Raw genomic sequence first — 115,343 nt, 5'->3', positions numbered from 1 at the left:
GCTCCAATAAGAATAGTTGCCCTTTGGCGAGATCAGCTGCTTTTATCTGCAGCCTTTCATAACCTAACGCTGAAATCTTGACAATTTGATTGGGACCAACGTTGCTTTTTATACTAAATACCCCCTGTTCATCGCTGATGTCCGTTGCACTTTTATCAAGCAGCTCAACAGTAGCACCTTGGATCGCAATTCTGGTTCTTGCGTCAACGAGTTTTCCAGAAAATTCTTGTTTTTGAGCGTAAGATAGATGACTAAGCAGTAGTAAGGCAGGGAGTAAAAGTTTCTTCATTCAGAATGTTCGTTTGAAATTTGCTGCAAAAATAGAAAGCTGATGCATACAGGCAATCTATAAAGTGCATTATGTGCGATTGTAATGGCTTTAATACCTATTTATTGAGCCTGTAGTAGTTTAGAATGATTCTAAGAAAGTCACAATAAGGTAAAAGGGAGATTTCATTTGTAATAAAGATGATAGAATACTTATCTTTGATATATCAAACGCCGGCAAGCCTGGCCTCACCTTCCACAAAACTTCAAGCTTATAGATTCGAACCTTACCTCAACAATCGTATATCTACCCATAGCCAACCAAACTCAAACCTATGAGAAAATACATTTTAGCAGGCGCAGGATCTTTATTAATTACTTTATCAGTTATGGTTAGCGGATGGATTCCGAGTTCAGGAAGCCAACCGGTTAATAATGCTACAATTAAAGTAAATGAAGCTCCGGCCGCAATCACCGCCGACTCTTTATACAACAGATACCTTAACGATATTTATCTTGCTGCTGATTTAGCCGCTACTGGTCTGGACCAAATGGTTTTTGAGAAAGCCGTAACTGGATTTTACAATCTTAAGAATGCTGGAAAATTATCAGCTGACAAGTCTATCATCAGTATTGCAGACATGAATCAGGTGAGTAGCACCAAACGCTTATGGGTCATAGATCTGGAGAAGAAAGAGCTGCTGCTGAACACTTGGGTTGCCCATGGAAAGAATACCGGCGACGATAGAGCAACAAGGTTCTCGAACGTGAATTCATCAAACCAAAGTAGCCTTGGATTTTACATAACTGGTGAAGTATACTATGGTAAACATGGACGTTCTTTACGTCTGGATGGTATGGACAACGGCTACAATGATAATGCACGCAGACGTGCCATTGTGGTACATGGTGCCGATTACGTTAGTCAGGGTACGATCAACGCATTGGGCCGTTTAGGACGTAGTTTGGGTTGCCCAGCGGTTGCTCCGGAGTTATCAGATAAGCTAATCAACACCATTGAGGGTAAAACTGTGTTGTTTATCAATGGTGCTGACCAGCATTATACTTCTAAGTATCTCGACAATCATTTAGCTGCCGAATTCGCTTTTAATAGTGTTGATATCCAGGTTCAGGGACAGGAACTACTTCCCGCTAAGTCGCTGCAGGTGGGTATATAATACAATATCGAGGCCGTAGACGTCCTTTCTGAACTGTAGTGCCCCACTTGGATCAGCCCAGGCTGTGAAATAGGTAAGATACACCGGAATTTTCTTTGGTAATGCCAGGTCGGTTGCTTCTGGATTATTTGACTCCATGTTCTTTTTGATCAGGTCGAATTTTTGTCCATCGCCAAATAATGCATAGGCCAGATCCAATGGTTTCTCCACACGTACACAACCGTGGCTAAGTGCGCGTTCCGCTCTTGTAAAGCCAGCCTTTGCCGGTGTATCATGCAAATACACACTACTTTGGTTCTTGAACAGGAACTTAATTTTACCAAGTGCATTGTCTAATCCGGGACGCTGTTTAAAGGCATATACCTTTCCCGCATCTGGAGCAGACCAGTCGATCGTTTCTGTGTCTTCAATGATCTTTCCATCTTTGTACACGTCAATATTGTTGTTTGAAAGATAGTACGGATCTGCTGCTGCACTTTTAGTGATCTCATTTGTTGCAATACTTTGCGGAATGTTCCAGACAGGATTAACCTGTACACTGTGGATCAAGCTATTTAATTGCGGGGTCTCACGACTGAATGGTCTGTCTTTCTTAAGATCGTGTTCATCATAGGTAGCCAGGTTGTCTGTGAAAGTTTTATTCCTACCCTCACCTACGACAACTTTCATGTTCAGTATAGATTTGCCATTTTCCATGACGTCCAGGCGGTAGTCGGCAATGTTCACGAGCACGTATTTATCTTCAGCCGGCTTATTCTTCCAGCGTAAACGTTCAAGGTTTACAGCAAGTACCCGCTGGGTTTCTTCTGCAGACATTTTGGGATCTTTGAACCCGCTTGATAGTGCCTTTTGCAACGCCAGATATTGAGGATCTTTAGGTTGAATACTGTCTAGATAGCTCTTCAAATCTGTGAGCGTAAATACCTGCTGCATTGAAGTACTGTCTGGACGCTTGGTTTCTGTATAATACCGGGCGTAGATTTTCCTCGGGCTAATTGCTCCAAACTGCATCGCATTACTGTAATTGATCAGTGAATTTGCGGCCATAATCTCCAGATCCGCTAAGGTTTCATAAGCTTCATCTTTCGACTTGATGGCGTCTTTATCATACAGCTTTCCAATTAAACCTGTCAATGCACTCGTCTTAAACATTTCTGGATCAAGTCCGTGTGCCGGTGCATTTTTGAAGTATTCGATAATGACTTTTAATTTTCCTTCAGGCAAATGCTTGAGTACGAGTACCGGTTCGTAATCATTTCTTTCATAAAAAGCAGAGATCAGCTTTGGATTGTTCAGTGTGGAGCGTTTAGCTTCTAATCTTTTCTTGAGTACCACAGCAAAGGTGTCGCTTTGCAGATCTTTAAAAGCTTTGTTTTTAGTTTCGCCATAAAGGGCTTTAGAGATGTCGGAACGTGTCTTTTTACAAGACTGAAATCCGATGGTCGCGACCAGTAGCACCAGGCATACGGCGGACATACGCTTTAAGTTAAAATTCAGTTTATTCATAAGTGATGTTTGTGTGTTAGAAAATATTTTTGCGATTGCAAGTATGAAGTTTAAAAATCCTCATCCAGCCTGCCGGCTTTATGTTTAGGGAAGTTAAACAGCATGGAACTTATAATTGGAATAACAAAAATTGCAACCGTGATGATGGATACGGCGAGATCCGCACGCTCACTCTCGAGAAACTTAGAAACGGGCGAACCCACAGCAAAGTGAGTGATTACGGACGCTGATAGCTTCAAACCTAAAACACCGATGACCATGTAAGCAGCTGTTTCCAGGAAGGAAAACTTTTCCATCAGTTTTACAAAGCCTTGTGCGACGAAACGCATGGCAAGAATACCGATGAAAACGCCGATATAGATCAGGTAAATATTGTCTGTAAAGGCAACAGCAGCGAAAACGTTATCTATAGAAAAAGCAAGGTCCATAAGCTCTACCAAGGCAACAGTTGCCCAAAAGTTTCCAACCAGACCAACGGTAGAACGGTAGAACCAGTTCCGTTTCTTATCAATTGCTTCAAGATGATGATCTTCTTTCTGTTTCTTCATCTTTTTAAGGAAATAAGAGATGGCAAGATATAACAGATAAAAACCACCTATGGGTTTAAGCCACCAAATGGTTACCAGCCAGGCAGCCAATACCAGACATATACCACGGAATACATAGGCACCAATGATGCCGTACCTTAAAGCTTTATCCCTTTGATCTTTTGGAAGATCCATGACCATGGTTGCCAATACCGCTGCATTGTCTACGGAAAGCAGACTTTCGATAATTACAAGATTTAAGATGATGAGTAAGCCCGCTTCAATGTCGTTGCCAAAAATGGTATGCAAAAAGTCCATTATTTCTACGCTGTTTTAATGTTATGTGATAAATAAAGCGGAAGATATAGGAAATATATGCAAGAACTAAGCCATAAAGCCCATTATCTGCAACATGATGATGCATCAGGTTCAGTTCTTGGTAGTTGAAGGTTTTACGCCTTCTGTGGCTTGTATAAGCAAGGAAAGCAGGACGACAAGGAAGCATCCAAGTACATTGAGCCATAGATAGGCTATGACATCGAAATATCCGGTAACACAAACGAGCAGTTCGGCGAGCAGCGCAGCAAAAAACACCGATCTGCCATCAACTTGCTTTACATAGAATGCCACCAGGAAAATACCAAGCACTGTTCCGTAGACGTATGAGCCGAGAATATTTACCGCCTCTATCAGGTTGCCAATTTTACTCGCATACAGCGCCATGACGATACAGATAACACCCCAGAATATTGTAGCCCAGCGTGATGCGGATAGGTACTGGTCGTCTGATCTGTCTTTTCTGATCAGACGCTTATAAACGTCTATTACACTGGTGGAAGCCAGGGAACTCAAGGCGCTGGCAGTTGATCCCATAGAGGCTAAGAAAATGATTGCAATCAATAAGCCTATAAGGCCTTGTGGCAGGTACCGGGTTACGAAACTCAGGAAAATGTAGTTGTTATCATTAACATCAGCATTTTTGTCGTTTTTGAGCATCAGGTCGGTCGCAGCCTTCTTCAGTGATTTGCTTTCCGTATCTGCAGTCTGAAGTTCCTGCCGTAGGGCATCGATCCTTGCTTCATCACCCTGATCGAGGGCTATATTCAGCTTTTCTAGTGCATGCTGTTTTGCTGAAAAGGCAGCATCGTACTGGGTGTATATAGCATCCAGTGCTGGCTTTAGATCGCTTTTCTCCAGTTTATTAAGCTCGTAGCTGTTGAAAAAGATTGGCGGTTTGGTGTATTGGTAGAATGTAAAAACCAGAACGCCGATGAGCAGGATAAGGAACTGCATAGGAATTTTCACCAATCCATTCATAAGTAAACCTAGCCTGCTCTGGCCTACGGATGAACCGGTAAGATATCGGCCTACCTGGCTTTGATCGGTACCGAAATAAGACAGCTGCAGGAAAAATCCCCCGATAAGCCCGCTCCACACGGTATATTGATTGTTCCAGTCGAACTTAAAGTCAATGGCATTTGCCCTGCCCATTTTACCGGCAATACTGATGGCTTTTATAAACCCGATGTTTTCTGGCAAAAGCGAAACCACAACATATCCAGCGGCGAACAGGCCTAGAAAAATGATGCTCATCTGAAGCATCTGTGTATAGGAAACCGCCTTTGTGCCACCATAAACCGTGTAGCAAACCACCACAATTCCGATGAACAACGTTGTATACACCGTGTTGATATTCAGGATAGTGGAAAGGATTATCGCTGGAGCGTAAATGGTGATGCCGGTTGACAGCCCCCTTTGAATAAGGAAAAGGATCGCTGTCAGCACACGCGTATTTAGGTCGAAACGCTGTTCCAGATATTCGTATGCCGTGTAAACTTTTAGGCGATGAAAAATTGGAACGAAAGTGATACAGAGCACGATCATTGCAAGTGGCAATCCAAAATAGAACTGCACAAAACTCATCCCTGATGAGTAAGCGAGTCCTGGTGCGGACAGAAATGTAATTGCACTTGCCTGCGTAGCCATCACCGATAAACATACACTATACCATGGAAGGGACTGGTTGCCGAGCAAATAGCCATCAATATTCTGAGTGCCCCGGCTTTTGTACACGCCATAGGCTACAATTGCCAGCAAGGTTCCACATAACACGCACCAGTCTAATAAACTCATCTAAAATAGATTGTAAATAGGTAAAAGCCAAGGATAAGCATCACCAGCCATAAAACGAGTAGCGCATAGAACTGCTTCCATGTCTTCACAAATGGCGGTAGTTCCTGTCTTTCCTTATTGTCGATCATGATTTTCCATTTCTTCTTTACTTCGACGGCTTGTCCGAGGCACCCGCTGATAGTAAGTTTACAAATAAACGGTATGCTCCTGGTACACCTGCAGGTAATTCCCTGTAGAAAACTAAACCAGTGTAAATATATTTACCTTTTCCATAGTCCGCCACAATGAGTGATCCGGAAGCAGGCTGTTCGCCTTTGTCTTTCATACTCAAGATCGGCGTATATTTTGGATCAAGATTGTCGGCGAAATAGATGCCTCGTTCCTGTACCCAGCCTTCAAAATCCCTTGGAGTGATCTTATTTGGATAGTTAAGCACAGCATGATCTGGTCTCAGGAAGTTCACCATAGCATCTTCCTCTGTAACTCGGTTGCGGCTTATTGTAAAAGGATATGGCCCAAGCTGGTTGACCTTCAATGGTGCATTAACATTGTATTGCTGTACCAGGGTGCCCCCATTATTAACATAGTTTAATAGTTTAGCTTGGATTGCAGGCATGTCCTCATTGATGTTATAGAGCCTTACCCCTGTTACAATTGCATCAAATCTGGAAAGATCTCCATTCATCAATAAATTATGCTCAAGGACGGTTACCTCATATCCAATTTGCTTCAGCGCCTGCGGGATGAGGTCGCCCGCCCCCGGGATGTATCCGATATTTTTACCCGCAAACTTGAGATCCACTTGCTCTAGCCTTGCCTCGGAAGCTGGGAACAAGGTCTGTACTGGAATGTGCTCATAATCGATCTGCAGGAAGCCATGGTGATAAGTGGCTCCCGCGGTGCTGACTTCCAGCTGTAACATCCCAGGCTTTGCATCTGCTTTGGGGCTGACGGTAAGTTCATACTGCTCCTCAGATCCACGGCCTTCCAGGTTGATGTCGATCATAGCGGGTGAAATTGTCCAGCCCAGCGGTGCTTTGATCTTGAGCTGGCCTTTTGCGTTCGGCGCGAAGCCTCTCACAGAAACTGCGATCTTCCTGGCAACCTGGTTGTTGAACACGTAAGCTTTCTCCTTTAATGTTGCTGTAATTGGTGGTGCAACAACGACCGGCTGATAGATTTCCCCGATTGCCGGGTTTGCATATTTATAGATTAATGCACGTTCTACAGGGATCCGCGTGCCATTGATGCTGATTTCGATTTTACCTGGTGAGAGCGCCTTACTTTCTGGTGCAGCAAGATTATTGACACCGGAAAATTCATAGGAACCGATACCGTGCGGATTGCTGAGCCAGTACGGTTGCGTAATTTCGGCAGCCACAGTCTTTAAGGTACGGTTTATCCGCTGCAGCTGGCCTGCTGGTAGCTCCACAGGCTTTTCATCGTCAATGATCAGCTGAACCTGGGCTGGGAATTCAGCAGGCAGCCTGGACAATGCCTCCAGTTGCATGGTACCCTGTTCTGATACCGCATACACAGGGGCCCTGGCCACCGCTTCTACCCAAATACCCGCACAAGCCAAAATCAACTCATTTAATTTTGAATGTTCAAAGGGCAAATTGCGACTTAGCGCTTTCAGCTTAAGCAGCTTATCGAGTGACTTATATGGCGCATTAACCTGATAAGTCTGATTGATATCATCAACCAGTACCTGCACCTGCTGCATGCCGGGGTATCTGCTTAAGGCACTATTAACATCTTCAAAAAGATCCTTTTTCGCTGGTGTACCTGCCAGATGCTCGAAGTACTCCATTGCAGACCCGCGCTGTTTCATGGAGCCGAATCCCTGGCTTCGGTGGCTTGACCTGCTTTCCGCGGCGATCTCGCCGAAACTTTGACCAAGCAAGGTGTTATATTGACCAACATCCAGCTTCAGTTGCTCATCTGAGGTCGTGTTATTACCGCCAAAGTTGAAGGTATTCCAGACAATGCGCTTGGTTTTCCAGGGCTTCACATAAGCAAGCTGCTCCGGAAACTGCTTTGGATCGGCAGCAAGGCTGAATGCTTTTTCGGCAAGGATTGCGGAAGCCGCATGCGCGCCATGGCCAGCCCGGGCATCGCCGGGAAAACGGGTGATGATCACGTCTGGCTGAAACTTTCGAATCACCCAGACAACATCAGCAAGAATTTTTTGCTCACCCCAAAAAGCCAAAGCTTCCTCGGAAGTCTTTGAGAATCCAAAGTCATTCGCCCGGGTGAAAAATTGCTCCGCACCATCTATTCTTCTTGCAGCCAGCAACTCCTGTGTACGCAGCAGTCCAAGCAAATCAGCCTGCTCGGTACCGATTAAGTTCTGCCCCCCGTCACCCCTGGTGAGTGAAAGGTAAGCTGTTTTGAATTTCATCCCTTTAGCGAGGAATGCCAAAAGCCTGGTGTTCTCATCGTCCGGATGAGCGGCAATGTACAATACTCGCCCGGTTACATTTAAAGCTTCAAGGCCCTGCTTAATCTCGGCCGCATTCAGCGAGCGCTGTGACTGCGCATACAGGCAAAAAGGAAAAAGTAGAATAAGGTAAATGGGAAGCGTTTTTAATTTCATATGTCGTTTGATCGCAGGTTTGCTTAGGACTTCAAGTAAATATTAAAACTTCAAGTGAAAGGTGATTGGCGGTTATTTGAATAGCATTTTTCGGGTAATTTCTTTATTTATTGTGAAGAACCCGGGATATTTTACCAATGCACCTGCAACCTTAATGCTCGGTTTTATTTTCACCGTTAACAAACCCTTAGACTCCGTAGCACCAGAATCGGACTGCAGGAGGTTGGCAATATCCTGCATAACCTGCTTGTTCGATATAAATCGGTAGGCATTCAGGTTGATGTTGACCGGCACAACCGTTGTTCCACCTGGTTGTACATCTACAAGCTGGTCCACCAATCCTGTAGCAAGCTCCTGATTATTGACCAAAACCTGATATTCAAAGTTATTTATCGCAGCAGCGGTTGATGTAGGGTTTTTTATCTCCAGGTTAAGTTTGGCTTTTAGTGGCACATCTTGCGTAAGCAAGCCCAGAGCGAGGCCTGGAAGACTGGCCAGGTTCAGTTTCTCCATGTTCACCAGATTGCTGACATCAGTGCCACCGACGGTGATCTGCTCAGCAGAAAGTAGTTTATAGCTGCATTTTTCCAAGGCCGCAATTTGCTGTGCTTGCTTATTTACGCCGCAACCACATACAATCAAAAAGGTCATGCAAACAAATAGGATTTTTCTCATTATTTTTCTTTAGGTACTATTATAACGGTAATAATAGTGAAATGCATTTAATGGACCACATAAAACATTGAAGGTCTTAAACCGTTAAGTAAGAAAGCAGTCTCATGAAGTCTTTTGCAATTACAACAGCTAAGGGTACAACCTACGACGTTTCAGAAATGAAGGGGACACCTAATGGCTATGAAATTTACAAGGATGGTGATAACTGTCCCTTCTTTATGGGTTCCAAAGGACAATGGAGTACCGGTGATTTTGCACCGCCCTTTGCCGACTTTAACATTGATGAGATTGGGAAGCTTATTGAGTTTGAGCTCAAGTTAAGAGCTTAGAAGCTTCTGTACCTCCTGCTCATTTTCCTGCTGATAAAATAATCCAGACTATACTTTCCTGGACCTACAAGTAGCAGGAAGCAATACACCAGGACATAATGTGCCGGTAATTCCTGTCTCTGAAAGCCGTCAGTAGCATGTGCTACAAATATCGCCACCAACATGGTAATTATTAAAGGAATGGTTGCCCACCTGGTAGCCAACCCCAACAGAATTAAAATTGAACACAGCACTTCAGCAAAAATAGCCAGGATAAAAGAAGGCGTAGCACCAAGGCCAAAGGGATCCAGAAATTGAATCTCGCCACCTCCCAATATTTTCATCAGTTTTGGCCATCCATGGGTGAGCATGAAACAGGCAATACCAATTCGCAAAACAAGAAGTCCAAGATTCACAGCAGTGTGATTAAGCGTTGTGTTGAATGTTCTTTTCATCGTTCAGGCTTTAAAGTATAACTGTAAATATAAGATTTTATTTTTTTAAGAACATTCTTAAACAATCAAGCCAACAGCTGTCCTAAATAGAAGATACTAAGCTCAGATTCGAAGAATCAAGCCCTGGAAAAACTAAAAGGTTACAACATTGTTCCATAAACAATCTAAAAGGCAAACTATGAAAAAAATGAAGTTCAAAGACATTTGGAAGCTTTTAAAAGACTCCTTCGCTGGTTTCTCAGACGATAAGGTCACCAAACTCAGCGCATCATTAGCCTACTACACGGTATTCTCAATGGGTCCATTGCTCATTTTAATCATCTCAATCTGCGGCGTGTTTTTAGGCAGAGAGGCCATTGAAGGAGAAGTTTATCAGCAGTTGGAAGGCTTCATGGGTGCAGACACCGCGAAGTCCCTGCAGGACATCATCAAAAATGCGGCGATTAGTGGTGGAAGTACCATTGCTATAATTATTGGTGCCGTGACATTATTGGTGGGTGCTACGACTGTATTTGCAGAAATACAGGATTCAATTAATACGATTTGGGGTTTAAAGCCAAAACCAAAGTTGGGTCTGGTAAAGATGCTGCTTAACCGCTTTCTGTCGTTCTCTGTTATCGTAAGCCTGGTTTTCATCCTGCTGGTTTCCCTTGGTGTTACCTGGGCGATTGAAGGTTTAAGTGACCGGCTGTTCCGAAATTTCGAGGACACCTCGGTAATTGTTGTGAACGTACTAGGTCAGATCATAACACTGGTGGTAATCTCATTCATCTTCGGTGTTATCTTTAAAGTCTTGCCGGACGCAAAAATCAAATGGCGGGATGTCGCATTAGGGTCTGTGGTGACAGCGGTGCTGTTTATGATCGGTAAGTTCGGGATCTCGTTCTACATCAGTAAGAGTAACGTCGGAAGTACCTATGGCGCTGCCGGCTCTTTGGTTGTACTACTCCTATGGACCTATTATTCGTCAATCATCCTTTACTTTGGCGCAGAGTTTACCAAGGCCTATGCTATGGATTTTGGTTCACCAATCCATCCAAACCACTACGCAGTAACAACGCGGCAGGTGGAGGTTGAAACGGGCGATGCTCCGGTTCAGGCCAATGATGGCAAACCTACGACGGTTAAAGAACAGGAAAAAAGATAAAACAAAAACGGGGAGATTGCTTTCGCAAATCTCCCCGTCATCTAATTAACGCTCTTAATAAAGACGTTAATCGCTATGCTTTATTGTCCTGATCGCTAAAATTAAGCTGTTGCCAGTTTTGCAATGTTGCGGTAAGGATATACACTAAAAATATGTCTTCTTGCAAAACGACCTGGTGAGTCGGCGTTTACAAGTTTAACATAAACAGCTTTTGGCACTTCGAAATATTCATAACTGCTACCATCTAAAAAGTGAACGGTAAGCACCAATCCTGCCCATGAAAAATCAGCGATGCCACAGGTAGCAGTGGTCTGTGTATATTCTTCAATAGATAGTGATAGTGTTTCCGGTGCTATACTTACTAAAAAGTGGTAAGCTTCAATAATCTCTTTACTCCTTTGTTCTGCAGCTAATTTCTCTTCGTCATTGTCCTGAAATTTATCAGGGTGACAGTCCTTCATCAGGTTTCTATAAATGGTTTTAAGTTCTTTTAACTCGGTATCTTTCTGTACACCTAATAATTTTCTGTAATCGACGATTTTCTTCATAATGTGGTTAATAGCAGTGCATTGCTGCACTGTGAAAACAAGTTTGCAAAGGTAAGATTATTTAAGCTCCCACACAAGCTAATAACTAATTATAAATTAGGTCGTTACTCCCAGCGCCAATCACCTGCGATACGTAATGGTGTTTCAAGATTATTTGCTTGCAGGAATGTTTTGATCTCCTCTTCAGTTTGCACCTTAACCGGGATTTCAGGCGTATTTGCTAAGGCATAGGTCAGCATCGCGCTGTATCGCACGGTATTCTTAAGCCCTTGCTCGTCTACAAGCTTGAAGGAGTCTCCATTAGAATGATAGAATGGTCCTGAGTTATTGGGCAACTTACCACCTGCACCACCACCAGTAGGTATACCAGCAAGCATGAAGGGCTGATGATCACTATGCAGACCAGCACCCGCGGTAAAGAGGTTTTTAAATCCAGTATCTATTTTATTGATCTCTGCGCCCCAGGAAGTAAACAGACCTTGCATTTCCTTCCGACTGGTTGAAAATCCTTTTGGATCATTGGTCATGTCGTAGTTCAGCATGAACTTCACCTGCTCTAATGTGCCATCTTTCTTTGCTTGCGCCACGTAAGCCTTCGATCCTAGAAGGCCTTGCTCCTCACCCATAAACATCACGAATTCTACGGTACGTTTTGTTTTTAAATTCAGTTTCTTAAATGTTCTTGCCATATCTAAAATCGCGAAAGAACCTATACCATTGTCAATAGCACCTGTCGCCAGATCCCAGCTATCAAGGTGACCGCCAACTACAATTTTCTCCTTTGGAATTGACGTACCCTTTAGTGTTGCGATCACATTCCTAGCCTTGATCATGCCCGAGAAATTGGTCATGTTGATACTTGCGAATTGCTTGTTGCTTTTAAGGCTTTCTTTGATGCGCATACCGTTTTCCAGCCCGATACAAACGGCGGGAATTGGAATGAGTTTTCCGGTAACAGATGCCGTACCTGTTAATAATACATCGCCCTTTACACCATTAATGATTACAATGCCTGTGGCCCCATACTGCGTAGCTAAAGCGGTTTTCTCCGACCGGTGAAGCCTGGGCGTATTTTCGGGAGATCCGGGTAGCGTTCCAAGAAATACCAGAGCTATCTTTCCTTTAACTTTATCCGGATTGGCTTGGTAATCAGCCTCTGTACCATTACCCATATCCACGAGTTCAGCAGATATACTTGCTTTTACAGGTGAATGTGCCAATGTAACTGAGTTAATCAATTGCAGATTACCTTCTGAACCGATTTTAGTTTCTACGCTAATCCGGTTCCAGCTCTCCACCTCAAAAGGTTCATACCGGACATCGTATCCGTAGGACTTTAATAGGTTGTAAGCGTATGCTTCTGCTTTTGCGCCATTTTCCGAGCCGGTTAACCGATGTCCGATGGTTTCCGTAGCGGATTTTAGGTTGGGATAGGCTTTTGAGTTTTGCTGCACGTCAGCATTGATCTGGCTGAAAACAGCTCCGAACTTGTCCTGGGCTGATGCCGAAAAGCTCCACATTAAGGCAGATGCAATTAATAATCTGGTAGGTTGGGTTATGTTCATAATCTTGTTGTATTCCCAAATATAAAAAAAATGACTTTCCAGTCTTCGCTAGGGGGCCGGGACGAGTGTATAATTTCCGCTACCGAGAATATTTGATACTTTTACGCCATAAAAACTTACATGGCTCGTTTATTCCAGCGATTTGAACAGAATCGGTCTTCAACGCAACTGCTATATGTATTTCTGGGCATCTGGTTTCTCATCAACCTGATACAAGCAGCATTTACAGGGTTACATCCTGATGAAGCTTACTACTGGATATACTCTAAATTTCTGGACTGGGGTTATTTCGATCATCCGCCGATGGTGGCGGTATACATCAAGGTTGGCGACTGGCTCATGCACAATCCGCTCGGCTTACGGCTCGTTACCGTTTTTACCAATACAGCTTCTATCCTGGTGCTCTGGCACATTGTTAAGCCATACACCAAACATCTGCCGCTATTTATACTGCTTTTTAGTTCCGTGCTGGTCTTCCATGTTTATGGTTTTATCACCACACCCGATGCACCACTTTACTTTTTCAGTATTCTTTTTCTATATGCCTACCAGCAATATCTGAAGGCTTACAAGCTGGGTTGGGCTTTAGCGCTGGGACTGCTGGCGGCCGCTTTGTTGCTCAGTAAATACCATGGCGTACTGGTTATTTTCTTTATGCTGCTTTCGAATCTTGCTCTTTTTAAACGGCCATCTTTCTGGTTAGCCATGGCGCTTGCATTGCTCCTATTTGCGCCGCACATCTACTGGCAATATTTAAATGAATTTCCATCTGTTAAATACCATCTTTTTGAGCGTTCGGCGAGCCCCTACAAGTTTGAGTATACAGCACAGTATTTTCTCGATCAACTACTGATGATGGGTCCATTGATGGGCTGGTTTCTGATCACAACCGCCTGGAAGCAGCCCGTAAAACAAGACCTGTTTCTGAAAGGATTGAAATTCCTGGTCTACGGTGTTTTTGTTTTCTTCTTCTTCAACACCTTCAAAGGCAGGGTTCAGGCACATTGGCCATTAATTGAATTCATACCGCTCTTTATTTTAGCCTATGTCTATATTGCCGAACGAGGCATGAAAAAAAGCTATTACAACTTATTTGCCTTGAATATTGGTCTGATCCTACTCACACGCTTGATTTTGATCGCTGCACCTCCTGCATTACAGCGCATTAAGTTTGTGGCAAACTATTACGGCTATCAATCCTGGGCCAAGTCGATCGAGAAAGCCGCCGCAGGTCATCCTGTGATTTTTCAAGACGGATTTCAGGCACCTTCCTATTACAACTTCTATACAAACAGCCTGAAAGGATTTGGCTATAACTCATATGGGTACCGCAAAACACAATTTGACATCTGGCCTTTGGAAGATAGCCTGCAGTTTAAAAAAGTATTATACCTGCTCGATCGTCCTGCTCAGGGAGATGAGCATACCCAGATAGAGATCAGCACCAATAAAGGTCCGCTATACGGCAGGTTTATAGAGCCGGCACGACTCTACCAAAAGTTACAATTCAGTCCCGAGTATTACGATGAAAACTGGAGCGCTGCTGAAAGCAGGAACACGACTTTCCTGATTCACAACCCTTACGATCAGGAAGTTGATTTTTCTGACCTCCAGGGTCAGGCAAAGATCGAACTGCTTTATGGGTTTTACGAGCAGGGGCAGGTTGTTCAGGTGAAGTCCATCACCGAAGCATACAAGCAGATCAAAATTCCGGCAAAAGGAAGTGCCAGGTTTACTGTTGGCATACAGGCGCCCAGAAAACCTGGAAAATACAAGCTTTTTATCGCAGTCAGAACAGCGCCATTTCCCGGATCCAGAAACAGTGGAATGATTAATATGAATGTTAAATAATATGAACCATACAAACTCCTTTATTCGCAGGCTTTTTATGTTATGCCTGCTGCTATTCAGCGTGACGATCAGTAACGCACAGGAACTCGAAGGCAACCTTAGCTTTTTCGGCTTCATGGATAACCGTGAATACATGAAATCCGGTAGATACTCTCAAACAATCTTCGGTAGCAGGATATCGCCAGAGCTTGGACTAAGGATCGATAGTGTACACCGACTTCGCGTCGGCTTCAATGCACTCTATGAGTTCGGCTCACAACGCGCTAATTTCTTCGACAAGATTGAACCCGTAATTTATTATCAGTACCAGAAAAACAAAATAGATTTCTTCATTGGATCCTTTCCTCGTTTAAACCTAGTTGATGACTATCCGCGTGCACTATTATCTGACACACTCAACTATTACCGCCCGAATGTGCAGGGTATGCTGGGTAAATATGAAACCAGTAAATTCAGGGAAATCATTTGGCTGGATTGGACCAGCAGACAGACGGATATTGACCGTGAAACTTTCATCTTTGGACTTGCGGGTAAATATCAACCAGGAAAATTCTTTGTTAGCCACCACGCCTACATGTTCCACAATGCTGGTGCAGCAATAGAAGTTCCAGGCGACAACTTGCAGGACAACGGCGCTGCAACAGTCAAAATAGGTATGGATCTATCCAGATCAACCTTCCTGGATTCCTTAACAATTGCTGGAGGCGGAATGATATCGTTTGAAAGAACTCGAAGTGTATCGGATTTTGTAACCCCCAAAGGCTTTGTTGCCGACCTCTATGCTGGTTACAAGCGCTTTAGTATTACGAATACGTTCTATGCAGGAGAGGGTCATCATTTGATTTTGGGCGACAAGTTTTATGATGCTAAAACCTACAACAGAATTGATTTCGGTTGGACGCCCATCCTCTTCAAAAACATCAGCGGAAGATTTGTATTTACGTATCATTACGCTGATGGCATCATGGACAACCAGCAAGCCTTCTTCCTGAGGTATAATCTTTCAGGGTCTAAAAAGCTAAAATAAGGTAGCATTGCAGGTTAAAACCTTTTATTCTTTTAGAATGTTAATCATTAGTATTAACTAAACTGAAAGACATGAATGGATTCTTTAAAACGCTGATTGCTGGATACGGCGCAAAAAAACTTGGTGGTGGATGCTTTTCGACCATTATCATTTTCGTATTGATTTATTGGGCACTTGGTCAGTGCAACAAACAAACCCCTCGTGCCGCTGCCGAAATTACAACGCCGACACACGTTCAGCAAAGTAGATAGCATTCAGATTTAACAAGAACCATTGTGGAATATAAAAGATTAGGTGGGTCAGGACTAAAGGTGCCTGCCCTAAGTTTTGGCACGGCAACGTTTGGCGGTGGAAACGAGTTTTTCAAAGCATGGGGAACAACTCAGGTTGATGAAGCAAGACAGCTTATTAACCTTTGCCTGGATGCGGGATTAAACCTGTTTGATACCGCAAACAGCTATTCAAATGGCATGTCGGAGGAGATCCTCGCAGAAGCATTGAAAGACATTTCAAGGCATGACTACATACTTTCAACTAAAGGAACCTTTCGTATGGGGCCCGGCGTTAATGACTTTGGCTCTGGAAGATACCACCTGAGCAAAGCACTCGATGATAGTCTAAGACGCCTTAAAACAGATCACATCGACATCTACCACATGCATGGCTTTGATGCAAGCACCCCCATAGAAGAGACACTAAGTACGCTGGATAATTTTGTGAAACAAGGCAAGGTGCGGTATATCGCCTGTTCTAACTTTTCCGGATGGCACTTAATGAAGTCACTTTCCATTTCGGAACGGTACGGCTGGAGCCGCTATGTCGCCCATCAGGCGTACTACTCTTTGATTAACCGGGAATTTGAGTGGGAGCTTATGCCTTTGGGCATAGATCAAGAGGTTGGTACCATCGTTTGGAGCCCGCTGGCATCTGGTCGCCTGAGCGGAAAAATCAACAGGAATAATCCTGCACCTTCAGCGGATAGCCGGTATAGCCAAGGTGGCGGGCAAGGTCCGGATGTCAGTAACGAATTTCTGTTTAACATTGTGGATGTTTTGCAGGAGATTGCTGAGGAAACCGGAAAAAGCATCCCACAGGTTTCCTTAAACTGGCTGCTTCAAAAGCCCACCATCAGCAGTCTGGTTGTAGGCGCAAGGAATGAAAAGCAACTGAAAGAGAATCTAGGTGCAGTAGGTTGGAATTTAACACCTGAACAAGTCGCACGACTTGATCAGGTGTCGGATGTTACGCCAGTGTACCCATACTGGCACCAGCGTAACTTTCCGCATTAAATCTTATTCACACCACCGGATCCAATCACGCGTTTCTTTACACTGGCATTGCCACTGTAATTTACCTGAGCGGATCCGCTGATCAGGGCATCAATTTGTTGATCGGCATGAATGTCAACGCGTCCTGCCCCACTCATACGGGTATTCAGTACATCAACCTTCAGGCTTTTGCCGGCAAATCTGGAGGCACCACTCATGGTGATGTCTGCGCGGTCTGCCCTACCCTTGATATCCAGATGTCCGGAACCACTGATTACAGATGTCAGCTTATCCACGTCAACAGTTGCCGAAACCCGACCACTTCCGCTGAGGGTAGTTGTAAGTTCCTCAGCATTGATGGTTCCGCTTACTTCAATGGAACTGTTTCCGCTCATGGTCAAACTGGTCAATGTTTTCGCCGTTACATAGGCTACGATCTTTTTATCTTCATACTTCTTAGCCCAGCTGGTGATGCTTGGCTTTGGCCGGATAACTAAGATGTTTCCTCTTACCTCCATAACCAATGACGCTAATACCTCTTCATCTGCCTCCATTCGAAGACTTTCCGTGTTCCCTATCTTTACAAACACCTGAATCGGACCCTGAATCGCCAGTCCATGAAAGTTCTTAACATCTGGATTGCTCCTTAGTTCATAGTTGTGAAATGTAGAGGGCAAAACTGTCGATGCTTGAAGGCCGGAACTTGCCAATAACGCTCCAAGTAGGAATGGATATACTTTTCTCATGTTTTTAGATTTAACAATAAGACGTTGATCGCTCCAAAAAGTTGCATGGCGAGGGGCAAAATTTTAAGTTTTAAAACAGAAGAATCTAAAAACTGTTATTAATTGTACTTAAACAACGATCATGGCAGACTTAGGAACAAGTAATCCCGACTTCAAAATTGAAGTTTCCTTAAACGGACAGCAGAGAAATTTACACGTTAAACCAGACGAAACAAGTGACAGTATAGAATACTTTATCGTATTTGACGATGAGAATGAACTTACTCAAATTCGCTTGGAGTCAGAAGGTAAATGGGAGCAACTATGGGGTGAGCTGTCGGAAGAGGATGTTAACACCATTGGTGAGGCGATAACTAAAAAGACAAAAGATGGTAATTCATGATGAAACATTAAAGCTGCGCTCCGGGAATTTCTCGATACAAAGGGAATTCCGACGCAACCTCGGGTTCAAGGAACGGCTTGTTTCCGTGTTCTTGGGCGGAGCACTCTTGAGCAAAGGCATAGCAAATCCATTTAAATCCAGATTCTGGTATGGAGCATACCTGACCTACCGTGGCTTCTCAGGAAGATGTGTGATCTATGATCAACTCGGTATTGATGCCCGGAAGCAGCATGCAGTAAATATCAAAGGTGAGTTTGTAATTGACAAACCCGCTCAAGAAGTTTACAGCTACTGGCGGAACCTGAGCAACATTCCAGCAAGCATCAATCATTTGATGGATGTGGAGATGGTGGATGAAAATTTATCTAAATGGAAATCCAATGTACTTGGAAGCTTTCTCCCGATAAACTGGGAAGCAGAAATCGTGAAGGATGAACCTGGGCACTTGATTGGTTGGAGAGCAGTAAAAGGTTCAATGCTGCCTCATGTAGGCCGCGTAGAATTTGAGCAAACACCCGATGGTGCAGGAACCTTGTTAAAGATTGTATTGTCGTACCGGCCACCGGCAGGCGGACTTGGTGTAGGGGTTTCGAAAATGATGAACCCCGTATTTGAAGAAATGCTTGCCAAGGAAATTAAAACCTTCAAACATAAGATTGAAAACAAAGCTCCTGCCTTTTAGCAGGAGCTTTGTCATTTATGCTGCTGCGATACCTGCTCCAATGCTGAACAGGATGATCATGAGCACATATAAAGAGATAAATACAATGGTTAGAATACCCCAGAACTTAAATATGGACTTCAACTTTGCCATAGCCTCACTCAGGCCTTCCTGGCTTCCATATAAAACCGCGAGCTTAGCGGAGCTGGAAAACTTGTACATCAGGAAACTTGGGTAGAAGTATACCAAAGCAAGTAAAAGATAAAAGAATATAAATAGTCCCGACCCCATCGCTGCCAAACCTGAATAAGCAGGAATTTCGGCCATGCTGTCCATCACAGAACCAACACTAAGCGCCACCATAACCATCAATCCGGTTAGGATAAAGCCTACAATGGAAAGAAACTTTGTCCATTTCGCCGTTTCGTAAATATAGCTGCGCACGTCTTCCGTAATGATAAGCCTAATCGCACTATCCTCTTCCTCTTGCCCAATTTCCGGCTCATTATAATTTTCCATATTGCTCTATTCCGCGTTGATTTATGTGGCTAAACTTAAAAATTATTTTTGATACCTTTGCGGCGAATCTAGAAAAAATCATTCATGGCATTACAATGTGGTATAGTTGGTTTACCGAACGTCGGAAAATCTACTTTATTTAACTGTTTATCAAACGCAAAGGCCCAGGCGGCCAACTTTCCATTCTGCACCATCGAACCGAATATTGGCGTTATTACTGTTCCTGATCATAGACTTACAAAGCTTGCGGAGCTGGTGAAGCCGAATAAAGTACAACCAAATACCATCGAGATTGTTGATATCGCCGGACTAGTAAAAGGCGCTTCGAAAGGTGAGGGACTTGGAAATCAATTCCTCGGAAATATCAGGGCTACAAGTGCAATCATCCATGTGCTACGCTGTTTTGAAGATGGTAACGTTATTCATGTGGATGGCTCTGTAGATCCCGTTCGTGATAAAGAAATTATAGACACCGAACTTCAGCTTAAAGATTTGGATACCGTAACAAAACGTATTCAAAAAGTTGAAAAAATGGCCAAAACTGACAAGGAAGCAAAAAGAACATTTGACATCCTCAGCATTATAAAAAACCACCTGGAGGCTGGAAAATCCGTACGCTCCGCAGCGGTTGAAGCCGATGACTTTGAGTTTATCAAAGATCTGGGTTTGCTTACCCAAAAGCCTGTTATGTATGTCTGCAACGTAGACGAAAATTCGGTCATCAATGGAAATGAGTACGTTGACCGTGTACGTGAGGCGGTGAAAGATGAGCAGGCAGAAATCCTGATCATTTCTGCGAAGATTGAATCTGAAATTGCGGAACTTGACAGCTACGAAGAACGTCAGGAGTTCCTAGCTGACCTGGGACTTACCGAGTCGGGCGTTAACAAGCTTATACAAGCAGCTTACCGCTTACTTGACCTTTACACCTACTTTACTGCGGGCGTTCAGGAAGTGAGAGCCTGGACCATTACCAAGGGTTTCACTGCACCTCAGGCCGCAGGTGTTATCCACACCGATTTCGAAAAAGGCTTTATCCGTGCTGAAGTGATCAAGTACAATGACTTTGTAACACTTGGTTCTGAAGCTGCCTGTAAAGAAGCAGGAAAGCTGGGCGTTGAAGGAAAAACCTACGTTGTTGAAGACGGCGACATTATGCACTTCCGTTTCAACGTTTAAGATTTTAAATCCATTTATAAATAAAGGGCAGGTGAATAATCACCTGCCCTTTATTTATAAATGAATCTTGATATTTATTCTTAGATCTCGCCCGGGCAATATTTATCCCAGTAGTTTAACAGCAACTTCTTTCCATAGCTGGTGTACATTTTCCCCATAGAAGGTGTAGGTGTAAATTCACCGAACACGGCACCTTTAGGCGTGGCATAAAAATCCACTCTTACAAAAATATCATAGGCTATACTGAGTTTTCTCGCCTGTTCCACCATCTCTTCATAACATTTAGGCTTCGCCGGTTCATACCGATGCGGGTACAGGCTATTTACCATCTTTAGCTTAGTCCACTTTTCGTCGTAATAAGAACCATTTCCAGTACTTGGGCTTTCGCGATTGATCACCCAACAACATGCAATTTCACCCTTGTAACAATAGAACTTGTAATCAGTTTGAATGCCATATTCGCCTTGCTCATTCTGCAAGAATTCTTCAACCAGCACTTCCAAACCAGGCCGCTCTGAAATCATCTTCTTCAGAATTGCTCTTATTTCCTCATGTTCATAACGGGTATGATCAAAAAGGTTTTCACCATCTTTCATTACGAAAACCATGGCCGAACCAAAACCAATTGTGGGTCTGATTACGTAATTATTGGGCAATGAAGCAAAATCTATGTTCTCGACATCAGCGCCTTTAAAATATAGGTCAGGCAGTCTTGATCCGAATTTTGCAGCAAACTCCCTGGAGTTTGCTTTATTGCTGAGCTTGCGCTGCCAATTCGGAGCATCTCTCCATTTCTCTATTGGATCATTTGCATTGTGTTTTACCAGTTTAATCTCCCTTGCATCAGGTGCAGACCAAAAGACGTCATTCCGTTTTCTGATTCGTGAGGGAAACTCGCCGCGGTTTTGCAGCAGGCTCTTAAGTTTTCTAAGCATTTTGATAGGTTTATATTAGGTATTTAGGATCAGTATTAAGGCGGATTAGGAGCCGCCGGCTATTTAACGTGTAATTGAGTTGTTCTTACATAGATTCAGCTAAAAAAATTACAGAAGTACGTCTTTGAGAAACATTACCGCAACAGAAAAATAGATGATTAAGCCGGTAACATCCACCAATGTAGCCACAAAGGGCGCAGAAGAGGTTGCAGGGTCGGCACCTAATCTTTTCAGCACAAGGGGCAGCATAGAGCCGGATAAAGATCCCCATAGCACTACGCCAACTAAGGCTACACCAACTGTTAGGCCGATGAGCAACCAATGCGGGCCATAGATGTCCGTAAACTGCGCCCAGGCAAATATCCGTAGAAACCCTATGGCGCCCAGTGCTACCCCAAGCAAGAGCCCCGATTGAATTTCCCTGCGCATAATACGCCACCAGTCGCTAACGGTAATTTCACCAAGAGCCATAGCCTGTATAATTAATGTAGAAGCTTGCGAACCACTATTTCCTCCGCTCGAGATGATTAAGGGAACAAACATGGCCAAAATAACGGCCTTCTCAATATCCTCCTGAAAATGTGCCATTGCAGTTGCAGTAAGCATCTCTCCAAGAAAAAGCACCACCAACCAGCCGATACGCTTTTTCACCAGTCCGAGCAGCGGCATATCCAGGTAAGGCTCATCAAGTGCCTGGGTACCCCCTATTTTGTGAATGTCTTCAGTATACTCTTCATTGGCCAGCCAGAGGATATCATCAACGGTCACGATACCAAGTAAGACGTTGCTGTCATCAACAACGGGCAATGCTACACGATTATTCATCCTGAACACATTGATCGCCTCTTCCTGGGGATCATTGGCATTCAGTGCGATGGTTCGATTATCGGCCAGATCACCAATCTTGGACTGTGGATCGGCTAACAATACTTCCCTGATCCGGATGTCATCCAGCAACACACCATCATCATCAATGACGTAGATGACATCGATGGTCTCAGAATTTTTGCCATACCATCGGATATGTTCAATTACACGAGCGATGGTCCAATGCGTTTTCACCGCAACATAGTCCGGTGTCATCAAACGTCCAACGCTGTTTTCCTTATATCCAAGCAACGATAAGGCTTCCAACCTGTCTGCAGCGGGAAGCAGGATGATCAGCTTTTTAACTGCATCCCCTTTTAGCTCGCTGAAAAGCGCTGTTCGATCGTCGGGAGGAAGTAAGTTGATCAGTTCCGCCAGTTTAGTTCCAGGAAGTTTTTTTAAGATACGCTCCTGCGTTGGAAAGTCCAGAATTCGGAACACATTTACGGCACGATTTACCGCAAGTGTATCGATGAATTTGACGGCATGTTCCGGAAGTTCATCGATGAGATGTTCGACATCAGAAATGTTGAGGTTGTCCAGATAGTCTTTTAATTGAGCATCATCAGCCTGCTCCAATAATTCAACTACTTCTTCCACAATCATTTCTTCCATAGAATCCTTTTTTACATGTCTGCCTGTTTACAAGATTGCAAAAGTGGGTTTTTATTTTAAAAAAAAACGCTTTTGCTTTATTTAGTTCACATTTTCTACGAACACCTTTAGTTTCTAAAAACAATGCCAAAATGCACTCGAAGCTGCCTGCAAAGCACAACAAAATTGAAGCAGCTTTAAACAAAGAGTACATGCCTGAGTTGACAGTCAAGTCTGCATCAGAGATGTTTGCAATCGCTTTTCCTAAACAAATCTTAATTCGTAATTTGAGCAAAACAGAAAAGGGCAACCCTCCGGCTGCCCTAATCCATTAACGCTCTCAGGACAAATGTACCGTAAATGTGTTTCGAAATAGCCGCAAAATGACAAACGTGAAGGATAATGTGAATATTTGAACCCCAGCGAACATGTTTTGAACGAAAGCAGGTAAAGGCAACACCAATGTTGGGGAAACTGCTTAAAAAAGAAAAGCCTCTTATTGATATCTAAGAGGCTTCTTGGTGTTCCCGACGAGATTCGAACTCATATCGTCTGAACCGGAATCAGAAATTCTATCCATTGAACTACGGGAACATGGCGCAAAGATATACAATCCCACGACATATCATTAAACGTAGATAAAAAATTGCCTTGCAACATCGGCGAGGCAAATTATGAAGCAGTATCAATAAAAACACGCGGTTTTACTACATTTGAATAATTTTCCAACCAACGATGCTTAAATTAAGATTCGGTTTTTTCCTGCTCCTACTCACTTTGAGCAATGCTGTATTTAGCCAGAAATTAGACATTAACAACTTTATAGTCAAGGAAAGCCTGCTTAAAAACAGCAAACTTGCAATCATTGCAGCAGACTCCCTGGAAAATCCTCAGGAGACAATCAACGGCATTTACACCTTCACGGTAAGCGGATTTTCACAATCCCTACGCTTCCACGACGGCGTTGCGATTGTCCCGCTGCAGCTGGAGCGCTCCGCCTTTGTCTACATCAAACACACCAACGACCAAGGCACGCATAGCAAACTGGTATATGTTCATAAAAAAGATGGAAGCCTAAACCCTTACACGGTAAATTCCATGTGGTTGGTGATTATCCCATTGATTATTGTAGTGCTCGTTTTTCTTTTCAGGAAGCTGCTCATCCTGGGCATCATCATTTTCCTGATCTTAATTTACTTCAATCACAGCAGCGGCTTGGGCATTGGTACCTTCTTCGAAACAATCTTCGACGCGCTTAAACGGCTGTTTTAGCAACTTAGAAAGGTAGACCGATTCCGAAATTGTATTGCACAAAACGATAGCCGTCAGGACTATGTGTGCGGAAGTATTCATCTTTAAACTCCTGTCCACCGCTGAAGAACTTCTTGATCACCCACTGATCGCCACCCCGGAATTGCGGATCCTTTAACTTCAGGCCCACATCGAAGCGGAAGACAAAAAAATCCACATCGTAACGGAAACCCAGTCCTGTACCTATGCCCAGCTGGTTTCCAAGTTGCGCAAACTTGAAAGTTGTTTCTGGCTGATTATTGTTGGAGTTGATGTTCCAAACGTTTCCGGCATCCAAAAACACGGCACCTTTCAACTGTGCACCGAAGAACTTGTCGAGCAGCATATAACGGTATTCCAGGTTTGCTTCGATGTGCATTTGCCCCAACTGGTCTATGCCATAAAGCGTTCTTCTGTTTTCCTCATTCGGGATGCGTTCTGCACGATTATAATTACCAGGACCAAGGGTTCTTGCCTGCCATGCCCGAACGCCATTAGAACCACCCGCGTAGAATAACTTTTCAAATGGAATTTCTGTCGAGTTGCCGTACGCATATCCCGCCCCGGCATTTATACGGGCTACAAACTGGCGTGCACCGCCAAGACTCTTATAGTAGCGAACATCCACCTCAGGGCGTACATACTGGTTAAATGGCAAGCCGAATACCTTCGCATAATCACCAGCTGCTGGATTATGTCCGCCGCCGCCGATGCTGGTAATGCCCTGAAGCAAGTTACCCGCCATATCGATATTTCCACGGAAGTAAAGAAAGTCTTCCGTGGAGAGTAACTTGTTTGCATTAACCGTGTAGGTATATTTTACCCCCAAGGTGATATCTCTACGATCCAGCAAGTTGATGTTGTAAAGATTAGACGCAATAAGTTCTTGCCCTTTCTCCGTTGTGGTGTCAATCAATAGCCCACCAAAGCGATATTCAAAATTTAATGGCGTCAACGAGTGTCTTTTGGTTTTTGTCTCTACCCAGTCGTAGGTGATCGAGTTCAAGAATACCTTCCTGTTGAATAGGTTTTTCTGCAGGGAATAGACGTAACTGGATGAGAATGTTGTAAAGGGCATCCCGCTTTTCCCCATCAAAGGTACATCAAAGGGCACAATAAGCCTTGGTACCGCAAGGTTTGCACTCACCGAAAAATCACGCTGGTAGATCTCGCTGAATAATGAACGACCATTTCCGATCCTCGATTGCAAGCCGCCTTTCACCTGAAACTCAAATCGTTCGGCGCCACGAAATATGTTGTTATTGGTATACGTATTACTCAAGGTAAAACCAACAGTTCCCGCATTAAAGGGCACTTCGCCTTCGATCCGGTTACTCATCCGCTTTTGTGGAATAAGCCTGATCAGTGGCTCTACCTTGTTGGAGCTGTCTTTGGCCTTTAAATAATCGATCTTTACATTCTTAAAGACATTTAGCTCATAGAGCCTATCATAAGTGAGTGCTTCATTTCTAATGTCATACTTATCGCCGGGCTTTAAAAAATCATATCGCACAATGGGATTGCGCCGGAAGTTTCCTGAGATATCCGTAAAGCGGATGTCCCTATAGCTATTTGGATTTAATTTAATGCTGTCACGTTGTGGAAAGCCATCGGGAGAAGGTGCAATTAAAATGTTGGTCTGACCGATCGTAAAAACTTCATGCCGGCTCCTGCCTTCTGGATTGTCCACCTGCAATTCCACGTTTACCTTGTTGTTATTCAAGTTCGAGTCTACAGAGAATTTCACATACGGACGCAAAAAGTCGTAATAGCCATTCTGCTTCATCAACTCATAAATTTGCTCTCGCTCAAATGCAAGTGAATCATCGTCGTACTGCATACCGGAATGTAAACGGCTGAATTGATGTTTGTGCTCGATATAAAGCTTTTTCATCGCACTATCTGCAATGTCAAACCGCACATCATTCACTGAAAAAGGAAGCCCGGGTTTTGCCTTAAAAAGCACATCAGCACGCTGATTTTTGACCGCTATCTGCGCATCAACCTGAGCTTTAAAATAGCCTTTACTAACCAGGAACTTTTCAATCTGATTCCGCGATATTTCTACCAGGGCACTATCCAACACCGGGGCGGGTGAACCTACGGCCTTCGTTTTAAACAACCCGTAAAAGAGATTATATAGCCCTACGTTTATTCCGAATTTGGGTGCCGGACGAATATCTTTCTGAACATAATTAAGTGCTTCCTCATTATAACGCTTTGGCACACTATCAATTTCCACATTCTTAACGATTGCCTGATAGTCCTGAATGTATTTTGTAGAAGAACATGCGGTAACAAAGAGAATAATAAACAGTAATATTGCAGGAAGTTTGTGCTTCTTTTTATGATTCAGGTATGCTTTCAAAATCTCAGATAGGGTTTATTAAATCGTTACACCAAAAAAAGTACCGTAAAGCGCATGGGCTATTTATTGTAGAAGGTCTGAAAACTTTAATGGAATTTTTTTCTTCAAAGTACCAGATACAAAGTATCTATTATCTGCCTCAATACCAATCTTTACTACCTAAATTGGCTTCAAATATAAAGTTATTTGAAGTAAACAACGCTGAACTCGAAAAGATTAGTACGCTGCAGGCCCCACAGGGAATTCTTGCATTAATTGCAACTCCGGAGAACCACGTGATTGCTCCGGAAGCATTATCGGCTGGATTCTCGCTGGTACTTGATGGCATCCAGGATCCGGGTAATATGGGAACCATAATCCGTACGGCCGACTGGTTTGGTTTTAAGCACATCATCTGTTCTACAAACACGGTCGAAGTCTTCAATCCGAAAACCGTGCAGGCAACTATGGGTTCACTGGCCCGCGTTGATATTTGCTATACCAGCTTGCCTACATATTTGCAGCACCTGAAAATACCAGTTTATGCTGCAATGCTTGATGGCGAGAATTTGTATCAGGTTGAATGGCAACAGGAAGGATTGGTGGTTCTAGGTAACGAGGGTCAGGGGATCTCTGATGAAGTCGCCAATTTGATCTCCAGCAAAATCACCATTCCACGCATTGGAGCCGCTGAGTCTCTGAACGTTTCAATTTCCGCTGCAATAATATGTGCCGAGATTAGTAGAAATTTATACAAATAAGTTGCAACCTAAGTTATATTTACTATTTTTGCAGCCTGAATTATAAAAGGGTCGAGTGGCCGAGTGGCTAGGCAGAGGTCTGCAAAACCTTCTACAGCGGTTCGAATCCGCTCTCGACCTCCAGATTTATTTAAATTTAAAAACTTAAAGGGTAAGACCATGGCAGTAACGAGATTAAAAAGAAAAGACAGAAAAAATAAAACAACTTCTCGTTTAGAAGTTAAACGTTTGAAATTAGCAACTAACATTGAATTAGGAAGCCGTTCACAACAATCGACTACCAATCAATTGGCTAAGAACAATGCAATCCTTGCACAACTAGTTGCTGCTAACGGTTAATCTGCATTAAAGCATAAAAAAAGCGGTCATCTGTAACAGGTGACCGCTTTTTTTATGCGCTGGTTTTTTCTACACGAGCGCCTTACATATTCTTTTAACCAGTCCCGGCCCCTCATAGATAAATCCTGTATAAAGTTGAATCAGTGAGGCACCAGCCGCTAGTTTCTCTTTTGCATCTTCAGGACTGTGTATCCCCCCTACCCCGATAATCGGGAAAGAACGACCGGACTTGTCTGCAAGATATCGGATAACCGCAGTAGACTTTTGCGTCAACGGCTTCCCGCTAAGTCCGCCAGCTTCTTTGACGACCTGAGCAGGACTATAAAGTCCGTTACGGTCAATAGTGGTGTTTGTCGCAATTACCCCTGCGATCTTGGTTTCCTGAACAATCTCTACAATGTCGTCTAACTGCTCGTTCGTTAGATCTGGGGCAATCTTCAGCAGGATCGGACGACTAACGCCGTTCACCAGGTTTCTTGCCTGCAAAGCGTTTAAAATATCCTTTAAAGGTCCTTTCTCCTGAAGGGAACGAAGGCCTGGTGTATTCGGTGAGCTAACATTCACCACGAAGTAATCCACCACATCGAAGAGCCTGTCAAAACACTTAATGTAATCGTTTACGGCTTCTTCATTGGGGGTATTCTTATTCTTTCCAATATTTCCGCCGATAACAATTTTAGAATCTTTGGACTTGAGCAGGCGTAGCCTTTCTGCAAGCGTATCCACCCCTTTGTTATTGAAGCCCATACGGTTGATGATGGCATTGTCATCCACCAGACGAAACATTCTTGGTTTGTCGTTGCCTGGTTGAGGAAGCGGAGTAACGGTACCAACCTCAATGAAACCGAAGCCGAGGTTACTCAATGCCTCAATATACTCACCGTTTTTATCGAAACCTGCGGCTAGGCCCACAGGATTGCTGAATTTGATTCCAAAGACCTCTCGTTCCAGCCCTTTGATATTTACTCCAAAACTGCTTCTCAAGATCGTTTTTCCAAACGGAAAGTGTGTATTGAACCAGTTTAGCCTACGGGTTACAAAATAGTGCGCTTTCTCCGGATCAAGCTGGAAAAAAACAGGTTTTATAAAACGGTACATAGGCACGAAGATAATAATTTCAATAGGCTTCGTCTTCAAATTGTTAAATAAGCACGGCCTAGCGGAATCCTAACACCAATTTTGTAGCTAAAAATCGTATTTTTGCGCACAAATGATTTCAATAAACGACTTAACCTTCCGAATTGGCTCCAGAGCCTTATATGACGAAGCCAACTGGCACATCAAACCAGGAGAAAGAATAGGCCTGATTGGTGCTAATGGTACCGGAAAATCCACCCTTCTTAAAATAATTGTTGGCGAGTATGCTCCTTCTGAGGGTACGATATCCATGTCTAAAGACCTGAAGATCGGCTACCTTAACCAGGATTTACTTTCCTACGACTCGCACCATAGTATTCTACATGTTGCCATGGAGGCATTCGAGCGCCAGAACAGACTACACGACGAGATCGAAGAATTATTGAAGAAGATTGAAACGGATTATTCGGAGGAAGTCTTAAATAAACTGAGTGATAAACAACAGGAATTTGAAGCTTTAGACGGTTACAATATCGAGTACCGCGCCAACGAAATTCTTGCCGGTCTAGGCTTCAGCGCAGATGATCAGCACAGACCATTAAACACCTTCTCCGGAGGTTGGAGAATGCGTGTAATGCTGGCCAAAATCCTGCTCCAAACACCAGATATCCTGCTGCTGGATGAGCCGACCAATCACATGGACTTACCTTCCATCAAATGGCTGGAAAATTACCTGATGAGCTTCGAAGGTGCTATCGTCATTGTGTCACACGATAGGTACTTCCTGGATAAAGTTGTAAATAAGATCGTTGAATCGCGTAAAGGAAAATTGACCCCTTATGCCGGTAACTATACCTTCTACCTGGAAGAAAAAGCTTTGAGAGGGGAAATCCAAAAAGGCGAGTTTAAAAATCAACAGGCTAAGATCAAACAGGAAGAGCGCTTAATTGAGCGTTTTAAAGCCAAAGCTTCTAAAGCTAAAATGGCGCAATCCCGTATGAAAGCCCTTGACAAAATGGAACGGGTGGAGGATGTTGACGACGACAACCCAACAGTAAACTTTAAATTTAAGTTCTCTAAACCATCGGGTCGACATGTCATTAAAATCGAAGGTGCGAACAAAAGCTATCCAAACGTAGAGATCCTGAGAAATGCGGAAGGTTTGATCGAGAAGGGTGATAAGATCGCCTTAATTGGTGCAAACGGTAAAGGTAAATCTACCCTGTTACGGATCATTGCAGGTACCGAGAAGTTTGATGGCGCTTGTGAAACCGGTCATAATGTTACCACCACCTTCTTTGCGCAGCACCAGCTGGAGTCCCTTCACCTGGACAATACGATTCTGGAAGAACTTCAGGCATTTGCGCCTAAACATACAGATACCGAGCTTCGTGGTATCCTGGGATGTTTCCTTTTCACCGGAGACGACGTATTTAAAAAGATCCGTGTATTATCCGGAGGGGAGAAATCCAGGGTTGCGCTTGCTAAATCCCTTACTACAGATTCCAACTTTCTGATTCTGGATGAGCCAACCAACCACCTGGACATACAGTCGGTAAACATCCTGATCCAGGCTTTACAGCAGTATGAAGGTACGTTCATTGCAGTATCCCACGACAGGTACTTCCTGGATAATGTTGCCAATAAGATCTGGTTCATTGAAAACATGGACATCAAAGAATACCCTGGAACTTACGCGGAATACGAAGAATGGAACAGCAAACGTGTACAACCTGCACCGACACCTATTCCAGTGAAAGCACAGAAAGAGGAAAAACCTAAGGTGCAGGAAAAACCTGTTTCTACGCAAAGCCAGCTAAAAAAGCTGAACGACAAACTGCAGAACATCGAAAAGGAAATTGCGGCATTGGAATCTCAGGTTAAAGCAACAGAAGCGGAACTTGCAGACGATAAGGTTTACGGAGATCAGGCGAAACTTGCCGAGATCAATAAGAAATATCAGGCGGATAAACACCTGCTTGATGCTGCACAGAAATCATGGGAGACCTTGGCTGCCGAAATCATGGAACTCGAGAACTAACATGAAGAAACTGGCTGGATTGCTCCTGTTAATGGTATCAGGTATTCAACTGGGGATGGCACAGCTGGCATTTACCGCCCTAAACAAAGTCTACCGTCCCGAGATCAGCACGGTAATCTGTTACAATCAGGAGAAAGAGCAGTCCACACCAATCATAACACTGAAATCAGCCGAAAGGCTGATTTTTAGTTTTGACGACCTTGAAGGTGGCAGTAAAAACTACTGGTACACGATTGAACATCACACACACGACTGGAAGCCCTCAAACTTGCCGCCAATAGACTACCTGGAGAGTTTTTCTGACGACCGCATCATAGACTATGCTTACTCCTCGAATACTCTTCAAAAGTACACCCATTATAGCTTAAGCCTGCCCAACGAACAGATCAAGCCAAAAATATCCGGCAACTACCTGCTTAAAGTTTACCTGGATGGTGATTTTAATAAGCCAGTGATCTCCCAGCGTTTTCATGTGGTCGATAATCGTGTAAATGCAGGTTTAGAGATGCTCCCAAGCATGCAGGTGCCACTAAGAACATCAAACCAGAAAATCAATGTGAATATCTTTCACACTGCAGCTATTCAGAACCCCGCTGCCGATGTAAAGGTGGTCGTCACTCAAAATAATATCCCGTATTCTGCAAACCGTACCACTAAGCCCTCTTCCATCAAACCTGGAGAACTCGGGTACAAAGATCCCTATACCAATGACTTCCCTGCGGGAAATGAATTCCGAAAGTTCGACATCAGAAGCCTGCGCACAAAAGCTGAGCATGTGCAAGACATCCAGCAAGATACCATCTATCGGGCCTTGCTTTTTACGGATGCCGCAACCACCGGCAGGTATGTTAGAACTTTTGATGAAAATGGAAACTTCTTTATCCGTAATCAGGATGGCCGTGATGAACATACCGAAAGCGACTATGTACATGTTACCTTCAGCTTAAAAGCAGGTCAGAACTTAGCAAACAGAGGGATATATGTACTTGGCCGTTTCAACAATTATTCAACCGACCCGGAGTACAAAATGCAGTATGATGCCAATTCAGGCGTGTACACATGTACCCTGAGATTGAAACAGGGTCTTTATGACTACAAATATGCTTTAGTAGACGCTGAAACTGGAAAGATCGATGATACCGCATTAGAAGGATCGTATTTTGAAACAGATAACAGCTACCAGGTATTTATCTATTATAAGAGTCCTGGCAGCCGCTGGGAAGAACTTATTGGCTATAGCCAGACGTCCAGATAGAAACACTTCTTCCTTGACAAGGAAAATCTGCCCAGCCATTTTCATCTATTACTACAGGCTCCTGCCAAAAACCTAAAGCATCGGTAAAGGTCTTGCCGGCATGCCGCTGTCCAATTTCCATAGTTTTAATGCCCTCATCCCCGTTACTCATAACTACTGCCAATCCGGAGTTTGGATTTTCATCGTCCCCTTCCCGGGTCCAGCCTATGCAGTTCGGGTGATCGAAATAATCCCGTTGCAGTCCATGCGCCAGAAACTTTCTGATTCTACTAATTACATGCAGATTTGGTATTCCGATTAATTCTACCTCCACCTCCTCACCTGCTTCATTTTTATCGGTGTACTTACAACCATAAAGATCCGGGTAAAAGATACAAGGGATACCATGCTCACGCAGCAGGATCAGCGCGTAAGCCAGCGGACGGAACCAGTATTCCACGTACGACTGCAAGGCCTGCAGCGGCTGTGAATCATGGTTATCAACAAAGGTGATGGATAAGAATGGATGTGTTTGTGTTAAGGTGCCGTCGAAGATTTTGCTTAGATCATAGCGCTCTTCTGCCAGGCCAGCAAGGTAGAAATTGGTATGCAGGATAGAGTCGAACAGTTGCATTCGCCCACCGGTTTCTTCAATATAGGCATGCAGCTCTTCAACCTGCGCGGTAACCCAATTTTCAGCCACAATAAAGAACTTCTCGTTAAAGGTCGCATTCATATGATCGATCCACTCGTTCAGAAAATCCGCAGATACGTGTTTAACAGCATCCAAGCGGAAACCCTTCATGCTACAAGTTTTGTAATACCACTCGCCCCAACGTTTTAACTCTTCACGGACTGCAGGATTTCTAAAATCCACATCGTTGAACATCAGGTAATCATAGTTACCAAACTCACCAGAGGGAACCTGCTCCCAGCCATCTCCATAGCTATTTTGAATGGAGAAAATACCCTCCTCCTGCAGATCTGCCGCCCAGTCGATACCACTGAATGCATGATAATCCCAGATAAACTCGGAATACTTTCCTGCCCTTCCGGGGAAGGTAAACTTTGTCCAGGCTTCAATCTCGAATACGTCAGATATAAATTCCTCGCGATTGTGTGGATTCACCCTGCGCACAGGAATCTTTTCCAACTCATCTGCGCCGGCTTTATGGTTTAGCACCACATCGGCCATCACGGTAATGTGTTTTTCTTGTAAGGTCTTTATCGCTGCGATATACTCCTCACGCGACCCATATTTGGTCTCTACACTGCCCTTTTGATCGAATTCTCCCAGGTCGTACAAATCATAGCAGTCATATCCAACAGAGTTCGCGCCCTCTGTAGATTTATAGGCCGGGGGAAACCAAACCATGGTGACACCTAAGTCCTCCAGATGCCCTGCTTCCTTCCTGGCTTTATTCCATAATTTCTCTTCGTCATTGTAATACCAATGAAAATATTGCACCAATGTCTGATTGATCATTCTTTCTGTTTAAAGGCCCCTTCGTCGAAGCAAAAACAATAACATGATGTACTACAATTTGTTTACTTTTGCGGGAATATGAGTTTAAAATCCAAAAATCCAAGTCATTCTTTTACCATCATGAATGAGTTGGTTTTACCCAACGATACAAATACCTTAAATAACCTAATGGGCGGAAGACTATTGCACTGGATGGATATCGCCGCTGCGATTTCTGCACAAAAGCACTGCAACCGGATCGTGGTCACCGCCTCTGTAGACAACGTGTCGTTCAAGCAGCCAATAAAATTGGGTGACGTAATCACCATTGAAGCAAAGGTTACACGTGCCTTCCACACCTCTGTAGAAGTACGCCTTGATGTCTGGGCAGAGAACATTCCCACAGGTGGACGGGTAAAATCGAATGAAGCCTATTATACTTTCGTTGCAATCGACCAAGGTGGACGTACCATCCCGGTTCCGGAACTGGTTCCAGAAACCACTCATGAAATTGAACTGTTTGAAGGTGCATTAAGACGCCGCCAGTTAAGATTGATTTTGGCAGGCAAGATGAATCCAAACGATGCACCTGAACTGAGAGCCTTATTTTTTAGAGACTAAGGCTAGTTACCTTTCGCCAGGGACTGTGAAGAAGAATTATTCACAGCCTGGTTGTTAAGTTGTTTTTCAATGGAATACGCACTCAGGCTATTCAATTCGCGACTATAACTCAGTTTATCATAGTTGATATTTAAAAACTTAGAGTTTCCATTCATGATGCGGAATGAAGAAGCAATGCCATTCAGCGCGGCATTGTAAAATCCAGTGATGATCCTTCCGCTTAGCTCTTCCTCTATGGTCGGATCGTCTTCACCCCACTTCCTCACAGGTTTCATCTTCTTTGAAACCTTTAAGTAACGTGCCTGGTAAGAATCGTGCCCCAGATAGTTCTGGTATTTTGAGCTCTTTGTGATTTCCTTGATCTTGATCGTCTTCACCATTGTAGGACAAAGTGAAACCTTAGACTGATCAGTTTTAATACAAATACTATCCGCAGAAACCTGGTAAAGAATACCCTTAATGGTTTCGCCTGATGTACGAACAACGGCTAAATATGGCTTTACCTGTGCACAAACGTTGGTGGCGACGAAGCACAATATGGCGGTGGATATTTGATAAAGTCGTTTTCTCATATGTTGGATTGTACCCTAAGATATGAATAAAACCGACTTATACAATAAAATGTTTTAAAATTGTCAGAATTCGGTAAACATTATTGAGACATTTCCAGAATTTTGTCAAACTCTGTGTTCTTCAATTTCATTACTGAAAGTCTTCCCTGTTTGATCAATGAAATGTCTGCAAGACTTTCTTCGGCTTTGATCTGCGCCAGACTAACCGGGTTTTTTAATGTTTCCACAGGTGCCAGGTCCACAACAACCCAGTTTGGATCTTCTGTTGTAGGATCCTGATAATACTCCCGAACAACTTTGGCAATCCCGACTACACACTTTCCTTCATTACTGTGATAAAACAAGACCAGGTCGCCCGCTTTCATCTCTTTCATATTGTTGCGCGCCTGGTAGTTCCTAACACCATCCCAAAAAGTACGCCCCTCTTCATTAAATTTTTCCCAACTATATTTAAAAGGCTCAGATTTCACTAAAAAGTAGTTCATACCACAAATTAAAGAAATTTTACACGACACTCTTTAAACACAATGTCAATCTTTATACCCTGCCTGGAAATATCTCGCTAGTAAGCAATGTTAAATGTGAAAGGCATTACAAAAGCCATATCAACTGGTTTCCCTTTGCGACGGCCGGGTATCCAGCCTTTGGCACCCTTAAGTATACGAACCGCCTCGGAAGCCAGTGCAGGATGCACATCATTGATGGCTTGTGCGTCAGTGACTTTACCATTTTTGAGGACCACAAAGCTGATCTGCGCCACACCCGGTACTCGCTTTGATGCGAGTTGAGCCGGATAACGCACATTGCGTATAACATACAAATAGAAATTCTTCATACCACCTTCAAATGTTGGTTTAACCTCAGATTCGGTATATTGGTAGCTGTTTCCTTGTTCATCAACGCTTTGTCCAGACAGCAACTTCCCGTTTTCATAGATCTCCTTATACCGGATAACAGCATCCGACCTTATCTCACCGGTCCACGCGCCATCATATTTACCGTCTTTGATATTCCCCTGAGCGGTGATGTACTTGAAATCAGCGTCGTAAATGACTGCCTGTCCGTTTCCATTTTTGACCAGCGCTTTACCAGCGGAGTCATTAACGGTTTCAACATATAAACTACTGTCCCCAAATTTTGGATGCCGTACGAATTGGTATAGGTTCCCATTTGGATAATTGTGCATGGCGGTATCGACCATGATGCCCCTTACGTAATTCAGCTGCTGTTTCTTAATGCCGCTTTGAAAGTAGGCTGTAAAAGCACCATGGTAAACCGGCAAATCCTTTCTGTAAGAATGCGCGGTGCTCCGGACCGCTCCATTCAGGTAAAATTCCTTCATTGGATACAAGACAGTTTCCTCGTTCCGATCGCTTACGATACGGGTAAAATCTGCTGTTTCCTTACTGATCGCATGATCCCCGTTGTTTTTCAGATAATAGGTCGTTTGACCTAATGCAACTGGCATACCCAACAGCATAAAGCTGATCAGTACCAGATAAAAAGATGCTTTCATTGTAGCGTTAATTTGTCGAAAGATAAAAATTTATGTGGAATGTAAGTAACCTGCATAAGGCTGGAGTCTTCATGTGGGAAAAAATTTCTAAATTAATGTGGTACATCATTTCATCTGAATCGTATGGATCCAAACTTAAAACAGCAAGCCCCATCAGCCCTAAGAAAGTACTTCAGCGGCATCCTATGTCTTCTGTGCCTCTCTGCTTCCACTTTTGCGCAAGGCAAAAAAGACATCACCACATTCATCAGTACACTGGATGTGCAAACGGGGAAAATCGATACCATTTTAATCACCAAGCAACATTTCGAGGCCCCAAACTGGCATCCCGATAATTACTTAATCGTCAATGGCATGGGAAAGCTTCATAGGCTTGATCTAGAAACAAAAACACTTCGCGTTATCAATACGGGCACTGCAACGGAAAACAACAATGATCATGGAATTTCGCCAGATAAGAAATGGCTGGCAATAAGTCATAATGCTAAAACGGATACCTCCACCAAATCCTACAAATCAGCCATCTTTATTGTACCCATTGAAGGTGGAGAACCGAAAAGGGTTACACCCGAGGTGCCTTCCTACTGGCATGGCTGGAGCCCTGATGGTAAGACACTGGCTTATTGTGGTGAACGTAATGGAAATTTCGACATCTACACCATTCCGGTGGAAGGTGGAACCGAAAAGCGATTAACCAGCACTGAGGGGCTTGACGATGGTCCGGAATACTCACCTGATGGAAAATACATTTACTTCAATTCCTACCGCAGCGGTCATATGCAGATCTGGCGCATGCATGCAGACGGAACAAACCCTGAACAACTAACCTTTGACAAAAACTCCAACTGGTTTCCGCATCCAGCACCTGATAACAAGTCTGTGGTTTATCTTGCATATACCTCAGACCAGAAGCAGGAACACCTCTTTGGAAAAGACGTAAAGTTGCGGTTATTGGATCCGGCAACGAAGAATGTTAAAGATCTGACACCAGTGTTCTGTGGTGGACAGGGTACTTTAAACGTTCCCTCCTGGAGTCCGGATAGCAGGAAGATTGCTTTCATCAGCTATATGGTCAAATAGCCCACCATGAAACACCATTAAACGCAAACAGCTGCCTTAGCGGGCAGCTGTTTGGCAATTTCCGAGAATAATCGTGTTATCTGATTGCATTCATGGCAGTTTGGTGTGCCGACATGATAGCTTCCGATGCATACAATTCTGACCTTAGACTTTCAAAGTCGCCCAACTTCAGATTCTTGGTGCTGTTGCTTACCATGGTGCTTTGATCTGCAGTTCCTTTTAACTTCAATGCAGCATCATCTTTCACCACAGTATACAAGCTTTCTGCTGTTGTTTTCATCTTTACGTTAGCGCTGTGGTTCAGGAACAGTTGTAGATACTTCACATCAAAGTTGTTGGTGGTTACTACCTCGGCATCGCCGTAAGCCTCGATTCTTTCCAGATCTTTCAGGGTAATGTTTAATATCACTGGTGCCGACTCCATAGAGTTAATATATAGTGTTTTTCCGTTGCTTACCACTGAGGTTTTTGAAGCGTCGTAGTTTTCAGCGCCTACAATGCTTTGCTGGTCACCTTGTGTTAAAACAATCTTCACATTTCCACTCACCCAGATTCTGTTAAGTTTGGATGCTGAACTGATGTTTACTTTTTTAGCTGGGTCAGCTGCAAATGTTGTTACCACTGTTGAGGTTAATACTACTGCTGCGATTACTGCTGCGAATACGGTTTTGGTTAGATTTTTCATGGCTTTATGATTTAAATTTTTGTTCTTGTTTTTTGTTATTAAGACGCCTTCCCAGCAGAAACGTTGCAGCAAAAAACCGGGTAATATACCAGCATCAGTAACATATAGACCAAAGGCCATTATTCTTCGACGAACGGGCTCGTACTCAGAAACTTCAGTAACAAAAAAGGCATCCTCATCAGAGAATGCCTTTTTCTTATAGCGTGTATTTATTAGCCTTTGGGATTCAATGCCTGGTCAATACGATCAGATAAATCCTCCAGATGGTATTTACTTAGCCCGGAAGCTTGATTTGCAGCTGACTTAATACTGGTATTAAGTGATTTCAATTCACCTTTAACAACAGATGCAACATCGCTCTGCATGGCAGAAAGCGAGCTGCCCGACCCTGAACTTGTTCTTTGAACCGTCATTGTCAATGTCGAAGGGATTCTATCTGCTGGCTTAATCAAAGCGATCATTTTATCAACATAAGCTTTTTGCAGGTTACGACGATAAAGGTCAATTTCCTTATTAGACTTCAATTCGGTAAAAACAGCGTTATCCATATCTTCAAAGAAATCAGTGATCTTATAAGCCGATTTACCATCTGCAGCTTCAGCGGAAATCAATTTGGTTAAGGTATTCGCACTTAACAAACGGTTTAAAGTCGGTGTTTGCACCTTATTGATCATTTCAAGCGGGTTATCACCTGTATTATCCAGAATCTTTTGATCTATGATCCAGGTTGGCGTATTGAACAATTGCTCCGACAAGAACTTCATGGCGTCCTTCTGCAGGTTTGCAGGATTACGCTCATATACAGTACCGGATTGTTCAACGGTTTTAGGAGTTTCCAGAATACCTCCAATGTTTTTTGATACGTGGCCCATATACCTGTTGAACTGGGAGGTTAACTGCGTATAGATGCCCTGAAGATCGGTATAGTCTTCATTAGCCGTCTTGGTCCACTCCGGTAGGTTCTTAATAATCACCTTAAGGTTTTTGATCCCGTATGTACTTGCAATCATGGCATTATCGCCCAGATCTTCGCTCTGTGACCGCGGATCATCAGGGTTTGTTTCCGTACCAAACCACAGACGTTTATTCTTAAGCTTCTCAATGGTCAGCTTGTTCAACGCAGGCACCTCTGCCAAAGGTGTTTTAGCTTCAGGCATCAAACGGTAGCCCCATTCAATAGCCCAAAGGTCATAGTCACCGATCCTCGGGTATAAGCCATTCTTCGTGATGTTATCCTCCGGTTGTGCCACATAGTTAAAGCGGGCATAATCCATGATCGAAGGGGTGTGTCCGTTCTTTTCTAAAAAGCCTTTATCACGCAACTTTTCCACCGGTACAGTCGAACTCGAACCGTAATTATGGCGTAACCCCAGGGTATGTCCCACTTCGTGTGAAGATACAAAGCGAATCAAATCACCCATCAATTCATCACTGAACTGCATTTTACGTGCACGTGGATCTACTGCGGCAGTTTGGATCATGTACCAGTCGCGCACCAGCTTCATCACGTTGTGGTACCAGTTGATGTGGCTTTCAATGATCTCACCGCTGCGTGGATCAGCAATACTTGGCCCACTGGCGTTTGAAATTTCGGAAGGCTTGTACACGATGGCGGAATACATCGCATTATCCAGACTCCAGGTAGAATCCTGTTGCTCTGTTGGGGCTTCTTTAGCGATGATCGCATTTTTAAATCCTGCCTTCTCAAAGGCAACTTTCCAGTCATTTACACCGGCAATCAGGTATGGCACCCATTTTTTCGGTGTTGCCGGGTCAATATAGAACACAATTGGTTTTGCAGGTTCTACCAGCTCGCCACGCTTATATTTAGCCATGTCTGCTGGTTTAGGCTCCAGTCTCCATCGTTTGATCAGCTGAATTTCCTTTACACCCTGTGGATTCAAATCAAAGTCGGTGTAACCCACGGTAAAGTAGCCCACACGTGGATCAAAGTAACGCGCTTTCATGGGTACTTTCGGCAAGATCACCATGGAGGTATTAAGTTCCAGCGTAGAAGAGCCTGATGCTCCGCCGCCCATGCTTGAAGAAGATGAACCACCAAATGGCGAACTTGCTGCCGTCAGAGCGTATGTTTTAACCGTTCTGATCTCCACATTCATCGGGAAACTGCGGATCCCGCTGATGTAGCTCCGATCAGATTGCATGCTTCCCAGACGGAAACGGGTTTTTGCTGATGCCGAACTGAAGTTAAAAATCTCATTGTCCGAATTGATGAACGAGGTCATGTCAATGACACTGCCCTTTTTATCCGCTGAAAACGCGGCGATGTTGAAAGCAGCAGCAATGGCCTGAATGTTGGAGTTCCTTAAACTCTGGTACATCGCCGTTGTGCTGTCAGGCCCATAAGTACGGTAAGAGATCTTACGCATGAATATTCTGTTGTTCGGACCTTTTTCAAAGCGGATCACATTGCTTCCAATCTGGTCACCAGCATAACCAGATGCGGCGCGCACTTCTGCACCGGCCTTAGATATACGGTTTACGACCAAGATGTCGCGGCCAAGGATCGAGTCTGCGATTTCGAAAAAGAACTTTTCCTCCAGGCGATGTGTTGTAATCATGCCCTTACGCGTAATTGCTTTCTTGGTGATTACCGTTGCATAAGGTTTGGGTTCTGCCTTTCCCGCTGCCGTCATCATGCTCGACGTGCGTTTGCTTGTATCAGCCGTTGCCGGCTTCGTTGTTGTAGGTCGCGTTTGTGCTTGCGCCATGGAGAGCCCCGCCGCCGCGATCAAAGAGAGTAGTAATGTTTTCTTCATTTAAATAGTGGATTCTTAACCCGTAAATATAACGGATTGGGAACCATGAAGAATTGCGGCTATCATAACTTTACAGTTACACTAATGCAGCATCTTGAACAGTAATTCTTTCAATAGCGCACCATCAGTCGTATTACCACTGCTGTCGACACCCTTGCTCTTTAAATCATATTCGCGCAGCAGACTGATGATATCGAAAGTCTTATTGATGCTGTAGTTCCTGGCGGCAGTCTCGTAATCTTTAAGGAAAAAGGGATTTACCCCAAGTTCTTTCGCGGCATCGTGTTTATTTGGCAGGTAATGATACTTCAGGATCTTTGAAAAGTAGGCATTCAGGTTGGCAAGTACCAGCACCATCGGATTACTCTTGGGGTTGTCCGCAAAGTAATTGATAATCTGATTACACTTAAGTACATTCCGGAATGCCAGTGCTTTTTGCAATTCAAAAACATTGTATTCTTTACTAATCCCGATGTTTCGTTGAACCAGTTCAGCATCAATCATGGTATTGCTGCTGATATTCAACAACAACTTATCGAGTTCATTGGCTACTTTCGATAGATCTGCGCCAAGGTACTCCGCCATCAATGCAGCAGCCTGTGGTGCGATTTTCGCCCCCTTTTCTTTGACCAGGTTCTCGATCCACTCGGCCAGCTTGTAGTCACGCACCGGATCAGATTGAAACACTACCCCATTCTTGCTGATGGACTTGAATACTTTCTTCCGCTTATCGAAGGTGGCATACTTGTATCCGAGTACCAGAATGGTACTGCTAAGCGGCTTTTCGAAGTAATTTTGAACAAACTCCGCAGCCTTACTGCTACCCTCAGTTTCCTTGCTCCACTTCAGATCCTGCGCTTCCTTTACAATGATCACCTGGTATTCAGACATCATTGGGTAACGCTTGGCTGCATTCAGTATGGTGGCCATATCGGTGTCTTTCCCGTAGAGTACCGTCTGGTTAAATCCTTTTTCCATATCGTTCAGGACATGCGCTTCGATGTAGTCGATAACCTGATCAATGTAGTAAGGCTCTTCGCCATGCAGTAAATAAACGGGTTTGAACTTCCGGGCCTTGATGTCCCGTATGATTTCTGAAGCAGTCATATTATGCCCAAATGTAATTGCTAATTCCTAATTATTAAGGTTATTTTTGCAGAAATGAAGTTTACGCCTACCGAACTTAACCTGCCTGAACATCCATTTAAGATTACATTAAAGGATTCTCAATTTTATATTTTTGACGACATCAGAAAGAAGCACCTGGTATTAACCCCTGAGGAGTGGGTACGGCAACATTTTATCCAATACCTGATCAACGATAGAAAATTCCCAAAAGCCCTGATCCAGGTAGAAGGCGGACTCAGCTTAAACCAGCTCCAGAAACGAACCGACATCGTTGTATTTAACCACTCCGGAGAACGGATTATGATCGTTGAATGTAAAGCGCCGGAGGTTAAAATCACGCAGGCGGTTTTCGACCAGGCGTCCAGGTATAATTCCGTCCACAAAGCGGCCTGGCTGGTTGTGACCAACGGGCTACGCCACTGTTACGCACGGATAGACCACGAGCAATCTAGCTTCCGATTTTGTGAAGCACTTCCCCTTTTCAAAGATCTATAAGCGAAAACCCTGCACAACATTGAACCCGTAACTTGGCCTGATTTTAAGTACACCTGTACAAGGGCTTAAAAACACCTTACACACATTTTGCGTGGGTAAGGTGTGGGTGAGGTGTGCCTAAGGTCTGGACCAGGTGTGCTTAATTCATATCGCGTAGTCAACAATTCTGCGACTGCTGTAAATCGCATGAACAAAAAAAAGCTGATGCCGTTTTTAGACGACACCAGCTTTCCATGATTTATAAAACTTACAAAATTTAGCCCAAGCTGCTTAGGCTCTCGCGAATGATCGCGATCTTGGATTCGGCATCTGCCTGTTTGTTCCGCTCATTCTGAATGATCTCGGGCTTAGCATTCTGAACAAATCTTTCATTATTCAATTTTGCGTTTACAGACTTCAGGAATCCCTCCAGGTAGTTCAGCTCGCCATTAAGACGTGCTTTCTCCGCTTCTACATCTATATTTTCTTCCAATGGGATATAAAACTCATCACTGCCCACCATGAAGTTCACTGCTCCACTTACCTTATCATTCACGAATTCAACTGCACTAATGTTAGCCAACTTAAATACAATATTCATCCACTGTTGGTAATCCACTGCGGAGTTAACCTTAATATTCAAGGGCAGCGCTTCCTTCGGCGACAGCTGTTTGGTATTTCTCACGTTTCGAACGCCCGCAACAAGTTCTTTAATCGTTTCTACATCCTTCAACAGCGCGGTATCGATTGTTCCGGGAACCGGGTACGAAGCAACGATGATACAATCCATTTCTTCCTTTTCGCCAAAGATCTCATCATGATAGATCTCTTCGGTAATGAATGGCATAAATGGGTGTAATAAAGAAAGGATCTTTTCGAAATACCCCAGGGTCACTTTCATCGTCTCTGCATCGATTGGATGCTGATATGCAGGTTTGACCATCTCCAGGTACCAGGCACAGAAATCATCCCATACCAGTTTATAAGTGCTCATGACGGCTTCCGACAAACGGTACTGTTTGAAGTTGTCTTCAATTTCAACAAGCGCCTGATTGAACCTGTTTTCAAACCAGTTAATAGCTTGTGTATTTGGATTTTCCAGACTTTCATCCACTTCCCAGCCTTTTACCAGTCTGAATGCGTTCCAGATCTTGTTGGCGAAGTTCCTTCCCTGTTCGCAGTAGCTCTCATCGAACATCAGGTCGTTTCCTGCAGGTGAACATAAGAGCATGCCTACACGTACGCCATCAGCACCATACTTCTCGATCAAACCGATAGGATCTGGAGAGTTACCCAAGGACTTAGACATCTTACGACCTAATTTATCGCGTACGATACCGGTCAGGTACACATTGGTAAATGGCTTTTTGCCCATAAACTCATGTCCCGCCATGATCATGCGTGCTACCCAGAAGAACAGGATCTCCGGCGCTGTTACCAGGTCGTTTGTTGGATAGTAATAGTTGATGTCTTTATTGTTTGGATCTTTGAAGCCATCAAACACGGACATTGGCCACAACCAACTGGAGAACCAGGTGTCCACTACGTCATCATCCTGGCGTACGAAAGGTTTAAGCTGATGTTTGAATCCGGCCTTTTCCTCTTCCGTAAATACACCATCAATATCTTTAAGCTTCAGGAATTCTTCTAATGCCTCTTCTTCGGATTTTGCTACTACCCAGTTGCCTTGATTATCATACCAGGCCGGGATGCGCTGTCCCCACCATAACTGGCGACTAATACACCAGTCTTTAACATTCTCCATCCAGTGACGGTAGGTGTTTACGAACTTCTCAGGAATCAGCTTCACGTCGCCGTTCAGCACATCTTCAAGTGCCGGCTTCGCCATCTCATCCATTTTACAGAACCATTGCAGCGATAACTTCGGCTCAATAGCGGCATCTGTCCTTTCCGAAAAACCAATCTGCGATTTATAGTCTTCTACGTGGTCCAGATGACCAGCTTCTTCCAACAGCACAGCAATCTTTTTCCTTGCCACGAAACGGTCCTCCCCTACAAGCACTACAGCAAGTTCGTTTAAGGTACCATCATCATTCAGAATATCAATTACCGGGAGTTTGTGTTTTACACCCAGCTCATAGTCATTCAGATCATGCGCAGGGGTAACTTTCAAGCAACCGGTACCGAAGTCCATGGTTACATATTCATCTTCAATAATTGGAATCTCGCGATTGATCAGCGGAATAAACACCTTTTTACCTTTCAGGTGGGTATACCTTTCATCATTGGGGTTAATACAAATTGCCGCATCAGCCATAATGGTTTCCGGCCGTGTGGTTGCAACGATCAAGGATTGGTCTGTAGCACCACTTGCTCCAGCGATGGAATACTTGATGTAGTATAACTTCTGGTTCACTTCCTTGCGGATCACTTCTTCATCAGAAACCGCAGTTTTCCCTGCCGGATCCCAGTTCACCATACGGATACCGCGGTAAATGCGGCCCTTTTTATATAGATGTATGAAGGTATCGACAACCGCTTCAGACAGGTCCTCCTCCATGGTGAAACGTGTACGGTCCCAGTCACAGCTCGCGCCAAGCTTCTTCAGCTGTTCGAGAATGATACCGCCGTATTTCTCTTTCCATTCCCAGGCATACTTCATGAACTCTTCTCTGGTGATGTCTTTTTTATTGATGCCGCGTTCCTTAAGCATGGCAACCACCTTGGCTTCTGTTGCAATGGAAGCATGGTCGGTACCAGGAACCCAGCAGGCGTTTTTACCCTGCATACGGGCTTTGCGGATCAATACATCCTGAATGGTGTTGTTGAGCATATGCCCCATGTGCAATACACCTGTGACATTCGGCGGCGGGATTACAATGGTATAAGGTTCACGCTCATCTGGTTCGGAGTGGAAAAACTTCTTAGATAGCCAGTAGCTGTACCATTTATCTTCGGTCGATTTCGGGTCGTATTTCGTGGATATGCTCATTATAATATTGAAAATGCTTATGAAATGCAAAAATAACAAGAAAAAAGCGATTATCAGTTTCGGCGATCATTTCTTTTGACCGTTAAAGGGTTGGCCGGACTCAAGCGGACGGCCCCTCGCCATGGTGAATATATTCCAATCCGACACAATAAAAAGTGTTAAATTATGTTAATATCATATCAAACCACAAGAGATGAAATCGTTCAAATTATTTCTTTCTTCAGAATCTTTGTTTCGGCGGATCGGTTTAACCAAGATCTACGACTGGTTCAATAAGTAATATTTTCATTAGAACATTCTGATGTTAATTCCAAATTACTACTTTGTGTGCTGATTGCCACTTGATGGCCGGATCACACACCATTTTTATTAAACATATGAAAATACAACACCTTAAAAGCTATTTTGCTGCTTTGGGTATTATCGCTGCGAGCTATTCTGCCAGCGCGCAAGCCCCTAAAAAATTCATTGATCCTGCAAACATGGATCTAAGTGTAAAACCAGGTGACGACTTCTACCAATATGCAAGTGGTACCTGGGTTAAAAACAACCCTGTTCCTGCAAAGGAAACCAGATGGGGAAGTTTCAATGAGCTCAGAGATTTTAACATTAATGCGGTACGTTCACTGGTTGAAGAAGCTGCTGCCGACAAATCAGCACCTGCGGGTTCTGTAAAGCGTCGTGTTGGTGATTTCTATGCTGCTGCGATGGACAGCGCCACGATTGAAAAACTTGGCTACACCCCGATCAAGGCTGATCTTGCAAGAATTAAAAAGATTAAAGATGTTAACGGTGTTATAGACGAAGTGGTTTACATGCGTACCTCCGGTATGGGCGGTCCAATGTTCGGCTTTGGCGTTTCTCAAGACCGGAAAAATGTTGACAATTACCTGCCTTCTTTAAGTCAGGGTGGTACAACCCTTCCGGATCGCGATTATTATCTAAATGATGATGCACGCTCTGTGAAGATCCGTGAGGCTTACATGACCTATATGACTACCCTTTTTGGATTAACGGGAAGTAGTCCGGCGGAAGCAAAAGCTAAAGCTGAGAAGGTGATGGCTATCGAGAAGCAATTTGCCGCGGCGCAAATGAGCAGACTGGAGATGCGTGATCCTTATAAAACCTATAACAAATTTGCTGTTGCGGAATTCAGCAAAACCACACCTAAGTTGAACTGGGCAACCTTGTTGCCCAAATTCAAAGTTAAGGGTCAGGATACGGTATTGGTTTCCTCCCCTAAATTTTTCACAGCTGTGGACGGTATGTTGACCTCTGTACCCCTTGCGGACTGGAAAACTTACCTGGAATGGAACGTATTAAAGAGTTCTGCAAGCAGCTTGAGTTCTCCTTTTGTACAAGCAAGTTTTGAATTCAACAAAGTTCAAACAGGTCAACGTATGCAAACACCAAGGTGGCAAAGAATGTCGTCCTTGACTGACAACAATATCGGTGAGTTACTGGGACAACTATACGTAGCTAAATACTTCAAACCTGAAGCAAAAGCGCGTATGGATGAAATGATCAAAAATCTGCGTTCAGCTTTCGAGATCAGGATCAAAAACCTGGACTGGATGAGCCCTGAAACCAAGACTAAAGCGCTTGCGAAGCTTCACGCCTTCAGACCTAAAGTGGGTTATCCTGAGAAATGGAAGAACTATGATGGAATGAAGATCACCCGTACCACATACTTTGAAAACCTGAAAAGTGCTGGTGAATGGCGCTATAACGATATGATCGATAAATTAGGCAAGCCGGTAGACCGCACATTGTTCGGTATGACGCCGCCTACAGTGAATGCTTATTATAGCCCAACGATGAATGAGATCGTTTTCCCTGCTGGTATTCTCCAGTTCCCATTCTTTGCGCCGGATGCTGATGATGCCATCAACTATGGTGGTATCGGTGCGGTAATCGGTCATGAGATGTCGCACGGCTTTGATGATTCCGGTAGTCAGTACGATAAAGATGGTAACCTGCGTAACTGGTGGACCGCTGAGGATCGTGCAAAATTCGAAGAAAAAGCGAAAGCCTTGGGTGAGCAGTTTGATGCTTACACCGTACTTGATACCGTTCATGTAATTGGTAAATTGACCATGGGTGAAAACATCGGTGACTTAGGAGGTCTAAATGCTGCTTATACTGCATTTAAGATGACTAAACAAGGTCAGTCTAACGAGAAGATCGATGGATTTACGCCAGATCAGCGTTTCTTCTTGTCCTGGGCTCAGGTTTGGAGAGGTAACATTCTTCCGGAAAGTGCTGCCCAGCAGATTAAGACCGATCCGCACTCGCCGGGTGAATTCAGAACCATTGGTGCGCCAGTGAATATGGATGCCTGGTATGAAGCGTTCGATGTTAAGCCTGGGGAAAAGTTGTATAAGAAGCCTGAGGATAGGATCCGGATGTGGTAATTTGAAATAAATTACTGTAAAAAAAGGTAGTACTGTTCAGCAACTCAAACCTTTGTGAAGAACAAAGTTTTGCAGGTTGCTTCACAGTGCTACCTTTTTTTATGGAGTAATACTAGGGGGAGTGCCGGAAAAAAGTAGGCGCTTTATAGATTGGTTTGCTTGATAGCTTTTTTAGAGCAATATTAGGAGAGCGCCAGAAGAGTGAGCGCTTTATGACTGGTTTGATTTGAGGGCTTTTTGGAGTAATATTAGGGAGCGTGACGGAAGAGTAAGCGGTTTATGAGCTGCTTTACAGTTATAGCTTCTTTTGGAGTAATAATAGGGAATGTGCCAGAAGAGTAAGGTCGAAATGGTTGTTGAATTGCTAAAGTTGAGCGATTTCGGCTTGTACTTTTTTAGGGAGTTTACTAATAACCAAGGCACGGGAGATTAAGATCCGCTCCTTAAGTTCTTTGTCGCTGAGGACATCGAAGTTTTGCAGGCAAACCCATTGACGTTTAGCCATGTGTGGCGCCTGCATGATGCCGTCGCGGGCGACAAGTTCATCGAACTCTTCAGGATCACATTTGAATGTTATCTGGCCATCATCGAGGGAGGTGATGACGAAGAGCTTTTCATGAATCATAAAGCAGAGGTGTTCACCCCATTTCATACCTTCGGTTGTTCCCGGCAGACTTAGACAGTATAATCTGAAAGATTCGATATCCATTGTAGTTTATTTGTATTGGTTAGTAATGTTGGTGGTAATTAAAGGCTAATTTATAAACGTTTGTCTGTAATTCCGGTAATTTTGTGGGATGAATAAGATAATCCTTACGGAAGACGGATCGAAGACACTGTTTAATGAAACCATTGGGGAGCACTACCATTCAACTCGGGGCGCATTGCAGGAAAGCAAACATGTATTTCTGCAGGCCGGCCTGCTGCACACCTCTACCCTCTTTCCGCAGCAGGAGATTTCTATTCTTGAGGTTGGTTTCGGTACAGGACTAAACTTCTTGCTGAGCATGGACTATGCATTGGAACATCGGGTTCCAGTCCGGTATACCGGCATTGAAGCCTTCCCAATCACTGAAGCAGAGTTGCAGGCGACAGATTATCAGCAGTATGTTGCTCCCGCAGTTTGGGAGGCCTATTCAGATCATTACAGTGCGTGTATCGATAACCGGGTTGAACTAATGCCTGGGCTTTCACTGGAAATCGTGCAGCGCCCGCTTGCGGAGGTTTCCCCTGTGAACAACCATCATTTAGTTTACTATGATGCTTTTTCCTTGCAATATCAACCCGAAATGTGGAGCAATGAAATTATTGAACATACCACGAAGTTTCTACGCCCGGGTGGGGTATTTGTGACCTATGCCATCACAGGTAATCTTAAAAGGGCACTAACTGGTTTTGGCTTTAAAGTCGAAAAGCTGGTCGGCGCACCTGGTAAAAGGCAGATGCTTCGCGCAACTAAGCTTTGAACGTAAAGTTGACAATCAGAAGTTTAATTGACATTCAAATTTCAAATGTCTAAAACTGCTTTCCTTTTGTAGGGTTTTATTAACCAGACTTGGTTTCAGCGGTTCAAATCTACAGGCGCATTGACATGCTGCGCGGAGTCGCTCAGGTCTAAAAATCACAAGACATTATGGAGAAAAGAAAATTAGGAAACACAGACTTAGTGGTAGCACCGATTGCATTCGGTGGAAATGTATTCGGCTGGACCATTGATGAACAAACATCTTTCGGAATTCTTGACCGTTTCAGGGATGCGGGTTTCAACCTCATCGATACCGCCAACGTCTATTCCCGGTGGAAGCCGGGCAACCAGGGGGGCGAATCAGAAACCATCATTGGTAACTGGTTGAAGTCACGGAACAATCGTCAACAGGTGATCATTGCCACGAAGGTTGGTGCTGACATCGGTACCGGCAAGGACATCAGCAAGGCAAACATTCTGAAAGAAGTGGATAACTCACTGAAAAGATTGCAAACGGACTATATCGACCTTTACTTCTCACATTATGATGATGAGAAAACACCAGTCGAAGAAACACTCGAAGCTTATCAGGAGTTGATTAAAGCAGGAAAGGTACGCTCCATCGGGGCTTCGAATTTTTCCGCAGCCCGCTTCAAGGCATCCCTGGATGCGAGTAAAACGTCAGGATTGCCGAAGTACGAGGTATATCAACCGGAATACAACCTTTACAGCCGCCAGCAGTACGAAGTTGAATACGAACCTATCGTACAGGAATATCAGCTGGGTGTTACCAATTACTATGCCCTGGCGAGTGGATTTTTAACTGGAAAGTACAGGTCTGAAGCAGATTTGAATAAGAGCCAGCGTGGTGGCGGAATTAAGTCGTTCTTAAATGAGCGTGGATTTAAGATTCTTGATGCCCTGGATCAGGTTGCGGAGCGCCGGGCTAGTCAGCCTGCAAGTGTTGCCATTGCCTGGTTGATCGCAAGACCATCTGTAACCGCTCCGATTGCAAGTGTTACCAGTATGGAGCAGCTTAAGGACCTGGAACATGCGGCAAACCTAAAGCTTAGTGCCGAAGACATCCAGCTGCTGGATCAGGCAAGCGATTGGAAGTAGTTTAAAATTTTTACCTTTAATGCCGGCTTGTTGAATGAACAGGCCGTCATTTTTTACGATTATGCCAAATTTCATACCCCCTGCAGTAGCAAAAGATCCAGCCGCTGGCTTCCTCAGACTACTGGAAGTCTTAAATACCCTTCGTACGGAATGCCCATGGGATAAAAAACAAACCATGGAAACCTTGCGCCATCTCAGCATTGAGGAAACCTATGAACTTTCTGACGCCATAATGGAAGGTGATATGCAGGAGGTAAAAAAAGAACTCGGCGATGTGATGATGCACCTGGTGTTCTATGCCCGCATTGCGGAAGAACAAGGTGCCTTCGACATCCTGGATGTGCTAAATGGTGTCTGCGAGAAGCTGATTAACCGTCACCCGCATATTTATGGCGACGTTGATGTGCAGAATGAAGACGATGTTAAGCGTAACTGGGAGAAGATTAAGCTAAAAGAAGGCAATAAATCCGTTTTAGGCGGCGTACCCGCATCGCTCCCGGCATTGGTTAAAGCTGCACGTATACAGGAGAAAGCTCGTGGCGTTGGCTTCGACTGGGAGGATAAAACACAAGTATGGGAGAAAGTTGAAGAAGAGCTGCAGGAGTTTAAGGCGGAGTTCAACGTTGAGGACAACAGCGCTATTGATGCTGAAAAAGCGGAAGCAGAATTCGGAGACCTGCTGTTCTCTTTAATCAACTATGCAAGATTTATTAAGATCAATCCCGAGAATGCTTTAGAGAAAACAAATAAGAAATTCATTAAACGTTTTCAGTACCTCGAAGAGAAAGCAAAAGAAAACGGCAAGGCCCTACAGGATATGACGCTTGCCGAAATGGATATTTACTGGAATGAAGCAAAGAAGCACTAGCTGTGCTTCTTCTTCATATTCATCTTTAGTTTTTGACCGATACCCAGGTTGTAGTTCTTGGCATTGCTGTCTTTCTTTTCATGGAAAGCACCTCCGCCTGATGGAGCAACATCTTTTTCACCGGATACCATATTTTTGTTGAGTGGCTTCTTTGGTTTACTCCCCTTATCAATCAGGATGTCGTCTGGCAACTCAAGCACTTCCATCTTCTGCCCGATAGATTGTTCAATTTTCCGAACCAGGCCAAGCTCCAGGTCGGTTGCAAAGGTAATGGAGACCACCTCCTCTTCACTGTCTTGGTTTTTAATGATCCGGCCTAAGAAAGTTTCCTTCTCTTCAGGTACTTCAAAGTGGAAGATAAAGGGAATACCGGTTAAATCCAGCTCCGCTGCACCTTCATTTGCAACCACAATCACCCTTGCTGCAGGCTCGGCTTTGAAATCCTCAAAATCGTCGAAGCCATTTTCATCAAAGTGGAGCGGCTTCAGCATTGAAAATTCACCTTCCTTCTGGCTCTCCAGGCTCTTCGCCAGCTTTTGGGCGTTCAATCTGGTATTTACAAATACGACTACTTTGCTGAATACCTCATCATCCCGCAACATGCTATGTAACAGATTTACCTTGGTCTTGTAGTTTGGAACCTGATAAAGCAGTTGGGTCACGACCTCCGCCTGATCATTTTCGAATTCTTCCACTTCAAGCAGGGTTGGGAAGTTCATAAACTGATCCGTTAGCTTGAACAACTTATCATGCACCACCTCAGTAAATACCAGGTGCTGACATTTTCCGGCACTGCGGGCCAGTTCCGCAACAGGTAGCTGCATGCCTTGTTTAACGATCAGGTCGGCATCATCTACAATGAAGGTCTGCAGCTTGCTCAAGTTCAGTCCCAGTTTCAGGTAAACCGCCCTTGCTCTCGTTGGTGTTGCAACAACGATATCTACACCTAAAGCAAGTTCACTCACTTCAGCATCTGTCCCGCCGGTGCCGTAAAGACCCATGATGTTCAAATCCCGGTTTTTGCTTAAAGAAACAAACTGATCAATCACTGCAATTGCACGCTCCTTATCCGCTACTAAAATCACCACTTTCGGCGCGTCGTCTTTAGTATATTTCAATCGCATTAATACACCCAATACATAGGTGGTTGTTTTACCGGATTTCTCTGGCGCAACAGCTATAATATCCTGTCCACCAAGGATCCTTGACATTGCTTTAAGTTGAATAGCCTTCGGTGTAAGGTATCCGGCATCAGTCATGGCGATTACCAGCGACTTACTTAACTTTAATTTATCTAACGACACGCTTCTTTCTTTTTAGTATTTCTGCAAAATTACACAATTCCCTCAACTATCGTTGCAGGGAATATTGGCAGCCCGGATGTAATGCTGGAGGCTTCTCCTGCAGCTGTAACATAATCAGTGTCCCTTGATCTAAACTGACATGGAATTCCCGCTTTCTAACCAACTAACTACAACTATTAACAGGAAGTACCTGCTATTCGGTTTTATTCTTCTCAAGTTTGTTTTGACCTATGTTCTGATTCATCCGGTTTATGATTTACAACGCGATGAGTATCTGCATCTGGATCAGGCGAACCATCTGGCATGGGGTTACACTTCAGTGCCTCCATTTACTTCCTGGGTATCCTGGATTATAAAAGCATTGGGTAATTCCGTTTTTTGGGTGAAGTTCTTTCCCGCGCTATTTGGTGCAATTACAACCGTCTTGGTCTGGAAAATCATAGAAACCCTTAAGGGTGGCCTTTTTGCTTTAGTATTGGGCGCTATTGCAATAACATTTTCGGTGGTTAGCAGGGTAAATATTCTTTATCAGCCCAATTCCTTTGATGTCCTGAGCTGGACGCTGATGTATTTTCTGCTCATCCGGTACATCAGTACAGGCGCTCCAAAATGGTTGTGGCTAATTGGCGCAGGCTTTGCGCTCGGCTTCCTGAACAAGTACAATGTTCTATTTCTTCTGCTTGGAACCTTGCCTGCACTTTTGATCACGGGACAACACCGGATACTGCTGAAGAGAGATTTCTACATTGCAATCGGTATTGCTCTGCTCGTGATTCTGCCCAACCTGCTGTGGCAATACCACAACGATTTCCCGGTGATCAGGCACATGAAAGAACTAAGTCGCACACAGTTGGTGAATGTACGTATAAGCGATTATCTGACCGAGCAGGTTCTATATTTTGCAGGCACCATATACGTGTTGATTGCCGGTCTAATTTCCTTACTGATTTACAAGCCTTTTAAGCCGTATCGCTTTGTATTCTTTTGCTTTCTCTTCACGACATTGCTGTTCCTGTATTTCCGGGCGAAAAGCTATTATGCTATAGGATTGTACCCGGTTTTACTTGCATTTGGATCCATTTACCTGGAAGAAGTGCTTAAGAAAAACTGGTTAAAATATCTCAGGCCTTTGTGCCAATTGCTTCCAGTACTGGTTTTTATCCCTTTGGTAAAGGAGGCATTTCCAATTTATACACCTCAGACCCTGGAGCAAACTGCAGTTCGCAGGGGTAAGATGCACCGATGGGAAGATGGAAAAGAATACACACTGCAACAAGATTTCGCCGATATGCTGGGTTGGCGGGAGCTGGCCAGGAAGGTAGATAGTGTTTATGCAAGCATACCGGATAAGCGTTCAGTTCTTGTCTTCTGCGACAACTATGGTCAGGCTGGCGCGATTAACTATTACAAGAAAAATGAGGCCTACCGTGCGCAATCTTTCAATGCGGATTACATCAACTGGTATAAAAGTGAACCCGTAGTTAGGATCATCCGCATCAAAGAATATCATGATGATCCAACACGGCTTGAAGGTGAACACGCCTTGTTCGAACAGGTGTATTTAGCCGGGCAAATTGACAATAAGTATGCGAGAGAGTTTAAAACCGAGATCTATATTCTGGAGCAGCCAAAAGCAGACATCAGAAAGTTTTTAGAAGAGGAACGCCGGGACTTACTTAAACCTGATGGCCTTTAATGGAGAGATCTTGCTCACGAGCAATGAAGGCAGGATCAGCACAATCAGACAGATCAGTAATGTCGCGAGGTTCAGCAGGAATACGTCCAGAAAATGGAACTCTACAGGTACATAGGACAGGTAATATGAACCTTGTTCCAGACTAAACACATGAGTGAATTGCTGCAGGAAGCCGAGTCCAAGCCCAAGGATGTTGCCGAGCAGTAGACCAAAGCCGACCAGGTACATCGCGTTATACAGGAATACTTTCATGATGCTGTAGTTGGTCATACCGAATGCTTTTAGCATCCCGATCATGTTGGTTCTTTCCAGAATCATGATCAGTAAGGCTGTGATCATGTTGATCACCCCAACAGTCATCATCAGGACCAATAATACTTTCGTATTTACATCCAGCAGCGACAACCAGGTAAAGATATTCGGAAAATAAGCTGTTACTGTTTCCGCCTTGAGCTTCATCTCCAGGTTTTCGTAGATCTCATCAGTGACTTTATCCAGTTCCTGGAATTTCTTGATCCGGACTTCGATGCCACCAACTTCTTCCGGCGACCACTTATTTAGCCGCCTGATTAGGTTAAGATCGCCAAGTACAAAACTTCTATCCACTTCATCCACCCCGATGGAATAAATACCCACAATTTTCAACGGGCGTTTCCTGGGCGGCTCATTGCTGTCCTGCATAAGAAAGTGCATAATGAAATCATCACCAACTTTCAGCTTCAGCCGGTTAGCGGTGTACTGCGAGATCATCACCTGTCTGCCTGTTTTTGAAGGATCAGAAAAGTCGAGCACCTTGCCACTTACCAGGTGCTGCTTGAGGTAGTCCCAATTATAGGTACTATCTACACCTTTAAAGTTGATGCCTTCAATTTCCTCATTGGCGGAAATGATGGCTGGCTTGGTTGCGTAGGGTTGGAAATAAACAATGTCTTTGTTGGCCTTTAGGTCGGCATAGGTTTTGGCCTCGGGCACGAATGGGGAGAGTTCAAAGGAATTATTCAGGTCCAGTTTATAGATGCGGATGTCGCCTACATAACCTCGAACTTTCTCCTGGATTTCAGTTTTAAATCCTTTGATGATGGCAATGGAAAGCATCATTACGGCAAGGCTGAGCATTACACCTGATATGGCGATGCGGACAATCAGCTTGGAGAACGTACGTTCAGATTTTATAGCGATGCGCCTGGCAATGAAATATTCTGTGTTCAAATTTTTGCAATATGATTACCTTAGCAAAAATGCTCATAACATTTCGATTTAAAGTATATTATCTAAAAAACACAATATGAAGATCACCCTTTGCTGCCTTTTGAACCTGAGTATTGCACTAAGCGCATTGAAAACATGTGGAAATACACCAGTAAAGCAGGTTATACCACCCGCAACGCAAACGCAAACGGATGTCAATGCTAATGAGGAAAACACTGCGGGTATTCGGACGGGTGCAGAGCAGACAGAACTTTACCTCCCACTACTTAAGGGAAAGCGCGTCGGCATGGTTGTGAATCCCACCTCGATTATCGGATCGCAAACCTCGGTAGACAGTCTTTTATCCTTAGGTGTGAACATTGTGAAGATCTTCGGCCCGGAACATGGTTTCCGTGGAAATGCAAGTGCGGGCGTAAAGGTTGATGATGATGTAGACACCAAAACCGGTATCAAAGCGGTATCGCTATATGGAAAACATCAAAAACCTACCAAGGAAGATCTCGCAGATGTCGACATCATGATTTTCGACATACAAGATGTGGGCGTTAGGTTTTATACTTATATCAACACACTACAGCATGTTATGGAGGCCTGTGCAGAAAACGATAAGGAGTTACTGATCCTGGATCGGCCAAATCCAAACGGCTTTTATATTGACGGGCCTATCCTTGACCCCTCTTTAGTATCGGGCATCGGATTACAGCCCATTCCAATTGTACATGGTTTAACTGTGGGCGAATATGCACAGATGTTAAATGGTGAAGGCTGGATGAAGAACAAGGTTAAGTGTAAGATCAACATCATTAAGGTAGCAAACTACAATCATGATATGCCTTACGAATTACCGGTTAAACCCTCTCCGAACCTGAATACGCAACAGTCCATCATGCTCTACCCTACGGTGTGTTTGTTCGAAGGCACCTATGTAAGTCAGGGTCGTGGCACCATGTTCCCATTCACGGTTTTGGGTGCACCGGCATTGAAAGGTAAATACAAGTTTTCTTTCACTCCAAAAAGCATTAAAGGTATGGCGGAAACACCATTACACATGGATAAAGTTTGCTACGGTATTGACTTGCGTGAGTACGACATCGAAAACATTAGAAAGGAAAAAACGTTAAAGCTTAAGTGGTTAATTGATTTGTACAAGGCTTATCCGAACAAAGCAGACTTCTTTAACAATAAACTAAGCAAGGAAATGGTGGTGTTTGATAAGCTTGCAGGTGTAAGCTCCCTGAAACAGCAGATCATTGCGGGGAAGTCTGAAAAGGAAATCCGGGCAAGCTGGGAACCTGGGCTAAGCGCCTACAAAGAAATGCGACTGAAGTATCTACTTTACCCTTAAGCAAGAATTATGAATAACGACACCCCTAAGAAAACAAACGAGCGACCTGACAGCAATTATCAGGAGGAAGTGCCTAAAGATGGTGCGCCATCATCCGATCATGCGGTTGTGCAGCCGGAGGACAAAGATTATCAGGCGGAAAATGCGGACATGTCTGGCCCTGCCAAACGTAAAGGCACTGATGAACAGCCGGTAAATCCAATTAAGACGCCTCCCGCTTCTTAATATCCCGCTGCGCCTGTTTAAGAAATTTCATGAGTACCTTTTCATCATTCTCCATCGCTGTGATGGAGTTTGGTTTTTCACGGTGTATCTTTTTCAGATACCTGCCCAGCTGATCGTTCTCAAAAGCTTCTAAAAGTAGCGGATAAACATAGGAGCTTTTGCAAACGGCACGGGTATTTCCAAGCTTACCAGCAACACAATCAAGCACCTGTACAACCACTTTCTTTTTCTTGATCACTTCTACAGGATCTGCGGTACAGATGGCCAGCTGCCTTAGTGCTTCGAGGGTACCACCCCAGGTACGAAAGTCTTTAGCGGTGAAATCAGCACCAGTGATCTCTTTGATATAGTTATTGATCTTACCAGAATCTACCGAACGCCGCTCACCGTCTTTGGTGTAGTACTGAAATAATTCCTGTCCAGGTATCTCCTTGCATTTTTTCACGAGTTTAATCAAAGACCGGTCGGTAAGGCTTACATCATGTTTTACCCCCTTCTTACCTACGAAACTCAGGGTGAGTTTATCATCCGTAAATTTAGCATGTTTATCCCTTAAGGTACTCAGGCCATAGGTACCATAAAGATCCTTGTACGATTCATTACCAATACGGATCAGCGTCTTTTGCATTACCTGCACGCAGATGGCAAGTACCTTGCGTTCATCGAAATCCTTACGCTTAAGATCTTTCGCAATGCGTTTTCTGGCTTCCGGCAGCGCTTTACCGAATTCTAGCAGCCTGAAGTATTTACTATCGGAGCGTCTGGAAGTCCATTTTGGATGGTAGCGATATTGTTTCCGTCCGGCTGCATCAATTCCTGTAGCCTGCAGGTGGGCGTTCTTTTTCTTTGCGATCCAGACGTTGGTCCATGCGGGCGGCAATACCAGGGCTTTTATCCGTTCCAGGGTCTTCTCGTCAGTAATCGGGTTACCTCTTTTGTCTTCGTAGTAAAAGTTACCGGGTTCGCCTTTCCTGTATATTCCTGGCATCTGATCAGTTAGGTACACCAATCCGCTCATTTTGATCTCTTCCTCCGTCTCTACCATGTTTTTTAGGAAAATTGATTTAAGTTTGTTCTTTATTGCGCATTTACAACACAGGATTATGAGAATAGTTTTCATGGGTACACCCGATTTTGCGGTCGCTTCTTTGCATGCTTTACTGGAGGCAGGACATGACATTGCAGCAGTGATTACTGCAGCAGATAAACCGGCAGGAAGAGGTCAGAAAATTCATGAAAGTGCGGTAAAGCAATACGCTGTAGCAAAGGGTTTGAAGGTCCTACAACCCCTTAAGTTAAAGGATCCTGAATTCCTCACCGAGCTTGAGGCTTTGCAGGCCGAGATACAGGTTGTCGTGGCCTTCCGTATGCTGCCGGAAGTAGTCTGGAACATGCCGCCAAAAGGAACCATTAATCTACATGCCTCGCTTTTACCAGACTACAGAGGTGCCGCGCCAATTAACCATGCCATCATTAACGGGGAAACCGTAACTGGTGTAACAACATTCTTCCTGAAACACGAAATTGATACTGGTGATGTGATCTTTTCAGAACAGGTTAGCATAGGTCCAGATGAAACTGCGGGGGATTTGCATGATAAGCTGATGGAAACCGGCGCCAGATTACTGGTAAAAACCATTGACGCTATTGAGCGGAATGACTACCAGGAAGTTGCGCAGGCGATTACTGCCGAGCAAAAACATGCACCCAAGATCTTTAAAGAATTCTGCGAGATCAACTGGAATCAGCCAGCACAACAGATCCATAATCATATCCGTGGGCTAAGCCCCTATCCAACTGCTTTCACGAAACTGCAGGGCAAGAATTTAAAGGTCTTTAAGGCAGCGTTACAGCCAGGCAACCCAAAGGAAGATGCCGGTAGCTTTGTAACCGACGGTAAAACCTTCCTGAAGTTTGCTGCGGCAGACGGGTATCTTGCCCTTGAAGACGTTCAGTACGAAGGCAAGAAAAGAATGCAGGTAGGCGAATTTCTGCGGGGTATGCGCTTATAGCGCCAGCCCTTCAATTGATATTACAGTGCTTCTGAGTTGGCGCTGCTATATACGTAGTGCTCTAGCTTGCTTTAAAGCGGAATGGTCTCGTTCAACAGTGCACTTAGCATCTTAGCATTTTCGTTAAAATACCTTTTACGACCGTAACCCATTACCCATCTGATGCCGCCCACGGCGTTGGTAATAAATACTTCCTCTGCTTGTTTAAGCACTTCAGGGTTTAGCTGTGCTTCGGTTATGGAGATACGCTTAGACTTGGCGATTTCCATCACCACACTTCGCATGACCCCGGAAACACAGCCTTCAGACAGCGCTGGCGTATAGATCTGTTTTTCATAAACGACAAAGATGTTAGAGGTCATGCTTTCACATAAGAAGCCTTCCTGATTAAGCATGAATACGTCATCAAGATTATTCTGTTTCTTGTGTAAACCGGCCATTACATACAGTAGTGCGTTACTGGTTTTGAAGTTTGAAAGTTTATTGATCGGTTTGGTGATCTCATCATAAACATCTACGATCAACCCCCTTTTGTTGAGCTGATAATCTGTATCCGGCAGTGGTGTTGCTTCGAGGACATAACCAGCGGAGTTGCTTTCCGGGGTGTACAATCCATCCCCTTCACGGTAAATTGACAGGCGCAAACGTACATCACCACGTAAGCGGTTCCGCTTCACCAACTCCACCGCTTTCTGCTTGAGGAAGTATTCATCCATCAGACTGCTGCCGTCCAGTTTTAAAGCCTTCATACCTGCCATCAGGCGGTCGGCATGCTGCTCGGGGTACATCAGTTTACCATTACACATCCGCATGGATTCAAAAAGACCATCTCCAAACTTAAAGGAGCGGTTAGATACCGGAAGTACCGGCTGATTAGATAATATGAAGTTGTCGTTGTGTAATATATATTCTTGCATCTATTATTGTGGCTGTACGATGTAGTTTCTCCATTTATGAAGCACTGCAGCAAAATCCGCTGGCAATGGGGCTTCAAATTCCATATATTCTTTTGTTGTAGGATGAATAAATCCTAATGTCTGTGCATGCAGCGCTTGTCTTGGCATTAGATCAAAACAGTTTTGCACGTACTGTTTGTACTTGGCGTAAGTGGTACCTTTCAAGATCTTGTCACCGCCATAATTCGCATCATTAAACAAAGGATGGTGAATGTGCTTCATATGTGCCCTGATCTGGTGGGTGCGCCCGGTTTCAAGCTCGCAACTTACCAAGGTTACATAGCCTAAACGTTCAAGTACCTTATAATGTGTTACCGACCACTTACCTTTTTCTTCATCGTCATAAACATCCATTACGATCCTGTTCTTGGCACTGCGGCCGATATACCCGGTTACGGTGCCATCTTCCTCAATGTCGCCCCATGCGAGTGCAATGTATTTTCTGGTGATGGTATGATCAAAGAACTGCTTGGCAAGCTTGGTCATGGTAATTTCGTTCTTGCTGATCAGCAGTAAACCCGAAGTATCCTTATCGATTCGGTGAACCAGGCCTGGTCTGCCCTCATTTCCTGGAAGCTGTGGTAATTGTTCAAAGTGAAAAGCAAGTGCATTAACAAGTGTACCATGATAATTGTTGTAACCAGGGTGCACTACCATGCCAGCAGGTTTGTTTACCACGAGCAAATCGGCATCTTCATAAACAATGTCCAGCGGGATGTCTTCCGGGTAAACTTCCGTATCACGTGGCGGATGGGCAAATACAATGGAAATCTCGTCCGCAGGCTTAACTTTATAACTCGCCTTGATAGTCTTCTGGTTAACGAGTACATTTCCGGCATCAATGGCATTCTGAACACGATTTCTTGAGGCATTTTCAATCCGGCCCATCAAGAACTTATCAATCCTCAACAGTGATTGACCTTTATCGACAACAATGTTGAAATGTTCGTATAAATCCTGCTCGTCTAAGTCTGCCTCTACGTTGGTATTTTCCATTTTGCAAAACTAAACTTTAAGAATTACATTCTTGTAAAAGAAATTGGAGCGGATTGGCTGCGAACCCTCAATATTTAGCCCTGCAGGAATTATCTTTACTTCATGTTTGAACAGGTATACAGTCCGCTTCAAAAGATCGATCACCCGCTACTCAACAACTTCTATGTTAAACGGGACGATTTAATTGATCCATATATTTCAGGAAATAAGTGGCGTAAGCTCAAGTACCTGCTTAAACGGGCAAATAGGGAGAGCAAAACACATCTGGTAACTTTCGGTGGTGCTTTCTCGAACCACCTGGTTGCTACGGCTAGTGCCGCAGCCAGCGCTGGACTTAAGTCTACTGCCTTTGTTCGTGGAGAACCTGTGGAGAATGAGATGCTGCTGCTCTGCCGGTTATTTGGCATGCAGTTGATCTTCACCGACCGCGAAAGCTATAAAGATAAGCTGCTGCTCTTCGATCAGCATTTCGGAGCCAGGCCAGAGGCCCTTTTCATTGATGAAGGTGGCGCTTCGGCAGAAGCCGTTCAAGGTTGTGCCGAGATCATCACTGAACTGCCATTTGAGGCCGATCTGCTCTTCTGTGCTGCAGGCACTGGTACAACTGCTGCCGGGCTGCTGCAGGGCATTTTGGCTCATGACCTACATACAGCATTACACGTAATCCCCGTCCTCAAGGGCGGTATGTTCATCCGTACGGAGATGGGTAAATATGTTGCTGTAGATAAACAGCTGACGTTGCATCCGGACTACCATTTTGGTGGATACGCGAAAACACAACCTGCTTTGCTGGAATTTCTACATCACTTTTCCAGCAATTATGGCCTGCTTACCGATCCGGTGTACACGGCCAAGATGTTCTTTGCGATCTTCGACCTTGCAGATAGAGACCTGATAGACAGGGACGAAAAAGTTGTTGCCCTGCATACCGGCGGATTACTAGGGCTATTGGGTATGAAAGAGAAGTTACAGCAAATCATTAAATAACGACTATGGACACTACACTAAAACGCTTATCCGATTACCATTTCTGGGCTATGGATCGCCTGTTGAAGTATCTGGAAGCACTACCCGAAGTTCCGCAAACCTGCTTGAATCTGATGCAGCATATCGTTAATGCAGAATCCATATGGCTCAGCAGGATTGAAGGTGAAAAGCCTGTAGTTGGCGTTTGGGAAGAGCGACCACTCGCGGATTGCCTGATCCTTCATGCAAGAAGTGCGAAGCTATTGCAGGCCATTGTGGAACGGGACCAGGATCTAGAACGTGTGATCTCTTATGTTACCAGCACTGGAGATCCATTTTCAAACAATATACACGACATACTGATCCATGTACTAAATCACGGCAGCTATCACCGTGCTCAGATTGCAATGGCCTTGAGGGCAAATAATATAGAACCTGTGAACACAGATTATATTTTATATGTAAGGGATCTGTAAAGTCATCTAGTCCAGCCACCACTTCGTGATTCATCACCATATCGGGAGCATATTTGTAAAAACATATGTGCCACAGTGCCTGTTTTACTCTAAAAACCTGCACTATGGAAAACGGAACAGATCAAAAAGACCTTGAAAGAGACGACAACCTGAATGAACAATCTGAAGGCAAGCCGAACACCGAAAATGGCGACCTGGAATACACAGAAAACGAAGTCGAATATGCTGATGGACACGGCACCTTATTAGATGAGGAGATTGATGATCAGGACGAACAAGCTTCTAATGAATAAAGTACAAAACGCGCCCAGCAAGCGCGTTTTTTGTTTTACGACAAATCACTATCTTCATAGTCACCAAAACTAACCAAATGAACCGTTCCAAAATCTTTTTGCTCTTTGTAGCTATTCAATTTATTTTCCTTACAAACACGTTCGCTCAAAAGCAGTTCAAGGTGCTTTTAGTTACCACGACCAAAGGCTGGCATCATGAATCCATTCATGCAGGTGTACTTGCCATCCAGCAACTCGGCGCCAGGAACTTCTTTGATGTTGTGCTTTGGGAAAATCCTGGTGGATTCACGGACGAATACCTTAAGCAATTTCAGACGGTAATCTTTTTAAATACCACAGGTGATATCTTCGATACTGCGCAACAACAGGTGATGGAAAGATATATTCAGTCCGGCAAGGGCTTTGTTGGCATCCACAGTGCTGCCGATACGGAATATGACTGGCCATGGTACAATAAACTGGTCGGCAGGATGTTTCAAATTCACCCGGAAGTGCAAACTGCAAAGACAAAAATTATGGATCCCAAATTCCCAGGATTGCAAGGGTTTGAAAATGATAAGCTCTGGACGGAAGAATGGTACGAGTACGGACCGGAGAAAGTAAGCGGACTAAACTATATCCTGGGTGTAGATGAGTCGACCTACAATCCTAAAGCAGACTGGGGTGGCAGAGGAAAAGGCGCTGGAATGGGGAAATCACATCCTATTGCATGGTACCATGAGTTTGATGGCGGACGTGCCTTTTATACCGGCCTGGGTCACTTGCCAACTAACTTCTCTGAGCCTGCATTTCTAAATCATCTCTATGCTGGAATATTCTGGGCAGCTACCGGCAAGAAGTAGCTGCTTTACCTGCAGTTCCTGATCTTAAGTTCCAAAAAATGCTGAAAAGCGTGCCTCGAAACCTTTATACCGCTGTTCCAGTTCTGCAGCAAACACATCATCCTGGTTTATTTTTGCAGTTTGAATCATTTGGTTCCAAAGTGAAAAAGCAAGCTGGGTTTCCTGGCCACCGACGAAACTGTTTTTGCTCGTGCATACATCTGCAACGTAAATGAGCTCTTTCTCAATATAATCCGCAGTCTGCCTGATCATGGCAGCTGCGCCTTTGGCATCATTTAAGGCATACATATTTTCTGCCAGCATCGTTTTACCGCCTGCGGTATACATACTTTGTATATCTCGAGGCATCACTTCGAAGTACTTCTTCAGGAGTATTCTTGCTTTTTCAGGCTTTCCCTCGTCAAGCAAACCGCTGATCGCCGTATTAAAGATGTTTGTTAAGTTAGATACTTGCCTGCGGGATTCCGGATCTATATACTTTGCAGCTTTCAAATTGCCAAACATGAATTTTGAGTTCAGATTATCGAACAAAGCATCCGGGTTGGTTAAGGGTCTTTGTCTTGCGGTGTCCGGCTGAAGTGGTGTAAGTCTGAGAACCAGCCCTTCATTATAAAGATAGTTGTTCAAGCCATTGAACTGTTCTGGAGGCATGCCCGCGGTGAAGTATATTGGGCGCTCCCAGTTATTTTGTACCAGCATATCCAACATTGCTAAAGTCCCCTTTGTAACAAAACCTTTGTTATAAGTCCAGGTTAACGCAGGCGCCAGGCGACTGGAATCCTTTGGAGTGACCGCTTTATGCTTTAAAGCTGCAGCCCGGTCTACAGTAAGCTTAAAGTTTTTTGTTGGTAGAAAGTTTTCCCATGTCCCATCCTGGAGCTGCAGCTTGTCATCCGGATTATCTGACAATAAAAGATCTACTATGGTTTTTAGCTCTACATCTCCCGCTATTTTGTAATCTTGAAAGTACATGACATCCCGGGTACCCTTGGCATACTGTGTTTCCTTCATGGAGATCGGCAAGGGTGCTGAGGCATTTTGCGGCCGTTTCATGCCATTGATGTACCATTCCGCATCGAACAGGCTGAGGTTAACCAGACGTACATCGGGGCGGATTCCCTCTACCTCTTGAATATACCACAACGGATAGGTGTCATTATCACCATAGGTAAACAAGATGGCATTTGGCGCAAGCGATTCCAGGTAATTTTTCGATAGATCATGAGCCACTAACCTGCCTGAGCGGTCATGATCGTCCCAACCTTCTGCCGCCATCAATACAGGTGCGGCCAACAAGCCTAGCACGATAGCCGAAAGTCCGGCTAACCTGCCATTCAACTTTTTGCCCAACCATTGCCAAAGAGCCAGAACACCAAGGCCAATCCAGATGCAAAAAGCATAAAATGAACCGGTGAACGCATAATCCCGCTCCCGGGGTTCAAGTGGTGTCTGGTTCAGATACAATACTATGGCTATTCCGGTGAAGAAGAAAAGCAATGCCACAATGCCCGCATCATCTTTCCTACGTTTAAAATGCCAGACCATCCCAATGATTCCCAAGATCAAGGGTAGAAAATAGAAACGATTGTATCCGTTGTTCTCGGTGATCGAAGGCGGCAAGTGCTCCTGATTACCCAGCCGTAAGCCATCTACAAACTTAATTCCGCTTAACCAATTGCCTTCGAAGTAGTTCCCGAAGCCCTGGGTGTCATTCTGCCGTCCGACGAAATTCCAAAGGAAATAGCGGAAATACATGTGACCGATCTGGTAGGAGAAAAGAAAACCTATGTTGTCAATTAACGTGGGAAAATGGCTGTCATCAAAACGCATCCATTCCCTATAGAAGTCCGGATGACCGTTCCGGTCTCCGTGCATCCGCGGCAATAAGGTGGTCCGGTCATAGCCATATACGATCTTTTTTCCTGCAGGCTCATAGCGTTCGGGGCCCTTCCGGTAAAGCGTTGAAGTCTCTTTAACTTCGGTGATCTGCGAATTGTAGTTCGGTCCAGATAGCAGCGGCCTGTCGCCGTACTGTTCCCGGTTCAGGTAGCCCAGAAAGGAAAAGGCATTATCCGGGTCATTGTTGTTCAAGTTTGGATTTGCCTGTGCTCTGATTACGATCATGGCAAATGAACAATAGCCAAAGATCAGCAAAGAAGCAGCTAGCAGTCCGAGATTCAGCAGTCGCTTCCGGGTGCGGATTGAATATCGGATAGCATAGACCAGTCCACCAATAAGCAGCAGCGCAAATACGATCACGCCCGTCCCGAAACCCATGCCAAGCGTATTAACAAAGAACAGATCGAAGTAGGCGCCGAAAGCAACCAGATACTGGATAATTCCATATTGGATAACCGCAAGGATAACAATACCAATGATCAGCGTTTTCAGCATACCTGTTCTTGACGGCTGGACTGTCTTCCGGAAATAATAGATGAAGGCCAGCGCTGGTATGGTGAGCAGGTTCAGTAGGTGTATACCGATGGATAAACCCATCATATAGGCGATGAAAAGCAACCATCGGTCCGAGCCAGGTTCATCCGCCGCAGCCTCCCACTTTAACATGGCCCAAAAGACAATAGCCGTAAACAGGGAGGAAAGCGCATAAACTTCCGACTCGACTGCGGAGAACCAGAAGCTGTCGGAAAAAGTATAGGCGACTGCGCCAACAATCCCCGCAGCCATAATCATAATCGTTTGTTCCCTCCCAGGCGCCGAGCGGCGATCAACCAGCAGCTTTCTAGCAAGCGCAGTGATGGTCCAGCAGAGAAAAAGTATGGTGAATGCACTTGCCAGGGCAGAGCCGAGGTTCATAAAATAGGCTAAGCGGGTTTCATCGCCCAAGCCAAGCAAGGAAAAGAACTTCTCGATCATCAGAAATAAAGGAGCTCCGGGCTGATGCACAATCTGCATCTTATGTGCAGCTGCAATAAATTCACCAGCATCCCAAAAGCTCATATTGGGTTCCAGCGTGAGGATGTAGGTTACCAATGCAATTAGAAAACAAAACCAGCCGGTAAGGTTGTTGATGCGAGAATATGTCATGTAAATCAGTTTTCCTGCGAGCCGATCTTGCTTGCAGAAGTTAATTTAAACACAAGTTCTTCGTAAACAAAGCCTTTAACATTAATTAACAATTAATGCGCAATCTGAGAAAACGTATGCACAGGTAGGCCTTAAACTTTAAAAATCCGCATCAAATTGATCGCCTATATCTTTTTTCTATATACCAGCAGCGGTATAGCCGAGGCTGCTGCAAATTCTGCCGATACACTGGACAGAAATAAGCGCTCGAAGAAACTTCGGTTCTGACGGGTAAACATGACCAAGATCGAGGGATGAAACCGCTCAACGGCCTCTCCGAGGCGCTCGGCAAGCGGCTTCTCGAAATCAAGCGCTTCAATATGTGCTACCACCTGCTGCCCGGCAAGGTTTTCTTGTAGCTCAGCAAGATCTTGCATTCCCGATATCTCATCAACCGGGCTGCTGAAATGAAGTAATTCTACGGATGCTTTAACTGCATTCGAAAATTCCAGCACCTCCTTCAGCTCATCGTTTAAATCAGCAAGGTCCGAAGCATAACATACAGCATCAATATTTGCTATCTGATAATTTTCGGGAACCGCAATAAAAGGTACACTGGATTTTTCAATTAAGTTCGAGGCTACAGACCCAAAAAGCCTCATAGAATGTCCTCCCCCCTTGCGGGCCATGCAAATGTATTTGATGTTATGCTTTTCTGCATAATGAACAACGTTTACGGACACGGAAGAACTATTGTGCACCACATACTTCGGATCGATGACCGTGCTGCCTGTACCTGCTGATACCTCCATGACCTGTGCTTTGAGCTGCTGCTCCAATCCGGCAAGTTCCTTCTGTTCAAAGTCCCTGAAAAATTCCTCTGTCCATTTTACGGGTTTCAAAATCTCCGAAACATGCATAAATACCAGCTTAAATCCGCCTTGAGTCGCGAGCTGTAAACCGAATCGAATTGCGGCAGCGGCGTTTTCCGAGAAATCTGTTGTTATTAATATCTGTTCCATGATCAAGTAGTTTTTCGTCGTTAAACCAGAAATGCTTAGGCCTAAAGATCGACCATTTAGCGGCATCTTTCATGTAAAGAAACACATTTTGAGGTGATTTTGATCACACCTTTCATGCAGTTGCTATCGTAATGCCTTTTCGTTACATTTGAGAGAACCAGAAACTTGCCTATGTATGAATTATCAGTTGATCCAGAACATGTAGCAGATACCTTAGGCCAACACATTCTAGCTGACGGCCTTGATCTAACCTTTGACATGGAGAAAAGTGAAGGGTGTTATATTTACGATTCCAAATATAACCGCAGACTTCTTGATTTCTTCACATGCTTTGCCTCCGTTCCTCTGGGTTACAACCACCCAAAGATGCTTAATGACGAGGGTTTTAAAAAGAACCTGCTGCAGGCGGCGATGACCAACCCCTCCAACTCTGATGTTTATACACAACAATATGCGGAATTCCTGAAGACCTTTAGCAGATGCGGTATACCCGACTATCTGCCACACGCCTTTTTCATTGCAGGTGGCGCATTGGCGGTAGAAAATGCGCTAAAAGTGGCAATGGACTGGAAAGTACAAAAGAACTTTGCGAAAGGCTATAAGAAAGAGAAAGGATTTAAGGTCCTTCATTTCGAAAGAGCCTTCCACGGTCGCAGTGGATATACCTTAAGCCTCACCAATACTTCTGTCGAGAAGACCAAATGGTTTGCGAAGTTCGACTGGCCCAGGGTTACCGTGCCAACAATAAGGTACCCGCTGAGCGGTGACAACCTGAATACTGCGGTAGAAACCGAACAACAATCGATAAGACAGATCAAGGCTGCATTCTTTGAACATAAAGATGATATCTGTGCAATTATCGTTGAGCCTATTCAAGCAGAAGGTGGCGACAACCACCTCAGAGAAGCATTTCTGATTGAACTCAAGAAACTGGCGGACGAGCATGAGGCATTTCTCATTTATGACGAAGTACAAACCGGCGTTGGTCTTACGGGCAAGTTCTGGTGTCACCAGCATTATTCGGAGCAGGCAAGGCCTGATATCCTTGTTTTTGGTAAAAAGATGCAGGTCTGTGGCATTCTTGGGGGCAGAAAGGTAGAAGAAGTAGAAAACAATGTATTTCGGGTATCCTCCAGAATCAATTCAACCTGGGGCGGCAATCTGGTGGATATGGTTCGAAGTACCCAAGTACTAAATATCATCGAGGAAGATCAACTCTGCGAAAATGCCGCAGTGGTAGGCCGCTACCTTCTGGATCATCTTGAAAGCTTTGGCAAACAGTATGAACAATTGAGTAATGTACGAGGCCGGGGTTTGCTTTGCGCCTTCGATCTGCCAAGTACTGAGCTCCGGAATAAATTTATAGATACAGGCCTCAAACATCAGGTGATGTTTTTAGGTTGTGGGAAGCAGAGCATACGCTTTCGGCCGGCATTGAACATGGAAAAAAGTCACATAGACGAAGGCATGCACGTTATGGAAAAGATACTTCGTGAATTATAGTGACGATTGAAACACACAAATGAAGAACAAAAGAATAAACATCGTTATCGGTGTACTGGTATTGCTATTGGTGGGTTGGATGATCAAAGGAACATTCACACAACCGGGCATTGAAGACCTTAAAAGCGGCTTTAAAGAAGTAGCACGATATCGAAATGACAACAACACAGGCCCCATACAGTATGTATTTGCCGTGACCATGAAAGACACCTTATCTTCAGAAATGATCACTTACGGCAATTTCAAACCCCACCATAAAGGTGGGAACACTAAAGTTTACTTTTTCCTGGAAGGCAGCAAAGTACCTACAACGGTTACCGGAGGCAAACAAAACTTCTCCCCCGCATTCAACAGCTCCTGGATCAAGTTATATGAAAAAAGTGCAATGGGTAACGTCAGCTTAACAGATAACCCCAGCCAGCAGTAACCTACTTCAGGTTGAATATGTCATCCACACCAAGCAGTTTGCGGGAGGTAAAGCCTTCTGCAAACGTGGCACCGATAGATTTTCCAAATTCCCTCGCACGTGCAAGTACACTCTCAAAAAACTCAGGGGAAGAGATGTAGGTTTCCGCTTCTTGGTGGTCTGGATTATAAAACTGTGTTTTAAAGGCCTTTATGGAAGCGATCTTCTGATCTATAAACGGTGTAATATCTACAATGATATCGGGTTTAATGTACATATCCTGAATATACTGCAGGCTTAACCTTGGTCGCCAGGGTTGTTGAGGGATCCCTTGAAGCTGTGTATCGATCTTTACCAAGCCGGATAGGAAAATGGAATCATTTACCAGGTCTCCTGCCCTTCCATGATCCGGATGGCGATCACGAAGTGCATTGCTCAAGATAATTTCCGGTTGATATTTACGGATCATCCGGATGATCTGCAGCTGATGCGCTTCATCATTTCTGAAAAAGCCATCGCTTATACCGAGGTTCTCCCGGGCATGCAGGCCAAGGATCTTCGCTGAATCTGCAGCTTCCAGATCCCGTGTTTCTGCGGTGCCACGAGTACCGAGCTCGCCCCGTGTCAGGTCTACGATCCCTACCTTTTTTCCCGCAGCAATATTCTTTAAGATGGTTCCTGAACAGCCCAACTCTGCGTCGTCGGGGTGTACAGCAAAAACGAGTATATCTAGTTTCATGAATTCAATGTGTATACCTGGCTACAACAAGCGCAGGATTTTCTTTTTAACTTTTGAAGCCAATGGCTTGGTAAATGGAAGGAAATAGTCGACAAGCTCCCCATTCTGATTGATCAAATATTTATGGAAGTTCCAGCGCGGTGTTGATGTGAGCGAGCCGTTCAGCTTCTTGTCTGCCAGAAATTTAAACAGGGGATGTCCATGCGCACCACGGATCATCATTTTCTCAAATATAGGAAAGGAGACCCCATAATTTGCCTGGCAGAAGTTGCTGATTTCCTCACCCTCTAGGGGCTCCTGCCGGCCAAAGTCATTGGATGGAAATGCCAGGACTTCAAAGTTTCTGTCCTTATAAGTGTCCCTAAGTTCCTGCAGTTCCTGCAGCTGCGCCACAAAACCACATGCAGAAGCAATGTTTACGATCAAAAGAACTTTCCCTTTATAGGTATCTAAATTTACGTTGGTTCCATTTAGCAGGTTTACCTTGAATTGGTGAATACTTTGAGGCTGTTCTATCATGCTTCTTATCTGTAATAACCCGAGGAAGCAATGATCGCTTCAATATCCCTATCCTCCTGTGGGTCGTAGGTGCTCTTCAAATTATGTCCCACAACACGTGCGACCGACTGGTATACAAATGCGGTCAAACCGCCTTTTGTTTGTTTAACGATGTCAAATGTAGTACGTCCGAGCTCCCGATCCACAAGTTTTGTCAATATTTTTCCCTGCGTTATGGTAAGTTCTTTAATTTCTTTGTTGAACATCTGCTTGATCTCAGCATCACAAGCCTTGATCAGCTTCTTCTGTTCCTTTTTATTGCTGGTTAGCGCAATATCTTTCTCCAGCTGCTCATAACGTCGCTTGGCAAACAAGGCATAAGGCATTACTTTCAGCACATTATAACGCAAGCGGTTAAAAGCGGCCCGTTCTTCTGGAGTCTTGAAAATCCTGACGCCATAGATAGCAACTTCATGAAGCGGTATCCAGGGAATCATCTCGCCATCGACGTTTGTTCCGGCCACTTTAAGTGTGTCATTCTTACCTCTTGGGGGAAACTTTACCTGGTCTGTAAGCTGCGCAGAAGCGTTTTCCGAGCCTGTAATAATGACAATCAGCAGAAAAATTAACCTATAAAATTTCATAAATTTATAATCCCACAAAGTTAAACCTAAATAAATATACTAGGTTTGGCATCAGCACTTTAATTTGTTAATAGATTGTCAGATAGCATACCATCTATCCGAATATAAGTGTTTAATACATAATGAAATCCGATACTACGAAAATAATACAAATGAAGAACACGTTGGTGATTGATTTGGAAGCTGAAAAACAGGAAATCCTGAAAAGATACCGTGCCCTGCTGCGTGCGTGCAAGCCGACCATGCAAAGGGGTGACAAGAAGGAAATCCGTAAGGCATTTGACATGGCACTGGAGAGCCATAAAGATATGCGCCGGAAATCTGGTGAACCCTATATATACCACCCTATCGCCGTTGCGCAGATTGCTGCGGAAGAGATCGGGCTGGGTACAACTTCCATCGTCTGCGCATTGCTGCATGACGTGGTGGAAGATACCGACATGACCCTGGAGGATATTGAAAGGGAATTTGGTAAAAAGACGGCTAAGATCATCGACGGACTCACCAAGATCTCCGGGGTATTTGATTATAACAGCTCTCTACAGGCAGAGAACTTCCGTAAGATGTTGTTGACCCTTGCTGATGATGTACGGGTGATCCTGATCAAACTTGCTGACCGTTTGCATAACATGCGCACCATGGATTTTATGCCGCGGCAAAAGCAACTGAAGATTGCTTCAGAAACCATTTACCTGTATGCGCCCCTGGCCCACCGCCTTGGGCTTTACGCCATCAAGTCTGAACTTGAAGACCTTTCCATGAAGTATCTGGAGCCAGATACCTACAAATACATTGCTACGCAGCTGAATGAAAAGAAAGCCGAGCGTAATCTCTTCATCAAAAACTTTGTAGAGCCAATCCGGGAAATACTGGAAGAGCAAGGATTGAATGCTGATATTTACGGCCGTCCAAAATCCATCCATTCCATCTGGAACAAGATGAAGAAAAAGAATATCCCTTTCGAAGAGGTATATGATCTTTTCGCAGTAAGGATCATCCTGAAAAGCGCACCTGAACAGGAAAAGGCCGAATGCTGGAAGGCGTACTCCATTGTTACGGATCTTTACCGCCCGAACCCCGACCGGTTACGCGACTGGGTGTCCTCCCCTAAAGGAAATGGTTACGAGTCCCTGCACACAACGGTAATGGGTCCTAAGGGGCAGTGGGTAGAAGTACAGATCCGTACCGAGCGTATGAACGAGATTGCGGAGAAAGGTTTTGCGGCACACTGGAAATACAAAGAATCCAGTTCTGATAACGGCCTTGACCAGTGGATCATGAAAGTGCGTGAGATGTTGAGCAATCCTGAAGCGAATGCACTCGACTTCCTGGACGACTTCAAGATGAACCTTTTCTCTGATGAGATCTTCATCTTCACACCTAAAGGTGCTTTAATACAACTACCACAGGGTGCTACAGCCCTTGACTTTGCTTTCGAGATCCATACGGACGTGGGTGCCAAGTGTATCGGTGCAAAGGTGAACCACAAGTTGGTACCACTTTCCTACAAGCTGCAGAATGGCGATCAGGTCGAAATCATCACTTCCAGCAAACAGACGCCGAAGGAAGACTGGCTGAATATCGTAGTTACTGCAAAAGCCAAGTCCAAGATCAAAAGTTCACTCAAAGAAGAGAAACGGAAGATTGCAGAAGAAGGTAAGGAAATGCTGGAGCGCAAGCTGAAGTCGCTTAAGATCACCTACAATACGGACAACCTGAATAAGCTTAGCTACTTCTTTAAACTGCCTTCCACGCAGGAACTATTTATCTCTGTAGCCCAGGGTAAAATAGAACTTAAAGACCTTAAAGACTATGTAGCCAGCGAAAAAGAAATTGAAAACCGTGGTGCTGAACGCAACGACAATCAACAGATCGAAGCATTATTAAGCAAGGTTAAAGGCCCGGAATCAGATATCCTGCTTATTGGTGAGGACATGCAGCGCATTGACTATACCCTTGCCCCTTGCTGTAATCCGATCCCTGGTGATGATGTTTTTGGCTTTGTAACCATCAATGATGGTATAAAGATCCATCGTACCACGTGTCCTAATGCCGCACAGCTGATGGCCAATTATGGCTATCGTATTGTGAAAGCCAAATGGAATAAACAGAAAGAATTAACCTTCCTAACCGGCCTGCACATCATTGGTATTGATGATATGGGATTGATCAACAACATCACCAAGGTGATCTCCAATGATTTCAAAGTGAACATGAGATCCATTACGGTCGACACCGACAACGGTATATTCGATGGTTCCATAATGATTTATGTAAATGACAAGGAACACCTGGATAAGCTTATTCAAAATCTGCTGGAAGTAAAAGGTGTTACTGGTGTGACCAGATTTGACGCTTAAAGTATCAATAAATCTAAACTTTATCTAAAATTTGGTACCTTTGAAAGGAGTTTAAAAAGTATGTCAACAAACCACAACAGCGAGCTGGTAAGGAAGATTTTCGAAGCTTACCTTGAGAATAAGAGTTTGAGAAAAACCCCTGAACGCTTCGCTATTCTTGAAGAAATCTATTCAAGGGACGATCATTTCGATGTAGAAACACTGTATATCCACATGAAAAACCAGAAATACCGGGTTAGTCGTGCTACAGTATACAACACCCTTGAATTACTGGTTTCCTGCGACCTGGTTACCAAACACCAGTTTGGTAAAAACATGGCTCAATTTGAAAAATCTTACGGTTATCACCAACATGATCACATCATCTGCATCGACTGCGGTAAGGTGGTGGAATTCTGTGACCCACGCATTCACCAGATCCAAAGTATGGTGGGCGATCTTTTAAAGTTTGATATCAAACATCACTCTTTAAATCTGTATGGCGTTTGCTTCGATTGCAAAGCCAAGTCACTTCCGGTCGTGAATGCCGATGTTCAACACGCAAATTAATTTATAAATATAATCTCACTAATTTTTAATAATGACGCAAGTAGACGTGCTTCTGGGCCTGCAATGGGGCGATGAGGGCAAAGGTAAGATTGTGGACGTGCTAAGTCCGCAATATGATTTAATCGCTCGTTTCCAAGGCGGACCAAACGCTGGTCACACTTTAGAGTTTGATGGCAAAAAGTTTGTATTGAACACCATCCCGTCGGGTATTTTCAACGAGAAAACCATGAACCTGATTGGAAATGGGGTTGTGATCGATCCAATTATTCTAAAACGTGAATTGGACAATTTGAAAGCTGCAGGTCATGATCCGGTAGCGAAAAACAAATTGGTTATCGCCAGAAAGGCACACCTGATCTTGCCTACCCACCAGTTACTGGATGCTGCCAATGAGCAGAAGATGGGAAAGGACAAAATCGGCTCTACACTAAAAGGTATTGGCCCGACTTATATGGACAAAACTGGTCGTAACGGCCTGCGTGTAGGTGACACTACCCTTCCAGACTTCAGAGAGCGCTACAATAAACTTGTACAAAAACATAAAGAGATCCTGTCTCACTATGAGTTCGAGTATGATCTTGCAGAAAAAGAAGCAGCTTTCTTTGAGGCTATAGAATACATTAAAACCATTCCACACGTAGATAGCGAACACTTCGTTAATGGCTACCTGAAAGAAGGTAAGACGGTGTTAGCAGAAGGTGCGCAAGGTACATTACTGGATATCGACTTTGGTTCATACCCTTTTGTAACTTCATCCAACACCACTACTGCCGGTGCTTGTACCGGACTTGGTATTGCACCAAACAGGATTGGTAGCGTTTACGGAATCTTCAAAGCTTACTGTACCCGTGTTGGTGGTGGTCCTTTCCCAACGGAACTTGATGATGAAACCGGCGAAACACTTCGTCAGGTAGGTCATGAATTCGGTGCTACAACCGGACGTGCACGCCGTTGCGGATGGATCGATATTCCTGCCTTGAAATATGCGATCATGTTGAATGGTGTTACAGAACTGATCATGATGAAAGCTGATGTTCTGGACGGTTTTGACACCATTTATGCTTGTACACACTACGAGTACAATGGTGAAACGATTGACTATATGCCTTACGACATCATCTCGATCAAACCGACACCAGTGTTGAAAGCTATTGAGGGTTGGAAAACAGATATCACCAAAATCACCAAAAATGAGGAGATTCCTGCAGCCTTGGCCAACTACATTGCCTTCTTAGAAGCAGAACTTAATGTGCCGGTGAAGTTTCTTTCTGTAGGTCCAGACAGGGTTCAAACCTTAACATTATAATACAACAGAAATATTAAATTTGAAGGGTGGTTTTTGACCGCCCTTTTTTGTTTATCCGGAATTTATGCGATTAACAGAAGATTTTAAACACAAAGCACTACGCTGGGCTGATGGCTTTTCGTACTGCTGTGTTTTGGATTCGAACGGCTATGCCGACCCTTATGGCAAATTCGATCTGCTGATTGCTGCAGGGGCCCGGGTGCTCGTTGAAGACGAGGGCGGTAATGCTTTCAATCGGCTCCGAGAATGCTATGCATACAATAGGGACTGGTTATTCGGTATTTTTGGGTATGACCTGAAGAATGAGCTGGAATCCCTGCATTCAACCAACGCTGATGGCCTTAACTTTCCCGACCTATGTTTCTTCAGCCCTGAACATCTGATCATCTCAGAAGGCGGAAAGTTACGGGTTGCTCTCGGGAGTACTGAAATTTTGGAACATATTGATCAGACTGTTCTCCCAGCACCTCCAACAAGCGACCGGAATATCAGGATCCAGCCCCGAATAGCAAAGCCCCAGTATCTGGAAAAAATTCAAAAGCTACAGGGGCATATCGCCCGTGGTGACGTTTACGAGGTAACCTTCTGCCAGGAGTTTTATGCAACTAACACCGCCATTGATCCACTTGCAACATACCTACGCCTGAATGCGAATTCCCCTACCCCGTTTTCTGGATACCTGAAACTGAAAGACAAGTACCTGCTCTGCGCAAGTCCGGAACGCTTTCTACGCAAACAGGGAGCAAAGTTGATCTCGCAGCCGATTAAGGGAACAGCAAAGCGAAGTAAGGATCCCCTGGAAGATGAGCACATCAAAGCTAAACTAAAGTCCGACCTCAAGGAGCAAACGGAAAACGTGATGATTGTAGATCTGGTACGGAATGATCTCACCAAAAGTGCGGTTCCTGCATCTGTGCAGGTGACAGAGCAGTTTGGGGTATACAGCTTCACACAGGTACATCAAATGATATCAACCATCACCTGTGAAATTGATCCGGAAATAGATGTTATAGAAGCGATCCGCAATACTTTTCCAATGGGGTCAATGACCGGCGCACCTAAAGTGCGAGCCATGCAGCTGATTGAAACATATGAAGAAAGCAAACGGGGCGCCTACTCTGGCGCTGTGGGATACCTGAGTCCTGAAGGGGACTTCGACTTCAACGTAGTCATCAGAAGTATGCTTTACGCAAAAGATCATCAGTATCTCTCCTTTCAGGTTGGAAGTGCAATTACCGCAGCATCAAGTCCGGAGAAAGAATATGAAGAGTGCATGCTGAAAGCTTCAGCAATCATAGAAACGATAAAGGGACCACAGTAGCAGTCCCTTTATACTTTATTTAACCGGTTTTCCCGTTGTAGATTTATAGTATTTCTGCGCTTCCGGCAGGTCCTTTTGGATCTGAGCGATCCTGGTATTATCTGCAGGGTGCGTGCTCATCCACTCAGGCGGTTTGGAACCATTGCTGGCAGAAGCCATACGCTGCCAGAAAGAAACGGCAGTTGCAGGATCATAACCCGCCATTGACATGAAGATCAATCCAAGATGATCAGCTTCAAGCTCTTGTTTTCTGGAGTTTGGTAAAAGTACACCAGCTTGTGCACCGATGCCATAAACCTGATTGATCACGGTCTGTGTTGTGGCAGATTGGTTACCCGCAGCAGCACCGATCAAACTTCCAACACCTTCCGCAACTGCAGCTTTAGAAGCTCTTTCCGAAGAATGCTGTGCAATAGCATGGGCAATTTCATGACCCATCACCGTCGCTAAACCTGCATCATCCTTCGTTACAGGCAGGATGCCGGTATATACGGCAACTTTACCGCCAGGCATACACCAGGCATTCACCTCATCACTCTTGATCAGGTTAAATTCCCAATTAAAGCCTTTGATCTGCTCTGCATAGCCATTCGCATTCATGTATTTCGTTACTGCATTGGCAATCTGCTGGCCGATTCTTTTTACCCTGGTGGCATCTGCATTATTCAGAACCGTTGTTTTAGGATCCTTAAGCAGTGAATTATAACTTTGAGCAGCGGCAGATTGCATCTCCGTTTCACTCACAAAACTCAAGCGATTTCTGCCGGTCAAGGGCACTGTAGAACACGCATTCGCGAACAGCAGCACTGCAAGAGCAAGGCCTGATAGTTTCATTTTTTTCATTAATGTTTGATTTAGTTGTTTTTGCTTTTGAACAAATACACTTTGGATTCTTTGCCTTTTAACAGTCGTTCGAGGTTCTTCTGGTGCGTGATCAGGATGAGCACGCAGACGCACATACCATAAAGGACCTCCGATTTAACGGAGGAGTGAAATACGAACACAATGCTGAGCGGGAAGGTAAATCCAGCACAGATTGAACCAAGTGAAACGTATTTTGTAACCAGTAAAACAACGGTAAAGACCAGAACGCAAAGCATAGCTGCCGGGAAGTTAACTGCCAAAATCATTCCAAAAAGCGTAGCAACGCCTTTACCACCCCTAAAGCCGGCAAAAATTGGAAACAAGTGGCCCATCACTGCGGTAACGCCGAGCGCCAGTTCATAGTTGATAAATTGCGAAGAATTATGCGGCCCAGTTACGGAAAGTCCTATAAAATACGCCAGTTTGGTTGCCGTGTAGCCCTTTGCAATGTCAATGATCATTACAGCAAGGCCTGCCTTTTTACCAAGCACACGAAAAACATTTGTTGCACCGGCGTTTCCACTACCGTACTCCCGAACATCGATACCATAAAAGGCACCGCCGAGCCATACCGCAGTTGGTATGGACCCAAACAGATAGGCCAGGATCACAGCAGAAATAGAATATATCGATAACATTCTTAAAACGCCTTTAAGCTCATGTCTAAACTTTTCACGGAATGCGTTAATGCGCCCATAGAAATATAGTCTACACCGGTTGCTGCGTATGCCGGAATCTCAGACTCCACAATGCCGCCCGACGCTTCTGTTTTGTATTGCCCGCCAATTCTTTCCACTGCCTTTTTAAGTGCATCAGGTTTAAAGTTATCCAGCATAATCCGGTTAACCGATCCGGTTGCCAGCACTTCTTCCAGTTCTTCGAAGTTGCGAACTTCGATCTCGATCTCCAGCTGCTTCTGCTTTTGTTTCAGGTAATCATTTGCCGCATGTATCGCATTTGCGATGCCCCCGGCATAATCTACATGATTGTCCTTAATCAGGATCATATCATAGAGTCCAATACGATGGTTTACACCGCCCCCGATCTTAACCGCAAGCTTCTCTAAGTATCGCAAACCAGGGGTGGTTTTACGGGTATCGAGCACCTTGGTATGGTAAGGCTCCAGTACCTTCACGATGCGGTTTGTTTTCGTTGCAATGCCGCTCATGCGCTGCATACAATTTAATACCAATCGTTCGGCCAGTAATATAGAATGGGTGTTACCTTCAACCGTAAAGGCGATATCACCGAATTTTACTTCAGCGCCGTCTTTCAGGAAAACATTGATCTGTAAAGATGGATCGATATGGTTAAAAATCGCCAGGGCAAGCTCCAGCCCTGCAAGGATACCCTCTTCTTTTATAATGAGTTTCGCTTTGCCAACCGCATCAGCGGGAATGGTAGAAAGCGATGTATGATCACCATCGCCAAGATCTTCGGCGATGGCATTTTTGATGAATAGCTCTATAATCTGTTTGTCCAAAACATTAATATTTACCCAAAAATAGCATTTTTAGCGTAATACAGCTAAGTTTTGTCACCCTCTATTCTCAACTCGGTGATTAGAAATTCCCCCGAGGTCTTTTTGAAAGTAACCGTAACTCTGTATTTAATCGTTTTAGTAAGTACAGACAAAATACCGATCTGATAGTTTGGATTTGTATTGATCAAATGAATGACTGTAGAATTTACAGGCATGTTTTTATTGAAGAAGTCTCTTAAAATTTGCTCGGCTTGCGCCTTAGAATAAGTATCTGTTTCCTCGGCAATATTTAACTCGATAGAAGCATTGAAATGCTTTGCAATTTCTTTGGAATTTCCGGTACGGAAATGGCCTGAAACTTCACCAACAAGGTTACTCTGGAATTGTAAGGGTATTAACAAGCCAGTAATAACGAAAAGAATTGGAAGAAGTGACCTGATCATGTTTAATTTTCGCTAATATAAGCTTTACCCCACAAATTATGCCATCTGGCCTTCACAAAATGGATTTCTATAGTTCAACAGAACTCAATTGCTTTATATTTGTTGAACAAGACCAGAACTTTCTTACAAAATAAAAAGAAACAAATGAATAATAAAAAAGTAATGCTCCTGATTCTTGATGGCTGGGGTTACGGTAAACAAGATGAATCTGATGCTGCCTATGCGGCAAATACACCTTTCTTTGATTCGCTGTTAAAGACCTACCCCAATTCAAAGCTTGAAGCTTCAGGTGAAGCAGTGGGTTTACCCGCAGGACAGATGGGCAATTCTGAAGTTGGACACATGAACCTTGGTTCCGGAAGAGTGGTTTACCAGGAACTTGGACGTATCAACAAGGCCATTTCTGACCGTACTTTATTTTCAAATGAAACCTTGGTGGATGCTTTTAACTATGCAAAAGCAAATCATAAAGCCGTGCATTTCATCGGATTGGTATCTGATGGTGGTGTTCACGCCCACATCAACCACCTTAAAGCACTCTGTGATGCCGCAAAGGAAAGTGAAGTGAACGATGTTTTTGTACATGCCTTTCTGGATGGCCGTGACACGGATCCGAAGTCGGGGCTGGGCTTTATTAAAGATCTTAACGCGCATCTAGCAAATTCCACAGGGAAACTTGCCAGCCTAATTGGCCGCTACTATGCGATGGACCGCGATTCGAGATGGGAACGGGTGAAATTAGCGTATGACCTGCTTACTAAAGGTACCGGCCTTGCTACACAGGATCCTGAAAGTATTATCGAGAAGTCTTACGAAAATGGCGTTACCGATGAGTTCATCAATCCGATTGTGGTAACCAACAACGACGGTTCGCCGGTGGCAACCATCAAAGAAGGTGATGTCGTGATCTGCTTCAACTATAGAACCGACCGCGGAAGGGAAATTACCTCTGCTTTAAGCCAGACAGACTACCCATTATTTGAGATGCACAAATTGCCGCTTCATTATGTAACGATGACAGCATATGACGAAAGTTTCTCGAATGTGAACGTGATCTTCACCAAAGATGATTTAACTGAAACCCTTGGTGAGGTACTCGCCAGGCACCATAAAAACCAGATCCGCATTGCGGAAACGGAAAAGTATCCACACGTAACCTTTTTCTTCTCAGGCGGCCGTGAGCAGGTGTTTGAAAATGAAAAACGCATCATGATCCCATCGCCGAAGGTTGCCACCTATGATCTGCAACCCGAGATGAGCGCGCAAGGCATCACAGATGCAATTACGGAAGAACTCGGAAAGGGCTGGGCAGACTTCATCTGTCTAAATTTTGCCAATCCAGACATGGTAGGCCATACCGGTGTATTTGATGCCGTAGTGAAAGCTGTTGAAACAGCTGATCGTTGTGCTGAAACTGTTGTAAAGAAAGGTATTGAAAACGGCTACTCTTTCATCCTGCTTGCTGACCATGGAAACAGCGAGTATATGCTGAACGATGATGGTTCGGTAAATACCGCCCACACCACTAACCTGGTACCATGTATACTGATCGACAATGATTTCAAATCGATCAAAGATGGTAAGCTGGGCGATGTTGCACCGACGATCTTAAAAATTATGGGCATCGAACCGCCTGCAATCATGACCGGAAACGTATTGGTGTAATGAGGAAGTACGCCTTGCTGTTTGCCGGTTTTTTATTGTCCTGCGGAACACCCGAGCAGGAACAGCGTAGCACAAAGCTCGAATACTTTGATCTAAAAGGCTATTTCAGCAAAGAAGCGGCTTCCTTAACCCGTCGTGCAAACATGGTTGACAAGACCGTGATTGTCAATGACAGTGCCGAACGAAAGCAGGTAAAGATCAGCAATTGGGACAAGGAACTTTCCGCATTTGTAGATGCAGACATCAATAAAGCGGCATGGAAAGGCGCATTCAACACCAGAACGAACGAGGCTGGTTTACTGTACACTTCCACAAATGAGAAAGTGCCTGTTAAGCGCCTGCAGATTTTCAAAAAGAACGAAGCCATAACAGGCATCGTGATTGTTCTGGAAAACAGCAACTACTTATATCGTTCATCAGATACGCTGCGTTACTATCCCGACAGCCTATACGAGATCAAGAAGTCACAGCAAATTAAGCTGATGTCTCCCAAACGATACCAGATTACAGGAAAATTATAAAACCAGGGCCGCGTTTATGACGTGGCTCTTTTTATTTTAGGCCGGCGCGAGGTTGTATAGTTTAAGCCGGGATAAGAAATCGAAAGTGTATAGCAAATTTTGATTTAACAGCTGAACACGTATAGCTATATTAGGACAAGACAAGGATAGGACGGCTTCGGATCAAACGCACACCTGACCCACATCAAACGCACATCACACGCACATCAACCGCACAGAAGATGTGCGTGTAATGTGCATTTGGTCTATGTTTAATCTGGTGTTGGTATGTGTTTGTACCAACACAAAAAAGGCCACCCGTAAAAGGCAGCCTCAAGGTAAAATGGGAAAGGTCTTTTATTTCAAGCTTGCAATTTGTGCTTTAACGTATTTTGTCAGATCAATGATGTCCTTACGTTGCGGCTGCAAGACCAGAATTTTCTGGAAATCGGAGATCGCGTTATTGAACAAAGTGTTGCAGGCAGCCTTATCCGCTGATTTCTTAATCTTAAAGGATTTAAAAATCGCATAGTCTTTATAGGCGATGCCGCGGTTTTGCAGTAATTGCACATCTTCTTCACCGTTAAGTTCAAGCGCTTTGCTGAAATCTTTGATCGCAGACAAGTAGAAATTATCGCGCATGGTGTTCAGCGATTCCTTCGGATCGTTAGCAATATTCAACCTGCCTTTGCCTCGGTAATAATATGCAGAATTATCTGTAGGCTTCAATGCGATCAGTTTGCTATAAGCCGTAATGGATTTCTCATATTCTTTGCACTGGAAGTAAGCGTAGCCGAGTAATCTTGAAACATTCGGATTATCAGGACTTTTAGCTTCAGCCTTTTCAAGGTGCGTGATTGCTCCTTTGAAATCATTCTTCATCATCAGCTGCATTCCGAGGTTATAATAACCTCCACCCTGACCAAAACTATTAACAGCTGCACTAAGAAATAAGATGATTAAGGTCTGTTTAAGATATTTCATTAATTATAAATAAAGATAAGTTGGAACGCTAAGCAAGGAATTGTTCCCCGTTGGTAGCAATATTACACTTAACGCTTAATATTTCAAAATATGTTAATTTTGGAATATTTTTTAGAATTCGGACTTTTTAACAGACTATCGCTTTTATTCTTCTTTGGCATAAGAGTTGAATTTAATGTTCTCACTACGAAATCTAATATTATCAAACGACACACTGTCATACTGTCGTTTTTAAAAGAGCCTAATTTAATGAGTATAAAAGATCAATTTGATTTTAGTAATGCACTTCCAATAATAAATGAGGATACCGAGTTTTTTCCTTTAATGTCCCAGCAGGACGAGGATGATATGAACGGTGAAGATACCCCTGAAGTATTGTCCATTTTACCATTGCGGAATACAGTTCTTTTTCCGGGAGTCGTAATACCAATAACTGTTGGGCGGGATAAATCAATCAGGTTAATTAAGGAAGCATATAAAGGTGATCGGATTATTGGCGTTGTCTCTCAAAAAGACGTTTCTATTGAAGATCCAACTTTCGAGCAGCTTAACAGCGTAGGTACCGTTGCCCACATCATCAAGCTTTTGCAAATGCCCGATGGTAACACGACGGTGATCATTCAGGGTAAACAACGTTTTAACCTGGAAGAACTGGTACAATCCGAGCCCTACATCAAAGTTAAAGTTACCAAGTTTGCCGAAGCCAAGTACAAAAAGGATAAGGAATTTAAAGCCTTGATCGCCTCCATCCGGGAGATGTCGGCGCAGATCATACAGCTTTCTCCCAATATCCCGAGTGAAGCAGGATTGGCACTGAAGAACATCGAAAGTACATCGTTTCTGATCAACTTCATTTCTTCAAACATGAATGCCGAATTGGCCGACAAGCAGAAAATGCTGGAGATGGCCAATTTGCGCGACCGTGCGGAAAAGGTAATGGAGCTGCTGACCCTTGAACTTCAGATGCTGGAACTTAAAAACCAGATCCAGTCCAAGGTTCGTACCGATCTGGATAAGCAACAAAGGGACTATTTTCTGAATCAGCAACTTAAAACCATTCAGGAAGAGTTGGGTGGCAACTCCACCGATATGGAGTACAATGCGCTTGAGGCCCGCGGAAACAAGAAAAAATGGACTGCGGCAGTCAAAGAGCATTTTAACAAAGAGCTTGAAAAGCTTGGGCGGATGAACCCTGCAGCGCCAGACTACTCGATCCAGATGAACTATCTGGAGTTGTTGCTGGACCTGCCATGGAATGAATTTACAAAAGACAATTTCGACTTAAAACGTGCGCAGCGTGTGCTGGATAAAGATCATTTTGGTCTGGAGAAAGTTAAACAGCGCATTATAGAATATCTTGCCGTATTGAAGCTGAAGCGCAATATGAAAGCGCCGATCATCTGTCTGGTAGGCCCTCCGGGCGTTGGTAAAACCTCGCTCGGTAAATCTATTGCAAAGGCGCTGAACCGCAAGTATGTGAGAATTGCCCTCGGCGGTGTTAGAGATGAGGCCGAAATTCGCGGTCACCGGAAAACTTATATCGGCGCAATGCCGGGCCGAATCATTCAGTCCTTGAAAAAGGCCGGGGCAGCAAACCCGGTGTTTGTATTGGATGAGATTGATAAAGTTGGTTCCGATCATCGTGGTGACCCATCTTCTGCTTTGCTGGAGGTGCTGGATCCGGAGCAGAACAATGCTTTCAACGATCATTATGTGGAGGCCGATTATGACCTTTCTAACGTGCTTTTTATCGCTACCGCAAACTCCCTTAACACCATACAACCTGCGCTATTAGACCGTATGGAGATTATTGAGGTTAATGGATATACGATCGAAGAGAAAGTGGAAATTGCCCGTAAATACCTTTTACCTAAACAAAAAGAACAACATGGTATTAAGAGCAAGGATATTGTGCTTAAACCAGGATTGATCGAAAAGGTGATTGAAGATTATACCCGGGAATCTGGTGTACGCTCCTTAGAGAAAAAAATCGGATCCCTTGTTCGTGGCGTTGCGACGAAAATCGCCATGGAAGAAAGCTACGAACCGACCTTGACCAGTGAAGACGTGGAACGCATTTTAGGTGCTCCGGTATTTGATAAGGATCTTTATGAAGGTAACGAAGTTGCCGGTGTGGTAACAGGTTTAGCATGGACCTCGGTTGGCGGCGACATTCTCTTTATAGAAGCGAGCTTGAGTCCTGGTAAAGGAAAATTAACCTTAACCGGTAATCTTGGTGATGTAATGAAGGAATCGGCAGTGATTGCACTGGCTTACCTCCGCTCCCATGCGGAACAGTTTGGCATCGACTACGAGCTTTTTGACCACTTCGATGTGCATGTACACGTGCCGGCAGGTGCTACGCCGAAGGACGGACCATCAGCGGGTATTACCATGCTGACCGCCTTAACTTCCGCATTTACGCAGAGAAAGGTTAAACCTAATCTGGCGATGACCGGTGAGATTACGCTTCGAGGTAAAGTGCTTCCCGTTGGTGGTATCAAGGAAAAGATCCTTGCTGCTAAACGTGCGAACATCAAGGAAATTATCCTTTGTAAATCGAACAAGAAAGACATCCTGGAAATTAAAGAAAGTTACATCAAAGACCTTACTTTCCACTATGTGACGGAGATGCGCGAGGTGATTGATTTAGCTTTGACCGCTGAGAAAGTGAAAAACGCACAGGATCTTACGGTGAAAAACAAAAAACAAGACTAATATCAGCATACAAAAAACTAAATTAACCCGGATTTCATCCGGGTTTTTCATTTTATGGCTAAAAGCAAGTTTCTGGCATTCACAATTGGTGTTTTCCTTTTAGGATTTCAAGCGAGTGCCCAACAGTACAAACACGAAGTTGGTTTCCAAAGCGACAATGATTCTTATTTGGCGCAGGGGTCTGACAGATACTATACCAATGGTTTATTCTTAAATTATCGCTTTGCAACGGATGAGCGGAAATTGAAGCCAGGCTTGCAAAAGAAGATTATCGAGTTGTCTGCCGGGCAGATGATTTTCAATCCACGTTCAGGCTTTCGCCCAGACCCTGCCACTCAGGATCGTCCCTTTGCAGGATACCTTTACCTTGGTGGCGCAATGAGCTGGTTCCGCAGCGATGAGCAGATGTTGAAAGCGGCAGTACAGATCGGTACCACAGGACCGAATTCACTGGCACAAGATGGACAGGAATTACTGCACCGTACCATAGGCTTTTACGAACCGGAGGGCTGGGATTACCAGATCAAAAATGAGGCTGCGGTAAATACATCGGTACAGTATGTACGACTGTTACAAAGGGCAGAAAATACAAAGACAGATTTTAGTTTTGAAGGCTATGCTAATGCAGGCACAACCTTTAGCGGCGCTGGTGCAGCGGTGCTTTTCAGGGCAGGGAATATGGAACAGCTGTTTAACTCCGCCAGCTATGATGCAAGGGTGGGTACTGCAGGTTCAACGGTTAGTGGACAAAGGCATGAGCTTTTCTTCTATGCTAAACCGCAGCTTAATTTTGTAGCGTATGATGCTACCGTACAAGGCAGCATGTTTTCGAACAATAGTCCGGTTACCTATGGCGTTAAACCTGTTGTCTTTGCGCAACAGCTTGGCGTCAACTATAGTACCGGCAGACTCAGCCTGGATTTCAACGTGATCTTTAAAACCAAGGAGATCAAGAGTTCTGCTTCTGCGCACCAATTCGGAAGCATCACGGCCAATTACCGGTTTAATTAACCAGGAATATCGAGGTTGTAGAACCGCTCGGCTGCCTTAAAACAAGCGCGGCCGTTTACGCATTTCCTTTTTAAGTGCCGTCGATTGTTTATTTTCCAATCTTTTGCGAATAACCGCTTTCGGCACTTTGGTCGGCTTTCTCGGCTTCTCAACTTTAAGTGCGTTTGTGATCAGCGCCTGAAGTTTTTCAATTGCGGTTTCCTTGTTTGCCAACTGACTTCTATCCTCCTGTGCAATGACATGCAGGTTCCCTCCGGTGTCAAGGCGGTGCGCCAAACGGGTCATCAATAGTGTTTTCTCCTCCTCCGACAGGAAAGCTGCTGCAGGGATATTCAGGATAACCTCCACCTTGCTAGACACCTTATTTACATGTTGCCCGCCTTTACCCCCACTTCTGGAAGTCTTAAAAGTAACGTGCTCTAAAAGTTGCTGTCTCTCAGGAATCATGAAGGTAAAATTAAGTTTTATTGAACAATTTAGACTGGAAATTGGGCAAAAGCTTAACTTTGCAGCAATGAGAAAGAATCTGGTAGTAGCGATTGATGGATATTCGTCCTGCGGTAAAAGTACATTAGCAAAAGCATTAGCAAAGAAACTCGGACTGATCTATGTAGACAGTGGGGCGATGTACCGGGCGGTTACCCTTTATTTTCTCAGAAACAACATTGACGTAAATGACCCGGCAGCGGTTACGGAAGCGTTGAAACACATCGAACTAAATTTCCACTCCCGTGATTACGAGTCCCACATTTCTTTAAATGGCGAAGAGGTGTCTGAGGAAATCCGTCTGATGCCAGTATCTGAACGGGTGAGCGAAGTTTCTGCAAACAAAAGTGTACGTGTGGAGATGGTTAAGCAGCAGCAACGCATGGGTAAATCAAAGAACATTGTTATGGATGGCCGGGATATCGGTACCGCAGTGTTTGTTGATGCGCAGGTAAAGTTGTTTATGACTGCAGATCCAAAGATTCGCGCGGAAAGACGTTTCAACGAGCTTAGAGCAAAAGGAAATACTGATTTGACGCTGGAAGAGGTATTTGAAAACCTTGCACACCGCGATTATGCAGACACTACACGTAAGGAAAGTCCGCTGGTTAGAGCTGAAGATGCAATCATATTAGACAATACCGAACTCTCTGAACAGGAGCAACTGGAATTTGCGATCAGCAAGGTGCAACCTTTTCTGGCGGAACAACATTAAAAAGCGACAAAGTTCCTGGTATTTTCAGTACATATTCCACATCGGGTGTTAATTGTTAATAAGTTCTAAATCAAGAACTTTATTATATTTTCTTTCATTAAAAATAAATATTTCTATCTTTGTAGTCCCTCACGGGAAAAAGGAGATTAAATTTTTAATGGCAAAAAAACAAGTAGCAGAAAAAGAACTAGAGGCTAAAAAAGCCGAATTCCAAGGCGCAGACGCTCGTCTGTCCGAGAAAGAAAACATTGAATCAGAAGCTGATACAGTGTCGATCGAAGCGATCAAATCATCATTAGCGACACCAGATCAGGATTTTGACTGGGATGCAGACGACAAAGCATTCGGTAATTACACAGAAGAAGACCGTCAAAAGTTTGAAAGCATGTATACCGATACTTTTAATCAAATCAATCAAGGTGAGATTATCAGTGGGATTGTTGTATCTATCAACAACAAGGACGTTGTATTAAACGTAGGATTTAAATCTGACGGTTTAGTATCAAGTTCTGAATTCCGTGATATGCCGGATTTAAAAATTGGCGATACAGTTGACGTTTTCGTGGAAGCCCCTGAAGATGCGAACGGCCAGTTAATTTTATCTCGTAAAAGAGCTAAAACTCAACGTTCATGGGAATCTATTAATGAAGCGCTTGAAAACGACAGAATCATCAACGGGTTTGTTAAAAGCCGTACTAAAGGTGGTCTTATCGTTGACATCATGGGTGTTGAAGCCTTCTTACCAGGATCTCAAATTGACATCAAACCTATCCGTGATTACGATATCTACGTAGGTAAGACAATGGAATTCAAAGTTGTTAAAATCAACCACGAATTTAAAAACGTTGTAGTTTCGCACAAAATCCTGATTGAGGACGATTTAGAAAGTCAAAAAGTTGAAATCGTTTCTAAACTTGAAAAAGGTCAGGTATTGGAAGGAACTGTTAAAAACATTACTGACTTCGGTGTATTCATCGACTTAGGTGGTGTAGACGGTTTACTACACATTACTGATATTTCATGGGGCCGCATAGAGCATCCGAAAGAAGTATTAAGTTTAGACGAGAAGATCAATGTTGTTGTTCTTGACTTTGATGACGAGAAAAAACGTATTGCTTTAGGTCTTAAACAATTGACTCCACACCCTTGGGAAAGCCTTGACGCTAACTTAACTGTTGGTTCAAAAGTTAAAGGTAAAATCGTTACTGTTGCAGATTACGGTGCTTTCTTAGAGATCATTCCAGGTGTTGAAGGATTGATTCACGTGTCAGAAATGTCATGGTCTCAAAACCTACGCAGCCCTCAGGAATTCTTGAAAGTTGGTGACGAAATCGAGGCTGAAGTACTTACTTTAGACCGCGACGAGCGTAAAATGAGCTTAGGTATCAAACAATTAACTCAAGATCCTTGGCAAAATGTGGCTGAAAGATATCCAATCGGCAGCAAACACACAGCAGTAGTTAAAAACATGACTAACTTCGGTGTATTCGTTGAAATTGAAGAAGGTATCGACGGTTTAATTCACATCTCTGATCTTTCATGGTCTAAAAAAGTTAACCACCCTAACGAATTCACTAAAGTTGGTGATACCTTAGACGTAGTTGTTCTTGAACTAGACGTAGAAAGCCGTAAATTAAGCTTAGGTCACAAACAATTAGAAGAAAACCCTTGGGATACTTTCGAAACCATCTTTACCCTTGATTCAGTTCACCAGGGTACAGTTGTGAAAGTAACTGATAAAGGTGCTGTTATTGCTTTACCTTATGGTGTTGAAGGTTTCGTACCTACAAAACATATGGCTAAAGAAGACGGTACTACCATCAAAGCTGAAGAAACCAATGATTTTAAAATCATCGAGTTTAACAAAGATGCTAAACGTATCGTTGTATCTCACGCCCGTATCTGGGAAGAGGCTAAAGCTGAAGCAGTTGCTGAAGAAAGAGCTACCAAGAAAAAAGAAGCTAAAGCTTCTAATACAGCAGTAAAGAAAGTTAAAGATTCTGTTGAGAAATCAACTCTAGGAGATTTAGATGTTCTTGCTCAATTGAAACAACAAATGGAAGGTGAAGAGAACAAAAACAAACAATAAGTTCTCCTAATCTCTACTTAGAAAAAGCTATCCAATCGGATAGCTTTTTTTTTGCTATAACGGTTTGTTTTTGAGAAGTACAGCTGCCTCCATTAAGAAATAGCTGGTCGACCGGACAGCCTGTTGGAGCGTACATCAGAACACTAAATGAGGTTCCAATTGCCTTGAATTGAAAAAAGCTATCTGGTTAGATAGCCTTTCTTTAATCCGATATTGAAAGGTGTGAAGGTTTAGCGATTAGGGAGCTTAGATGACAATTAGCAAAGTAGTACCATCATTAATAGAAATAGTAGCTCTGTAGTCCTTTAAACTTCTCGTAGTTGCCGCTGTTCCTGAAAAAGGATTGGTAACCTATACTCGCCTCTGTGGTGCCGCTGGTATTGGTATAGTTAAGCCTGGACGTTGTTGCGTCATGACTGATCGCTAGGCGAAACTTCTCTCCTGATCTGCGGTTTCCTAAATCTACAATAAACGACAACACAATCGCGTCTGGTCCACCCTGCCCTGCTGTTCTGTACCAAAGTCCGGTATTGAGGTTACGATATTTAATTTGCGCTCCAAACGTGGCTGAAGATAACTTCTGCTGCTTGTGATAAATTATAGATGGAATCAGAAATGCACCGTCGTAATTGGTATAACCCGCATTGTAAACCAGCGGGATCATGTAACTGGCATTTACCGACATACGCACCGGCAATTTGGCTTCTGCGCCGCTAAATGACTCGTTAGGTTGATTGATGTGGAAAAATGAAGCACCTACCATCATGGATTTGTAGACGATGTTGGTTCCACCTGCAGCATCAAAAAAGAACTTGTTCGAGACATCAGGAAGTTCCGCCGCGGAAACACTACCTGGGATATAACCCAGCCGCATATCGATCTGATCGGCAAAGACAAGCTTGTTCCAGGTAATGGATCTGTTTGTAAAACCAGCCTGGATGCCGAAGGATGCGATGAAGTCATCTCCGCCTACGCTGTAGGAATAGGTGGCGGCAACGTTGTTTTTTACCAGGTACGCAGTACCTTCACTACTGCGGTTAAATAGCAGGCCTACCCCACCGCCAAAGTCAGGTATGTTAAGGTCGGCTGAAGCAGTCATGTAATTCAGGTTTTGTGACATGCCTGTAAACTGATTCCTGTAAATGAGGTTAAGCCTAAGGTCTCCTTCGAACTGGCCTGTGAGGGCAGGATTCAGGTAAATTGGGGCATTGAAAAACTGGGAGTATATATGATCTTGCGCCTGGCTCTCCAGCGAAAGAAAACTTAGACAAGCCATTAAGATCCGGCTGAAATTATTCTTCATTGTTATCTTATTAAATTAATAGAACCGGTACGCTTAGGCACAGATCCATTGTAACTCATGCCTTTCCATGGCATCTTGTTGATAAACTCAGCATCGATCTTCCAGATGTAGGTGCCTTGTGGGACAAGTATCGACTTGTATGTGCCATCCCAGCCTTCTGCTGGCCTGCCGTCTTCCAGCTTATCTGTCTGCCATAGCAATTCGCCCCATTTGTTGAAGATGCTCAGCCTATAGGAAGCCAGTCCAGATCCTTTGGCCCTGAAGGTTCGTAGCTCCTCGGTACCGCTATTTGGCATGAAGGCGTTAGGCACGAACAGGTAGCCTGGTACACCTACGATCTTCACCGTTTTACTCATCTCTGTATAGCAGTTGAACTGGTTGGTGACTCTTAAGGTAACTTTGTAACTGCCGGTGTCTGGATAGGTGTGTTTCGGACTTCTCGCGTTAGAGCTTGTTCCATCGCCGAAATCCCAGGTCCAGCTGTCCGGATTGTTCTCACTTTCATCTTCAAACTGGAAAGTATAGTTCGGAATGTTAACGGTTGTTCCCGGAACTACGTTAAAGTTCGCCACTGCAGGCGGAATGATGTGGATGTACTGATTGAAGACCCTGGTGTTGCTGCAGCCAAGCGAATTGACAGCAGTAAGCGTTACGGTATAAAATTCCTGATCGCCAGTGTAAACATGTTCAGGCTCAAATGCTGTAGAAGTTGTGCCATCACCAAAATCCCAGACGTAGGATATTCCGCCTACACTTTGATTTTTGAATTTCACATTTAGACCAGGACAGCCCTGTACCTGATCTGCAGCGATCTGCAGCATAGGTTGGTCATAGACCGTGATGGTTTCTGTTGTTGTAGTATCAGAACAGCCGTTAGATGCGGTAAGTGTTACAACATAGATTCCACCTTTAGTAAAGGTGTGGGTAACGGTTTCCGGAGCAGTACGCGTAGGTCCTGCTTTTGTGCCATCGCCAAAGTCGTAGATATAGGAAGTAGCACCGCTGGAGTTATTATGAAAGTTCACGGTAAAAGGTGCACAACCAGCCAGCTCATTGCTGTTTACCACCAGTTCTGGTAGTATGGTGTTTGGAGAAACGCGGATGGTGTACTTGGTTGGCAGACTCCTGGTGCAACTGTTTTCTGTGATCATGGTTACCTCGAATTCTTTGATGCTGCCGGATACAAAGGTGTGCGTTACTGGAGAATTATCTGTTTTCCGTAGCGGCGGTGTACCATCGCCGAAATCGAAGTAGTAGGTATTGCCGGTTCCTGGTGAGGTATTCGTAAATGTCACAACCATCGGCGAACAACCGCTTGTTTTGCTAGGTGAAAATACCGCCCGAGGCAATGCTTTCACGAGTACCTCTGAGGTAAAGGTGTTCTCGCCGCAAGCTGTTTTTACCGTAAGTTTTACCGTGTAGGTGGTGTCCCGCCCTGCTGGATGTTCCGGGTAAGATACCGCTGCTGTTGGATTAGCAGCATTCGATTTCTGCCCGTTGCCAAAATCCCATTCAAAGCTGGAACCTGTCAACGCAGGTGTGGTATTACGGAAAGTTACTTGTGCCGGGCCGCAGGATTCTTTAAGGTTTTGCGTGAAGGAAGCTTTGACAGTTTGCTGTGTGCTGAATACATGGGTCATGCTATCGGTTGTACAACGGAAGGGACTACTTACCACCAGTTTGATATTGATGAAAGTGTTGTCGGTGGTTATGGTATAGTTTGGAAAGCTGATGCCTGTACCAATCAGCACATCATTTGCATACCAGGAATATACATCATTACGGTCTGGATAGGCCTTGGCAACAACGTTCTGAGCGTTGATTAGAAAAGGTGCACAGCTTTTATCGGCAACAACGGTAAAGTCTGCTATGGGCTTGGGATTCACCGTTACGGTAACCGGATTACTGATGCTTTGGAAAGGCCCGGAACAGATATTGGTACTTACCAGACGCCTGAACGAGGTTGACACCGGAAGTATTCCAGGCTGGTAGGCCGGCAATACTGCGGCATCGATGTTGTTCCAGGTCCTTCCACCATCAATGCTCGACTGCCATTGGTATCTGAAGTTTCCATCTCCTCCGGTAGGTACAGAACCAGTCAATTGCATTGGGGCAAAACCCTCGCAAACTGCTGGCACGTTTTTGAGGATGTTGTTTTCAAGTGGAGGTAATACGGTGATTTTAACCGGCTCGCTTGTGGACGAGCAGTTCCCACCCGCTACATAACGTCTGAATAGCTGCGTGTCTGTGAGCGTGAGTTTAAGGTCTCTCTGGGTCTGATTTGGAACCACGGCCCAGGTAGCCCCATTATCCATACTACGTTCCCAAACGTAGCTGTACCCTACCAATGTAGATAGATCATTTCCGGTAATGGTGATCTCCTGTCCACTGCAGATCGTGGTTGTGCTGCTGGTAATTGTATTTTGAATGTTTCCAACAGTGGCGCTCAGGGTGAAAGGAACACCGGGACAACCGTTGTTTACCGGGGTGATGGTGTAAGTTACCACGGCATCTACATTTGGATTGGCGCTAATCAGCACGTCGTTAATCACGTTTCCAGTTCCGGAGGTAAAGCCAGTAACACTTGCAGGGCCTGTGGCGGTCCAGCTATAGGTCGTTCCCTCTAGGTTTGAGGTGATGGTATAGTTCAAGGGCGCATTGTTACAATTTGCAATAGCGGCCGGGCTGGTGATGCTTGCTTTTGGTCTGATGATCACCGTTATGCTACGTTCAATCACTGCGCAAGGTGCGGCCAGGGTTGTTGTAGCGCGAAGGATCAGTTCTACCCTGCCGGCTGCCCGTTCCTGGGCAGTTGGGATATAATTGGTGACCAATGCATTACGGCCAGCACTGAAGGTACCGTTACCACCAACCCAGGTGGGGGTAATCACATCACCCGTAATCACTGCATTTAAAGCAATCAGATCATCGTAACAGATCTCATTGATTGGTTGTATCTCTATGGTTGGGGATGGAATGAAGGAGATTTTCTGAGTCTTGGTGACAGTTCCACAGCTGTTTGTGTGTGTTACCGACACGGTGTAGGTTGCATATTCCAGAAATTTGATGTTGGGGAACTTTGTGTTTGGAGTGGAAGCCTCAAATTCATGTTCACCCCCGGTAACCGTCCATGTGTAGGTTCCTTCAGTTTCTTGTTGTGTGCCGGAAAACTTGGTTAAGGTAGGTCCTGTTACACAGTCGCAGAACTTATAGGTACCCAGACTGCAAAGCTGAACATCTGGCGAGAGCGTTGCAATAGGTGTACTATTCACAACAATGGTCTGCTCTTCGGTAGCAACTTCTCCGCAGGATGCGGTAAGTGCAACTAGCTTTATTTTGTAAATGCCTGCTGCGTTAAAGCTGAATTCAGGCGATTTGCTTGTGGCTGATGTACCATTCAAATAGCTTACAGGACCTCCGGTGATCTCCCATCTGAAGCTGTTGTTTGTATTGCAGCTTTCATCAATAGAAGAGGTGTTGTTCGGTTTGAATACGGTGCCGACACATGCTGTAGCACCAACTTTCCCGTCGATGTTGAAGCTTGGCTTTGGCGGGTTTTGCACACAGATGGTCCAGGTGTCTTCGCTTGGACCGCAGGAGCCAACGTCATTGGAGACAACCAAGCGCACCTGGTATGTTCCGGTAGTCGCAAATCCCGAGTAGACAAAGGATTCCTTGTCGGAAACGAGTTTGCCGTCCAAATACCACCTGTACGTCATTCCAGTTGAACAATTCGTATTCGTACCTGATACACTTTTACTAGTAAACAGCACTTGTTTACTTACACAAACAGCTCTAATTTGAGCCGTGTCAATCTTTGCCACCGGCTTAGCATAAATCTGTGCGTATGAGGTCACTGGATTTGAAATTGTAGAACAAAAGCTGTTTTGAGAGGTAATCGATATTTTGAAGGAGTTAGCTAGTCTTATGCCTGCACCTAAATCGATCGGTGGCTCACCGCATGAAGAGTTTTTATAATTATGCGTTAGCACACCATTCAGTCGAAGAACTTCTGCATGTGTGAAGGTGCTTTCTTGTTTATCACCCCAGTTGACTCTATAGACTGAACCTGGAAAATTATTCTGAATTCCCCCATTTCCGCTAACTGAAATTGCAAAAATAATATTAACCCCGGTGCCAAGAGCAGGATCAATACATCCCGTCTTTTCTCCACTTATTGGACTTACTTGTGTTTGTTGGTTCAACAAGAGGTAGGACTTATTTGATTTAATGGTTTGTCCGCCCTCTGTTCGTGCAGAACTCACCCGAATGGTGTAGTAATCTTGAGCTACTCCAGTCAGATCATATCCAAGACTACTCAAGGGTACGGACCCCGTGGCTTGTGTGACTTCGTTTTTATAAGTTAGTGTTTGAGAAGAAGGTGCGTTGGCTGCAATCCCAAATAAGATTGATTTATTATCACCGGTACTGGTTCCACACCAGCCAAATGCATCTTGCCCCAGGGTAAGATTAGCAGGCGCAGTGACGCCCGCAACGGGTCCCTGTGCAGCCAGCACCTGAACAGGCGTTGAAAACTCATGTATGAGTTCAGGACTGCTGCTTTTGATTCTCAGCCGGTAAGCAGTTCCCGGTGTAGCATCTGTGGGAATAACACCATTGATAAACCTGGAAAAAAAACCTTCATAAGACCCAATCAACTTTTCATTCTGGAAGTTACCTGTGGCATCAGAAAGATATAAAGTGAAGGTATTGTTTGATTGAAAATTGGTCGTTCCTGCGGAAAGTGGGTTCGGAACGGTGATATTACTTCCCCTTCCATAAGGTCCGGGATCAACTTGCTCAGTGTTAACTTGTGCGATTCCCAACATGGGAAAAAATGATAACAACAGAACGACTAATGCGGGTAGTTTTTTCCTCATATTTCGCAACGAAATTACAAACAATATAACGAATACAACAACTACTGTAAGTTTATTGTTAGGATGCAAAAACAAAAAATTGCAGCTGATGAGGCGCTGATATTGAGGTGATCTTCAGATAGTTTAGATCATTAACCATTGAACATGATTTTATCGTTTCAGTTATGAACATCGTGGCGTTTTCTGCCTATCTATTTAATAGAAACAAAATGTATAATTGCGAATTCTTGTCCAAGTAATCAGGAACTGGCATAGTTTTTTCTAATCACAGATGTTCACACACAAAGATTCTCAGAATTGCACAAAAAAAGCCCGGCGAAATCGTCGGGCTTGTGCATTTAATAAAGTTTTCTTAGGAGTGTTCGTTATGCATTTATCGCTTTAACACCTGGCAATTCTTTTCCTTCCATATATTCCAGAAGTGCACCACCACCTGTTGATACGAAACTAACCTGATCTTCAAGACCGAACTTCGCGATTGCAGCAGCAGAATCACCACCTCCAATAAGCGAGAAAGCAGCATTTTCTTTCGTGGCAGCAACAACGGCATCAGCGATAGCGCGAGTTCCGACAGCGAAGTTATCCATCTCAAACACGCCCATCGGACCATTCCAAAGTAGCGTCTTAGAATTCTTGATGGTTTCCGTAAAAAGTGCTACGGTCTTTGGACCAATATCAAGGCCCATCCAGTCTGCAGGAATTTGTCCGGAGTCCACGGTATCTTTGGCAGCATTGTTATCAAATTTATCAGCAATAACTGTGTCGATCGGCAGGATCAGGTTAACACCTTTACTTTTAGCTTTTTCAACAAGTTCAAGACAAAGCGGCATTAGGTCTTCTTCCAGCAGCGAGGTACCAATTTCACCACCTTGTGCTTTTGCAAAGGTGTAAGCCATTCCACCGCCGATAATCAGGTTATCCACTTTGTTCAGCAAGCTCTCAATAAGTAGGATCTTGTCAGAAACCTTTGCACCGCCCATTATTGCAGTAAATGGTTTATCTGCACCTTCATTAACTTTCTCCGCATTTTTAAGCTCTTCAGCCATTAAGTAACCGAAATACTTCGCTGTAGGGAAAAACTCCGCAACAATCGCAGTTGAAGCGTGTGCACGGTGTGCTGTTCCGAATGCATCATTTACATAAACATTTCCAAGCTTCGCAAGCTTTTCAGCGAAGGCGCGGTCACCTTTCTCCTCTTCCTTGTAAAATCTGAGGTTCTCTAAAAGCAACACTTGTCCAGGGCTAAGGTTCTTAGCTTTATTTAAAGCCTGTTCACCAATACAATCATCTGCAAATTTAACTTCGATATCCAGCATCCTCGAAAGGTCACCTAAAATATGTTTAAGCGAATATTTCTCTTCAGGTCCACCTTTTGGACGCCCTAAGTGCGACATCAGAATCACGGAACCACCATCATTGATGATTTTGTGGATGGTCGGCAAAGCAGCGCGCATCCTTTTATCATCGGTAATATTGTAGTCCTTATCTAAAGGAACATTAAAATCGACCCTTACCAGTGCCTTTTTATCTTTAAAATTACATTGATCTACTGTATTCATATGTTGTTTAGTTGTAGTGACATATTATAATGTGCTCCAATTCCGGAGAGCTCATATTCTTCTGAGAGGATTTCGAAGTTCAGTTTCCGGTAAAAACCTAGTGCCGAACTCCTGGCGTTGCACCAAATATAAGCAGCACCCCGCTTTTTCAATTCATCTATTGCAAACTTTATTACCGCAGCGCCATATCCTTTGCCGGCATGCTGTGGTTCAGTTGCCATACCTCTTAGGCGATAGCCACCCGGCCCAAGCGCTGGGAAATCTTCCTCGAAAATAGTAGCAACTGTGACGATGTTTTCATCTAGGAAATAGCCGAGGTGGAAGCCATGGTGATCTGTCGGGAAAATGCATTGTTCGAAAGGCATGTTCCCTTTTAACACTTTACTCCTCAGCGGAAGTGTTTTCTCAGCGTTGATAAACTTTATCATACTCTTCGATTTTTTGGATGAGATCAACCAGTCTGGCGGAGTATCCAGACTCATTATCATACCAGCCAACAACCTTAACCAGGTCACCTACGATAGAGGTTAACTGTGCATCAAAGATACATGAATGCGTATTATCAAGAATATCTACCGATACGATCGGATCTTCCGTATATTCCATAATATGCTTTAGCTCATTAGCTGCAGCCTGTTTGAAAGCAGCATTTATTGCTTCTATTGTTGTTGGACTTTTAAGTATGCAGGTGAGGTCTGTCAATGAACCATTTAAAACAGGAACGCGCACCCCGGCCCCGCCCAGCTTACCGTCAAGGTGCGGAAAAATGTTTGTAATTGCCTTCGCTGCTCCGGTAGTCGTTGGAATAATCGATGCTGAAGCTGCCCTAGCTCTCCTGAGGTCTTTATGCGGAGCGTCATGCAAACTTTGGTCACCGGTCATAGAATGGATCGTGGTGATGTAGCCGTCTAAGATCCCCCAATTATCGTCAAGGATCTTGATCATCGGAGCAACATTGTTTGTAGTACATGAAGCGTTTGAAAGTACCGGAGACTGCAGATCCACCAGGTGATCATTTACCCCTAGTACAACCATAGGAATATCTTTATCGGATGCAGGAGCAGATATGATCACCTGTTTTGCCCCTGCCTGGAGGTGGCGTGTAGCACCGGCCTGGTTCGTGAACTTGCCGGTTGATTCTATCACGAGATCAATTTGCAGGGCTTTCCAGGGCAGCTGCTCAGGATCTTTTTCCGCAAAGATCAGGATTCGTTTACCGTTTACAATTATAGCTTCATCATCATAAGTAACCTCACCCTTGAAGCCACGGTGTACGGTGTCATATTTAAATAGATGCGCTAAAGTGGCGGGATCGGTAAGGTCATTAATTGCAACAACATTCAGGTCACGTTCAATTGCAGCTCGCAGGAAGTTGCGCCCGATTCTGCCGAAACCATTTATTGAGATATTCATATTCAAAATTCTAGGTGGTAAAATTACCCCATTTTCTCCTATTCATCTCTTTGAACGAGTGGTTTTCTGTATTATTAACGATAAGAAGATAATTAGATGAATTGTTTAAGCTTCCTAAGCTTCTTAAAAATAAGGGCAGCAGCCGGAAATGGCAGTTGATTGTAAACCATTGCCCGATAGTCGTTCCCAATTGCGCTCAGCACACTTCGTACATTCCGGTTGCTCATTCCGCCCGTTCTCATATGCACAATGAGCTGATCCAGGAAAACAGCCCTTAGCCGATGTTTAAAGAAAAATCTGAGTACGAGATCGTAATCTGCCGCAGTGCCGAGCTGAAGCGAGTATCCTCCATAGCGCATAAAGTATATTTTTCTGATAAATAAAGTCGGATGGGCAGGCATCCAACCAAGCTTTAAATCTAGCCGGCTTAATGCATTTGAACGCCATTTTCTATTTATAATCCTGGTATCATGTCGATTCACGTAATTCAGATTTCCATAAACCGCATCGGCATCATGCCGGCTAAGAAAAAGTACCATTTGCGAAATAACTGTGGGACCAGCGAGATAATCATCAGCATTTAGAACGCCCACCAATTCGCCACTTGCCCAGGCAATGCCTTTGTTTAAGGCATGATACATACCGGTATCAGGCTCGGACACATAGTGCGAAACTTGATCTTCATATTTTTTAATGATCAACGGCGTACGGTCGGTAGACTTTCCGTCTATGATAATGTATTCTAATTCCTGGTAATCTTGAGCAAGTACCGACAGGATACATTGCTCAACAAAGTCTTCACAATTGAATACAACAGTAATCAAACTTACTTTCATAAATGTTAAAATATTAATTTCTATGTAATATAGTTTTTTATTAAATAATAATTTTACATTGTATTATATTACCAACCAGATAGTATGCAATCAAAACACGCTCAACTTTACCAGGTCCCTTGCATTATTTGTCTTCTCTTGCCATTACTAACATCATGTGGGTTTGTCAATCGGGACGTGATACTCAAGACTCCATTTGATGCAGACACCAGCAGAAAAGCTTATGTAGTTCCAATTCCTCCCAATCCGGAGGATTACTATAACCTGATCAAACCCGAGGATGAACTTGCCATTGCGGACCTGCAGGACATCACAATTCTAGTTAGAAAGGAGAACCTGAGGAACGATCTAAAAAACGACAGCTACGCCACCTTCAAAGTAAATGCATCTGGTGAAATCAATCTGCCTTTGATTGGGAAGGTGATGGTAGCTGGATTGAACCGGGTGCAGGCAGCGGAGTTGATTGAACTTAAGTACAAAGAAAAGGAATTGAAAAAACCCTTGATCGACGTAAGAATAAACAACCTGTACGTGGTGCTACTCGGCGAAGTAGCTAAACAAGGGAAATACATCATCAACAGGGAAGATTACGAGCTAATCGATTTACTGGGAGAAGCAGGTGGTTTAACGTCTATTGCAAACAAACATCTGGTCAAGATCATCCGAGGGGACCGGATAAACCCGGAAGTTATCATCGTAGATCTGGCGGATTATGCCTTTTTGAAAGATCAAAAGCTAAGGCTGAAATCAAGAGACATCATCTATGTGGAACCCCGGTCAGCGGCATTAAAGGCGCACAATGCACAGGCATATACCACCTTTTTCCAAATCGGTTTTGTACTGCTTAACACCATACTACTGATTATTAACTTATCGAAATAATGGAAGCTGGAGGAAAGATATGGCATGAGAATACCCTGAGGTTCAGCTACCGGCGAATATTTACGATCATTTATAGTCGTTGGTATTGGCTCCTCGCAATGGTACTCTTAGGCTTGACCCTGAGCTATATTTACCTGAACTTAACACCTAAATCATACGCAACGGAGGCAACTTTAAAGTTTGAAGAAAAGCGGTCGGAAATATCAGAGCTGATTAATGTTAGAAACGTATATGAAAGAAGCAACAAGTTACAGTCGGAGCAATTTGTCATTCGCTCCCGTGAAGTTCTGCTGAATGCGGCCTCAAGCTTGAACTATCCTTTAGCCTTTTACAAACAGGGTTATATCAATCATACTGAACTGTATCCCTTGATTCCCTTTAAAGTTATTGTTCTGAAGTCCCCTGAAGGAGATCTGTCAATACGTGATTACCGTGTTACACCAACTGAAAGCGACCGCTTTGTTTTGACTTTTCGACACCATGACAAGCATTTTAAAAGGACCTACAGGATCAATAGAACCTTAGCAATCGGGAATGTCGAATTCATGATAAAAGATCGGTTTAAACCCTCACAAATTGGCGTTCACTACAACCTACATTTCAACACTCCAGATGAGTTACTAACCAGGATTAACAATGGACTGGCGATGACAGAAAACAAGAACACCAATATCCTAAGTTTTACCCAGACCGATAAAAATCCTGCCTTTGCGGCAGACATACTAAATGCGATCCTAAAATCCTATATCAATTATGACCAGCGACAGAAGACGCAATCCGCTAATCAGACAATCTCGTTTATTGACACCCTACAGCACAGATTGGCGCAAGTAGTTGGCACATCCGGAACAGCTTTGGAGCGGTTTAAGACGAGTTCAAAAATGATAAATGTTTCAGGCGTTACAAACCAGGCTTTGGAACGATTGGAGACATCAGAACGGCAGAAGGCTGATCTTGATCTTCAATCACTAAAAACAAACCTGCTTGTTAAACAACTGGCTTCAAAGGACCTATCTGCTACGATCAGCTTTGATCTTCAGGACCTTAAAGATCCCTTCCTCAGTAACCTCCTCACCCAGTTTAATGCGCTATTGTTAAAAAAACAAGGTCAACTGGGTACCTATAAGGCCGGTTCAGAAACAGTGGCAGACACGGAATCACAGCTTAGGATTGTTCGTCAATCGCTGATAAGTAACCTCGAGGCCCAACAGCAAAAGAATACGGAAGCAAAGTTGTTCTTGCAAAAACAGCTTGCGAGGAACGGCTCCGACTTAACTCGGCTGCCCAACGCAGAAAAAGATTTTGTCAACCTACAATCTACATTTGAAGTTAACCAAAAAGTATACGCCTATCTCAACCAAAAAAAGTTAGAAGCACAGATAAGTCGGGCATCCATCACACCAGCCGCGACAATTGTCAATAAAGCGACCGCCCAGTTCAAACCGATTGCACCTATAGATCGCAACGTCTATAAGATGGCGGTTTTGCTTGGGTTACTTGCTGGAATTATGTTAATCTTCCTTGTCCGGGCATTAAACCCATACATATTCGACCGTGAAACGCTGGCGCAGCTCACAGACATCCCGATCATTGGCATCATCCGGAAATATCCTGCCGCACTGCCTTCCGCGGAAAAGCTTCTCTTGCCATACGGCGATACCATGTTTGCAGAATCTGTCCGTTCCTTGCGTAGTAACATCAGCTTTCTGGCACCTGATGTCGAAAGAAAAGTCATTTGTATCACTTCAGAAACATCCGGTGAAGGTAAATCCTTTAATGCCTTGAACCTGGCCCATGCACTTTCGCTGATTGACAAGCGTGTGATTGTAATTGCCGCGGACCTAAGAAAATCAATTCTACATCGGGCGTTTAATGCGGATAATCAGCTTGGACTCAGCAACTACCTGTCCAACCAAGCCGAGATAGCAGAGATCATCATCCAGCACTCAGACACACTCTCCTTTATCAGCGGCGGACCTGTGCCACCTAATCCCTCAGAATTACTATATGGGCAGCGAATGTCAAACCTGCTGGCAACGATCAAATTAACTTACGACTTCATAATTATAGACTCTGCGCCGATCGGATTGGTATCGGATGCTATGCCAATGATCAAAGCTGCTGATGTAAACTTGTTCATCATCCGCGCGGGCGTGTCCAGGTATCATGCTGCGAAAGTGCCTGAACGACTTTCACAGGAACTGGGCTTGAAGAACTTTCACATCGTACTAAACGCGTTTAATCAGGACAAGCTGCATAGCCCGTACTACAGGCACAACCGTTACAAAGATTCAGAAATACCAGAAACCTTACAGGGCTATTTAGAAGGTACTGGCAGGAAGAAATGGTGGCACAGGATCAAGTCAAAAACGAACTGATATGCTTTTTCTTACACTCGCAACATTCAGCCAAACCGGTGGTGTACAGATGGTCTGCAGATCGATGGCCAGAGCCCTTCATAATATTAAAATGAAGAAAGCTGGGTTATTTCAGGTGCTTTCACTGTGTGACAGCCCGCACGATTCGAACAACAAATATGTACCTGCAAGTGCATTTAAAGGCTTTTCATACCAGCACTTGCGATTCTGTGCTTACGCTTTGCGGCATGCAGCTTCAAGCGAAGTCGTTTTGCTAGGCCATGTCAATTTGCTACCCATAGCCTGGTTAATCAAATGCCTTTGGCCGCGTACAAGGATAATTCTACTTGCACATGGAAAAGAAGTCTGGGGCAAGATGCCGCGCTGGAAAGCCCGCTTCATAAACCAAAAGACTGAAGTCTGGGCAGTGAGCAGGTTTACAAAAAAGATGTTTATGACAAAACATCAGGTTAGCCCGAAGAAGATACACGTATTGAATAACTGCCTTGACCCCTTCTTCCTGGTGCCACCCCACTTTGATAAGCCAGTCTACTTGCTAGATCGCTATGGCCTGAAGCAGCACCACCAGGTATTGCTTACCCTAACCAGATTAGATCGCTATGAACACGATAAGGGCTATGATCTGGTGCTCGAAATCCTCCCGACACTACTGGAAGAGTTTCCAAGCACGATATATATTCTGGCGGGGCGGCCCTCTGCGGCAGAGCAGCAACGTCTTCGTTCGAAAGTAGATGCTTTACAACTTACGGGGGTCGTCATAATGCCAGGGTTTATTCCAGAAGAAGAACTCACAGATCATCATCTACTAGCGGACACCTTCGTGCTGCCCAGCAGTAAAGAAGGCTTTGGGTTGGTTTTCCTGGAGGCAGCGGCTTGCGGCAGTAGCATCATTGCAGGCAATAAAGACGGTACCATGGATGCTGTCATGGAGGGTGCACTTGCCACCCTTATAGATCCTGGTTCCAGACTGGAGCTAACCGCTGCGCTACGAAAGCATCTTACACGAACGTACAACGATACTGCAGCTACCCTTCAACAGGATCGTGTAACCCGGCGATTTTCATTTTCAAAATATACAGCTGAGGTCGAGGAATTATTAAACCGGATAAACACATATAAGCAAGTAAAGACATGAACATTCTCATCATCATGAATCCTGGAATACCCGTGCCCCCTGTCAAATATGGCGGTATAGAACGCATTGTTTACCTACTGGCGAATGCCTATCACGCCAGCGGACATGCGGTCACTTTACTAGCCGGTCCTGGTTCCAGCTGCACTGGAAAAACCATCCATTTTGGAGCGAACAAACTCAATCGTTCAAAATGGGTGATCTGGAAAGAAGTCCTTTACGTCTGGAGGCATATAATCGAAAATAGAATATACCATACGCCAGCTAAGGGCAGATATGATGTAATACACAACTTCGGCAGACTGCTCTACCTATTACCGATGCTGCAGCAGCGAGTTGTAAAAATCATGAGTTACCAGCGGAAAATTACCCTGAGGAACATTAAGTTGCTCCGCCTAATGAGCCCAAAAAACTTCTGGTTTACTGCCTGCAGCGATCAAAACCGCAGATTCTCCAAAGATTTATACATGCAGAACCATGGCAGTAAATCAACTAGTTCCAGCAAGTTCAACAACTGGCGAACAATCTACAACGCAGTGGACTTTTCTAAATACGAGCCCAGCTATACGGTTGATGATGATGCGCCGCTAATGTTCCTGGGTAGACTGGAGCAAATCAAAGGTGTACACATAGCCATCGAGGTCGCTAAAACCACCAACAGAAAGTTGTGGATCGCCGGAAATGTTCCGGATAGTCCAGATGCAATCCGCTACTTTCAAAACCAAATTGCCAAGCATATTGACGGTATTCAAATCATCTATCTCGGCGAACTTGACGACCAGCAGAAAAACCATTACCTGGCTAGATCAGCCGCATTGCTGTTTCCCATAGACTGGGATGAACCTTTCGGCATTGTAATGATCGAGGCTATGGCATGTGGTACACCGGTGATCGCCTTTAACAGAGGCTCCGTACCAGAAGTTGTGACCCCAGGCGAAACAGGCTTTATTGTAAATGGCACCGGCGAAATGTGCAGTGCCATCCAGAAGCTTCAAGGAATAAATCGTCTAGACTGCCGGTATGCTGCCATGGCAAAGTTCGACATCTCTGTGATTACCCGTCAGTACCTGGCTTTAGGAGAATCACACCATTAAAGGTCAAATCACATAAACCACAAGATAACCAAACTACAAAGCGGATCTATGTATTACAAACATATTGTGTTGATCACTAGTGGTCAACCTGCAACAAATCCCCGGCTCGTGAAAGAGGCGGATTGTTTAACTGCTCAGGGGTATCGTGTCACCGTACTCTACTGCTATTGGAATAAATGGGCCAGCCTTGCAGATGTTGCCATCATGCAAGGACGAAAATGGAAAATCATTCGTGTAGGTGGTTCCCCTACAGAAAGTCCGTTAACATACATGACTTCAAAGTTAATTCAAAAACTTGCCTTTTGCCTATCCAGAATTCCTTCGAACAACAAGGTGGGAGTTTATGCGCTCTCAAGGGCTACTTTCCCCTTAGTACAAGCGGCTAAGAAAACGATCGGCGATTTCTATCTTGCGCATAATTTAGCAGCTCTTCCGGCAGCAGTTGAAGCTGCCAGGGCGCAGCAAGCTGTGGCCGGCTTTGATGCTGAAGACTACCATCGCGATGAAACAAAGGCCAACCCCTCAAGTTTAATCCGCCAACTCAAAGTGATGCTGGAAGACCGCTACATTCCCCAGCTGGATTATTTCAGCACAAGTAGTACGGCAATAGCTGACTTATATAAATCCCATTATCAATATCAGCCAATGGTGCTGAGGAATCTTTTACCCTTAGAGCCACTGCCATTTAAAAAGGAGCTGCCTGATGGCCCAAAAACATTGAAGCTTTTCTGGTTCTCACAAACCATCGGACCGAACCGGGGCATTGAACTGATCATTGAAGCACTCAAATACCTGAAAACACCACGCTATGAGTTACACTTGCTCGGGGAACCCCGGACCGGTTACCTCAAACAAATCGTTGATCTTGCAGCAACGCATGGTATACCTCCAACTAAACTGCATTTTCATCCCCCTGTACCTCCAGGTAGGTTGTTCCGGTACTGCTGCAAGTTCGACATTGGGTTAGCATCGGAGCCTGGACACTGCACAAACAACGATGCTGCATTAAGCAACAAGTTATTCACCTACATACAGGCTGGGCTGGCGGTACTGCTAAGTGACACCAAGGCTCAGAAAACATTTTACGATCAATACCCACAAATCGGAATATGTTACAAAAAGGATTGCGCCGTTGACTTAGGTCTGGCCATTCAGTACTATATAGATAATGATGTGGAACTGCGGCATACCAAGCGAGCGAACTTCCTGCTTGGACAACATACCTTGAACTGGGACCGGGAAAGCCAGCATTTCATCAACAAAATTAGACAAACCATCAATTGAACAAGCAACTGCTAATTATCTCGCCATATTTCGCTCCCATCAATGCAGCAGACATTCATAGGATTAGGACCAGCATGCCCTATTATGCACAATATGGCTGGGATGCTGAAGTCCTGGCGGTATACCCATGTTATACCGATTTTATAACGGATAATCTATTGATGCAAAGCTTACCGAAGGGTACGGTGGTTCACTATGTAAAAGCTTGGAATAAACGCTGGACATCAAAACTTGGGCTTGGCAGCATTGCACTCCGGTCGATGTGGTATTACCTTTTTGCCGCGAACAAACTTTTGCGGGAGAAGCACTATGATATCATTTTCTTTTCCACAACCCAGTTTCCAGTGCTGGTTCTTGCAGCCCGATGGAAGTCGAAGTTCAAGGTTAAGATTGTGTTTGATTTGCAGGATCCCTGGCATACGGACTATTACAAACACCGCCCGAAGCAGGAACGCCCAAAGAAGTTCTGGTTTTCCTATCAGCTGAATAAGTTTTTAGAGCCTATCGCCATGCGCGCTGCTGATGGTCTCATCAGCGTCTCCTCCAGCTACATCACCACGCTGCAGAAAAGATATCCCTGGTTAAAACATGTACCTGCGGTTGTTATTCCTTTCGGATTGCACCGTATGGACTTTGAAATTGCAAAGAAGAATGCCGAAGCGCATCCAGCTGTTGTGAGTAAGGGTAATAACTTCCATCTGGTTTACGTTGGCCGTGGAGGCCATGACCTTCTTCCGGCTTTTAAGCATCTCTTTCAGGCCATCAATTTGGGTTTGCAAACGGATCCTGATCTATTTAAGAACTTACGGGTCCGGCTCTTTGGGACAAGTTATGCAGCTAACGGTACAGGAAAATCAACCCTTAAGAATGAAGTTGAAAAACAGGGCTTAAATCATATTTTCAGCGAATCTACAGATCGTCTGCCCTATTATCATAGCCTGAATACACTTCGAAGGGCTAATTTGTTGTTTATTCCGGGTTCAGTGCAAGCCGAATACACGGCAAGTAAAATCTTCCCATACCTTTCGGCGCAAAGACCAATACTCGCTGTTGTCCACCGAGCCTCTGCTACCACGTCCTTGCTGACGGGACTTTCTCAGGTAAAGATCGTCAGCTTAGATCAGGACGACTTGCAGATCGTGCAAGGTATCAAAGCCCATTTGCAAAATGCGATGACGCTACCTAAATCTACGACAGAGATTCCAATTCCAGAGCTCAGGGAATTTACGTCAGAACATCTAACCCGGCTTCAAACCCGACTATTTAACCAGGTATGCAAACTCCAAAAATAAGCAAGCTAGCCATAATCTGTCAGCACCCTGTCCAATACTATGCCCCCCTGTTCCAGCTGATGGCTCAACAGCAGGATATAAAGGTGTTTTATGCTCCAAAAGCTACAGGAAACAAGTTTGATGAAGGTTTCGGGCATACCATCAACTGGGATATCCCAGTGCTGCAGGGCTACGAGCATCTTTTCAGCCATCGGTTAAAAGACATTAACGATTACTGTCCAACAGCAATCTTGATATACGGCTGGGCTTACACAAGCCACATGAAAATCATCCTGCATTTTAGCAAAAGGATCACTGTATTGTTTAGAGGAGATTCTACGATTTTGGACCCGATAAGCCCTTGGCGTGCGATTTTGAAGTCATACCTATTAAGAAAAGTATATACCAGGATTGATTTTGCGCTATATGTTGGCAGTAACAACAAGGCTTACTTTGAACACTATGGATTAAAAAGTAAGCAACTGATTTACGCCCGGCATGCTGTCGATAATACGCGATTTGCTGCCAACCGACAACTGGAGGCAGTCAAACTAAGAACATCACTGGGTATCGCCAACACGGAGGTATTAGTACTCTTTGCAGGCAAGCTGATCCCGAAAAAGAGACCCGAAATGCTGCTAAAAGCCTTTGGAAGCCTTACGCCTCCAGGTGCACACCTGCTTTTTGTCGGCAATGGAATCCTGGAAGATACCTTAAAGAAAAATGCTTTGGCTCTTCCAAACCAGGCTTGCATACACTTTCTCTCTTTTCAAAACCAACAACGAATGCCAGTAATTTATCAATCCTGCGACCTATTCTGCATCCCCTCCACCGGTCCTGGTGAGAGTTGGGGACTTGCGATAAACGAGGCAATGGCTGCCGGGAAAGCAATCCTATCTTCAGACAAGGTAGGCGGAGCAGCGGACCTGATCGATGACAATAATGGCCGGATATTTACCAGCGGCGATCTTAGGGACCTCACCATTAAACTGCAGATCATGCTCGCAAGTAAAAGGACACTGGAGCACATGGGACAGGCTTCAAGTGAAAGGATAAAGTACTGGAACTTCCAACATCAAATAGATGCCATATATGGGATATCTTAATTATCAAGGCCTTTCAACGTATAAACTGAAGACGATCTTGCCCTTGTATTTTCCCTGGGCCCTATCCTGCATCATCAGCCATAACCCCTTGTGCTCCTATGCACTTGCATGGCTCGGCTCGTTCTTTATCTTTTTCTATTCCTTACGTGGCCCTGTAAAAACGCTGGCTTCAGACCTTCCAGCAGGCATGCAGGTCATGCGCCCCATGATTCTTATTCAAGTGGTCTTTGCAGGTTTAATGTCAGTAAGTTCAATATTTTACTTTCTTGATCATTTGGGTTTCTACTTCTGGTCAGCTATACAAAATGATGGCTTTAATGTTAACGTGCATACCCTGCAGCTAGCCTATTGTCAAAGGTTGTACGTTTTTGCGCATGCCTCCCTTGTTCTGGGGATGATCATAGCAATGAAACCAAGGAACCCAGCTGCCTATATCTGGGTCCCGGATATCAAAGAACACTTAATTCCGATCCTGGTGGTAATACTATCGGCAGTGTATTGCCTCTCCTTTTTTGCGGCGCTGAATCAATTTTCAATACTCCTGGCGCCGGTTCCAAGCTTCCTTGGCGGATTCATGATCCTGATAGGCCTGCGACACCATCTACCAAAAATTACTGCATGCGGCATTTGCTTCTTTTGTTTCACTTTGTATCAAGCAGTTTATTCCGGCTACAAGGAAGCCCTCTTTGTTCATCTGATCTTAATGGCATTCATTCTTTACCCTTATTACAGATCCATTGTCGTCGGATTCGGCCTCCCCTTACTCCTGGTTTTCATCTATTTTCTGCCCATCTGGACCAATACCATCCGCGCAGAATCCTGGCAGGCTGAGCTACCGATAAAAAAAGCAGCAAACTACGCCTACAGCCAGATGGTTGAAGATCAGCATCAGGAAGCAGTGAAGCAGAACAGCTGGGACTTCCTGACCAACAGATTTAGTGAAATCAATATGTTTAGCAAATATGTATCCCATGTACCTAAACACCGGCCTTTCTACCATACAGAAATCCTGCAGAACGCGCTGTATGCGCTAATTCCCCGCGCACTTTGGCCCTCTAAACCTAATACCGAGGAGAAATCGATGGAACGTGTTTATGATGCCGGTGTAATAAGCAACAACTCGGATGCATCCGCAAAAACGAGAACCGTTGTAGATGGCTATCTCAGCGCTGGATTACCTGGAATTTTAATCACGATGATCTGCTATGGTAGCATCTGCCAAGTTTTGTGCAATATGGCTGAACGACTTTTCGGCGGCTATGAAGGTGGTTGCATCGTCGTTTTCAATGGAATGTTTCAGCAGCTATGGCGGGGTAACAACTTTGAGTTCATTCTGAATAACATCCTTTATGGATGCATCCTGATGCTCATAATCTTCAATATCCTTAGGTATCTGGGCTTGCTGATACCCAGCTGCAATCATCATACAAAGATCTCCTAATAATAGCTGAGTTGTTAAATTATTCAAGATGCTGAACAAAAGAATTACCGTGCTGCACATTACACCATCATATAAACCCGCTTATTGTTATGGTGGACCTACACGATCAATTGCCATGCTCTGCGAAGCCGCAAATGTCCCGAGTGCTAAACTAAGAGCTCTTGTATTTACAACAACTGCAAACGGCAACAAGGAATTAGACTTTAAATAAGGAGTTAAACAGAATGTTAATGGTGTTGATGTTTATTATTACTCCAGACTCAGCAAGGATCACACACACTTCTCCCCAGCGCTCCTCTTTGCACTACACCGCTTTCTACAAAGCGTAAGACGAAATAAACAAGAGCTGATCATCCACATTCATTCCTGGTGGAACCTTGTGGCTATACTCTCTGCGGCACTCGCGATATGCCATCGCATGCCCATGGTAATATCGCCCAGGGGGATGATCACGCCTTACACCCTATCATTCAGGCATAAAGCAGCTAAGTATCTGGTCCATTCCATAGTCGGCCGCCTGCTCCTTCAGGCTGCACATTTACATGCAACAACGGCATTGGAAGCAAAGAACCTGCTGCAATACCTTCCGACAAGCAAAATCAGCATCATCCCAAACCTCCTCACCTTCGACACTGTAGAAAACCGTTGCCAATCTATCAGCAACCCGATTAATGGCTTAACCAGGAGGATCCCGGAAATGGTTAATTCAAAGCAGAACGAGCAGCAACTGAGGCTAATTTTTCTTTCCAGAATAGATCCTAAGAAAGGTTTGGAAATCTTGCTTGAAGCGCTGGCAATCACAAATTTCCCATGGACACTTACGATTGCAGGAACGGGCAAAGCCGCTTACCTCCGTTACTTGAAACAACTATCAGGAAGCCTGAAGATCAGCAGTAACATCAGCTGGATAGGACAGGTAGAAGATGTAGACAAGTTTGAACTCCTGAACAGGCATGACCTGCTGACTCTTACCTCCAGCAATGAAAATTTCGGGAATGTCGTACTTGAAGCCCTCCTTGCCGGTACATCCGTATTGCTTTCAGACCAGGTCGGATTAGCACACTACATTCAGGAAGCAGATCTAGGCTGGGTTTGCAAAGCTGAACCTAAGGAAATTGCAAGCACGCTATCGCTCATAAACCTCGATCAGGACAAACGGTTAAGGATAAAATGCATGGCGCCCCAACAAATCAGAAAAGATTTCAGTACCGCCGATATTATGGAAAACTACTTAAGCTTATATAAAAAGGTCTTATCAAGGATGAATTAGAACTAGTCTGATCAGCAACATCCCTAGGCTCAGGTATTGAAGTTGCCCTAAACCTAATCAACTAAATATGTTCAAAGCAAGCCCGGCTTTCTCTTTCTTAATATTATCGTTCAACGATGAAATGCACATCGGCCGACTACTGGAGTCCATCAGACCCCTTGGAGCGGAGGTGTTTATCCTTGATTCTGGAAGTACCGACAACACCTTGAATGTTTCCCTTGCTCACGGAGCAACCTTTCAATATCATCCATTTGAAAATCATCCCAAACAATGGAATAAAGCACTCCATTGCTTTGAAATTACGACGCCCTGGATTGTGGCTCTTGATGCAGATCAGGTACTCTCCCTAGAACTTCTGGATTTACTCAAACACTTCGATCAGGGCGAAGATCCTGACTTAAATGGCATCTATTTCAACCGAAAGAACTATTACCAAGGCAGGTGGATACGTCATGGTGGCTACTATCCCTTCTACATGCTCAAAATGTTCCGTCGAAGCCTGGGCTGCTCTGACCTGAATGAAAACATGGATCACCGCTTCCTTGTACCAGGCAAGACCATAATATGGAAGCGAGGCTATCTCATTGAAGAGAACCTTAAAGAAAATAAAATACAGTTCTGGTTGGATAAGCACGGCCGTTATAGCGACCTGCTTGCACGGGAAGAGGTAGATCGAATGATGAAGATTAGATCGCAGGTCCTAAAACCGAGGTTGTTAGGAAACCCCGATGAGCGAAAGGCCATTTTAAAAATGCTGTGGTGGAAGCTACCGAGGTTCCTTCGTCCCCTGCTGTATTTCAGCTATCGTATGACCATCCAAAGCGGGTTTCTAGATGGACGTACCGGTATAATCTTTCACTTTCTGCAAGGATTCTGGTTTCGCTTAATCGTTGACCTCAAGATTGAGGAAATTTTAAAAGCGGAGAATATCAAACCACGGAAGGTCAGCTTACCGGCTGAGGGGATTTTCATCATTAAATTCCTGCTATTGTTTTTAATGCTGTATGGTTTCAATATTTTATTCATCGGACTAACAACTCCAGATGGAATTTATGTACCAGGTTTAGAGCAGCACGCAAACTACATACAGCAATGGCGTGCATTTACCCTTCAAACAACTGCCTCGCTGCTCGATATAATGGGTTTCCGCACTGTGCTGACGGAATTGAGTCTAAGGGTAATCGGTTTTAGCGGGTTCAAGCTGGTTTATAGTTGTCTCGGTTATGGAATTATGAGCTTCTTCGCAGCTTTTGTGATAAGCTATCCCAAGCGATTGGCAAGCAAGCTCTATATGTTAATAAGCGGTTTAATGATGATTCAGGCGACCAATATTGCCAGACTTGTACTAATCAGTATCTACTGGAAACCTAGCTTCAAAAACAGCTGGATAGATCACCATACCATGTTTAACATTAGCATTTACCTGATTGTCATAATAATACTTTATGCATGGACGAACGCTAAGCCTAATACGAACAGCCATGTCGAACACCACATTAAGGAAGAAATTCAATAAAAAGGAATTCAAAGTCGGCGCATCAAGTACCAAGGTTTACTGCTGGTACCTCGTTCATGTACTATGCTTTAAATCTGGGCTTGTTCCATTTAGTAGTATTCTGGTGGGAATTCTGAGGGTATTCGGAGCCGAGATCGGGAAGGATGTGCGTATCAAACCCGGCATTCACATCCGCTATCCCTGGAAACTACAATTGGGAGATCATTCCTGGTTGGCCGATTGTTATATAGACAACCTTGATTTTGTATGTATCGGGAAAAATGTGTGCATCTCGCAACAAGCAATGCTGATGACTGGAAATCACGACTATAAATCAAGCACCTTTGATTTGGTCACAAAGCCGATCGTGTTAGAAGATGGGGTATGGATTGGTGCAAAATCGTTAGTTACCCCAGGGGTAAGGGCTGCATCACATGCAGTTTTAACTGCAGGTTCAACTGCAGTTAAAAATCTGGATGCGTATGTTGTTTATCAGGGGAACCCTGCACTAAAGGTCAGAATTCGGAGATTTACCAACGAATAAAGAAGGTACTGGGAAAGTAAGTTTAGGCTGGATGGATAACTACAAATTAGGAGTGTATCCAGCTAAATTTATATTCCATTGATGGATTTTTCATACGTTCAGCCACTCGAAGTAAGCGGTTCGGCAAAGCCATCAAGTAATCTCTAGCCTTTTCACCAGCCTCATTCAGGTCAACCATACTCTCAACCTTCCACTCTTCGATCAACTGCTGCATAATCTCCACATAGTCAACGGCAGTATAAACGCCAAGTCGTTGTGCGGCATCTGTAAAGTGACCAAAGGTCTGACCGATCTTCAGTCCCATTTCTCGTAGGAAGTGTGCAGGCATAACGATCTTATGGCGCATCATATCCTCAAAGGCCAGCATTGCTTCGTTGGGATCAACCGCGAAGATCTTGCTCATGAAATCTTTATAGGCTTTGGCATGGCGGGCCTCATCTGAAGCAATTACACCACACATCTTAGATAATGAGGTATCACCATTCTGCTTAGCTAAGGAAGCTACGCGTCTATGTGAAATATTAGTAGCAAGTTCCTGGAAGCTTGTATAGATGAAGTTACGATATGGATCGTTTCCGGTGCCGATATCAAACCCGTCTGCAATAAGATACTGCGTAGAGATCTCCATTTGACGCATATCAACCCTACCCGATAAATACAAATATTTATTTAGAAGATCACCATGACGATTTTCTTCGGCAGTCCAATGTCTAACCCATTTCATCCAACCACCTTGTTCGTCCCTGTTTACACCGTCTACCATGGATAGCCAGGACTCATATGTAGGCAAAGCCTCTTCTGTAATGGTATCGCCGATAAGAACAGCAACAAGATCGTAAGAAAGTCCTTCTGCGTTCTCACGCAAGTACTTCAAATCCTGGAAAAAAGTCTCACTCGTAGAATCAGGCAGAAAATCTGAAGGCTGCCAGTTTGTATCAATTGGTTTCAGGTAAGTGTCCATTACTTCGAGCATATAGTTCTCGATATGTAACATTACTTCCCTTCTTCTTTCTACAAAAAACCTCATTATATATCTAATTTATTTGTGTGTAAAGATAAACAAATATCTGCCTATCTGAGAAGAACCGGAATCACAAAAACCGGTTTTCTGCTTGTATAATGAAGAAAAAGCAAATAACATGCCCTGATTTCCAAAGATTATTTGTTAAATGAAATATTTCCGAATAACAGACAGAATAAATCTGAATATTTTAGGAACAGCCCTTTGATAATTATGCGCTGATCACCGGTAGATGTTTAGATCGGAACTGTGAACTCCATAGCTGATTTTAGCAAAACCCGTATAAACAAGAAAAGCCTGCAAGTTTAACTTACAGGCTTTCTTTAAGATTTGGCACCGACCTACTCTCCCACGTGTTACCGCAGTACCATCGGCTCTGGTGGGCTTAACTTCTCTGTTCGGAATGGGAAGAGGTGGACACCACCGATATAGGCACCTAAATATTTTTAATGTTATTTAAGTAATCTATCTCTCGATTGATTGGTATTCAATAACAATGACATATTATTGAAAGAAGTTAGTATGAAGAACAAACAACAGTATTCTGCTTTTGAAAGCTTCGGATGATTAGTATTACTCGACTATGCTGTCACCAGCTTTACATCTGTAACCTATCAA

General features: G+C 44.2%; 101 protein-coding genes, 2 tRNA genes, 1 rRNA gene and 1 pseudogene (1 of these 105 running past the window's edge). 56 read left to right on the top strand and 49 right to left on the bottom strand.

Annotation, left to right across the window (positions count from 1 at the left end; all coding sequences use genetic code 11):
* A protein-coding gene (locus AC5WJX_RS10570; protein ID WP_494484478.1) for a TonB-dependent receptor crosses the window boundary here: on the bottom strand, nucleotides 1-289 show its start. Its footprint begins 1,970 nt before the window's first position; the window shows 289 of its 2,259 coding nt (coding positions 1-289); its start codon is at nucleotides 287-289; its stop codon lies off the left edge, out of view.
* Nucleotides 290-602: 313 nt separating this feature from the next.
* Between AC5WJX_RS10570 and AC5WJX_RS10565 the strand changes: the two genes are divergently transcribed.
* Nucleotides 603-1,445, top strand: a complete 843-nt coding sequence (locus AC5WJX_RS10565) for a murein L,D-transpeptidase catalytic domain family protein (RefSeq protein WP_494484477.1) — start codon at nucleotides 603-605, stop codon at nucleotides 1,443-1,445.
* Here the strand turns inward: AC5WJX_RS10565 and AC5WJX_RS10560 are convergent.
* The 5 genes from AC5WJX_RS10560 to AC5WJX_RS10540 form a co-directional block, all read right to left on the bottom strand.
* A complete protein-coding gene (locus tag AC5WJX_RS10560) occupies nucleotides 1,410-2,951 on the bottom strand; it encodes a L,D-transpeptidase scaffold domain-containing protein (RefSeq protein ID WP_494484476.1) in 1,542 nt (513 codons plus the stop codon). The genes AC5WJX_RS10565 and AC5WJX_RS10560 overlap by 36 nt on opposite strands.
* Nucleotides 2,952-3,001: 50 nt before the next feature.
* Complete coding sequence (locus AC5WJX_RS10555; protein WP_494484475.1) at nucleotides 3,002-3,796, bottom strand: TerC family protein; 795 nt, start codon at nucleotides 3,794-3,796, stop codon at nucleotides 3,002-3,004.
* 111 nt (nucleotides 3,797-3,907) lie between these two features.
* Nucleotides 3,908-5,611 carry a sodium:solute symporter family protein gene (locus tag AC5WJX_RS10550; RefSeq protein WP_494484474.1) on the bottom strand — a complete coding sequence of 568 codons (1,704 nt, stop codon included), beginning with the start codon at nucleotides 5,609-5,611 and terminating at the stop codon, nucleotides 3,908-3,910.
* 145 nt (nucleotides 5,612-5,756) lie between these two features.
* The gene (locus tag AC5WJX_RS10545; RefSeq protein WP_494484473.1) at nucleotides 5,757-8,210 is read right to left on the bottom strand and encodes a PIG-L family deacetylase; all 2,454 of its coding nucleotides are present in this window, start codon (nucleotides 8,208-8,210) and stop codon (nucleotides 5,757-5,759) included.
* A 72-nt stretch (nucleotides 8,211-8,282) separates the two neighbouring features.
* Entirely contained in the window at nucleotides 8,283-8,885 is a 603-nt protein-coding gene (locus AC5WJX_RS10540) for an LEA type 2 family protein (protein WP_494484472.1), read from the bottom strand.
* Nucleotides 8,886-8,989: 104 nt separating this feature from the next.
* Here AC5WJX_RS10540 and AC5WJX_RS10535 point away from each other — a divergent pair, with 104 nt between their 5' ends.
* Nucleotides 8,990-9,214, top strand: a complete 225-nt coding sequence (locus tag AC5WJX_RS10535; RefSeq protein ID WP_494484471.1) for a hypothetical protein — start codon at nucleotides 8,990-8,992, stop codon at nucleotides 9,212-9,214.
* Here the strand turns inward: AC5WJX_RS10535 and AC5WJX_RS10530 are convergent.
* On the bottom strand, nucleotides 9,211-9,648 hold the full coding sequence (locus tag AC5WJX_RS10530; RefSeq protein ID WP_494484470.1) for a DoxX family protein: 438 nt from the start codon (nucleotides 9,646-9,648) through the stop codon (nucleotides 9,211-9,213). The two genes, AC5WJX_RS10535 and AC5WJX_RS10530, sit on opposite strands and share 4 nt — an antisense overlap.
* Before the next feature lie 178 nt (nucleotides 9,649-9,826).
* On the opposite strand from AC5WJX_RS10530, the gene AC5WJX_RS10525 reads away from it, so the two are divergent.
* A complete protein-coding gene (locus tag AC5WJX_RS10525; RefSeq protein WP_440430273.1) occupies nucleotides 9,827-10,795 on the top strand; it encodes a YihY/virulence factor BrkB family protein in 969 nt (322 codons plus the stop codon).
* 101 nt (nucleotides 10,796-10,896) lie between these two features.
* Here the strand turns inward: AC5WJX_RS10525 and AC5WJX_RS10520 are convergent, their stop codons facing one another.
* Both AC5WJX_RS10520 and AC5WJX_RS10515 read right to left on the bottom strand, forming a co-directional pair.
* A complete protein-coding gene (locus AC5WJX_RS10520; RefSeq protein WP_440430272.1) occupies nucleotides 10,897-11,343 on the bottom strand; it encodes a KTSC domain-containing protein in 447 nt (148 codons plus the stop codon).
* Nucleotides 11,344-11,447: 104 nt separating this feature from the next.
* A complete protein-coding gene (locus AC5WJX_RS10515; protein WP_494484469.1) occupies nucleotides 11,448-12,908 on the bottom strand; it encodes a M20/M25/M40 family metallo-hydrolase in 1,461 nt (486 codons plus the stop codon).
* A gap of 120 nt (nucleotides 12,909-13,028) precedes the next feature.
* Between AC5WJX_RS10515 and AC5WJX_RS10510 the strand changes: the two genes are divergently transcribed.
* The 4 genes from AC5WJX_RS10510 (at nucleotide 13,029) to AC5WJX_RS10495 (ending at nucleotide 17,075) form a co-directional block, all read left to right on the top strand.
* The gene (locus AC5WJX_RS10510) at nucleotides 13,029-14,759 is read left to right on the top strand and encodes an ArnT family glycosyltransferase (protein ID WP_494484468.1); all 1,731 of its coding nucleotides are present in this window, start codon (nucleotides 13,029-13,031) and stop codon (nucleotides 14,757-14,759) included.
* Between the two features lies 1 nt (nucleotide 14,760).
* The gene (locus AC5WJX_RS10505) at nucleotides 14,761-15,786 is read left to right on the top strand and encodes a lipid A deacylase (protein ID WP_494484467.1); all 1,026 of its coding nucleotides are present in this window, start codon (nucleotides 14,761-14,763) and stop codon (nucleotides 15,784-15,786) included.
* Between the two features lie 71 nt (nucleotides 15,787-15,857).
* The gene (locus AC5WJX_RS10500; protein WP_494484466.1) at nucleotides 15,858-16,037 is read left to right on the top strand and encodes a hypothetical protein; all 180 of its coding nucleotides are present in this window, start codon (nucleotides 15,858-15,860) and stop codon (nucleotides 16,035-16,037) included.
* A gap of 24 nt (nucleotides 16,038-16,061) precedes the next feature.
* Nucleotides 16,062-17,075 carry an aldo/keto reductase gene (locus AC5WJX_RS10495; RefSeq protein WP_440430267.1) on the top strand — a complete coding sequence of 338 codons (1,014 nt, stop codon included), beginning with the start codon at nucleotides 16,062-16,064 and terminating at the stop codon, nucleotides 17,073-17,075.
* Here the strand turns inward: AC5WJX_RS10495 and AC5WJX_RS10490 are convergent.
* On the bottom strand, nucleotides 17,072-17,800 hold the full coding sequence (locus tag AC5WJX_RS10490; protein WP_494484465.1) for a head GIN domain-containing protein: 729 nt from the start codon (nucleotides 17,798-17,800) through the stop codon (nucleotides 17,072-17,074). The two genes, AC5WJX_RS10495 and AC5WJX_RS10490, sit on opposite strands and share 4 nt — an antisense overlap.
* A 121-nt stretch (nucleotides 17,801-17,921) precedes the next feature.
* Between AC5WJX_RS10490 and AC5WJX_RS10485 the strand changes: the two genes are divergently transcribed.
* Both AC5WJX_RS10485 and AC5WJX_RS10480 read left to right on the top strand, forming a co-directional pair.
* Nucleotides 17,922-18,182, top strand: coding sequence for a hypothetical protein (locus tag AC5WJX_RS10485; RefSeq protein WP_494484464.1), 261 nt, complete (start codon nucleotides 17,922-17,924; stop codon nucleotides 18,180-18,182).
* Nucleotides 18,169-18,864 carry an SRPBCC family protein gene (locus AC5WJX_RS10480; RefSeq protein WP_494484463.1) on the top strand — a complete coding sequence of 232 codons (696 nt, stop codon included), beginning with the start codon at nucleotides 18,169-18,171 and terminating at the stop codon, nucleotides 18,862-18,864. The genes AC5WJX_RS10485 and AC5WJX_RS10480 overlap by 14 nt, the downstream gene beginning before the upstream one ends.
* A gap of 15 nt (nucleotides 18,865-18,879) precedes the next feature.
* On the opposite strand, the gene AC5WJX_RS10475 is transcribed toward AC5WJX_RS10480, so the two are convergent.
* On the bottom strand, nucleotides 18,880-19,362 hold the full coding sequence (locus tag AC5WJX_RS10475) for a hypothetical protein (protein WP_494484462.1): 483 nt from the start codon (nucleotides 19,360-19,362) through the stop codon (nucleotides 18,880-18,882).
* A gap of 84 nt (nucleotides 19,363-19,446) precedes the next feature.
* On the opposite strand from AC5WJX_RS10475, the gene ychF reads away from it, so the two are divergent.
* Complete coding sequence (gene ychF / locus AC5WJX_RS10470; RefSeq protein WP_440430262.1) at nucleotides 19,447-20,541, top strand: redox-regulated ATPase YchF; 1,095 nt, start codon at nucleotides 19,447-19,449, stop codon at nucleotides 20,539-20,541.
* Between the two features lie 80 nt (nucleotides 20,542-20,621).
* On the opposite strand, the gene AC5WJX_RS10465 is transcribed toward ychF, so the two are convergent.
* Complete coding sequence (locus tag AC5WJX_RS10465) at nucleotides 20,622-21,476, bottom strand: ATP-grasp fold amidoligase family protein (protein ID WP_494484461.1); 855 nt, start codon at nucleotides 21,474-21,476, stop codon at nucleotides 20,622-20,624.
* Nucleotides 21,477-21,584: 108 nt separating this feature from the next.
* A complete protein-coding gene (gene mgtE / locus AC5WJX_RS10460) occupies nucleotides 21,585-22,958 on the bottom strand; it encodes a magnesium transporter (protein ID WP_440430260.1) in 1,374 nt (457 codons plus the stop codon).
* Between the two features lie 35 nt (nucleotides 22,959-22,993).
* Between mgtE and AC5WJX_RS10455 the strand changes: the two genes are divergently transcribed.
* Entirely contained in the window at nucleotides 22,994-23,272 is a 279-nt protein-coding gene (locus AC5WJX_RS10455; protein WP_494484460.1) for a hypothetical protein, read from the top strand.
* 184 nt (nucleotides 23,273-23,456) lie between these two features.
* On the opposite strand, the gene AC5WJX_RS10450 is transcribed toward AC5WJX_RS10455, so the two are convergent.
* Nucleotides 23,457-23,531: transfer RNA gene (locus tag AC5WJX_RS10450), tRNA-Arg, on the bottom strand.
* Nucleotides 23,532-23,672: 141 nt separating this feature from the next.
* On the opposite strand from AC5WJX_RS10450, the gene AC5WJX_RS10445 reads away from it, so the two are divergent.
* On the top strand, nucleotides 23,673-24,209 hold the full coding sequence (locus AC5WJX_RS10445; RefSeq protein ID WP_494484459.1) for a hypothetical protein: 537 nt from the start codon (nucleotides 23,673-23,675) through the stop codon (nucleotides 24,207-24,209).
* Between the two features lie 4 nt (nucleotides 24,210-24,213).
* Here the strand turns inward: AC5WJX_RS10445 and tamL are convergent, their stop codons facing one another.
* Nucleotides 24,214-26,595 carry a translocation and assembly module lipoprotein TamL gene (gene tamL, locus AC5WJX_RS10440; RefSeq protein WP_494484458.1) on the bottom strand — a complete coding sequence of 794 codons (2,382 nt, stop codon included), beginning with the start codon at nucleotides 26,593-26,595 and terminating at the stop codon, nucleotides 24,214-24,216.
* Between tamL and AC5WJX_RS10435 the strand changes: the two genes are divergently transcribed.
* From AC5WJX_RS10435 to AC5WJX_RS10425, 3 genes are all read left to right on the top strand, one after another.
* On the top strand, nucleotides 26,586-27,335 hold the full coding sequence (locus AC5WJX_RS10435; protein ID WP_494484457.1) for a TrmH family RNA methyltransferase: 750 nt from the start codon (nucleotides 26,586-26,588) through the stop codon (nucleotides 27,333-27,335). The genes tamL and AC5WJX_RS10435 overlap by 10 nt on opposite strands.
* A 49-nt stretch (nucleotides 27,336-27,384) precedes the next feature.
* Nucleotides 27,385-27,458, top strand: a tRNA-Cys gene (locus AC5WJX_RS10430).
* A 36-nt stretch (nucleotides 27,459-27,494) separates the two neighbouring features.
* Nucleotides 27,495-27,674: a spore protein gene (locus tag AC5WJX_RS10425; protein WP_188627233.1), complete on the top strand. Its 180-nt coding sequence runs from the start codon at nucleotides 27,495-27,497 to the stop codon at nucleotides 27,672-27,674.
* Between the two features lie 69 nt (nucleotides 27,675-27,743).
* Here AC5WJX_RS10425 and AC5WJX_RS10420 read toward each other — a convergent pair whose 3' ends face one another.
* A complete protein-coding gene (locus AC5WJX_RS10420; RefSeq protein ID WP_440430256.1) occupies nucleotides 27,744-28,772 on the bottom strand; it encodes a quinone-dependent dihydroorotate dehydrogenase in 1,029 nt (342 codons plus the stop codon).
* Between the two features lie 112 nt (nucleotides 28,773-28,884).
* On the opposite strand from AC5WJX_RS10420, the gene AC5WJX_RS10415 reads away from it, so the two are divergent.
* Complete coding sequence (locus AC5WJX_RS10415) at nucleotides 28,885-30,792, top strand: ABC-F family ATP-binding cassette domain-containing protein (RefSeq protein WP_494484456.1); 1,908 nt, start codon at nucleotides 28,885-28,887, stop codon at nucleotides 30,790-30,792.
* 1 nt (nucleotide 30,793) lies between these two features.
* Nucleotides 30,794-32,047 (top strand): type IX secretion system plug protein, encoded by a 1,254-nt coding sequence (locus AC5WJX_RS10410; RefSeq protein ID WP_494484455.1) that lies wholly within the window; start codon nucleotides 30,794-30,796, stop codon nucleotides 32,045-32,047.
* On the opposite strand, the gene AC5WJX_RS10405 is transcribed toward AC5WJX_RS10410, so the two are convergent.
* Nucleotides 32,019-33,512 (bottom strand): alpha-amylase, encoded by a 1,494-nt coding sequence (locus tag AC5WJX_RS10405; protein WP_494484454.1) that lies wholly within the window; start codon nucleotides 33,510-33,512, stop codon nucleotides 32,019-32,021. The genes AC5WJX_RS10410 and AC5WJX_RS10405 overlap by 29 nt on opposite strands.
* A 78-nt stretch (nucleotides 33,513-33,590) precedes the next feature.
* On the opposite strand from AC5WJX_RS10405, the gene AC5WJX_RS10400 reads away from it, so the two are divergent.
* Nucleotides 33,591-34,112 carry an acyl-CoA thioesterase gene (locus AC5WJX_RS10400; RefSeq protein ID WP_494484453.1) on the top strand — a complete coding sequence of 174 codons (522 nt, stop codon included), beginning with the start codon at nucleotides 33,591-33,593 and terminating at the stop codon, nucleotides 34,110-34,112.
* A gap of 2 nt (nucleotides 34,113-34,114) precedes the next feature.
* On the opposite strand, the gene AC5WJX_RS10395 is transcribed toward AC5WJX_RS10400, so the two are convergent.
* The 3 genes from AC5WJX_RS10395 to AC5WJX_RS10385 form a co-directional block, all read right to left on the bottom strand.
* On the bottom strand, nucleotides 34,115-34,684 hold the full coding sequence (locus tag AC5WJX_RS10395) for a hypothetical protein (RefSeq protein WP_440430251.1): 570 nt from the start codon (nucleotides 34,682-34,684) through the stop codon (nucleotides 34,115-34,117).
* An 80-nt stretch (nucleotides 34,685-34,764) separates the two neighbouring features.
* The gene (locus AC5WJX_RS10390) at nucleotides 34,765-35,169 is read right to left on the bottom strand and encodes an EVE domain-containing protein (protein WP_440430250.1); all 405 of its coding nucleotides are present in this window, start codon (nucleotides 35,167-35,169) and stop codon (nucleotides 34,765-34,767) included.
* A 77-nt stretch (nucleotides 35,170-35,246) separates the two neighbouring features.
* Nucleotides 35,247-36,200: a TonB family protein gene (locus AC5WJX_RS10385; protein ID WP_494484452.1), complete on the bottom strand. Its 954-nt coding sequence runs from the start codon at nucleotides 36,198-36,200 to the stop codon at nucleotides 35,247-35,249.
* A gap of 123 nt (nucleotides 36,201-36,323) precedes the next feature.
* On the opposite strand from AC5WJX_RS10385, the gene AC5WJX_RS10380 reads away from it, so the two are divergent.
* Complete coding sequence (locus tag AC5WJX_RS10380; RefSeq protein WP_494484451.1) at nucleotides 36,324-37,280, top strand: TolB family protein; 957 nt, start codon at nucleotides 36,324-36,326, stop codon at nucleotides 37,278-37,280.
* 76 nt (nucleotides 37,281-37,356) lie between these two features.
* On the opposite strand, the gene AC5WJX_RS10375 is transcribed toward AC5WJX_RS10380, so the two are convergent.
* The 3 genes from AC5WJX_RS10375 to holA all read right to left on the bottom strand — a co-directional run bounded on the left by AC5WJX_RS10375 (nucleotide 37,357) and on the right by holA (nucleotide 41,852).
* Nucleotides 37,357-37,965 carry a GIN domain-containing protein gene (locus AC5WJX_RS10375; RefSeq protein ID WP_494484450.1) on the bottom strand — a complete coding sequence of 203 codons (609 nt, stop codon included), beginning with the start codon at nucleotides 37,963-37,965 and terminating at the stop codon, nucleotides 37,357-37,359.
* A 212-nt stretch (nucleotides 37,966-38,177) separates the two neighbouring features.
* Nucleotides 38,178-40,745: a zinc-dependent metalloprotease gene (locus tag AC5WJX_RS10370; protein ID WP_494484449.1), complete on the bottom strand. Its 2,568-nt coding sequence runs from the start codon at nucleotides 40,743-40,745 to the stop codon at nucleotides 38,178-38,180.
* A gap of 81 nt (nucleotides 40,746-40,826) precedes the next feature.
* Nucleotides 40,827-41,852 carry a DNA polymerase III subunit delta gene (gene holA / locus AC5WJX_RS10365; RefSeq protein WP_494484448.1) on the bottom strand — a complete coding sequence of 342 codons (1,026 nt, stop codon included), beginning with the start codon at nucleotides 41,850-41,852 and terminating at the stop codon, nucleotides 40,827-40,829.
* 54 nt (nucleotides 41,853-41,906) lie between these two features.
* Between holA and AC5WJX_RS10360 the strand changes: the two genes are divergently transcribed.
* Nucleotides 41,907-42,368 carry a type I restriction enzyme HsdR N-terminal domain-containing protein gene (locus AC5WJX_RS10360; RefSeq protein WP_440430244.1) on the top strand — a complete coding sequence of 154 codons (462 nt, stop codon included), beginning with the start codon at nucleotides 41,907-41,909 and terminating at the stop codon, nucleotides 42,366-42,368.
* 256 nt (nucleotides 42,369-42,624) lie between these two features.
* Here the strand turns inward: AC5WJX_RS10360 and AC5WJX_RS10355 are convergent, their stop codons facing one another.
* Nucleotides 42,625-45,300: a valine--tRNA ligase gene (locus AC5WJX_RS10355; RefSeq protein ID WP_494484447.1), complete on the bottom strand. Its 2,676-nt coding sequence runs from the start codon at nucleotides 45,298-45,300 to the stop codon at nucleotides 42,625-42,627.
* 377 nt (nucleotides 45,301-45,677) lie between these two features.
* Between AC5WJX_RS10355 and AC5WJX_RS10350 the strand changes: the two genes are divergently transcribed.
* Entirely contained in the window at nucleotides 45,678-47,714 is a 2,037-nt protein-coding gene (locus AC5WJX_RS10350; RefSeq protein WP_494484446.1) for a M13 family metallopeptidase, read from the top strand.
* A gap of 364 nt (nucleotides 47,715-48,078) precedes the next feature.
* Here AC5WJX_RS10350 and AC5WJX_RS10345 read toward each other — a convergent pair whose 3' ends face one another.
* Nucleotides 48,079-48,423: an MmcQ/YjbR family DNA-binding protein gene (locus AC5WJX_RS10345; protein ID WP_494484445.1), complete on the bottom strand. Its 345-nt coding sequence runs from the start codon at nucleotides 48,421-48,423 to the stop codon at nucleotides 48,079-48,081.
* Nucleotides 48,424-48,511: 88 nt separating this feature from the next.
* Between AC5WJX_RS10345 and mnmC2 the strand changes: the two genes are divergently transcribed.
* The 3 genes from mnmC2 to mazG all read left to right on the top strand — a co-directional run bounded on the left by mnmC2 (nucleotide 48,512) and on the right by mazG (nucleotide 51,166).
* The gene (mnmC2, locus tag AC5WJX_RS10340; RefSeq protein ID WP_494484444.1) at nucleotides 48,512-49,180 is read left to right on the top strand and encodes a tRNA (5-methylaminomethyl-2-thiouridine)(34)-methyltransferase MnmC2; all 669 of its coding nucleotides are present in this window, start codon (nucleotides 48,512-48,514) and stop codon (nucleotides 49,178-49,180) included.
* Nucleotides 49,181-49,347: 167 nt separating this feature from the next.
* Nucleotides 49,348-50,298 carry an aldo/keto reductase gene (locus AC5WJX_RS10335; RefSeq protein ID WP_494484443.1) on the top strand — a complete coding sequence of 317 codons (951 nt, stop codon included), beginning with the start codon at nucleotides 49,348-49,350 and terminating at the stop codon, nucleotides 50,296-50,298.
* A gap of 61 nt (nucleotides 50,299-50,359) precedes the next feature.
* Complete coding sequence (gene mazG, locus AC5WJX_RS10330) at nucleotides 50,360-51,166, top strand: nucleoside triphosphate pyrophosphohydrolase (protein WP_440430238.1); 807 nt, start codon at nucleotides 50,360-50,362, stop codon at nucleotides 51,164-51,166.
* On the opposite strand, the gene AC5WJX_RS10325 is transcribed toward mazG, so the two are convergent.
* Nucleotides 51,163-52,470, bottom strand: coding sequence for a DEAD/DEAH box helicase (locus tag AC5WJX_RS10325; RefSeq protein ID WP_494484442.1), 1,308 nt, complete (start codon nucleotides 52,468-52,470; stop codon nucleotides 51,163-51,165). The genes mazG and AC5WJX_RS10325 overlap by 4 nt on opposite strands.
* Nucleotides 52,471-52,609: 139 nt before the next feature.
* On the opposite strand from AC5WJX_RS10325, the gene AC5WJX_RS10320 reads away from it, so the two are divergent.
* Nucleotides 52,610-54,166: a glycosyltransferase family 39 protein gene (locus tag AC5WJX_RS10320; protein ID WP_494484441.1), complete on the top strand. Its 1,557-nt coding sequence runs from the start codon at nucleotides 52,610-52,612 to the stop codon at nucleotides 54,164-54,166.
* On the opposite strand, the gene AC5WJX_RS10315 is transcribed toward AC5WJX_RS10320, so the two are convergent.
* On the bottom strand, nucleotides 54,143-55,375 hold the full coding sequence (locus AC5WJX_RS10315) for an ABC transporter permease (protein ID WP_440430235.1): 1,233 nt from the start codon (nucleotides 55,373-55,375) through the stop codon (nucleotides 54,143-54,145). The genes AC5WJX_RS10320 and AC5WJX_RS10315 overlap by 24 nt on opposite strands.
* Nucleotides 55,376-55,451: 76 nt before the next feature.
* On the opposite strand from AC5WJX_RS10315, the gene AC5WJX_RS10310 reads away from it, so the two are divergent.
* Nucleotides 55,452-56,720: an exo-beta-N-acetylmuramidase NamZ family protein gene (locus AC5WJX_RS10310; protein WP_440430234.1), complete on the top strand. Its 1,269-nt coding sequence runs from the start codon at nucleotides 55,452-55,454 to the stop codon at nucleotides 56,718-56,720.
* Between the two features lie 9 nt (nucleotides 56,721-56,729).
* Entirely contained in the window at nucleotides 56,730-56,945 is a 216-nt protein-coding gene (locus AC5WJX_RS10305) for a hypothetical protein (RefSeq protein WP_440430233.1), read from the top strand.
* On the opposite strand, the gene AC5WJX_RS10300 is transcribed toward AC5WJX_RS10305, so the two are convergent.
* On the bottom strand, nucleotides 56,923-57,990 hold the full coding sequence (locus AC5WJX_RS10300; RefSeq protein WP_494484440.1) for a DNA topoisomerase IB: 1,068 nt from the start codon (nucleotides 57,988-57,990) through the stop codon (nucleotides 56,923-56,925). The two genes, AC5WJX_RS10305 and AC5WJX_RS10300, sit on opposite strands and share 23 nt — an antisense overlap.
* Nucleotides 57,991-58,048: 58 nt before the next feature.
* On the opposite strand from AC5WJX_RS10300, the gene fmt reads away from it, so the two are divergent.
* Nucleotides 58,049-58,957, top strand: coding sequence for a methionyl-tRNA formyltransferase (fmt, locus tag AC5WJX_RS10295; RefSeq protein WP_494484439.1), 909 nt, complete (start codon nucleotides 58,049-58,051; stop codon nucleotides 58,955-58,957).
* A 71-nt stretch (nucleotides 58,958-59,028) separates the two neighbouring features.
* Here the strand turns inward: fmt and AC5WJX_RS10290 are convergent, their stop codons facing one another.
* Together AC5WJX_RS10290 and AC5WJX_RS10285 are read right to left on the bottom strand one after the other, a co-directional pair.
* On the bottom strand, nucleotides 59,029-59,874 hold the full coding sequence (locus AC5WJX_RS10290; protein ID WP_440430230.1) for an aminotransferase class IV: 846 nt from the start codon (nucleotides 59,872-59,874) through the stop codon (nucleotides 59,029-59,031).
* A 3-nt stretch (nucleotides 59,875-59,877) separates the two neighbouring features.
* Nucleotides 59,878-60,909, bottom strand: a complete 1,032-nt coding sequence (locus AC5WJX_RS10285) for an RluA family pseudouridine synthase (RefSeq protein ID WP_440430229.1) — start codon at nucleotides 60,907-60,909, stop codon at nucleotides 59,878-59,880.
* Nucleotides 60,910-61,011: 102 nt separating this feature from the next.
* On the opposite strand from AC5WJX_RS10285, the gene AC5WJX_RS10280 reads away from it, so the two are divergent.
* The 4 genes from AC5WJX_RS10280 (at nucleotide 61,012) to AC5WJX_RS10265 (ending at nucleotide 63,486) form a co-directional block, all read left to right on the top strand.
* Nucleotides 61,012-61,896: a 1-aminocyclopropane-1-carboxylate deaminase/D-cysteine desulfhydrase gene (locus AC5WJX_RS10280; protein WP_494484438.1), complete on the top strand. Its 885-nt coding sequence runs from the start codon at nucleotides 61,012-61,014 to the stop codon at nucleotides 61,894-61,896.
* A 5-nt stretch (nucleotides 61,897-61,901) separates the two neighbouring features.
* A complete protein-coding gene (locus AC5WJX_RS10275) occupies nucleotides 61,902-62,351 on the top strand; it encodes a DinB family protein (protein ID WP_494484437.1) in 450 nt (149 codons plus the stop codon).
* Between the two features lie 104 nt (nucleotides 62,352-62,455).
* Complete coding sequence (locus tag AC5WJX_RS10270; RefSeq protein WP_494484436.1) at nucleotides 62,456-62,644, top strand: hypothetical protein; 189 nt, start codon at nucleotides 62,456-62,458, stop codon at nucleotides 62,642-62,644.
* 77 nt (nucleotides 62,645-62,721) lie between these two features.
* On the top strand, nucleotides 62,722-63,486 hold the full coding sequence (locus AC5WJX_RS10265) for a ThuA domain-containing protein (RefSeq protein WP_494484435.1): 765 nt from the start codon (nucleotides 62,722-62,724) through the stop codon (nucleotides 63,484-63,486).
* A gap of 24 nt (nucleotides 63,487-63,510) precedes the next feature.
* Here AC5WJX_RS10265 and AC5WJX_RS10260 read toward each other — a convergent pair whose 3' ends face one another.
* Nucleotides 63,511-66,531: a DUF2723 domain-containing protein gene (locus tag AC5WJX_RS10260; protein ID WP_494484434.1), complete on the bottom strand. Its 3,021-nt coding sequence runs from the start codon at nucleotides 66,529-66,531 to the stop codon at nucleotides 63,511-63,513.
* A gap of 164 nt (nucleotides 66,532-66,695) precedes the next feature.
* The gene (locus AC5WJX_RS10255) at nucleotides 66,696-67,532 is read right to left on the bottom strand and encodes a universal stress protein (RefSeq protein WP_494484433.1); all 837 of its coding nucleotides are present in this window, start codon (nucleotides 67,530-67,532) and stop codon (nucleotides 66,696-66,698) included.
* A 171-nt stretch (nucleotides 67,533-67,703) separates the two neighbouring features.
* Between AC5WJX_RS10255 and lat the strand changes: the two genes are divergently transcribed.
* Together lat and AC5WJX_RS10245 are read left to right on the top strand one after the other, a co-directional pair.
* Nucleotides 67,704-69,035, top strand: coding sequence for an L-lysine 6-transaminase (gene lat, locus AC5WJX_RS10250; RefSeq protein ID WP_494484432.1), 1,332 nt, complete (start codon nucleotides 67,704-67,706; stop codon nucleotides 69,033-69,035).
* Between the two features lie 19 nt (nucleotides 69,036-69,054).
* Nucleotides 69,055-69,462 carry a hypothetical protein gene (locus AC5WJX_RS10245; protein ID WP_494484431.1) on the top strand — a complete coding sequence of 136 codons (408 nt, stop codon included), beginning with the start codon at nucleotides 69,055-69,057 and terminating at the stop codon, nucleotides 69,460-69,462.
* Nucleotide 69,463: 1 nt separating this feature from the next.
* Here AC5WJX_RS10245 and bshB1 read toward each other — a convergent pair whose 3' ends face one another.
* The 3 genes from bshB1 to AC5WJX_RS10230 are packed head-to-tail and all read right to left on the bottom strand — an operon-like array spanning nucleotide 69,464 to nucleotide 71,322.
* Nucleotides 69,464-70,180: a bacillithiol biosynthesis deacetylase BshB1 gene (gene bshB1 / locus AC5WJX_RS10240; RefSeq protein ID WP_494484430.1), complete on the bottom strand. Its 717-nt coding sequence runs from the start codon at nucleotides 70,178-70,180 to the stop codon at nucleotides 69,464-69,466.
* Between the two features lie 21 nt (nucleotides 70,181-70,201).
* Nucleotides 70,202-70,699: a glutathione peroxidase gene (locus AC5WJX_RS10235; protein ID WP_494484429.1), complete on the bottom strand. Its 498-nt coding sequence runs from the start codon at nucleotides 70,697-70,699 to the stop codon at nucleotides 70,202-70,204.
* A 5-nt stretch (nucleotides 70,700-70,704) separates the two neighbouring features.
* Nucleotides 70,705-71,322 (bottom strand): DUF4294 domain-containing protein, encoded by a 618-nt coding sequence (locus AC5WJX_RS10230; RefSeq protein ID WP_440430218.1) that lies wholly within the window; start codon nucleotides 71,320-71,322, stop codon nucleotides 70,705-70,707.
* 152 nt (nucleotides 71,323-71,474) lie between these two features.
* Between AC5WJX_RS10230 and AC5WJX_RS10225 the strand changes: the two genes are divergently transcribed.
* The 4 genes from AC5WJX_RS10225 to AC5WJX_RS10210 all read left to right on the top strand — a co-directional run bounded on the left by AC5WJX_RS10225 (nucleotide 71,475) and on the right by AC5WJX_RS10210 (nucleotide 76,858).
* Nucleotides 71,475-73,682 carry a RelA/SpoT family protein gene (locus tag AC5WJX_RS10225; RefSeq protein ID WP_494484428.1) on the top strand — a complete coding sequence of 736 codons (2,208 nt, stop codon included), beginning with the start codon at nucleotides 71,475-71,477 and terminating at the stop codon, nucleotides 73,680-73,682.
* A gap of 60 nt (nucleotides 73,683-73,742) precedes the next feature.
* The gene (locus AC5WJX_RS10220) at nucleotides 73,743-74,231 is read left to right on the top strand and encodes a Fur family transcriptional regulator (RefSeq protein ID WP_440430216.1); all 489 of its coding nucleotides are present in this window, start codon (nucleotides 73,743-73,745) and stop codon (nucleotides 74,229-74,231) included.
* A 31-nt stretch (nucleotides 74,232-74,262) separates the two neighbouring features.
* Complete coding sequence (locus AC5WJX_RS10215) at nucleotides 74,263-75,537, top strand: adenylosuccinate synthase (RefSeq protein ID WP_494484427.1); 1,275 nt, start codon at nucleotides 74,263-74,265, stop codon at nucleotides 75,535-75,537.
* Nucleotides 75,538-75,601: 64 nt separating this feature from the next.
* Nucleotides 75,602-76,858 (top strand): anthranilate synthase component I family protein, encoded by a 1,257-nt coding sequence (locus AC5WJX_RS10210; protein ID WP_494484426.1) that lies wholly within the window; start codon nucleotides 75,602-75,604, stop codon nucleotides 76,856-76,858.
* Between the two features lie 15 nt (nucleotides 76,859-76,873).
* Here the strand turns inward: AC5WJX_RS10210 and AC5WJX_RS10205 are convergent, their stop codons facing one another.
* Genes AC5WJX_RS10205 through AC5WJX_RS10190 form a run of 4 tightly spaced genes read right to left on the bottom strand, consistent with a single transcriptional unit; the run spans nucleotide 76,874 to nucleotide 79,648 of the window.
* On the bottom strand, nucleotides 76,874-77,701 hold the full coding sequence (locus AC5WJX_RS10205) for a M48 family metallopeptidase (RefSeq protein ID WP_440430213.1): 828 nt from the start codon (nucleotides 77,699-77,701) through the stop codon (nucleotides 76,874-76,876).
* Nucleotides 77,702-77,712: 11 nt separating this feature from the next.
* Nucleotides 77,713-78,360 (bottom strand): glycerol-3-phosphate 1-O-acyltransferase PlsY, encoded by a 648-nt coding sequence (gene plsY / locus AC5WJX_RS10200; RefSeq protein WP_440430212.1) that lies wholly within the window; start codon nucleotides 78,358-78,360, stop codon nucleotides 77,713-77,715.
* A gap of 2 nt (nucleotides 78,361-78,362) precedes the next feature.
* Nucleotides 78,363-79,205: a carboxylating nicotinate-nucleotide diphosphorylase gene (gene nadC, locus AC5WJX_RS10195; RefSeq protein WP_494484425.1), complete on the bottom strand. Its 843-nt coding sequence runs from the start codon at nucleotides 79,203-79,205 to the stop codon at nucleotides 78,363-78,365.
* A gap of 44 nt (nucleotides 79,206-79,249) precedes the next feature.
* Nucleotides 79,250-79,648, bottom strand: a complete 399-nt coding sequence (locus AC5WJX_RS10190) for a DUF4783 domain-containing protein (RefSeq protein WP_494484424.1) — start codon at nucleotides 79,646-79,648, stop codon at nucleotides 79,250-79,252.
* 144 nt (nucleotides 79,649-79,792) lie between these two features.
* On the opposite strand from AC5WJX_RS10190, the gene gpmI reads away from it, so the two are divergent.
* Together gpmI and AC5WJX_RS10180 are read left to right on the top strand one after the other, a co-directional pair.
* The gene (gene gpmI, locus AC5WJX_RS10185) at nucleotides 79,793-81,313 is read left to right on the top strand and encodes a 2,3-bisphosphoglycerate-independent phosphoglycerate mutase (protein WP_494484423.1); all 1,521 of its coding nucleotides are present in this window, start codon (nucleotides 79,793-79,795) and stop codon (nucleotides 81,311-81,313) included.
* On the top strand, nucleotides 81,313-81,834 hold the full coding sequence (locus AC5WJX_RS10180) for a hypothetical protein (protein WP_494484422.1): 522 nt from the start codon (nucleotides 81,313-81,315) through the stop codon (nucleotides 81,832-81,834). The genes gpmI and AC5WJX_RS10180 overlap by 1 nt, the downstream gene beginning before the upstream one ends.
* A gap of 336 nt (nucleotides 81,835-82,170) precedes the next feature.
* On the opposite strand, the gene AC5WJX_RS10175 is transcribed toward AC5WJX_RS10180, so the two are convergent.
* Nucleotides 82,171-82,797 (bottom strand): tetratricopeptide repeat protein, encoded by a 627-nt coding sequence (locus AC5WJX_RS10175; RefSeq protein ID WP_440430207.1) that lies wholly within the window; start codon nucleotides 82,795-82,797, stop codon nucleotides 82,171-82,173.
* 249 nt (nucleotides 82,798-83,046) lie between these two features.
* Here AC5WJX_RS10175 and lon point away from each other — a divergent pair, with 249 nt between their 5' ends.
* Entirely contained in the window at nucleotides 83,047-85,515 is a 2,469-nt protein-coding gene (lon, locus tag AC5WJX_RS10170) for an endopeptidase La (RefSeq protein ID WP_494484421.1), read from the top strand.
* 54 nt (nucleotides 85,516-85,569) lie between these two features.
* A complete protein-coding gene (locus tag AC5WJX_RS10165) occupies nucleotides 85,570-86,526 on the top strand; it encodes a lipid A deacylase LpxR family protein (RefSeq protein WP_494484420.1) in 957 nt (318 codons plus the stop codon).
* A gap of 36 nt (nucleotides 86,527-86,562) precedes the next feature.
* On the opposite strand, the gene arfB is transcribed toward AC5WJX_RS10165, so the two are convergent.
* Nucleotides 86,563-86,973 (bottom strand): alternative ribosome rescue aminoacyl-tRNA hydrolase ArfB, encoded by a 411-nt coding sequence (gene arfB, locus AC5WJX_RS10160; protein WP_440430204.1) that lies wholly within the window; start codon nucleotides 86,971-86,973, stop codon nucleotides 86,563-86,565.
* Nucleotides 86,974-87,040: 67 nt separating this feature from the next.
* Between arfB and cmk the strand changes: the two genes are divergently transcribed.
* Together cmk and rpsA are read left to right on the top strand one after the other, a co-directional pair.
* Nucleotides 87,041-87,727, top strand: a complete 687-nt coding sequence (gene cmk / locus AC5WJX_RS10155; RefSeq protein ID WP_494484419.1) for a (d)CMP kinase — start codon at nucleotides 87,041-87,043, stop codon at nucleotides 87,725-87,727.
* Between the two features lie 157 nt (nucleotides 87,728-87,884).
* Nucleotides 87,885-89,816 (top strand): 30S ribosomal protein S1, encoded by a 1,932-nt coding sequence (gene rpsA, locus AC5WJX_RS10150; protein WP_440430202.1) that lies wholly within the window; start codon nucleotides 87,885-87,887, stop codon nucleotides 89,814-89,816.
* 277 nt (nucleotides 89,817-90,093) lie between these two features.
* Here the strand turns inward: rpsA and AC5WJX_RS10145 are convergent, their stop codons facing one another.
* The 6 genes from AC5WJX_RS10145 to AC5WJX_RS10120 form a co-directional block, all read right to left on the bottom strand.
* Nucleotides 90,094-91,119 carry a PorP/SprF family type IX secretion system membrane protein gene (locus AC5WJX_RS10145; protein WP_494484418.1) on the bottom strand — a complete coding sequence of 342 codons (1,026 nt, stop codon included), beginning with the start codon at nucleotides 91,117-91,119 and terminating at the stop codon, nucleotides 90,094-90,096.
* A gap of 2 nt (nucleotides 91,120-91,121) precedes the next feature.
* A complete protein-coding gene (locus tag AC5WJX_RS10140; RefSeq protein ID WP_494484417.1) occupies nucleotides 91,122-95,948 on the bottom strand; it encodes a PKD domain-containing protein in 4,827 nt (1,608 codons plus the stop codon).
* A gap of 416 nt (nucleotides 95,949-96,364) precedes the next feature.
* Entirely contained in the window at nucleotides 96,365-97,558 is a 1,194-nt protein-coding gene (locus AC5WJX_RS10135; protein WP_494484416.1) for a phosphoglycerate kinase, read from the bottom strand.
* On the bottom strand, nucleotides 97,555-97,986 hold the full coding sequence (locus tag AC5WJX_RS10130) for a GNAT family N-acetyltransferase (protein ID WP_494484415.1): 432 nt from the start codon (nucleotides 97,984-97,986) through the stop codon (nucleotides 97,555-97,557). The genes AC5WJX_RS10135 and AC5WJX_RS10130 overlap by 4 nt, the downstream gene beginning before the upstream one ends.
* Nucleotides 97,964-98,971, bottom strand: coding sequence for a type I glyceraldehyde-3-phosphate dehydrogenase (gene gap / locus AC5WJX_RS10125; RefSeq protein WP_494484414.1), 1,008 nt, complete (start codon nucleotides 98,969-98,971; stop codon nucleotides 97,964-97,966). The genes AC5WJX_RS10130 and gap overlap by 23 nt, the downstream gene beginning before the upstream one ends.
* 92 nt (nucleotides 98,972-99,063) lie before the next feature.
* On the bottom strand, nucleotides 99,064-99,807 hold the full coding sequence (locus tag AC5WJX_RS10120; RefSeq protein ID WP_494484413.1) for a glycosyltransferase family 2 protein: 744 nt from the start codon (nucleotides 99,805-99,807) through the stop codon (nucleotides 99,064-99,066).
* Between the two features lie 177 nt (nucleotides 99,808-99,984).
* On the opposite strand from AC5WJX_RS10120, the gene AC5WJX_RS10115 reads away from it, so the two are divergent.
* From AC5WJX_RS10115 to AC5WJX_RS10060, 12 genes and pseudogenes are all read left to right on the top strand, one after another.
* Nucleotides 99,985-100,689 carry a polysaccharide biosynthesis/export family protein gene (locus AC5WJX_RS10115; protein ID WP_494484412.1) on the top strand — a complete coding sequence of 235 codons (705 nt, stop codon included), beginning with the start codon at nucleotides 99,985-99,987 and terminating at the stop codon, nucleotides 100,687-100,689.
* Nucleotides 100,689-103,067, top strand: a complete 2,379-nt coding sequence (locus AC5WJX_RS10110) for a GumC family protein (RefSeq protein ID WP_494484411.1) — start codon at nucleotides 100,689-100,691, stop codon at nucleotides 103,065-103,067. Before AC5WJX_RS10115 ends, AC5WJX_RS10110 begins: the two co-directional genes overlap by 1 nt.
* 1 nt (nucleotide 103,068) lies before the next feature.
* On the top strand, nucleotides 103,069-104,202 hold the full coding sequence (locus AC5WJX_RS10105; protein WP_494484410.1) for a glycosyltransferase family 4 protein: 1,134 nt from the start codon (nucleotides 103,069-103,071) through the stop codon (nucleotides 104,200-104,202).
* On the top strand, nucleotides 104,199-105,293 hold the full coding sequence (locus AC5WJX_RS10100; protein ID WP_494484409.1) for a glycosyltransferase: 1,095 nt from the start codon (nucleotides 104,199-104,201) through the stop codon (nucleotides 105,291-105,293). Before AC5WJX_RS10105 ends, AC5WJX_RS10100 begins: the two co-directional genes overlap by 4 nt.
* Before the next feature lie 48 nt (nucleotides 105,294-105,341).
* Nucleotides 105,342-106,577 (top strand): glycosyltransferase family protein, encoded by a 1,236-nt coding sequence (locus AC5WJX_RS10095; RefSeq protein WP_494484408.1) that lies wholly within the window; start codon nucleotides 105,342-105,344, stop codon nucleotides 106,575-106,577.
* Nucleotides 106,574-107,869: a glycosyltransferase gene (locus AC5WJX_RS10090; RefSeq protein WP_494484407.1), complete on the top strand. Its 1,296-nt coding sequence runs from the start codon at nucleotides 106,574-106,576 to the stop codon at nucleotides 107,867-107,869. The genes AC5WJX_RS10095 and AC5WJX_RS10090 overlap by 4 nt, the downstream gene beginning before the upstream one ends.
* Nucleotides 107,851-108,954, top strand: a complete 1,104-nt coding sequence (locus AC5WJX_RS10085) for a glycosyltransferase family 4 protein (RefSeq protein ID WP_494484406.1) — start codon at nucleotides 107,851-107,853, stop codon at nucleotides 108,952-108,954. Before AC5WJX_RS10090 ends, AC5WJX_RS10085 begins: the two co-directional genes overlap by 19 nt.
* Nucleotides 108,941-110,395: an exosortase Y-associated Wzy-like protein gene (locus AC5WJX_RS10080; RefSeq protein WP_494484405.1), complete on the top strand. Its 1,455-nt coding sequence runs from the start codon at nucleotides 108,941-108,943 to the stop codon at nucleotides 110,393-110,395. The genes AC5WJX_RS10085 and AC5WJX_RS10080 overlap by 14 nt, the downstream gene beginning before the upstream one ends.
* 28 nt (nucleotides 110,396-110,423) lie before the next feature.
* Nucleotides 110,424-110,606, top strand: a complete 183-nt coding sequence (locus tag AC5WJX_RS10075; RefSeq protein WP_494484404.1) for a hypothetical protein — start codon at nucleotides 110,424-110,426, stop codon at nucleotides 110,604-110,606.
* An 18-nt stretch (nucleotides 110,607-110,624) separates the two neighbouring features.
* Nucleotides 110,625-111,665: pseudogene (locus AC5WJX_RS10070) on the top strand (XrtY-associated glycosyltransferase XYAG1); the annotation flags it as partial.
* 67 nt (nucleotides 111,666-111,732) lie between these two features.
* Entirely contained in the window at nucleotides 111,733-113,181 is a 1,449-nt protein-coding gene (xrtY, locus tag AC5WJX_RS10065) for an exosortase Y (RefSeq protein WP_494484403.1), read from the top strand.
* On the top strand, nucleotides 113,147-113,704 hold the full coding sequence (locus AC5WJX_RS10060; protein ID WP_440430185.1) for a WcaF family extracellular polysaccharide biosynthesis acetyltransferase: 558 nt from the start codon (nucleotides 113,147-113,149) through the stop codon (nucleotides 113,702-113,704). The genes xrtY and AC5WJX_RS10060 overlap by 35 nt, the downstream gene beginning before the upstream one ends.
* Nucleotides 113,705-113,750: 46 nt before the next feature.
* On the opposite strand, the gene AC5WJX_RS10055 is transcribed toward AC5WJX_RS10060, so the two are convergent.
* The gene (locus AC5WJX_RS10055; protein ID WP_440430184.1) at nucleotides 113,751-114,731 is read right to left on the bottom strand and encodes an acyl-ACP desaturase; all 981 of its coding nucleotides are present in this window, start codon (nucleotides 114,729-114,731) and stop codon (nucleotides 113,751-113,753) included.
* Between the two features lie 322 nt (nucleotides 114,732-115,053).
* Nucleotides 115,054-115,165: ribosomal RNA gene (gene rrf / locus AC5WJX_RS10050) — 5S ribosomal RNA — on the bottom strand.
* Nucleotides 115,166-115,343 lie beyond the last annotated feature (178 nt).

The organism is Pedobacter sp. NEAU-ZC8 (assembly GCF_059278965.1).
Note: the sequence above shows the minus strand (reverse complement) of the source record. Positions and strands in the feature narration are given on the sequence as shown.

Coding starts and splice junctions, on each gene's coding strand:
- AC5WJX_RS10565 (WP_494484477.1), top strand. CDS start 603: ATGAGAAAATACATTTTAGCAGGCGCAGGATCTTTATTAATTACTTTA.
- AC5WJX_RS10560 (WP_494484476.1), bottom strand. CDS start 2,951: ATGAATAAACTGAATTTTAACTTAAAGCGTATGTCCGCCGTATGCCTG.
- AC5WJX_RS10555 (WP_494484475.1), bottom strand. CDS start 3,796: ATGGACTTTTTGCATACCATTTTTGGCAACGACATTGAAGCGGGCTTA.
- AC5WJX_RS10550 (WP_494484474.1), bottom strand. CDS start 5,611: ATGAGTTTATTAGACTGGTGCGTGTTATGTGGAACCTTGCTGGCAATT.
- AC5WJX_RS10545 (WP_494484473.1), bottom strand. CDS start 8,210: ATGAAATTAAAAACGCTTCCCATTTACCTTATTCTACTTTTTCCTTTT.
- AC5WJX_RS10540 (WP_494484472.1), bottom strand. CDS start 8,885: ATGAGAAAAATCCTATTTGTTTGCATGACCTTTTTGATTGTATGTGGT.
- AC5WJX_RS10535 (WP_494484471.1), top strand. CDS start 8,990: ATGAAGTCTTTTGCAATTACAACAGCTAAGGGTACAACCTACGACGTT.
- AC5WJX_RS10530 (WP_494484470.1), bottom strand. CDS start 9,648: ATGAAAAGAACATTCAACACAACGCTTAATCACACTGCTGTGAATCTT.
- AC5WJX_RS10525 (WP_440430273.1), top strand. CDS start 9,827: ATGAAAAAAATGAAGTTCAAAGACATTTGGAAGCTTTTAAAAGACTCC.
- AC5WJX_RS10520 (WP_440430272.1), bottom strand. CDS start 11,343: ATGAAGAAAATCGTCGATTACAGAAAATTATTAGGTGTACAGAAAGAT.
- AC5WJX_RS10515 (WP_494484469.1), bottom strand. CDS start 12,908: ATGAACATAACCCAACCTACCAGATTATTAATTGCATCTGCCTTAATG.
- AC5WJX_RS10510 (WP_494484468.1), top strand. CDS start 13,029: ATGGCTCGTTTATTCCAGCGATTTGAACAGAATCGGTCTTCAACGCAA.
- AC5WJX_RS10505 (WP_494484467.1), top strand. CDS start 14,761: ATGAACCATACAAACTCCTTTATTCGCAGGCTTTTTATGTTATGCCTG.
- AC5WJX_RS10500 (WP_494484466.1), top strand. CDS start 15,858: ATGAATGGATTCTTTAAAACGCTGATTGCTGGATACGGCGCAAAAAAA.
- AC5WJX_RS10490 (WP_494484465.1), bottom strand. CDS start 17,800: ATGAGAAAAGTATATCCATTCCTACTTGGAGCGTTATTGGCAAGTTCC.
- AC5WJX_RS10485 (WP_494484464.1), top strand. CDS start 17,922: ATGGCAGACTTAGGAACAAGTAATCCCGACTTCAAAATTGAAGTTTCC.
- AC5WJX_RS10480 (WP_494484463.1), top strand. CDS start 18,169: ATGGTAATTCATGATGAAACATTAAAGCTGCGCTCCGGGAATTTCTCG.
- AC5WJX_RS10475 (WP_494484462.1), bottom strand. CDS start 19,362: ATGGAAAATTATAATGAGCCGGAAATTGGGCAAGAGGAAGAGGATAGT.
- ychF (WP_440430262.1), top strand. CDS start 19,447: ATGGCATTACAATGTGGTATAGTTGGTTTACCGAACGTCGGAAAATCT.
- AC5WJX_RS10465 (WP_494484461.1), bottom strand. CDS start 21,476: ATGCTTAGAAAACTTAAGAGCCTGCTGCAAAACCGCGGCGAGTTTCCC.
- mgtE (WP_440430260.1), bottom strand. CDS start 22,958: ATGGAAGAAATGATTGTGGAAGAAGTAGTTGAATTATTGGAGCAGGCT.
- AC5WJX_RS10445 (WP_494484459.1), top strand. CDS start 23,673: ATGCTTAAATTAAGATTCGGTTTTTTCCTGCTCCTACTCACTTTGAGC.
- AC5WJX_RS10435 (WP_494484457.1), top strand. CDS start 26,586: ATGCTTTCAAAATCTCAGATAGGGTTTATTAAATCGTTACACCAAAAA.
- AC5WJX_RS10425 (WP_188627233.1), top strand. CDS start 27,495: ATGGCAGTAACGAGATTAAAAAGAAAAGACAGAAAAAATAAAACAACT.
- AC5WJX_RS10420 (WP_440430256.1), bottom strand. CDS start 28,772: ATGTACCGTTTTATAAAACCTGTTTTTTTCCAGCTTGATCCGGAGAAA.
- AC5WJX_RS10415 (WP_494484456.1), top strand. CDS start 28,885: ATGATTTCAATAAACGACTTAACCTTCCGAATTGGCTCCAGAGCCTTA.
- AC5WJX_RS10410 (WP_494484455.1), top strand. CDS start 30,794: ATGAAGAAACTGGCTGGATTGCTCCTGTTAATGGTATCAGGTATTCAA.
- AC5WJX_RS10405 (WP_494484454.1), bottom strand. CDS start 33,512: ATGATCAATCAGACATTGGTGCAATATTTTCATTGGTATTACAATGAC.
- AC5WJX_RS10400 (WP_494484453.1), top strand. CDS start 33,591: ATGAGTTTAAAATCCAAAAATCCAAGTCATTCTTTTACCATCATGAAT.
- AC5WJX_RS10395 (WP_440430251.1), bottom strand. CDS start 34,684: ATGAGAAAACGACTTTATCAAATATCCACCGCCATATTGTGCTTCGTC.
- AC5WJX_RS10390 (WP_440430250.1), bottom strand. CDS start 35,169: ATGAACTACTTTTTAGTGAAATCTGAGCCTTTTAAATATAGTTGGGAA.
- AC5WJX_RS10385 (WP_494484452.1), bottom strand. CDS start 36,200: ATGAAAGCATCTTTTTATCTGGTACTGATCAGCTTTATGCTGTTGGGT.
- AC5WJX_RS10380 (WP_494484451.1), top strand. CDS start 36,324: ATGGATCCAAACTTAAAACAGCAAGCCCCATCAGCCCTAAGAAAGTAC.
- AC5WJX_RS10375 (WP_494484450.1), bottom strand. CDS start 37,965: ATGAAAAATCTAACCAAAACCGTATTCGCAGCAGTAATCGCAGCAGTA.
- AC5WJX_RS10370 (WP_494484449.1), bottom strand. CDS start 40,745: ATGAAGAAAACATTACTACTCTCTTTGATCGCGGCGGCGGGGCTCTCC.
- holA (WP_494484448.1), bottom strand. CDS start 41,852: ATGACTGCTTCAGAAATCATACGGGACATCAAGGCCCGGAAGTTCAAA.
- AC5WJX_RS10360 (WP_440430244.1), top strand. CDS start 41,907: ATGAAGTTTACGCCTACCGAACTTAACCTGCCTGAACATCCATTTAAG.
- AC5WJX_RS10355 (WP_494484447.1), bottom strand. CDS start 45,300: ATGAGCATATCCACGAAATACGACCCGAAATCGACCGAAGATAAATGG.
- AC5WJX_RS10350 (WP_494484446.1), top strand. CDS start 45,678: ATGAAAATACAACACCTTAAAAGCTATTTTGCTGCTTTGGGTATTATC.
- AC5WJX_RS10345 (WP_494484445.1), bottom strand. CDS start 48,423: ATGGATATCGAATCTTTCAGATTATACTGTCTAAGTCTGCCGGGAACA.
- mnmC2 (WP_494484444.1), top strand. CDS start 48,512: ATGAATAAGATAATCCTTACGGAAGACGGATCGAAGACACTGTTTAAT.
- AC5WJX_RS10335 (WP_494484443.1), top strand. CDS start 49,348: ATGGAGAAAAGAAAATTAGGAAACACAGACTTAGTGGTAGCACCGATT.
- mazG (WP_440430238.1), top strand. CDS start 50,360: ATGCCAAATTTCATACCCCCTGCAGTAGCAAAAGATCCAGCCGCTGGC.
- AC5WJX_RS10320 (WP_494484441.1), top strand. CDS start 52,610: ATGGAATTCCCGCTTTCTAACCAACTAACTACAACTATTAACAGGAAG.
- AC5WJX_RS10310 (WP_440430234.1), top strand. CDS start 55,452: ATGAAGATCACCCTTTGCTGCCTTTTGAACCTGAGTATTGCACTAAGC.
- AC5WJX_RS10305 (WP_440430233.1), top strand. CDS start 56,730: ATGAATAACGACACCCCTAAGAAAACAAACGAGCGACCTGACAGCAAT.
- AC5WJX_RS10300 (WP_494484440.1), bottom strand. CDS start 57,990: ATGGTAGAGACGGAGGAAGAGATCAAAATGAGCGGATTGGTGTACCTA.
- fmt (WP_494484439.1), top strand. CDS start 58,049: ATGAGAATAGTTTTCATGGGTACACCCGATTTTGCGGTCGCTTCTTTG.
- AC5WJX_RS10290 (WP_440430230.1), bottom strand. CDS start 59,874: ATGCAAGAATATATATTACACAACGACAACTTCATATTATCTAATCAG.
- AC5WJX_RS10285 (WP_440430229.1), bottom strand. CDS start 60,909: ATGGAAAATACCAACGTAGAGGCAGACTTAGACGAGCAGGATTTATAC.
- AC5WJX_RS10280 (WP_494484438.1), top strand. CDS start 61,012: ATGTTTGAACAGGTATACAGTCCGCTTCAAAAGATCGATCACCCGCTA.
- AC5WJX_RS10275 (WP_494484437.1), top strand. CDS start 61,902: ATGGACACTACACTAAAACGCTTATCCGATTACCATTTCTGGGCTATG.
- AC5WJX_RS10270 (WP_494484436.1), top strand. CDS start 62,456: ATGGAAAACGGAACAGATCAAAAAGACCTTGAAAGAGACGACAACCTG.
- AC5WJX_RS10265 (WP_494484435.1), top strand. CDS start 62,722: ATGAACCGTTCCAAAATCTTTTTGCTCTTTGTAGCTATTCAATTTATT.
- AC5WJX_RS10260 (WP_494484434.1), bottom strand. CDS start 66,531: ATGACATATTCTCGCATCAACAACCTTACCGGCTGGTTTTGTTTTCTA.
- AC5WJX_RS10255 (WP_494484433.1), bottom strand. CDS start 67,532: ATGGAACAGATATTAATAACAACAGATTTCTCGGAAAACGCCGCTGCC.
- lat (WP_494484432.1), top strand. CDS start 67,704: ATGTATGAATTATCAGTTGATCCAGAACATGTAGCAGATACCTTAGGC.
- AC5WJX_RS10245 (WP_494484431.1), top strand. CDS start 69,055: ATGAAGAACAAAAGAATAAACATCGTTATCGGTGTACTGGTATTGCTA.
- bshB1 (WP_494484430.1), bottom strand. CDS start 70,180: ATGAAACTAGATATACTCGTTTTTGCTGTACACCCCGACGACGCAGAG.
- AC5WJX_RS10235 (WP_494484429.1), bottom strand. CDS start 70,699: ATGATAGAACAGCCTCAAAGTATTCACCAATTCAAGGTAAACCTGCTA.
- AC5WJX_RS10230 (WP_440430218.1), bottom strand. CDS start 71,322: ATGAAATTTTATAGGTTAATTTTTCTGCTGATTGTCATTATTACAGGC.
- AC5WJX_RS10225 (WP_494484428.1), top strand. CDS start 71,475: ATGAAGAACACGTTGGTGATTGATTTGGAAGCTGAAAAACAGGAAATC.
- AC5WJX_RS10220 (WP_440430216.1), top strand. CDS start 73,743: ATGTCAACAAACCACAACAGCGAGCTGGTAAGGAAGATTTTCGAAGCT.
- AC5WJX_RS10215 (WP_494484427.1), top strand. CDS start 74,263: ATGACGCAAGTAGACGTGCTTCTGGGCCTGCAATGGGGCGATGAGGGC.
- AC5WJX_RS10210 (WP_494484426.1), top strand. CDS start 75,602: ATGCGATTAACAGAAGATTTTAAACACAAAGCACTACGCTGGGCTGAT.
- AC5WJX_RS10205 (WP_440430213.1), bottom strand. CDS start 77,701: ATGAAAAAAATGAAACTATCAGGCCTTGCTCTTGCAGTGCTGCTGTTC.
- plsY (WP_440430212.1), bottom strand. CDS start 78,360: ATGTTATCGATATATTCTATTTCTGCTGTGATCCTGGCCTATCTGTTT.
- AC5WJX_RS10190 (WP_494484424.1), bottom strand. CDS start 79,648: ATGATCAGGTCACTTCTTCCAATTCTTTTCGTTATTACTGGCTTGTTA.
- gpmI (WP_494484423.1), top strand. CDS start 79,793: ATGAATAATAAAAAAGTAATGCTCCTGATTCTTGATGGCTGGGGTTAC.
- AC5WJX_RS10180 (WP_494484422.1), top strand. CDS start 81,313: ATGAGGAAGTACGCCTTGCTGTTTGCCGGTTTTTTATTGTCCTGCGGA.
- AC5WJX_RS10175 (WP_440430207.1), bottom strand. CDS start 82,797: ATGAAATATCTTAAACAGACCTTAATCATCTTATTTCTTAGTGCAGCT.
- lon (WP_494484421.1), top strand. CDS start 83,047: ATGAGTATAAAAGATCAATTTGATTTTAGTAATGCACTTCCAATAATA.
- AC5WJX_RS10165 (WP_494484420.1), top strand. CDS start 85,570: ATGGCTAAAAGCAAGTTTCTGGCATTCACAATTGGTGTTTTCCTTTTA.
- arfB (WP_440430204.1), bottom strand. CDS start 86,973: ATGATTCCTGAGAGACAGCAACTTTTAGAGCACGTTACTTTTAAGACT.
- cmk (WP_494484419.1), top strand. CDS start 87,041: ATGAGAAAGAATCTGGTAGTAGCGATTGATGGATATTCGTCCTGCGGT.
- rpsA (WP_440430202.1), top strand. CDS start 87,885: ATGGCAAAAAAACAAGTAGCAGAAAAAGAACTAGAGGCTAAAAAAGCC.
- AC5WJX_RS10145 (WP_494484418.1), bottom strand. CDS start 91,119: ATGAAGAATAATTTCAGCCGGATCTTAATGGCTTGTCTAAGTTTTCTT.
- AC5WJX_RS10140 (WP_494484417.1), bottom strand. CDS start 95,948: ATGTTGGGAATCGCACAAGTTAACACTGAGCAAGTTGATCCCGGACCT.
- AC5WJX_RS10135 (WP_494484416.1), bottom strand. CDS start 97,558: ATGAATACAGTAGATCAATGTAATTTTAAAGATAAAAAGGCACTGGTA.
- AC5WJX_RS10130 (WP_494484415.1), bottom strand. CDS start 97,986: ATGATAAAGTTTATCAACGCTGAGAAAACACTTCCGCTGAGGAGTAAA.
- gap (WP_494484414.1), bottom strand. CDS start 98,971: ATGAATATCTCAATAAATGGTTTCGGCAGAATCGGGCGCAACTTCCTG.
- AC5WJX_RS10120 (WP_494484413.1), bottom strand. CDS start 99,807: ATGAAAGTAAGTTTGATTACTGTTGTATTCAATTGTGAAGACTTTGTT.
- AC5WJX_RS10110 (WP_494484411.1), top strand. CDS start 100,689: ATGGAAGCTGGAGGAAAGATATGGCATGAGAATACCCTGAGGTTCAGC.
- AC5WJX_RS10105 (WP_494484410.1), top strand. CDS start 103,069: ATGCTTTTTCTTACACTCGCAACATTCAGCCAAACCGGTGGTGTACAG.
- AC5WJX_RS10100 (WP_494484409.1), top strand. CDS start 104,199: ATGAACATTCTCATCATCATGAATCCTGGAATACCCGTGCCCCCTGTC.
- AC5WJX_RS10095 (WP_494484408.1), top strand. CDS start 105,342: ATGTATTACAAACATATTGTGTTGATCACTAGTGGTCAACCTGCAACA.
- AC5WJX_RS10085 (WP_494484406.1), top strand. CDS start 107,851: ATGCAAACTCCAAAAATAAGCAAGCTAGCCATAATCTGTCAGCACCCT.
- AC5WJX_RS10080 (WP_494484405.1), top strand. CDS start 108,941: ATGGGATATCTTAATTATCAAGGCCTTTCAACGTATAAACTGAAGACG.
- AC5WJX_RS10075 (WP_494484404.1), top strand. CDS start 110,424: ATGCTGAACAAAAGAATTACCGTGCTGCACATTACACCATCATATAAA.
- xrtY (WP_494484403.1), top strand. CDS start 111,733: ATGTTCAAAGCAAGCCCGGCTTTCTCTTTCTTAATATTATCGTTCAAC.
- AC5WJX_RS10060 (WP_440430185.1), top strand. CDS start 113,147: ATGTCGAACACCACATTAAGGAAGAAATTCAATAAAAAGGAATTCAAA.
- AC5WJX_RS10055 (WP_440430184.1), bottom strand. CDS start 114,731: ATGAGGTTTTTTGTAGAAAGAAGAAGGGAAGTAATGTTACATATCGAG.